The organism is Stenotrophomonas sp. YJH_SMC_19 (genome assembly GCF_059367915.1).
Window position 1 is genome coordinate 1 of record NZ_JCAFRI010000020.1, and the last position, 92814, is coordinate 92814.

General features: G+C 64.1%; 79 protein-coding genes and 1 pseudogene. 34 read left to right on the forward strand and 46 right to left on the reverse strand.

Annotated elements, in window-relative coordinates; genetic code table 11:
- Positions 1–248: 248 nt before the first annotated feature.
- The 3 genes from AC5P5R_RS17445 to AC5P5R_RS17455 all read right to left on the reverse strand — a co-directional run bounded on the left by AC5P5R_RS17445 (position 249) and on the right by AC5P5R_RS17455 (position 3109).
- A complete protein-coding gene (locus AC5P5R_RS17445; protein WP_076739696.1) occupies positions 249–1016 on the reverse strand; it encodes a hypothetical protein in 768 nt (255 codons plus the stop codon).
- 336 nt (positions 1017–1352) lie between these two features.
- A complete protein-coding gene (locus tag AC5P5R_RS17450) occupies positions 1353–2144 on the reverse strand; it encodes an ABC transporter permease (RefSeq protein WP_005411568.1) in 792 nt (263 codons plus the stop codon).
- Positions 2141–3109: an ABC transporter ATP-binding protein gene (locus AC5P5R_RS17455; RefSeq protein ID WP_005411567.1), complete on the reverse strand. Its 969-nt coding sequence runs from the start codon at positions 3107–3109 to the stop codon at positions 2141–2143. Before AC5P5R_RS17455 ends, AC5P5R_RS17450 begins: the two co-directional genes overlap by 4 nt.
- An 84-nt stretch (positions 3110–3193) precedes the next feature.
- Here AC5P5R_RS17455 and AC5P5R_RS17460 point away from each other — a divergent pair, with 84 nt between their 5' ends.
- The 5 genes from AC5P5R_RS17460 (at position 3194) to AC5P5R_RS17480 (ending at position 9856) form a co-directional block, all read left to right on the forward strand.
- Positions 3194–3955 carry a ferredoxin--NADP reductase gene (locus tag AC5P5R_RS17460; RefSeq protein ID WP_080353137.1) on the forward strand — a complete coding sequence of 254 codons (762 nt, stop codon included), beginning with the start codon at positions 3194–3196 and terminating at the stop codon, positions 3953–3955.
- Between the two features lie 66 nt (positions 3956–4021).
- Positions 4022–5356 (forward strand): site-specific integrase, encoded by a 1335-nt coding sequence (locus AC5P5R_RS17465; RefSeq protein WP_125899101.1) that lies wholly within the window; start codon positions 4022–4024, stop codon positions 5354–5356.
- On the forward strand, positions 5353–7350 hold the full coding sequence (locus AC5P5R_RS17470; RefSeq protein ID WP_125899102.1) for a hypothetical protein: 1998 nt from the start codon (positions 5353–5355) through the stop codon (positions 7348–7350). The genes AC5P5R_RS17465 and AC5P5R_RS17470 overlap by 4 nt, the downstream gene beginning before the upstream one ends.
- A complete protein-coding gene (locus AC5P5R_RS17475; protein ID WP_125899103.1) occupies positions 7350–9353 on the forward strand; it encodes a site-specific integrase in 2004 nt (667 codons plus the stop codon). Before AC5P5R_RS17470 ends, AC5P5R_RS17475 begins: the two co-directional genes overlap by 1 nt.
- Positions 9350–9856 carry a hypothetical protein gene (locus tag AC5P5R_RS17480; protein ID WP_049459868.1) on the forward strand — a complete coding sequence of 169 codons (507 nt, stop codon included), beginning with the start codon at positions 9350–9352 and terminating at the stop codon, positions 9854–9856. Before AC5P5R_RS17475 ends, AC5P5R_RS17480 begins: the two co-directional genes overlap by 4 nt.
- Positions 9857–9898: 42 nt before the next feature.
- On the opposite strand, the gene dsr1 is transcribed toward AC5P5R_RS17480, so the two are convergent.
- Both dsr1 and AC5P5R_RS17490 read right to left on the reverse strand, forming a co-directional pair.
- Entirely contained in the window at positions 9899–13723 is a 3825-nt protein-coding gene (gene dsr1, locus AC5P5R_RS17485; protein ID WP_049403663.1) for an anti-phage defense-associated sirtuin Dsr1, read from the reverse strand.
- A gap of 585 nt (positions 13724–14308) precedes the next feature.
- A complete protein-coding gene (locus tag AC5P5R_RS17490; RefSeq protein ID WP_032962204.1) occupies positions 14309–15223 on the reverse strand; it encodes a LysR family transcriptional regulator in 915 nt (304 codons plus the stop codon).
- Positions 15224–15499: 276 nt separating this feature from the next.
- On the opposite strand from AC5P5R_RS17490, the gene AC5P5R_RS17495 reads away from it, so the two are divergent.
- The 3 genes from AC5P5R_RS17495 (at position 15500) to AC5P5R_RS17505 (ending at position 19572) form a co-directional block, all read left to right on the forward strand.
- The gene (locus tag AC5P5R_RS17495; RefSeq protein ID WP_008266446.1) at positions 15500–16564 is read left to right on the forward strand and encodes an SDR family oxidoreductase; all 1065 of its coding nucleotides are present in this window, start codon (positions 15500–15502) and stop codon (positions 16562–16564) included.
- A 75-nt stretch (positions 16565–16639) separates the two neighbouring features.
- The gene (locus AC5P5R_RS17500; protein WP_075075813.1) at positions 16640–17374 is read left to right on the forward strand and encodes an SDR family oxidoreductase; all 735 of its coding nucleotides are present in this window, start codon (positions 16640–16642) and stop codon (positions 17372–17374) included.
- A gap of 146 nt (positions 17375–17520) precedes the next feature.
- Entirely contained in the window at positions 17521–19572 is a 2052-nt protein-coding gene (locus AC5P5R_RS17505; protein ID WP_080347466.1) for a TonB-dependent receptor domain-containing protein, read from the forward strand.
- 282 nt (positions 19573–19854) lie between these two features.
- On the opposite strand, the gene AC5P5R_RS17510 is transcribed toward AC5P5R_RS17505, so the two are convergent.
- The 9 genes from AC5P5R_RS17510 to AC5P5R_RS17550 form a co-directional block, all read right to left on the reverse strand.
- Positions 19855–20100, reverse strand: a complete 246-nt coding sequence (locus AC5P5R_RS17510; RefSeq protein WP_008267212.1) for a hypothetical protein — start codon at positions 20098–20100, stop codon at positions 19855–19857.
- Positions 20101–20139: 39 nt separating this feature from the next.
- Positions 20140–20781, reverse strand: coding sequence for a hypothetical protein (locus tag AC5P5R_RS17515; RefSeq protein WP_032961297.1), 642 nt, complete (start codon positions 20779–20781; stop codon positions 20140–20142).
- Positions 20782–20797: 16 nt separating this feature from the next.
- Complete coding sequence (locus tag AC5P5R_RS17520) at positions 20798–21496, reverse strand: HupE/UreJ family protein (protein ID WP_008264906.1); 699 nt, start codon at positions 21494–21496, stop codon at positions 20798–20800.
- Positions 21497–21525: 29 nt separating this feature from the next.
- Positions 21526–24663: an efflux RND transporter permease subunit gene (locus AC5P5R_RS17525; protein WP_032961302.1), complete on the reverse strand. Its 3138-nt coding sequence runs from the start codon at positions 24661–24663 to the stop codon at positions 21526–21528.
- Positions 24664–24672: 9 nt separating this feature from the next.
- Positions 24673–25905: an efflux RND transporter periplasmic adaptor subunit gene (locus AC5P5R_RS17530; RefSeq protein WP_040006894.1), complete on the reverse strand. Its 1233-nt coding sequence runs from the start codon at positions 25903–25905 to the stop codon at positions 24673–24675.
- Positions 25902–27152, reverse strand: a complete 1251-nt coding sequence (locus AC5P5R_RS17535; protein ID WP_075075812.1) for a TolC family protein — start codon at positions 27150–27152, stop codon at positions 25902–25904. Before AC5P5R_RS17535 ends, AC5P5R_RS17530 begins: the two co-directional genes overlap by 4 nt.
- An 88-nt stretch (positions 27153–27240) precedes the next feature.
- On the reverse strand, positions 27241–27606 hold the full coding sequence (locus AC5P5R_RS17540; protein ID WP_075075811.1) for a hypothetical protein: 366 nt from the start codon (positions 27604–27606) through the stop codon (positions 27241–27243).
- Between the two features lie 129 nt (positions 27607–27735).
- Positions 27736–28386 (reverse strand): hypothetical protein, encoded by a 651-nt coding sequence (locus tag AC5P5R_RS17545; protein WP_008264806.1) that lies wholly within the window; start codon positions 28384–28386, stop codon positions 27736–27738.
- A gap of 19 nt (positions 28387–28405) precedes the next feature.
- Positions 28406–29056, reverse strand: coding sequence for a HupE/UreJ family protein (locus tag AC5P5R_RS17550; RefSeq protein ID WP_223224807.1), 651 nt, complete (start codon positions 29054–29056; stop codon positions 28406–28408).
- Positions 29057–29435: 379 nt separating this feature from the next.
- On the opposite strand from AC5P5R_RS17550, the gene AC5P5R_RS17555 reads away from it, so the two are divergent.
- Positions 29436–29759 (forward strand): hypothetical protein, encoded by a 324-nt coding sequence (locus tag AC5P5R_RS17555; protein WP_008264507.1) that lies wholly within the window; start codon positions 29436–29438, stop codon positions 29757–29759.
- Between the two features lie 111 nt (positions 29760–29870).
- On the opposite strand, the gene AC5P5R_RS17560 is transcribed toward AC5P5R_RS17555, so the two are convergent.
- The 10 genes from AC5P5R_RS17560 to AC5P5R_RS17605 form a co-directional block, all read right to left on the reverse strand.
- Positions 29871–31205 carry an MFS transporter gene (locus tag AC5P5R_RS17560; RefSeq protein ID WP_008267238.1) on the reverse strand — a complete coding sequence of 445 codons (1335 nt, stop codon included), beginning with the start codon at positions 31203–31205 and terminating at the stop codon, positions 29871–29873.
- A gap of 97 nt (positions 31206–31302) precedes the next feature.
- Positions 31303–34548, reverse strand: coding sequence for a CusA/CzcA family heavy metal efflux RND transporter (locus tag AC5P5R_RS17565; protein ID WP_008266162.1), 3246 nt, complete (start codon positions 34546–34548; stop codon positions 31303–31305).
- The gene (locus AC5P5R_RS17570; RefSeq protein ID WP_032961315.1) at positions 34548–35717 is read right to left on the reverse strand and encodes an efflux RND transporter periplasmic adaptor subunit; all 1170 of its coding nucleotides are present in this window, start codon (positions 35715–35717) and stop codon (positions 34548–34550) included. The genes AC5P5R_RS17565 and AC5P5R_RS17570 overlap by 1 nt, the downstream gene beginning before the upstream one ends.
- A complete protein-coding gene (locus AC5P5R_RS17575) occupies positions 35718–36941 on the reverse strand; it encodes a TolC family protein (protein ID WP_008266451.1) in 1224 nt (407 codons plus the stop codon).
- A gap of 87 nt (positions 36942–37028) precedes the next feature.
- Positions 37029–37592, reverse strand: coding sequence for an RNA polymerase sigma factor (locus AC5P5R_RS17580; RefSeq protein WP_049400889.1), 564 nt, complete (start codon positions 37590–37592; stop codon positions 37029–37031).
- Between the two features lie 14 nt (positions 37593–37606).
- Complete coding sequence (locus AC5P5R_RS17585; protein ID WP_087786541.1) at positions 37607–38035, reverse strand: periplasmic heavy metal sensor; 429 nt, start codon at positions 38033–38035, stop codon at positions 37607–37609.
- A gap of 17 nt (positions 38036–38052) precedes the next feature.
- Entirely contained in the window at positions 38053–38340 is a 288-nt protein-coding gene (locus AC5P5R_RS17590; RefSeq protein ID WP_133308083.1) for a CnrY/NccY family anti-sigma factor, read from the reverse strand.
- 203 nt (positions 38341–38543) lie between these two features.
- Complete coding sequence (locus tag AC5P5R_RS17595) at positions 38544–39158, reverse strand: cyclin-dependent kinase inhibitor 3 family protein (protein WP_162838411.1); 615 nt, start codon at positions 39156–39158, stop codon at positions 38544–38546.
- A 19-nt stretch (positions 39159–39177) separates the two neighbouring features.
- A complete protein-coding gene (locus tag AC5P5R_RS17600) occupies positions 39178–39633 on the reverse strand; it encodes an NIF family HAD-type phosphatase (RefSeq protein ID WP_032961321.1) in 456 nt (151 codons plus the stop codon).
- 68 nt (positions 39634–39701) lie between these two features.
- Complete coding sequence (locus AC5P5R_RS17605) at positions 39702–40478, reverse strand: hypothetical protein (RefSeq protein WP_125899104.1); 777 nt, start codon at positions 40476–40478, stop codon at positions 39702–39704.
- Positions 40479–40598: 120 nt separating this feature from the next.
- On the opposite strand from AC5P5R_RS17605, the gene AC5P5R_RS17610 reads away from it, so the two are divergent.
- Positions 40599–40868 carry a helix-turn-helix domain-containing protein gene (locus AC5P5R_RS17610; protein ID WP_495226417.1) on the forward strand — a complete coding sequence of 90 codons (270 nt, stop codon included), beginning with the start codon at positions 40599–40601 and terminating at the stop codon, positions 40866–40868.
- 215 nt (positions 40869–41083) lie between these two features.
- On the opposite strand, the gene AC5P5R_RS17615 is transcribed toward AC5P5R_RS17610, so the two are convergent.
- The 3 genes from AC5P5R_RS17615 to AC5P5R_RS17625 all read right to left on the reverse strand — a co-directional run bounded on the left by AC5P5R_RS17615 (position 41084) and on the right by AC5P5R_RS17625 (position 44322).
- Positions 41084–42253, reverse strand: a complete 1170-nt coding sequence (locus AC5P5R_RS17615) for a lytic polysaccharide monooxygenase (protein WP_005411565.1) — start codon at positions 42251–42253, stop codon at positions 41084–41086.
- A 178-nt stretch (positions 42254–42431) separates the two neighbouring features.
- On the reverse strand, positions 42432–43604 hold the full coding sequence (locus AC5P5R_RS17620; protein WP_100438190.1) for a lytic polysaccharide monooxygenase: 1173 nt from the start codon (positions 43602–43604) through the stop codon (positions 42432–42434).
- 190 nt (positions 43605–43794) lie between these two features.
- Complete coding sequence (locus AC5P5R_RS17625) at positions 43795–44322, reverse strand: DUF1203 domain-containing protein (protein ID WP_049452976.1); 528 nt, start codon at positions 44320–44322, stop codon at positions 43795–43797.
- A gap of 216 nt (positions 44323–44538) precedes the next feature.
- Here AC5P5R_RS17625 and AC5P5R_RS17630 point away from each other — a divergent pair, with 216 nt between their 5' ends.
- The 4 genes from AC5P5R_RS17630 (at position 44539) to AC5P5R_RS17645 (ending at position 48441) form a co-directional block, all read left to right on the forward strand.
- Entirely contained in the window at positions 44539–44922 is a 384-nt protein-coding gene (locus AC5P5R_RS17630) for a diguanylate cyclase (RefSeq protein WP_258009715.1), read from the forward strand.
- A gap of 68 nt (positions 44923–44990) precedes the next feature.
- On the forward strand, positions 44991–46517 hold the full coding sequence (locus tag AC5P5R_RS17635) for an alpha/beta hydrolase (protein WP_100438191.1): 1527 nt from the start codon (positions 44991–44993) through the stop codon (positions 46515–46517).
- Complete coding sequence (locus AC5P5R_RS17640; RefSeq protein ID WP_100438192.1) at positions 46514–47260, forward strand: ABC transporter ATP-binding protein; 747 nt, start codon at positions 46514–46516, stop codon at positions 47258–47260. Before AC5P5R_RS17635 ends, AC5P5R_RS17640 begins: the two co-directional genes overlap by 4 nt.
- Positions 47257–48441 carry an ABC transporter permease gene (locus tag AC5P5R_RS17645; protein WP_012481564.1) on the forward strand — a complete coding sequence of 395 codons (1185 nt, stop codon included), beginning with the start codon at positions 47257–47259 and terminating at the stop codon, positions 48439–48441. Before AC5P5R_RS17640 ends, AC5P5R_RS17645 begins: the two co-directional genes overlap by 4 nt.
- Positions 48442–48475: 34 nt before the next feature.
- On the opposite strand, the gene AC5P5R_RS17650 is transcribed toward AC5P5R_RS17645, so the two are convergent.
- Both AC5P5R_RS17650 and AC5P5R_RS17655 read right to left on the reverse strand, forming a co-directional pair.
- Positions 48476–49174 (reverse strand): transposase, encoded by a 699-nt coding sequence (locus tag AC5P5R_RS17650; protein ID WP_099497340.1) that lies wholly within the window; start codon positions 49172–49174, stop codon positions 48476–48478.
- Between the two features lie 100 nt (positions 49175–49274).
- Positions 49275–50072, reverse strand: coding sequence for a helix-turn-helix domain-containing protein (locus AC5P5R_RS17655; RefSeq protein WP_100438193.1), 798 nt, complete (start codon positions 50070–50072; stop codon positions 49275–49277).
- Positions 50073–50149: 77 nt separating this feature from the next.
- Here AC5P5R_RS17655 and AC5P5R_RS17660 point away from each other — a divergent pair, with 77 nt between their 5' ends.
- Positions 50150–50404 (forward strand): hypothetical protein, encoded by a 255-nt coding sequence (locus AC5P5R_RS17660; RefSeq protein ID WP_100438194.1) that lies wholly within the window; start codon positions 50150–50152, stop codon positions 50402–50404.
- Between the two features lie 82 nt (positions 50405–50486).
- Here AC5P5R_RS17660 and AC5P5R_RS17665 read toward each other — a convergent pair whose 3' ends face one another.
- Positions 50487–51491 (reverse strand): energy transducer TonB, encoded by a 1005-nt coding sequence (locus AC5P5R_RS17665; protein WP_099480344.1) that lies wholly within the window; start codon positions 51489–51491, stop codon positions 50487–50489.
- A 202-nt stretch (positions 51492–51693) separates the two neighbouring features.
- Positions 51694–52314, reverse strand: a complete 621-nt coding sequence (locus AC5P5R_RS17670) for a TIGR00645 family protein (RefSeq protein ID WP_005411554.1) — start codon at positions 52312–52314, stop codon at positions 51694–51696.
- 112 nt (positions 52315–52426) lie between these two features.
- On the opposite strand from AC5P5R_RS17670, the gene AC5P5R_RS17675 reads away from it, so the two are divergent.
- From AC5P5R_RS17675 to AC5P5R_RS17690, 4 genes are all read left to right on the forward strand, one after another.
- On the forward strand, positions 52427–53116 hold the full coding sequence (locus AC5P5R_RS17675; protein WP_005411553.1) for a glutathione binding-like protein: 690 nt from the start codon (positions 52427–52429) through the stop codon (positions 53114–53116).
- A 162-nt stretch (positions 53117–53278) separates the two neighbouring features.
- Positions 53279–55504 (forward strand): S9 family peptidase, encoded by a 2226-nt coding sequence (locus AC5P5R_RS17680; protein ID WP_100438196.1) that lies wholly within the window; start codon positions 53279–53281, stop codon positions 55502–55504.
- A 25-nt stretch (positions 55505–55529) separates the two neighbouring features.
- The gene (locus AC5P5R_RS17685) at positions 55530–56045 is read left to right on the forward strand and encodes a cytochrome c oxidase assembly factor Coa1 family protein (RefSeq protein WP_005414826.1); all 516 of its coding nucleotides are present in this window, start codon (positions 55530–55532) and stop codon (positions 56043–56045) included.
- 266 nt (positions 56046–56311) lie between these two features.
- Positions 56312–58111, forward strand: coding sequence for a DUF885 domain-containing protein (locus AC5P5R_RS17690; protein WP_005411550.1), 1800 nt, complete (start codon positions 56312–56314; stop codon positions 58109–58111).
- A gap of 104 nt (positions 58112–58215) precedes the next feature.
- On the opposite strand, the gene AC5P5R_RS17695 is transcribed toward AC5P5R_RS17690, so the two are convergent.
- On the reverse strand, positions 58216–58674 hold the full coding sequence (locus tag AC5P5R_RS17695) for a YbjQ family protein (RefSeq protein WP_100438197.1): 459 nt from the start codon (positions 58672–58674) through the stop codon (positions 58216–58218).
- Between the two features lie 184 nt (positions 58675–58858).
- On the opposite strand from AC5P5R_RS17695, the gene AC5P5R_RS17700 reads away from it, so the two are divergent.
- From AC5P5R_RS17700 to AC5P5R_RS17715, 4 genes are all read left to right on the forward strand, one after another.
- Positions 58859–59107 (forward strand): hypothetical protein, encoded by a 249-nt coding sequence (locus tag AC5P5R_RS17700; protein WP_005411548.1) that lies wholly within the window; start codon positions 58859–58861, stop codon positions 59105–59107.
- A 122-nt stretch (positions 59108–59229) separates the two neighbouring features.
- Positions 59230–60147 carry a bestrophin family protein gene (locus tag AC5P5R_RS17705; protein ID WP_100438198.1) on the forward strand — a complete coding sequence of 306 codons (918 nt, stop codon included), beginning with the start codon at positions 59230–59232 and terminating at the stop codon, positions 60145–60147.
- 19 nt (positions 60148–60166) lie between these two features.
- On the forward strand, positions 60167–61156 hold the full coding sequence (gene hemB, locus AC5P5R_RS17710) for a porphobilinogen synthase (protein ID WP_005414824.1): 990 nt from the start codon (positions 60167–60169) through the stop codon (positions 61154–61156).
- 32 nt (positions 61157–61188) lie between these two features.
- The gene (locus tag AC5P5R_RS17715) at positions 61189–61458 is read left to right on the forward strand and encodes a hypothetical protein (protein WP_005411545.1); all 270 of its coding nucleotides are present in this window, start codon (positions 61189–61191) and stop codon (positions 61456–61458) included.
- An 82-nt stretch (positions 61459–61540) separates the two neighbouring features.
- On the opposite strand, the gene AC5P5R_RS17720 is transcribed toward AC5P5R_RS17715, so the two are convergent.
- Positions 61541–62404 carry a TolB-like translocation protein gene (locus tag AC5P5R_RS17720; protein ID WP_164281624.1) on the reverse strand — a complete coding sequence of 288 codons (864 nt, stop codon included), beginning with the start codon at positions 62402–62404 and terminating at the stop codon, positions 61541–61543.
- A gap of 49 nt (positions 62405–62453) precedes the next feature.
- Between AC5P5R_RS17720 and aroE the strand changes: the two genes are divergently transcribed.
- The 3 genes from aroE to dinG all read left to right on the forward strand — a co-directional run bounded on the left by aroE (position 62454) and on the right by dinG (position 65926).
- Positions 62454–63299: a shikimate dehydrogenase gene (gene aroE / locus AC5P5R_RS17725; protein ID WP_033833778.1), complete on the forward strand. Its 846-nt coding sequence runs from the start codon at positions 62454–62456 to the stop codon at positions 63297–63299.
- Between the two features lie 3 nt (positions 63300–63302).
- Entirely contained in the window at positions 63303–63656 is a 354-nt protein-coding gene (locus tag AC5P5R_RS17730) for a hypothetical protein (RefSeq protein ID WP_005411542.1), read from the forward strand.
- A gap of 167 nt (positions 63657–63823) precedes the next feature.
- Positions 63824–65926: an ATP-dependent DNA helicase DinG gene (gene dinG, locus AC5P5R_RS17735; RefSeq protein WP_088436052.1), complete on the forward strand. Its 2103-nt coding sequence runs from the start codon at positions 63824–63826 to the stop codon at positions 65924–65926.
- 130 nt (positions 65927–66056) lie between these two features.
- Here dinG and ilvD read toward each other — a convergent pair whose 3' ends face one another.
- Entirely contained in the window at positions 66057–67895 is a 1839-nt protein-coding gene (ilvD, locus tag AC5P5R_RS17740; protein WP_100438199.1) for a dihydroxy-acid dehydratase, read from the reverse strand.
- A 457-nt stretch (positions 67896–68352) separates the two neighbouring features.
- Between ilvD and AC5P5R_RS17745 the strand changes: the two genes are divergently transcribed.
- The 3 genes and pseudogenes from AC5P5R_RS17745 to AC5P5R_RS17755 all read left to right on the forward strand — a co-directional run bounded on the left by AC5P5R_RS17745 (position 68353) and on the right by AC5P5R_RS17755 (position 70758).
- Positions 68353–68925 (forward strand): DUF1190 domain-containing protein, encoded by a 573-nt coding sequence (locus tag AC5P5R_RS17745; RefSeq protein WP_005411539.1) that lies wholly within the window; start codon positions 68353–68355, stop codon positions 68923–68925.
- Positions 68926–68932: 7 nt separating this feature from the next.
- Positions 68933–70111 carry a glutathionylspermidine synthase family protein gene (locus AC5P5R_RS17750; RefSeq protein ID WP_012481554.1) on the forward strand — a complete coding sequence of 393 codons (1179 nt, stop codon included), beginning with the start codon at positions 68933–68935 and terminating at the stop codon, positions 70109–70111.
- A pseudogene (locus tag AC5P5R_RS17755) lies at positions 70111–70758 on the forward strand (hypothetical protein). Before AC5P5R_RS17750 ends, AC5P5R_RS17755 begins: the two are co-directional and overlap by 1 nt.
- A 138-nt stretch (positions 70759–70896) precedes the next feature.
- Here AC5P5R_RS17755 and AC5P5R_RS17760 read toward each other — a convergent pair.
- The 10 genes from AC5P5R_RS17760 to baeS all read right to left on the reverse strand — a co-directional run bounded on the left by AC5P5R_RS17760 (position 70897) and on the right by baeS (position 81484).
- Positions 70897–72195, reverse strand: a complete 1299-nt coding sequence (locus AC5P5R_RS17760) for a DUF58 domain-containing protein (RefSeq protein ID WP_088428890.1) — start codon at positions 72193–72195, stop codon at positions 70897–70899.
- Positions 72192–73178, reverse strand: coding sequence for an AAA family ATPase (locus AC5P5R_RS17765; RefSeq protein ID WP_005411535.1), 987 nt, complete (start codon positions 73176–73178; stop codon positions 72192–72194). Before AC5P5R_RS17765 ends, AC5P5R_RS17760 begins: the two co-directional genes overlap by 4 nt.
- A complete protein-coding gene (locus AC5P5R_RS17770) occupies positions 73175–74359 on the reverse strand; it encodes a DUF4350 domain-containing protein (RefSeq protein ID WP_033833771.1) in 1185 nt (394 codons plus the stop codon). Before AC5P5R_RS17770 ends, AC5P5R_RS17765 begins: the two co-directional genes overlap by 4 nt.
- The gene (locus AC5P5R_RS17775) at positions 74356–75978 is read right to left on the reverse strand and encodes a DUF4129 domain-containing protein (protein ID WP_099473917.1); all 1623 of its coding nucleotides are present in this window, start codon (positions 75976–75978) and stop codon (positions 74356–74358) included. The genes AC5P5R_RS17770 and AC5P5R_RS17775 overlap by 4 nt, the downstream gene beginning before the upstream one ends.
- Positions 75968–76960, reverse strand: a complete 993-nt coding sequence (locus tag AC5P5R_RS17780; RefSeq protein WP_495226420.1) for a stage II sporulation protein M — start codon at positions 76958–76960, stop codon at positions 75968–75970. The genes AC5P5R_RS17775 and AC5P5R_RS17780 overlap by 11 nt, the downstream gene beginning before the upstream one ends.
- A complete protein-coding gene (locus tag AC5P5R_RS17785) occupies positions 76957–77646 on the reverse strand; it encodes an RDD family protein (RefSeq protein WP_005414811.1) in 690 nt (229 codons plus the stop codon). The genes AC5P5R_RS17780 and AC5P5R_RS17785 overlap by 4 nt, the downstream gene beginning before the upstream one ends.
- Before the next feature lie 123 nt (positions 77647–77769).
- Complete coding sequence (locus tag AC5P5R_RS17790) at positions 77770–78300, reverse strand: gamma carbonic anhydrase family protein (RefSeq protein WP_099473812.1); 531 nt, start codon at positions 78298–78300, stop codon at positions 77770–77772.
- 140 nt (positions 78301–78440) lie between these two features.
- Positions 78441–79262: a nucleotidyltransferase domain-containing protein gene (locus tag AC5P5R_RS17795; protein WP_099473810.1), complete on the reverse strand. Its 822-nt coding sequence runs from the start codon at positions 79260–79262 to the stop codon at positions 78441–78443.
- 132 nt (positions 79263–79394) lie between these two features.
- The gene (locus AC5P5R_RS17800) at positions 79395–80084 is read right to left on the reverse strand and encodes a response regulator (RefSeq protein WP_005411528.1); all 690 of its coding nucleotides are present in this window, start codon (positions 80082–80084) and stop codon (positions 79395–79397) included.
- On the reverse strand, positions 80081–81484 hold the full coding sequence (gene baeS / locus AC5P5R_RS17805; protein WP_076739712.1) for a sensor histidine kinase efflux regulator BaeS: 1404 nt from the start codon (positions 81482–81484) through the stop codon (positions 80081–80083). The genes AC5P5R_RS17800 and baeS overlap by 4 nt, the downstream gene beginning before the upstream one ends.
- Before the next feature lie 117 nt (positions 81485–81601).
- Here baeS and smeA point away from each other — a divergent pair, with 117 nt between their 5' ends.
- From smeA to smeC, 3 genes are read left to right on the forward strand one after another with little or no spacing between them, the layout of a single operon-like run.
- Entirely contained in the window at positions 81602–82798 is a 1197-nt protein-coding gene (gene smeA / locus AC5P5R_RS17810; protein ID WP_099473808.1) for a multidrug efflux RND transporter periplasmic adaptor subunit SmeA, read from the forward strand.
- 12 nt (positions 82799–82810) lie between these two features.
- Positions 82811–85960, forward strand: coding sequence for a multidrug efflux RND transporter permease subunit SmeB (gene smeB, locus AC5P5R_RS17815; RefSeq protein WP_099524072.1), 3150 nt, complete (start codon positions 82811–82813; stop codon positions 85958–85960).
- Positions 85957–87372: a multidrug efflux transporter outer membrane subunit SmeC gene (gene smeC / locus AC5P5R_RS17820; protein ID WP_099524071.1), complete on the forward strand. Its 1416-nt coding sequence runs from the start codon at positions 85957–85959 to the stop codon at positions 87370–87372. Before smeB ends, smeC begins: the two co-directional genes overlap by 4 nt.
- Positions 87373–87581: 209 nt before the next feature.
- Here the strand turns inward: smeC and mnmG are convergent, their stop codons facing one another.
- Together mnmG and AC5P5R_RS17830 are read right to left on the reverse strand one after the other, a co-directional pair.
- Positions 87582–89471 (reverse strand): tRNA uridine-5-carboxymethylaminomethyl(34) synthesis enzyme MnmG, encoded by a 1890-nt coding sequence (gene mnmG / locus AC5P5R_RS17825; protein WP_099473805.1) that lies wholly within the window; start codon positions 89469–89471, stop codon positions 87582–87584.
- 549 nt (positions 89472–90020) lie between these two features.
- Positions 90021–90500, reverse strand: a complete 480-nt coding sequence (locus AC5P5R_RS17830; protein WP_019661648.1) for a hypothetical protein — start codon at positions 90498–90500, stop codon at positions 90021–90023.
- Positions 90501–90658: 158 nt separating this feature from the next.
- Here AC5P5R_RS17830 and AC5P5R_RS17835 point away from each other — a divergent pair, with 158 nt between their 5' ends.
- Both AC5P5R_RS17835 and AC5P5R_RS17840 read left to right on the forward strand, forming a co-directional pair.
- Positions 90659–91621: a pyridoxal-phosphate dependent enzyme gene (locus AC5P5R_RS17835; RefSeq protein ID WP_049397696.1), complete on the forward strand. Its 963-nt coding sequence runs from the start codon at positions 90659–90661 to the stop codon at positions 91619–91621.
- On the forward strand, positions 91606–92250 hold the full coding sequence (locus AC5P5R_RS17840) for a YdcF family protein (RefSeq protein ID WP_049485264.1): 645 nt from the start codon (positions 91606–91608) through the stop codon (positions 92248–92250). Before AC5P5R_RS17835 ends, AC5P5R_RS17840 begins: the two co-directional genes overlap by 16 nt.
- Positions 92251–92814: the final 564 nt, after the last annotated feature.

The following is a 92814-nucleotide window of genomic DNA, read 5'->3' on the forward strand; positions in this document are numbered from 1 at the left end:
ACTCGGCCAACTCCACGGCTTGGTGCTTGAACTCATCGGTGTAGCTACGGCGGGTGATACGGGACATAAGGGACCTCCAAGTGCGATCAAAGTATCGCTTCTTGGCGTCCGCTGACGGGGGGCCAGATCAGATACCCCCGCGAGCCCATCGCACACGACCCCTGACAGTTTCCGGGTGCGGCCACCACGGAAAACAGATCAGGAGCGGAGGCGGGTCGCTCGCTGCGCTCGCTCGTGTAGAGCGGTGCTCAGGGCAGTTGTTCGCTGAAGTCTTCGGTGTAGCCCAACAGCAGTGTGGTGCGGGTGGCCAGGGTTGCAGCCAGTTTTGACCACGTGTCATGCGTTCCGGCCGCGTAGACGCGCTGCAGGTCCGCGACCAACGCATTTGCCTGTGCAGGCGACGGCGCGCTGTCGCGCTGGAAGCCGAGCCACGATGCGCCGAGTCCGAACAAGCGGTAGCCATGGTGCTCCTGCAGGTGCCGGATCAGGGCGTGATTCTGGAAGATGTCCCAGTCCGCGCTGAAGTAACCGTTGGGCAGGGCGGCAATCAGCAGGTCATCGCGGTCCACCGGCACCTGCTGTAAGCAGACCACCTCGTCGACGATCAGGTCCGGCGTTGCATTGGCGGCGACCAGGGCCTCGACGTCCTTGTTGCTGCACATCAGCGTGCCCGCCAGCGCGCTCCATTCCAGCCGATGAGAGGAATGCTCGAGCTGCGCGACCACATGCGCCAGCAACCGCTCGCGTGCCGCCAATGCGTCTTCGGGGGTTTCCGGATCTTCGTCCTCGTACAGCGCGATGCGCGCGTCGTCGGACGCATGCATGCTGGTGTAGCGGCATTGGCCGACATCATCGAGCGTGCACAGGTAGCGATACCGGGGATCAGCCGCGTGCCGCGAGGCCAGGTATTCCAGCACCTCATCCAGCGTGGGCGAATCGCCCAGCAACGCATGGCTGAAGGCATCGATGGGGCCGTCCGACACGGCCTTGTCCAATGGAATGGAAGTGATCTTCATCGCCACAGCCTAGCCGCAATCCCGAACGAAAAGATCCGGGCGTCGGCCTTACCGTGAACGCTCCATCCACGCATGGCGTGGATCCATCGTGTCGACCAAGGTCGACACCCACCAACAGCAGCGGCAATCTGTCGAAGGCGGGGTGGGTCCGGTTGCGGGGGTGTCCGCGGCATGGATGCCGCGGCCAAGCCTCCATGGACGGATTCACGGCGTCCCCCGCAACCGGACCCACCCCGACATCCCCCGGATAGTCAGCTTTTGCCGTTGCTTTTGCCGTTGCCGTTGCCGTTGCCGTTGATTCGGCGGGTGCAGGGCCGCAGGCCCTGCAGGCAAAACTCAGCTGCGCATGCCCACGCCGCGACGCAGCAGCCACAGCGCCAACGCCGTCAGCACCACCACGAAACCGATCATCAGGCCGTAGGCCACCGGCAGCGGTACATCGCTGCTGCCCAGCAGGCCATAGCGGAACGCGTTGACCATGTAGAAGATCGGGTTGGCGTGCGTGGCCGCTTCGGCCCAGCCCGGCAGCAGCTTCACCGAATAGAACACGCCACCCAGGTAGGTCAGCGGGGTCAGGATGAAGGTCGGCACGATCGCCACGTCATCGAACTTCTTCGCATACACCGCGTTGATGAAGCCGGCCAGCGAGAAGATCGTCGCGCCCAGGATCACCGTGGTCAGCATCACCAGCGGGTGCGGGATGCGCACCGGGGTGAAGAACATCGCGATGATCAGCACGATCACGCCCACCATCAGGCCGCGCAGCACGGCGCCGGCCACGTAGCCCCACAGGATCACCCAGTTCGGCATCGGGCTGACCAGCAGTTCTTCCACGTGGCGGCCGAACTTGGCGCCAAAGAACGAGGAACTGATGTTGCCGTAGCTGTTCTGGATCACGCTCATCATCACCAGGCCCGGCACGATGAACTGCATGTAGGTGTAGCCGCCCATGTCACCCACGCGCGACCCGATCAGGTTGCCGAAGATCAGGAAGTACAGGGTCATGGTGATCGCCGGCGGCACCAGGGTCTGGCCCCAGATGCGCATGATGCGGGCGACTTCGCGGCGCACGATGGTCATCAGCGCGATGCGGTTGCGCTGGCCGTCGGTCAGCTCGGTGGTGCTCATGCAGGCTTCTCCAGGTTGCCGGTGAGGCGCACGAACAGCTCCTCCAGGCGGTTGCTCTTGGTACGCATCGAACGCACGCGGATACCGGCCTCGTTGAGCGTGGCGAACACGCGGTTGAGGTCCATTGCGCGCGGCATGTCGATGTCCAGCGTGTGCGGGTCCGGCGCGGTCAGCGTCGCACCTTCGATCACCGGCAGCTGTGCCGGCAGGTCACCGTCGATGTCCAGCAGGAAGCCCTCCACGTCCAGCTTGGCCAGCAGGGTGCGCATCGGCCCCTGCTCGACGATCTGGCCATGGTTGATGATCGCCAGGTGGCGGCACAGGTACTCGGCTTCTTCCAGGTAGTGCGTGGTAAGGATGATCGTGGTGCCTGCGGCATTGATCTCCTTCAGCACGCGCCACATGTCGCGGCGGATCTCGATGTCCACGCCGGCGGTCGGCTCGTCCAGGATCAGCAGGCGCGGGCGGGTCATCATCGCGCGGGCGATCATCAGCCGGCGCTTCATGCCGCCGGACAGCGTGCGGCTCATTACCTGTGCCTTTTCCCACAGGTGCGCGCGCTTCAGTTCCTCTTCGGCGCGCTGCTCGGCTTCCTCGCGCGGTACGCCATAGAAGCCGGCGTAGTTCACCAGGATGTCGAAGGGCTTCTCGAACAGGTTGAAGTTGATTTCCTGAGGCACCAGCCCGATCAGGCGCATGGTGGCGCTGCGGTTGCGCACCAGGTCGCTGCCGAACACTTCCACCTGGCCCTCGCTGAGGTTGACCAGGGAGCTGATGATGCCGATCAGGGTCGACTTGCCGGCGCCATTGGGGCCGAGCAGGGCGAAGAAGTCGCCCGGGGCCACTTCCAGGGAAACCCCCTTCAGGGCCTGGGTGCCGTTGTCGTAGGTCTTGCGCAGGTCGCGCACGCGCAGGGCGGGCGCCGTATCGTTCTGGGATGCCAAGCTCGAAGCCTTCGCGCCCATGGGCTGGCGCTGGAGAGGGGCGGGGAGGGGCTATTATAGAAGACCCCGAGGGCTTGCCCCGGCTACACACTGTCCCGAAAAGTCGTGCCTGTTCAATTCCCCCTCAAGCTGGTCGGCTGCCGCATGCTGGCCCCGACCGTCGGCCACTACCAGTTCGTGCGTGACGATGGGCAGCCGCTGGATTTCCAGCCCGGCCAGTTCATCCAGGTCCATTTCAGCTACGCCGACGGCACCGAAACCAAGCGCAGCTACTCGCTGGCGACCATCCACGACCACGCGCTGGGCCCAGGCGAGGCGGTGGATATCGCCGTCAGTTTCGTGCCCGGTGGCGCCGCCACGGCCCTGTTCGAGGCACTGGAGCAGGGCGGCCAGATCAGTGCGTCCGGCCCCTATGGCCGGTTCTGCCTGAATCCCGGTGACCACAACGCCCGTTACCTGCTGATCGCCACCGGTACCGGCGTTACCCCGTACCGCTCGATGCTGCCGCTGCTGGAAAAGGCCATGGCCGAACGCGGTGTGCAGATCGTGCTGTTGCAGGGCGCGCGCAGCCCGGGCGAACTGCTGTACAGCGAAGATTTTTACAGCTTCGCCGAAAAGCACCCGAACTTCCGTTATGTTCCGTGCCTGTCGCGTGAACTCCCGGCTGATCCGCACCCGGACGTACAGCACGGCTACGTGCAGCAGGCGCTGGCCGGCTTCACGCCGGACCCGGCCACCGACATCGCCTACCTGTGCGGCAACCCGGACATGGTCGATGCCTGTGCCGAGCTGCTGAAGGCCGCCGGCCTGGGCAACCCGCAGATCCGCCGCGAGAAGTACGTAAGTTCAACCCCTTCAAAGGCTTAAGTGGCCTATTGACCTTGGCGAACAGCGGGCGTACCGTCCGCTGCAGGTCAGCTCGGAGTCAATCCGATGCAAGTGGTTATGCCCCCTGAGGGAGCCTTTGCACACGCGCCTAAGTTGCAGCATGTACCGATTCTGATCGGTGACGATGGCTCATACCCAATTGAAGCCAACCGCTACCTCGATGAGCGCAGCAACGGGGAATGGCAACTTCCTCGCGACCGATCAAAAGCAAAAGCTGAGAGTGAGCTCTTTTACGGGCCCATCCCAACCTTGCGCTCGCGAAGAAACATGGCCGCAAGGCTTTCTATTTTTCTCGAATGGTGCATAGACCAAGCCACTGATTGGCGAGAAATTTCCTACAACGAGAATATCCTTCATCAGTATCAGCCGGCACTCCTGAGTGGAGACGGCTCCCCGAGTGGGAGGCAGTTGGATCCCGCTACAGTTAACCTCTACGTCAATGAGGCGTGTCTATTTCTGACCTGGGCCAGCGAGCGCGGCTATCGCCTGCCCATGCAGATACCTGTAAGAAAAGTTGCATACACCTACATATCGCCCACAAGCTCGCAAAGCGGAACACTGCGCTCAAAGACTGTGCGGATCGGGTCTCTAACTGCGCCGGAAGCTCCGATCATCCTCCCTCCTGACAGGGAGGTTGAGATGTGGTTGAAGTCGATTTCGGTGCGTGCGCCCGTAAAAATTCTGATCTTCGAGCTGATCATCCGTTCTGGCCTCAGGATCTCGGAAGCCAATCAACTACGGGTCACCTGTTTTCCAGCAAAAAGAACGAGCGAGAGAACCAACTGGCAACCCGACTGGATATTGGCTGGTGAGGTTCCGCTAGTGCTCAAGTATGGCACTAAGGGAGGCAAGGTCAGTCCTGGGTCAGACCTTGGCACAAGATGGCGTACGGTATTTGTGCCACTAGATCTTGCCGAAAGGATCTGGCACTACATTTCGGTGATTCGACCGACCCAGCTGACGAGATATCACATTGGTGATAGGAAACACACCAAGCGGACAGATCGTCTGTGGCTTGGAGAAGGTGTGAACCGACCTGTGAGCAATGAGATGCTTCGCCGGATTTGGACTTCCGATCGGCATTGTCCCAAAGGATGGCACCCTCATACAGGAAGGCACCATTTTGCGGTGGAGAAGATCTGCGCCCTGACGCGGGCGCAGTTGGCCCTCGCAGGCAACTCAGAGCTGAGTGGTGCTGACTTCGGTTGGTTGCATGGGCTCATGGCCGGACAGGTAAAGATGCTTCTCAGTCCGCTTATGGGGCACGTTGATGAGCGCACGACGATGCAATACTTGCGCGCTGCGGTAGCCAAAATTGGTCGTGATCGAGGGCATCCAGCAATTCGTTGGAATGCGATCATCGACGAGGCATTGACGTGAGAGCGCGTGAAGATACAGGGGGAATGCCTGGGAAATGGGTGGTGCCCTGTACACATCCGGACCTCATTAGCACGGGGAAGATCTATGACTTCTCGATTCTGGCGACTGGTGCAAGTGATGCCCCGCCCATTGCCGCAGTCAGGCATTCCTGGAAGGGGGGATTCACTGGTAGGCCGGAGCTGCTGCGCGATCTATGGCCTACGCTGAGCGCGAGTATTGAAGGCATCGCATCAGACGGTGCAGCTGCAAGAAGGGGGGCACTGGTGTCCTTCTGGAGATTCCTCGATGCACTTGAGGGATACATGGCCTCAAATGGAATTCCATTCAAACGGGTGGTTAGACTTCGCGATCTGACATCCCGGCACGTTGCCCTCTACACAAGCCCGGGTCCGGAGGGTGCATGGGATGCCACTATGGACAGCAGAGCTGCCGTCGTCCGCGCGATTATAAAGACCGCGATTAGCTACCATGAACTTCCAGAGCTAGTACTTCCAGTTTTCAGGATAGCCTCGAATCGCCGCGAGACCCCATCCGAAGAGCACGGATTGGCCGTCATTAGGCTGCTACGAGCGGAGGCACTGAAGGTTCTACAGCGGTGGAGGAGAACGGACAGACTCATTCCTCAAGGACGCGATCTGATCGAGTTGTACAGAGAGAATCCTGAGTTCATGAATGCCCCCGACTTCGTATGTACGGAAGCGGATGCGCACGCGACCTATCGCGCGCTCATAAGGCTGACGGGAAATCCAGTGCCTCGGCGATCTCAGTTGTTGGCGATCTTCGGCAAGCGCATCAAAAGACTCCCAAGCTGGTGGGCGCACTACCCCGATGACCACGAACGATCAGGAAGCGAGGTCGGCTGGCACGATCTGGTTGCCGGAACCTATCCTACTAGCGCAGATGTCTCAATTTTCTTCCTGCTCTTTGTAGCGCGGAGCGCCTGGAACCCCGCAACCGCAGCATCCATGAACTTGAGCGACTGGACGGCAGTCTATGATGAGCAGCATGCATGGATCTATGCGCCTAAGGACCGGGCCAAAGGGACCGCGCAATGGACTGTGTCACGGGTAGGCGATGCGACGGGCTGTCATTCGTTAGTTGAGCTTCTTCTGAAGCGGACAGAAGGGCTTCGAGGCCATATCGAAAGAAACCCGCGCCTGTGCCCTCTCCCAGACGTTGTCGCTCGTAGTCCATGGGTGGGCGTAACAGTGCGCGGACGGCGACAAGGGGTGTATGTAGTAAATCCCCGCACAACTCGAACTGCAAACAACTGGCTCGCCTCTCTGATAGAGCAACTCGATGACGGCACCCGTACAGCTTCCGAGACCATGTCAATTGGACAGTTCAGAGATGTCGCCGCGGCTGCGATCTTCAAGGATTCTCAATACTCGAACTGGGTAATGATGGTACTACTTGGTCACAAGAACCTCATGACCACTAGGCACTATGGCTACCGAAGATCTTCTTTTGAGGAATCCTTCTCGCTTGTGTCCGAAGTGATTGATGACTTGTTCTCCCAGCTTCGGGTCAATCGTGTGTTCGACGTAGCCTTGACGAGGGCGAAGCTCGCAAAGTTGGACGTCAGTGAAGCCGAGATCGAAAAGCTGAATCAAGCACGCCGTCATAAGACCTACGACGGAAGCGGATGTGCAGATCCTTACAGCCCGCCAGCAGTCATTGATCCAGGCAATCCGAGAGATGGATGCACTCTATGCGTCCAGCAGCATAGGTGTGCTTCCAGCGGCTGCCCCAACTGTTTTGTGTTCACGGACAGCCTGGACTTCATCTGCCGGCGTGTGGCAGAGCTAGAGGCAGTTCGGACCTCCGTAGGAATGGTTCGGTTCGATGCTGGATCAGATGCAAGTGACCTGGCGCGGCTTCGCCTAACCGTTCTTCAATGGCCAGCAGATGCAGTGAAGTTCGCCATTGATAAGTGGGCGGCAAGGATAGCCTCCGGTGAGCACATGCCAATCTACTTCGCAGGGCAGCACTGATGAAAATGGTCAACCGGTCTCTAGTAGCAGGCAACCATGAACTCCTAGCTCCTGACGTGGAGGTGTCGCTACTGTCGATTAGTCCGAATGAGCTGAGGTTGGCGCCGGAGGCAAAGCTGAAGCAGCTTCAGAAGCTTGTTGGAATGGGGGACAACTGGGGCGTTCTTCGTATTGACGACGAACATCAGTCTGGCCTACGGACCTCTGATCTCGATCTAAGGCTCTATTCTGGAAGGGGCAAGACGTGCAAGGGGAAGCACTCACCCTTCGTAGTTCGAGAGCTTATGAGGCTGGCGATCACGATGGCGATAATTCCAGGCAAAACCGGGAAGGTGTATAGATACACAACGATCCGGACGCTCATTGCCAATCTTAAGAGGGCGATCCAGCGTACAAATGTACGTCCAAGCTCCAAGAGACTCTGGAGCCTGGTCGAACGCGCTGGCCTGACGCAGAAGTACTCTGACTGCCTTGGGGTGGTTGAGTACTACCACCGACTGGGGTGTCTTCCCGATGGCCCCGCGCCCATGCGTCCAACGGTTCATGGAATGAAGGCTGCGCGAGATCGAACGGGTGAACCTGAGCATACAATCCCGGTCAGCATAGCGAAACCTCATCAGCCATACTCAGATGAGTTCGTCTCTGAAGCAGGCTCGATGGCACTGGTGATGATCGAAGTCGTTGGTCCTACTTTGTTGGATGCCGTAGAGGCCGCACTCGCCGCTACTGAAACTACTCGTGATCTGAAAGACGGTCCCTCGCCATCTCCCAGTCGCCGAGCTGCTCGCGTAAGCAATGCTGTGATCCGGTCATGGGAATGGCGGGGGCCTGACGGGGAGCCGCTTAGGGATGCCCCGCTTCAATTTTCGATGAAATCCGGGCGAAGTGGAAAAACCGTCGCATGGCCGCCTCGGACGTTACCCCAGGCCTTGCGCCTGATAGTGGTTCTACAGGGTGCACACGCTTTTCCGGTGGCTCTTTCTGGCGGTCCCCGACATGGTGAACTGCTAACGATGCAGATCGGCTCGCTTGGCAAGCGAGGTGGTTCCAGTGTTTACGAGTTCAGAACCTGGAAGTTTGAGAATCCCGGAGGGAGGCAGAGTGAAGCGCCAGCGCCGTCAATTGCCATTCAAGCGATTCTGCAGCAAGAGCGCCTAGCGAACATTTTTCGACGGCACCACGGCCTAAAGGGGAACGGCCTGTGGGTTTCCCCAAGATATCCAGATAAGGTGCCGAGCCTTGCGCATGTGTTCAATAGCTTCGTGGAGATACTTGGCCTGGAGCGCTGGCTCACCGATGGTGGTATGAACCCGCATCGATTCCGAAAGACCCTCGCTCGAATTGTTGCTCTAGCGCTTGTCCATGCGCCAAAGATTTTGATGGATGTCTTTGGGCACAGGGATGAACAAATGACAATCATGCGCTACATACTTTCGGATCCAGGAATTCTTTCCGAAGTACAGCAAGTTGTACGTGAGATGCTTATTCTAAAGGGAGTGGAGGCGATCAATAAGGCTGATGAGGTTCAGGGGGCCGGCGCAGAGAAGCTACGGGGGCGTGTGGCGCTGTTCGCGCGCCGGCTGGGTAAGTCCGCCCTTGATCCGCAGAACATCAGGGAGTTCGCCCGCGCGATGACTGCTGAGGGCTCTTCTTGGGCAGTTGTCGCACCAGGAATAGTGTGTACGAACTTCACCGATGGAGGCCTTTGCAACAAGGGGCATGGTCAGGCTAATCCACACTACTGTCATCCTGCATGTGAGAATCAGTTGATTCTCCCTGACGACGAGGATAAGGCGTCCAGAAGCGTTGTTCAGGCCATCGAGACAGTTCAGTACAATCTTGAGTTGCTAGAGCACGCTTTCGTGGATGATGACGTTATGCTCATTGCTCAGTTCCGGGGGCAGATCAAGTCCGTGCTCGGCAGGTGGAAGAAGGTGGACGAATACTTCTCGAAGAGCAGTTTGCTGACGCGCCTCGTACCCAATGTGGTACTTCTGAAATGAGACAAAAGAAGAGTCTTGCCGAGCTTGGAAAGGAGCGGACGGAGGCGTTCGTTGCACGCCTTCGATCAACTATGGCCGAGATTGACAGGGAGATATCGGAGAACGACGGAGTGTATCCACGGAACTCTGGTCGGCTGAATGTTGCAGAGCTGTGTCGGCGGGCAAAGGTAACAGCGGTATCGCTGCACGGAGAGAAGCATGCCGGCACCACAAAGCTCGAGGTGCAGGCCTGGCTCACGAAACTTCGAGTGGACGTTCCTACGAGCGTGAAGGCCGCCAGACGAAAGTCCTACTCACAAAGGCTGGGATGGAAAGAGAGGTACGACGGTATTTCTGCGCAGTTCAAGAACATGTACTCGATCGAGGTGGTGCAGCGAGATGCAAAGATCGCCGCCTTGAAGAAGGAGATTTCTGAGCTGAAGTCACAGATCAAGAAGCAGCGCGAGGCGGGCTCAAGGGTGGTTGGAATCGAGAGCGGGAGAAGGAGAAAAGCGAGTTCGTAATAGGGCATCTCGCAAGCTTCGAATGATGCCCCGCCAGAACTCTTAGGAGCGCGTTCGCACCAGCTCCTCAAGTCGATGAAACTGGTTGTTTCGCTCTAGGTCGGGAGCGGCGGCCCTTACTTGAGCTAGGCATTCATTCAGTCCTAGAGGCGCCCATTGTTGGGATCCAACAACGGCACCCAGCAAATCTAAAGCCTCAGTTGGCGACTGGCTACAAAGGCCAGATTCTAGTAGAAGATGGACGATGTAGTCCGAATTCGCTACCGGCTGAAGCCAGTCACGTACCGCCTTCAATGCGGAAGGGAACTCAACCCGGGCCGCGATGGCGAGTCGAGCTAAGGAGGCAGCAATGCTGGGTGTAGCTAGATTGCGCGATTTTGGCCAAATCTCCTGCCAGAAGGGTTGGACTCGATTTCTCCAGAAGTCTTCGCGTTGATCGCCTGCGGCCTCCAGTGCTTGGGAGAGCGATTGTGCGGACTTCTCCAGTCCATCCTGTGGAAGCTTGCCCAATGCAGATCTAAAGTCGTCCCGAGAGTAGCCTTCCAATTGCCCTAGGGCTGAGTGCGTTAGGAAAGCAGAGAACTGTCCTCGGTGTTCACCAAGGTCGGCGTAGTGACCGGCCGTCAATAGGAACTGCGACTTCAATGCCACCATCAATGGCTGGTACAGTCGCGGTGACCAAAGAAATCCTTCCCAGGCTGCTTTCGCTTCGACAGGGTTGGACCAATCGAAGAGCGGTAGTAGCGTCGCTTCGGTCCACGCCCGGTCTACGCGATACAGGGCGATGAGTCTAGATGCGAGCAACACCCTGCCATGGCGGAATCGATCTACTTCAACATCGCATATGGCGGAAAATGCCGCCTTAAGTTCAGGGGGAAGTAGGTCTCCATCGTTGGGCGCCCTCTTGAACCATAGATTGAGCAAGGCGCGCGTGGCATGCCCAATGGGGTGATTAATCGCCTCCGAGACAGGGTTATCGATTGGCTCGCCGTTCCTTGTCATGCCACTACTCAAGGGGATCGGAAGCGCAAGCACTCGACCGGCGAGAGTCAATAGGAGGTTCTCGCGATTCGCGCCGCTTCTTGAAGTGGCCTCCATCCACCACGCTACTGCAGGTGCGATCTCGGACAGAACTTCATCAGGCATTAGCAGTACCAAAGGCGATGCGTACTGCCAGGAGCGGGCTGCCATTGAATCGTCCGACCAAACCTGAAGCGCCTCGCGCCATCGAACTGCGGGCCAGACGTCTTGGTGAGCGAGGTCGCAGAGCGCGGCAAGGCTATGGAAGAAGCGAGTACGGCAGACATCCCGCCAAGTGTCCTCATAGAACGGTCTATGGGCAGGCCTCGGCGATTCAAGCCATTCAACTAGCTCCTTGCGAGTGCGAGGGGCGACATCGACCTCTCTGCCGTCCTCGAAATCCGGATCTCCGGTGCCGCTCATCCAGTGTGAGAATTCGTCCTTCTCGTTAGGGTCCAATCTCAACTCAGGATGCGCGATGGATATCTCCGCTAGGCGCCTTGCTGCAGACACACCAAGATGTAGGCCCGAGGACTCCAGCTTCGCTAGACGAATCCATACTGCGCGAGCAACCAGGCGATCCCAGCGTTCGGACTCCAGATCATCGCGATACATCTCGCGGGGAGGTCCTGCCAAGATGACATTCTCCAAGCGTGCTTGAGACGCGTTGTCTAGAATTCTCCCCTGGAGAACAAGAAGCCTCAGCACTTCGCGTGCGGTGCACTGCGACCACAGCCACCGCCCCTCATCCAGTAGCAGCCAATCGACCCACTGCTCCTGCTCGATGCAATTGTCCTGGCTGGCCGCAAACAATGCCAGCCGCTTGAATGTGGGATACGGGATCTCGAACCATGCCTGAGCCATGAGCGTGGATCTCGACTCATCCGTAGCTCGAACTGCTAACCAAGCGTCGCGTAGCAGTTCAATCAGGCTAACCCAGTCTCGGAAGGACCGGTTCTGCCAATGGGGCGTGATTGATGGAAGGTCCCAGTAGGATCTATCGACAAGGTCATCTGCCTCTCCTAGATCTCGAAGAAGGCCCAGCGCGTCACAGAGCAGTTGCTGTAGGTCCGAATGCAGGAGCGGGAGTGCCTTCTCCCACTCACCCTTAGACTGATCCTGGAGGACCGCATGTACATTGTCCTCCGCAAGCACAAGGTCCCAGTCAACCAACTGCTTAATTCGCACTGTCTCGTCTGCACCATCGGCCACTTCGCCGTCCCAAACAAATGGACGCCTTAGTGTGATCTTTGGGCTGAGAAGGCTACGAAGTTCCATCCGAAGAGACGTGTTCAGTCCCTCACGTCTAAGACGCTTGATCCAACGATATAGCAGCCCCCCTGACAGTGGGGTCTTGAGTCGGCCACCGAGCACGATTCTCCAAAGAGTTCGCATCTTTGGATCGGGCACACCCTTTGGGGCGTCCAGGCGAATAAGATCCAGCTCCGAGACTTTGCCATCCCGTTCCAGTGTGGCCAGACGCTCAAGTTCGGAGTCGACTAGAGAGATCCAGCGACTATCCATCTGCCCGCCACGCTCTGCAATCCATATGATCAATCGTGGATCGTCCAGATGACGCACAAGCCAGCGTGCGAGCTGGAACATCAATCCATCCCATCGGCTGGCCATACTTCCAGAAGACGCCAGTGTCATAGGAGGAGCGTGATCATAAGGCGCAGGCCTACGAACCAAGCTGAATCTGAGTTCTGCATCCTCCTCCTTAACCGAGGAGAAGCCAAAGCGGGCTAGATCCCTCTGCAAGAATCGCTCATGGGAAAATGCCTCGAGGAGCCACTCAAGCGGGGGAACTGGATTGAACTCCGCGAAGCGCTTCGCGGGGAGGCCTGACTTGTCTGAAAGAGCCCACAGCATTCGTCCAACAAAATCGTCCTGGAGCGTGCTGTCCTGAGGTTGGGCCATGGCGTGCTTCGCAACAATGGCCTCTTTACCTTGAACTCCATCGCGATAGACATCTGCCCAAGTCCTGATTGTGTCGTGCAACGCAGAGTGGTCATGGGTAGCAGGCTGAACCCTGTAGAGGATAGGTCTAACGCCCTTAGCTTCCCATTCAATAGTCTTCAGATGCTCTTTCCCGGCTTCGCAATCTCCGAACGCCCACGCCTGCGGGGTAACCTCACCGAGCATTCGATCTGCTGCTAATGCGTCCATCATGTACCGGAGGACCGGATCGTCAATGCTGTATCCAATGAAGCAAACGACATAGTTGCGAAAAAGTTCGCTGACGAACCGCGCGGCCCAGCGTTCGGTCAAGTAAGCCAAGCCGAAGTCACCACTGGTGGCCACTAGTCGATGGAGTGCTGCATCATCCTCACTCTCCGGAAGCAGGCCATGCAGAAAGACAAGCCCATCCCAGCGGCTGCTCTTAGGGATCGGCAGCATTGGAGCGGGATAGGCCGGAAATGGTTGGCCCATGCGCTTCGCCGCCGCGTGGAAGGTTCGATCGAAGTTGGTAGTCACCAACCGCAACGCGCCATCCCGGCTTCGTGCTAACCGAAGAAGCGCTGCTTGGGTGTCAATTGCTCCCTTCCGACGAAGCTTGGGTCTCAACGATTTCGCTAGGGCGCGCCGAACCGCCAATCGCTGCCCAGGCAGTCGCCTTTCAAGTAGATCGAGAGTCGCGTCGAACTTTGAATGATCGAAGGCGGCACGCTCGATGTCCGTGAATGATGTCCCATTCGACGCATAGATTTGCTCAACCAGTCCTTTGAAACCAGGTAGTCCTGACGGGTAGGAGACTCCGGCGCCGCAGAAGAAGACTACTCGTCCTTCTTCGTGTGCCTGTAGAAGTGCTTCTGGGATGTCTGGCCCGTCGACGATGAACTGCATTGCAACTCCCTCTGAATGCTCTCGAACAGAGTGTAGGTTCAAATCAGATGGAATTGGCCAATCGCAGCGTCCAATTAAGTTCTTCTTTTGAAGTTTGTGCGGATTCAGTCTGATGGTCCAAGAGGTGAGATCTGTCCGAGCCCGCTCAACGCCTCGTCGTGGCAGTGCCAATCATTCTTCAGTAAATTCGGCTTCGAACTCGTGCTGATGTGGCAGTATTGAAGGTAGGGTTTTTGGTCTCATCCGCGTTTAGGAATGTTAAAGCCAACCACAGCGGAGGACCGCAACTTCAGCGCCTCAACAGTGGTTGGCAATTGAACGCTTCCATATGAAGGGACTGCATTCCGATACCCACTCATATGGACGAGGTGCTTATGGAACTAGCGAGTCCAGGGCATCCATTCTCGGAGTCCTCCGGACTGGCTCTGTCTGATGCCGGTGGCAAGAAGCGCTCTCATTGCCTCACAGCAACCTACATATGTGATCCAGAGGGAGAGTCTGGAGAGCACTCCGGTATCGAACTGGTGATGGAGTACGTTGGCAGACCATTCATGTCGATCCCAACTCCATAGTTTGGAGCATGTTTTAGCATGCATCGATCATCTGTGTCCGAATTACCTCCGCTAGCCCCTTGAGGCCGGGCAGGGATTGGCGACGAGTGGGGTAGTACAGCATGAATGGTGCGCCCATTGATGCCCAGTCTGGCATCACAACTTCAAGTGCGCCGGACGAGATTTCGTCCTGCACTCTGAGTTCCAGACAGTATGCCAACCCCAATCCCTGCAACGTTGCAGCGAGCAGAGAGTCGGTGCTGCTCACCCTCAGCATTCCGCTGGGAATTACCTTGACCATACGATCACCGTCGCCAAGTTCCCAGCGATAGATTGAGCCGTCGCCGATTCTGTTCTCAATACAAACATGCCGCCGCAGATCGCTTGGATTCTCAGGTCTCCCAGCATGTTGCAGATAGCTGGGCGCTGCCACGACCACCCACTTAAGCGGATGTGTAAGCTCCAGACCAACCATCCCCTCTGGCACTCGGTCACCGTATCGAATGCCGCCGTCAAAGCCTTCCGCTACTAAGTCCACCAGGCGTTCTTCTATCACTAGATCAAGATGGACGTTAGGCCAGCGTTGCTGAAAGCTCCACAGCACTGGCCAGAGTAGGAGGCGCGCCGCATCGTGTGATAGCGAGATCTTGAGCATCTGGATCTCTGACTGCTTCCGAGCCCGAATCGCGGCTAGACCCTCTCCAATTGTATCTAGGCCAGTGGCTGCATAGCGTTCCAGTTCGCGTCCTTCAACGGTGATCGAAAGCGCACGGGTCGTACGATTAACGAGACGCACACCCAGTCGATCTTCCAGCCGCTTTAAGGCGTGACTTAGAGCTGAGGCAGATAAGCCAAGTTCGAGGGCGGCGGCGCGCATTGATCCATGCCGAGCGATCTCGATGAACGCAGCTAGATCTGAAATGCTTATTCTCTCTAGATCACCTTTCAAGACACTTCACCCGGGTATCGATTACTAAACGTGCCAATGATCCGCCGCACAAAGCATGATTTATGGATCGAACGCAGTGCAGATGCTTCCCCATTATCGCCGAGGATGGCATGGCAAGAAGCTGCGCCGTCGACGCTTTCGATCATTTCTGAATTGAAAGAACTTCAGCAATAAAATTGCTACTTGCGCATGTTCGCCGCAGTAAAGTTGCGTCTCCTCCACGGTCGCTGTACTCAAATTTGCTTGGGCCAGAGTGACCAATCAACTGGGATGAACATGTCAAATTCGAATAGTGATTTGCCTGAGCACGACGATGAAGCCACGCCGGTCATCGGCCGCAGACAGTTTATTGCGGGAAGCAGTGTGGCCATCGCCAGCGGAATTGCTGCTTCCTCGGCATTCGGTGCTGTGCCCGCTGCGGTACTCTCGGAGGCGCAGGGTCAGGGCCGCCCGCGAGCCGGCCTGATCGACCCTCGGCAGGCATATCCTCGGCCACCCTACCCGCGCCAAGAACAGCCTTGGCCGGGGCTTGCGTCGAAGATGCGTCCGCTGCCGGACCACGGTGAGAAAACCTATCGAGGCAATCGGCGCCTTGAAGGCCGCAAGGCACTGATTACGGGAGGAGACTCAGGAATCGGTCGGGCCGCTGCCATTGCATACGCCCGCGAGGGTGCCGATGTGGCCATCAACTATTTGCCTGAAGAAGAGGAAGATGCGCGTGAAGTTATTGCGCTGATACGCGCAACCGGCCGTCAGGCATACGCTTTACCTGGTGATATTCGCAGCAAAGACTTTTGCCTGGATCTTGTGCGCAAGGCGGCATCGGCGTTGGGCTCGATCGACACCTTGGTGCTGAACGCGGCGTATCAGCAGCAGGAGCCGGACATTCTAAAGATTACCGACGAACACCTCGAGAACACCTTCCTTACCAACATCAATGCAATGGTATGGATGACCCAAGAGGCACTGCGTGTGTCTCTTCCGCCTGGAAGCGTCATCATCGTTACTACGTCTGAGCAGGGCTACGATCCGTCCCCCTACCTGGTCGACTATGCGATGACGAAGAGTGCGCAGGTTAGCTACGTTCGCTCGATGGCTAAGCAGCTTGGCCCTAAGGGGATTCGGGTAAACGGAGTTGCTCCAGGTCCTATCTGGACTCCGTTGCAGATCAGTGGCGGGACTGCATCCGAGAAGATTCCGAACTTCGGGGGGGACAAGCCGCTAGGACGCGCAGGTCAGCCTGCTGAGCTGGGTTCAATCTTCGTCCAACTTGCGGCAAGCGACGCCAGTTATGCGAACGGCCAGGTGTATGGGGCCGAAGGTGGCGCTGCACGCCCCTAACTTGCGTCACAGACGACCCCAACTCCTTTCATGACTCAACTACACCTGGTCGCCAACGAACGTAGGAGATAGACCTTGACAGAAGCAAGTTACAGCCTTAGAAACCGCTGCGTTGCCATTACTGGCGCCGGTTCGGGGATCGGACTGGCAACGGCGGAGATGATCTTACGCAGTGGTGGAAGCGTTCTTGGAGGATCCAGGCGTTTAGGTGACTTCAAGCGGCTACAGGATGAGTTCGGCGCTGATCGCGCCTACTGGATGCGTCTGGATGTGCGCGATCCGGATAGCGTGGGTGCCTTCGCATCTTGCGGCATTGATCACTTTGGAAGCGTACATTCGGTAGTGGCCAACGCCGGGGTTGGCTACTACGGCGGAGTCGCTGACGCAAGCGATGATCAAGTCATCGAAATGTGTGAAATCAACTATCTCGGAACGGTCCTCACGGTACGTGCTTTCCTCCCTCATCTTCGTAGCGTTGGTGGCGGGGATATTTTGATCGTATCGAGCGTCGCAGCTCATCGCAGTGGGGCGGACGAAGCCGTCTACGCAGGTACCAAGGCCGCCCAGCTCATTTTTGCGGGCGGCTTGGACCGAGAAGTAAGGAAAGATGGGATTCGCGTGAGTGCCATCTGCCCCGCAGGTACTCATACATCTTTTGCCGTGGGTCACGGTCGCACGGCCGACGATCCCCGTTTGAGCGAATTCATGGCCGCGCAGGATGTAGCCTCGCAGATTGTCTATTGCTTGCAGCAACCGCGGACCTTGCGGACCGGCGTATGGACGACTTGGAGCATGAGCCAGTCCAGCTGAGGTGCTGCCCAGACAGCATCGGTCGGCCACAGTTTGATACCTGACCTCAAGACGCAAGCCAGCCCTCGACCCGATATGGGCGTTTTCCGGAATCAAGCGAGGCAGCCATTCCCCAGCAATAATGCCCGTTACCGGATTACCCCGAGATGTCGCACACATACCTGAAGTCACGACTTGCTCTTCCCACGCTGACAGTTGCTATTGGTCTGGCCCTTTCTTCGCATGCCAGCGCTGAAGCTTTGACGCATGCCTCCTCCGTCAAGCAGTTGGACACCTTGGTCGTTACCGCCACCGGTGCCCAGCAGTGGATCAGGGATGCGCCAGCCAGCATTAGCGTTATCAGCCGCGAGGAGATCGAGCGTAAGCCGGTCACCAGCATCGGCCAGCTGCTGAGTACCGTCCCTGGAGTGACCGGTGGCTATGCACTGTCCGGAGCGCAGTCGAAGATCCGCCTGCGTGGACTGCCCGAGCAGTACACGCTGATCCTGATCGACGGCCGCCGCCAGGGCAACTCCTCCGGCGTGAACTACCGCGACGACCTGGGTCCGCAGGATCTGAACTGGCTGTCGCCGGACATGATCGAACGAATAGAAGTGGTGCGCGGCCCGATGTCGTCGCTATACGGTTCGGATGCGATGGGCGGCGTGATCAACATCATTACCCGCAAGATTTCCGACCACTGGGGCGGCTCGGTCACCTTGAACCACAGCGTGCCCGATTCATCCACCCGCGGTGATACCACGCAGATGGGTGCCCTTTTCAGCGGCCCACTGACCGACAACCTGGGGATCCGCATCGGGGCCAACGTGACCGACCGCAAGTCCGATCGCCTTGAGGGCCAGACTCCGGGCAGCAAGGCGGAGAATGCCAACCTGCAGTTCCACTGGCGCCTCAACGATGACCACGCACTGACCATAGAAGGGTCGCGCGGCGTGCAGCGCAACACCGGCAGCGGTGATGTATATGCCTGGGGTCTGTCCAAGCTGGTACAGACCGGTTACGTGCTGGGCCATGATGGCCGTTACGGCGACTCCACCACCTCCAAGACCACCCTTGTGCGGAACGACTACCAAGACAAGGGCAGTGCGGTGGGCAACCATTCGAAGGAAACGGTGTTCGATACTGCCTTCACCACCGCTTTCCATTGGGGCTTCGAGCACAGCCTGAACGTGGGTGGTCAGTGGAAGCGCGAGCAGCTGGAAAACAGCGACACCATCGGTACCGTACCTGTGACTTGGACCGGCAGCAGCCGCATCAGCCCGACCAGTGAAGCGGACTCATGGGCCTTGTTCGCCGAAGACCACATCACCCTGCACGAGCGCTTCGTGCTGACTCTGGGCGTGCGCTGGGACAACACCGACAACTACGACGACAACGTGAGCCCGCGCATCTACGGCGTGTGGCACCCGGCAGACGCATGGACAGTACGCGGCGGTGTCTCCAAAGGGTTCCGCGCGCCCAATCTTAAGCAGGGCACCGCTGGTGCGGCCACCCAGTCTCTGGGACGCGGCTGCGGCAGCCTGACCCCGGAAGGCTGGAACAGCCGGCTGATCAACGCCGACGGCACGACCGGCTGCTACATGGCCGGTAACCCGAACCTGAAACCGGAAACCAGCACCAACTATGAGCTTGGCGTGGGCTTCGACCAGAACGGCTGGTCCGCATCGGCCACCTACTTCCTGACCAACTTCGACGACAAGATCGAACAGGTGCCGCTGCGCGAGATCCCAGGCCAGAACACTAGCTTCGTAAACGGCTTCTGGTGGACGGTGGCGCAGAACATCCAGAAGGCTCGCACGCGAGGCGTGGAAGCCAGTGTGACCGTGCCGCTGCACGAGCGACTGAGCTGGACCACCAACGCCACACGCATGTTGGAATCGAAGAACCGCACCACCGGCGCCAGCCTGCTAGTGGTGCCGAAGATCACCGCCAACACTTCGCTGAACTGGAGCGTGTCCGATGCATGGTCGCTTAACCTCAGCGCGCAACACATCGGGAAGCAGCTTGTGTCTTCGTCCAGACCTACCTTCGCCAAGGCATACACCACGGTGGATCTGGTCACCGCTCTCGATGTGAACGAAAACCTGACCTTGCGCGTCGGCGTACTGAACTTGGGTGATGTTTCCACGCTTGAAGAAGGCAATAATTACGACGGCGGCGCACGCACGCTCTTTGTGGGCGCGACCGCGCGCTTCTAAGGCGGGTTGATCAGGTCAGGAGATTGCGTTCGGTTCAGCACGTTCGATCACGTCGATGATTGCAAATGAACTTTGCCGCACTCGGGTTTGGAGAATGTAAGCCCGAGTGCGGCTCTAATCGCAATCCTCCGGTCAAACGCTAGCATTCGAGAGCGAGCCTGTTGGAAGAATGAGGGTCTAACCGAGGTCTATTTGTAGGACGACGCTGGCACTATTCGCTTGGCTCAAGGGTAAAGACGAATGGTCCGACTTCACCCAAGCCGGACCATTCGCCGCAATCAATTACTTCTTCTTCGCAGCCGACTGCGCCTGAGCGTCGCACCTGTCCTTCAGCGCCTTGGTCTGAGGATCGGCAAGATCCACCTTGAACTTCGTCCGGTCAGCCAGCTGTTCACACGTAGCAGGCTTTGCCTTAGGCGCCTCCTTCACTTCCGACTCGGCATGAAGCGCCGGATCATGTGCGAAGGCCGATGCGGACGCTGCAATGGAAGCGAAAAGGACGCTGATGAGGGCAAAACGATTCTTCATGTTGCTTCTCCTAGGTTGATTTCGGCGTTATGCCGGGTGTCACGGCTGGTAGAGGTCGGCTTGGTAGCCGGTAATTTGCACCTCGATGATCACGGGGGTGCTGCCGCGGTTCTGCCAGTACCACCCATGGGTACCTTCAAAGGGAGCAATGAACGTTCCCTCGGCCTGACGCTGGGCGCCTTCAACGGCGTAGCTGGTCCAGGGGCCCTTCACGTCGGGACGCTCGCCGTGCATGTCCACGGCAACATCAGACGTGGCCTTCCAGCTGAAAACCATCCCAGCGCCCTGAGCCATATGGGCCTTCACCTCCTGGCCCTTACCAGGGGCAAGCTCGATCGTCAGTGAGTCCTGCCGTAAAGGAGTGCTGGCGAGAGAGACAGCGGCGGGTTCGAAGGCCTGCTTGCCATTGCTCCCGAAGGCAACCTTGGCCTTCTCGAACAGCGCCGAGACGGCTTCGGCGCTGCCAGCAGATGCCGGAACTGGGGGAGCTACGGCCTCTACCTGGTCAGTGGAGGCTAGGGCGTCCAGACCCAGAACCTTACCTACGCCCGTAGGGTCGATTCCGTACTCCGCGGGAAGCACGGTGGTGAGCAGAATCACCCCTGCAACGGCAGCGGCCAGGGCGGTGGATTTCAGCAGCTTGCGAGTGCTGGGCAGCTGATTGGAAAGCGTGATGGACATGAGTACCTCTGTAGATTCAGGAAACGAAGTAGCCGGTGAGCTGCATGCCAACAAGCACGAAGCCGGCGCACATAAGGGCGGTGTTGATGCTGTACGCCTGTCGATGGAATGACGGCAAGCGGCGCCAGAAGCCCATCACGATCAAGATGCCTGCGAGCGCGAGCAGCTGTCCGATCTCGACCCCCACGTTGAAGGCGAGCATGTTTGGGACAAGCCCGTCAGGTGAGAGCGAGAAATCCTGCAGCTTTGTCGCTAGACCAAAGCCATGGAAGAAGCCAAAGATCAGCACGGCGGCTTTGGTGTTGGGCTGTACCCCAAACCAGCGCTTGAACGCGCCCATGTTGTCCAGCGCCTTGTAGACAACCGACAGGCCAATGATTGCGTCGACCAGGTACGCATTCACATGCAATCCGCCCAGGACACCTAGCAGCAAGGTGGTGCTGTGGCCGATCGCGAACAACGTCACGTAGATGCTGACATCACGCATCCGGTACAGGAAGAAGATCACCCCGAACAGAAACAGGAGGTGGTCGTATCCAGTCACCATGTGCTTGGCGCCGAGGTACGTGAACGCGATGAGCTGCAGGCCGGTACTGTCTTCCAGGAAGGCCTGGTCGCCTTCACTGACGCCATGCGCCCAAGCAACGCAAGGCAGAAGGATGGCTGCAAGCAGGTAGAGCCACGCTTGGGTTCGTTTGGAAATGGTCAACTGCATGTTCCTGGGAGGGGTTGAGATGGACGGGTTCACGCTGCGTCCTCCTTCCGCTCATCCCCTTCGCGGTGGATGAGGCGATAGAGCGCCGGCAACACCAGCAAGGTCAGCAGCGTGGAGGAGATGATTCCGCCGATAACGACCGTCGCCAGCGGGCGCTGAACTTCCGCGCCAGCCCCAACGTTTAGGGCCATTGGCAGGAAGCCCAGGCTGGCAACCAGGGCCGTCATCAGCACGGGGCGCAGCCGGGTCAGTGCACCTTCGGTTACCGCTTGGTGCAGGGGAGTGCCCTGTTCCCTAAGGCTCTTGATGAAGCTGATCATGACCAGGCCGTTGAGCACGGCGACGCCCGACAGCGCGATGAACCCCACGCCTGCAGAAATGGACAGGGGTATGTCACGCATCCACAGAGCCACCACGCCACCGGTCAACGCAAGTGGAACGCCGCTGAACACGATGGCAGCATCCTTGCCCGAGCCGAACGCCATGAAGAGCAAGCCGAAGATCATCACCAGGACGACCGGCACGACCACGGACAGCCGCTTGCTGGCAGAGATGAGCTGCTCGAAGGTACCGCCATACTCAATCCAGTAGCCTTCCGGCAACTGCACCTCCTGACCAACCTTCTCTCGCAGCTCCTCTACGAACGAACCAAGGTCGCGACCACGTACGTTGCTGGTGATGACGACGCGACGCTTGCCGTTCTCGCGACTGACCTGGTTTGGGCCTGGCGCAACTTCAACTTTAGCCAACTGCCCCAGCGGAACGAACGCTCTCTGTTCGCCGGAACTGGCCCCGACGGCGACGGCTACCGGTAGCGATGCGAGCGTCCGGGTGTCCTGACGCAGGTTCTCGGGCAGACGAACGACGATGTCGAAGCGACGATCACCCTCAAAGACCTGACCGACCGCCTCACCGCCCAGCGCAACAGAGATGGTCTTCTGGACCTCGTCGATCGAAACGCCATAGCGGGCCAAAGCACCCAGGTCAGGCGTGATGGTCATAAGAGGCAGACCACTGATCTGCTCTAACTTCACGTCTGCGGCGCCTGGGATGGAACCTGCGGCGTCCTCGATCTGGCTGCCGATCTGCGCCAGCTGATCCAGGTCGTCACCGTACAACTTCACCGCCACCTCGGCGCGTACACCGGCAATCAGCTCGTTCATGCGCATCTGCACGGGCTGGGTGAACTCGTAGTTGTTGCCGGGAATTGCTCGGACAGCCTTCTCCAGCTCAGCAATGAGCTGCGCCTTTGGCTTGCGGGGATCAGGCCATTGGTCGCGATCCTTGAGCATGATGAAGGTGTCTGCGACCGACGGTGGCATGGGGTCGGTCGCTACCTCTGCTGTGCCGATCTTTGCGACAACCTCATCCACCTCGGGGAACTTCTTGATGGTCGCTTCAAGCTGGCGCTGCATGCCGATGGCTTGCGTCAGACTAGTGCCGGGAATGCGCAGCGCGTGAAGCGCAATATCACCTTCGTCCAGATTCGGAATGAACTCAGTGCCCATGCGACTGGCCAGAAGACCCGCCAGTACGGTGAGGACGGCTGCACCACCCACAACCAGTTTGCGAGCACTGACTGCCCGCTCCAGCATCGGGCCATACAGCTTGGTTACGCCCCGCATAGCCTTGGTTTCCTTCTCCGAGACCTTGCCCGTGACAAACTGAGCAACCGCAGCGGGAACGAACGTGAGGGACAATGCCATCGCACCAGTCAGCGCGATAACGACGGTCAGGGCCATCGGGTGGAACATCTTTCCTTCCACGCCGGAGAGCGCAAAGATCGGGATGTAGACGGCGGCAATGATGAACAAGCCGAACAAGCTGGGCTTGATCACCTCGGCACTGGCGCTGGCGGCCAAAGCAAAGCGCTCATCCCGGGTCAACAGACGCCCCAGGGCGTGCTGACGCTCGCCGAAGCGGCGCAGACAGTTCTCAACAATGATGACCGCGCCGTCGACGATCAGACCGAAGTCCAGCGCACCCAAGCTCATCAGATTTGCTGAGACACGGTTCTGGACCATGCCGGAGATGGTCAGCAGCATGGTCAAAGGAATGACCGCGGCCGTGATCAGTGCGGCGCGAAGATTTCCGAGCAGAAGGAACAGCACCGCAATGACCAGCAGGGCACCTTCCAGTAGGTTCTTCTTGACGGTTTCAATGGTGCGGTCGACCAGCTCCGTACGGTCATAGACCGCATGCGCGCGGACACCTTCTGGAAGCGTCTCGTCGATCTCCTTCAGCTTGGCAGCGGTTCGCTGAGCGACTTCGCGGCTGTTCTCACCAATGAGCATGAATGCAGTACCAAGTACCACTTCCTTGCCATCTTTGGTCGCTGCACCCGTTCGCAGTTCGGTGCCCTCGTGAACGTCTGCGAGGTCACCGACGCGAAGCGGCAGCCCCTCGCGATTGGCGACCACGATCTTGCGCAGGCCGTCCATGTCCGCCACTTGGCCAGGAACGCGCACAAGGTACTGTTCACCACTCTTTTCAATGTAGCCGGCACCCACGTTCGCATTGCTGCGCGCCACGGCCTCCATCACATCCTGCATGGTCAGCTCGTACGCCTGAAGCTTGCGCGGGTCAGGCGTGATGTGGAACTGCCGCACATAGCCACCGACGGTGTTGACCTCTGTAACACCTTTCAGATGTCGCATCTGGGGGCGTACCACCCAATCCTGGAGGGTACGAAGCGCCATCGGCGTCCAGGTCTCTTCAGCACCCTTCTCGGCTTCCACGGTGTACATGAAGATCTCACCGAGACCGGTGGCGACCGGGCCCAGCGTTGGCTTCAGCCCAGTTGGGAGCTGGGATGCGGCTTGCTGCAAGCGCTCGGCCACCTGCTGCCGCGCGAAGTAGATGTCGGTACCGTCTTCGAATACAACGGTGACCTGGGAGAGACCATAACGCGAGATGGACCGCGTGTACTCCAGCTTGGCTAAGCCGGCCAAGGCTGTCTCGACGGGGAACGTTACCCGCTGCTCTGCCTCCAGTGGAGAGTAGCCCGGTGCTTCGGTGTTGATCTGGACCTGGACATTGGTGATGTCAGGGACGGCGTCGATTGGCAGCTTGCTGTAGTTCCAGATGCCCAAGCCTGACAGCGCCAGGACCAGAAGCAGCACAAGCCATCTATGCGCGATGGACGCGCGAATGATTCGCTCTAGCATGATGGATCCTTAGTGGTCGTGGCTGGCGCCAGACTTCTCGATGTCTGCACGGATCAGATAGCTCTGCTCGGCGACGTACCGCGTTCCGGGCTTCAGTCCGCCAAGAACCTCTGCCCACTCGCCATCACGCTTTCCAAGCTCAAGCATGCGCACCTCATAGGTATCGCCCACCTGCGCAAATACGACGGTAAAGTCGCGAAATCGCTGGAGCCCTGACTCTTTGACGGCCAGTGGAACAGGTGTCTCGGCAATGATGACCTCGGCCGAGACAGCCATTCCTGGACGCCACTTGCCGTCACCATTGGGGATACTCACGCGCGCAACCACGCTTTGGCCGCTGCTTGCCAGCGGAAGCAGGCTTTGGAGCCTACCTTCAGTCTCCAAGGCACCCGTGGCGGAACGGATCCGCACTGCTTGACCTGGAGCGAGACGCTCGGCGTCAGTGCCCAGAGCTCGTAGATCGACCCAGACCTCTGACAGATCGGCAACGTCGAACAGTGTGTTGTCGGCGGCCACATCACCAACACTGGTGTTGCGCGCAAGAACGATGCCGCTGAAGGGAGCAATCACCGCGTAGGTGCGCATGCTGTCATTGCCTTCAACCGTCGCCAGCGTCTGCCCTGCGGAAACGCGTTGGCCCATCTCGACCGACACGCTGCGGACAATACCTGGGAATCGTGCTTTGACGGCGGCCTGGCGGCCAGTGTTGACCGCGATGTTCCCCATCAGCGTGACCGTATCGCGGATAGTGCCAGCGGTAGCCTCTTCCACCACCACACCCGCATCCTTGGCAGCGCTTGGCTCGATGGTGGTACGGCCCTCATAGGACTGATAGGACCAGGTGTGTGTCTTTCCTCCTACCACTGCGTCTGCCTTCACGTCGAAAGAATGAGGTTCCACGACCTCGCCGTTCCCCACGAGATAGTCGTTTTCGGCGGTGAAAGTGAAATCATTGACCTCACCGTCGAGGCGCTTCAACTGCATTGTTGCCTTCACCTCATTCGGTGAGATCGGCTTGTCATTTCGATAGGCGTAGAGGCGGAACTGAGGAGGCGTGTTGGTTTCATAGACGGTGACTTCAAGTGCGAAATCACCATCGCGGAGCATGCGACCGCGGTTGGGGCCGCGCTCGTAGTCGCCGGCCGCGGCGGTGGACTCTGCGGCTTCTTTCTCAACCGGCTTTTCACCGCCACAGGCGGCCAGTGCCAGCGGAAGCAACATAAGAAGGGCGTAACGATTCATGGGCGGATATCCTGGGCGGAGGCGGTGAGGCGATCTGCCTCGACCAGCAATCGGAGATAGAGTGCGGCGGACTCGACTTCGCGCTCACGAAGGTCGAACAGCGTCTTCTGCGCCTGGCTCAATGCGAGATAGGAGAATCGACCCTCCTCGAAGCCACGACGGCTCTGATTCATCGCCTGCTCCGCCTTGGGGAGCTGCCGCTCACGAACGGAGGTGACCTCCAACTGCGCTTGGCGCAGCTGTTGATAGACTCCGAACAGCTCCTGGTTGAGCTCCAACATTTGTGCTTCACGGCGTGACTTGAGCGCACTCAGTTCGTAGTCGACTTCGGATACCGAGTAGGCTGATCGACGCCGGGTTCCCAAGGGAACCGAGATCGACATGACCAAGCCACTGTCCTTCGTTGCTTCAAGACGGCGAAGTCCAAATCCAACACTCACGTCAGGCTTCGCGCTGGAAACGGCGACATCGCGGCGCGCGGCAAGAATTCTGGACTGGGCATCGAAGGCACGTTGCTGTGGCGCGTTCTGAAGGCGTTCGGACAGCGTCTGGTAGTCATCCAGCGGGGGGAGGATGTTTGTATCGCCGGCGACGGTGTCGAAGTCAGCGGTGAAAGAGCCCCAGGAAGACGCAAGCGCCATGCGCGATGCCTCCAACCGCTGGACTGCTTGATCACGCTTGAGCTCTGCATCGGCCAGGGCGATTTCAGCGGCCCTCAGGTCTGAGTCCGGGTTCCGTGCCGCAGAGACCCAGCGGGCCACCTCTCGCTGGAGCGCGCGGGCCATACGAATCCGCTCTTCCGCATGCTCGACATGCTCCTGCGCCGCAAGCACGTCGATGAATCGACCAGCGGTGCGTGTGGCGATGGCCACCCGGGTCACATCAGCCTCTCGCTGGGCTGCATCGACCTCCGCGCCGCCAAGCGCTTGGCGGGCCGCCCGCTTGCCACCCAGTTCCAGAATCTTGGATACCCGGAACGTTGCCTCGGCAGCGTCCATACCTCGCACGCTGCCACTACCGGCCACGTTCTCCAGTTCTCCGCCGAGCACCAACGGGGCTGCTAAGCCCTCTCGCGCCGCACGGTTCTTTGTCGCCTCTATTTGTGCGGCATCTGCCTGCACGCTTGGGTGAGTGCCAAGGGCGCGGGCAACCGCATCCTCCAGGCGCAGCACTTCGGCGGCGTGGCCAGGAAGGGCCACACCGCAGGCGCCGGCAACAGCCAGCGCCCACACACTACGGAATTTCACGGAAGCCTCCGGAAAGAAAGTCAGAACGACGCGCCGCGTCCCGCTACACGGGAGGCGCGCTCAGGCTGCTAGAGCGCAGCTAGGGTCGTCAGACGATCGGAGGTCGGAAGGGTGACGCCGGGTGCCCTGCAGGCACCCTCAGAAGTCGCAGAGCATGGACTTCACCGGCCAGCGGTAGTGAAGCCAGGTAGACGTGGGGCGTGAACAAGCTTCCAGCGAAACTCGCGTCTGCCTGATGCAGTACCGCATGAGCGCCAGTGGCGTGATCCGGGTCCAGATTGTCGCCCGCACCGCCGGCATGTGAATGGCCATGATCCACCGCTGCTGCGATGTCATGTTCCAATCCGTGCAGTTCGCTGAGCTGGATCACCATCGGCCGCGCAACGACACTCAACAGCATCAGCGCAAAGAAGCTGATCCTGAGGGCAAGGCCGTGGCGGGCGGAAAGACGCATATGGGTTAGCTTAAGCGGGGCTGGCTGGGGTTGTCGAGGGGCCGAAACTGGGCGCAGCCCATCGGAAATACCCCACATAGGGCGGTGGCCGGGCCTTAAGCGCACCCGGCCACCGCTCACCGCTGCGGTTTACATCTTCTTGATCAACTCGTACTCCCCTCCGGTGCGGAGCAGAAGCGTTACGGGCTCCTCGCCCCTGTTGCGCCAGAACCATCCGTGGTTGCCATCGAAGGCAGCCAGGAGCACCCCCTGCTTGGTGGCTTCCCCTCGACCCTTCTCATAGCTGATCGCTCGACCGCCGCCGTCTCCGTGGGTGTCGAAGTTCACGACGCCGCCTTCAACAGACCACTGGTAGCTGGCGCGCTCGCCCGCCTTCATGACGAGCTTGATCTCGGTGCCCTGGCCCGGCGTCAGGACAACCTGTTCTTCGTCCCGCCATTCGGCAGCGGTGGCCGCATTACTCGCGGCAGGCTTCTGAGCAACTTCAACGGTCTTACGGTTCTGCGTGGACACCTGCGTCAGCAGGGCGGCTGCCTCGTCTTCGGCGGCCTTTGCGTCCATCGCAGCGTCAGCTGCCGCTTCCTCGGCAAGCTGTTCCTTGATCTCCCCCATTTCCTTCAGACCAAGTACCCGACCAACACCAGTGGGATCGATTCCGTACTCAGATGGCATCACCACTCCAACCAGGAGGATGATGGCGATGCCGGCGGCAATTGCGGTGGTGCGTCCCAGCTGGCGGCTGGTGGGAAGGTCGCCTTCGGCGGGCTTACTGTTGTACATGATGTAGTTCTCTTGAAAGTCAGGAAACGAAGTAGCCAGTGAGCTGCATGCCGATCAGAATGAATCCGGCGCAGAGCATGGCGGCATTGGCGGTGTAGGCGTGCTTGAAGAAGCTGGGCGTGCGGCGCCAGTAGCCCATTGCGATCAGAATCGCGCCAAGCGAGAGGATCTGGCCGATCTCCACGCCGACGTTGAACGCAAGCAGGTTGGGCAACAGACCATCGGGTGAGATGTCGTACTCGATGATCTTGGTTGACAGACCAAAGCCGTGGAACAGGCCGAAGATCAACGTCGCAACCTTTGTGTTTGGCTGGAAGCCGAACCAACGCTGGTAGGCGCCCAGATTGTCCAAGGCCTTGTAGACCACAGACAGACCAATGATTGCGTCGATCAGGTAGCTGTTGATGCCCACGTTGAACAGCACACCCAGCAGCATCGTTGTGGAGTGCCCGATCGCGAACAGCGTCACATACAGCGCGACATGCTTCATCCGGTACAGGAAGAACACCACGCCCAGGAGGAACAGGATGTGGTCATAGCCGGTGGCCATGTGTTTCGCGCCCAGATAGGCGAATGCGATCAGATTTACTCCAGATATTTCCTGGATGTAGCCCTTGTCGCCTTCGGCGATCGCGTGAGCCAACGCCCCGTCAGCTGTGAGTAGCAGCATGAACAGGGAAAGCAGTGCGAGTAGAGTTCGCGGCCAGTGCGACAGTAGTGGGGGTTGGAGAAGGACGCGCGAGAGCGTCCCGGATTCAGAACTGGGGATCATGATGAGGATCTACGAATGCGGTCAGCGGACCTCCGCCAAAGCTATCCGCTACGACACTGGGAACCGGCGCAACGTGCTACGAGTGCGCAGAAGGCGCGCACGGCACGTCACACGGATCACTGCGCGTAAGCGGGGTCCGGGCGGGGAACGAATGAATAATTTCTTGCAGCGACGAACGTCCAGTAAGGATTGACTGGACGGGCGCTGCCAAGCCTCTGCTCAGTGCGAGCACGAGGCCTGGGTCTCAGGCGATAGGAGGCCTGAACAGGGATGAGCGATGATGCTGAAGCTCTGCCGCTGGCTGGTGCCAGGGATGGATATCGCTCAGATCAACTCGAGCGGGTCCAGCAAGGCTGGCCAAGATGCCTACAGAAGCCGTCAGATCGGCCTGGTGCAACAGGCTGTGCAATCCAACCGCGTGTTCAAGATCACGGTCTGCGGCATCACTCACCCCAACATGGGGGTGACCATGTTCCACCGCAGCCTGCACGATGTGCTGCAAGCCGTGCAGCTCACCCAGATGATTCAGGACGGGTCGCACGAGCAGACTCGCCACCAGCATCATGAAGATGCAGCTGCGCAACAGCACGCTGGTTGGTAGACGAAGGGATCGCACGGGCAAAGACTAGAGGCTTGTTCTGGCAAAGTCGATATGACAACGTCGGGCGCGAGCGGTGAAAATGCCCTCTCGCGCCCCTTGTTCAAGTTTCCGTCATCCAGGCCAACGAGGGTGCACGTCGTCGATGACATACCGATGTGAATGCTTGCCGTTGGAAGAGGCGTGTTCCGCCCAGTGGGGATGGTCCGCAGCCAGATCGTCGTGACCGTGGGAAATCTCGTCCGGGTCATGGGCGGGCCAGATTCTCCAGGCGAACACGAATCCGGCGATGCCGACTACTGCCAGTGCCATGATCGCCACTGGCATTCCAAACTTCGCACCCACGGTTCCCGCCAGAGGGTAGGCAATCAGCCAACACACGTGGGAGAGAGAGAACTGCGCTGCGAACAGGAATGGCAGATCGGTGGATTCCGCTGATCGTCGCAGCAATCTGCCGCCAGGAGTCACCAGCCCCGCATAGCTCATCCCCAACAATGCCCAGCCGGCGAGCACGATGGGCCAACCTATGGAGGAGGGCGAGAGCAGCCAGGTAAGACTGAGGGTCACAAGTACAATGCACATTGCAAGGGCTGCGGAGAGCATCACACGCCTGTCAGCCACCCGATCGAGAACCTTGGGGAGGACAAGCGCCGTCAGCATCGAACCGCCACCGAAAGCTGCCAGCGCCCATGCCACCTGTGACTCTGCTCCGCCGAGAACGTTGCGCACCACGACGACAGTGTTCACGAACACCATGGCGCCGCCGGCGGCCGCACACAGATTAAGGGCAAGCAACCCTTTCAGCCTGGGCGTCTTCAGGTAGATCCGCATTCCTCGAATCGCGCGGGCGTAGGGACCGTCCTTTCTCAGGGAAGGAGCAACGAAGGGGAATGCAGTTGAGAACACCAGCATGGCGGATATCACGAAGCCTACGGACGTACCAGCGAACAGGCCGTGGAAGCTGATCAGCGTCAGCAGAGCAGCGGCCAACGCGGGACTCAGCAGGCTCTCCAGGTCATAGGCCAGGCGCGACAGGGACAGTGCTCGGGTGTAGTCGCGTTCCTCCTTCAGGATTTCCGGGATCGTCGACTGGAACAGAGGGGTGAAGCACGCCGAGGCCGACTGCAGCAAGGCAATGAGCAGGTACACCTGCCAGATCTGGTTGACGAACGGCAGACAAAGCGCCGCGCCCGCCCGCACCAGGTCGAGGGCAATAAGCACCGGTTTGCGTAGATTTGCCGGGACGATCGCTCCGGACAGAGGGGCCAACAGCACGTAGACAATCATCTTGATTGCCAGAGCCGTACCTAGCACAGCGCCCGCCTCAGCCCCCGCCAGGTCATAGGCCAAAAGAGAGAGCGCCACGGTAGCCAAGCCCGTGCCGATCAGCGCGATAACCTGCGCAGCGAACAGGTTCCTGAATGTTGGAAAGCGTAGGACCTCGATCATGGCTCACCTCTAGATGGAACAGTGGAAAGCGCCGCTGCCCTGCGGATCGTAATCCGATCCGTAGGGCAGGACGTGAAGCCGTGGAAGGGGCTTGTGCTCAATCGACTTCGGGTACCGGCAGGGGGTCTTCAATGCCCGCGGCCTTCCTGCGTGCAGTTCTTCGGAGTACCAGCCCGCACAGCGCAGGCAGCACGAACAGCGTCAGTACGGTTGCCGTGGCAAGACCCCCGATAACCACTGTAGCCAGTGGCTTCTGCACTTCGGCGCCCGTACCCGTTGCAATCGCCATCGGGACGAAGCCCAGGGAGGCAACCAGCGCGGTCATAAGAACCGGTCTGACGCGCTCCATTGCACCCAGTTCGACCGCCTCATCTGGCGGAAGCCCCTCGTGCAGGCGTTTCTTGATCGCGGAGATCAGAACCAGGCCGTTGAGCACCGCGACACCAGATACCGCGATGAAGCCCACAGCGGCTGAGATCGAGAAGGGGATTCCTCTCAACGCCAATGCGAAGAATCCACCGGCCAGAGCAAGTGGCACTGCAGTCAGTACCGTACCTGTCAGCAAACCGTTGCCAATCGCCATGTAGAGGACGGCCGCAATGAGGATGAAGCAGAGAGGCACAATGATCGCCAGTCGCTTCGTTGCTGCCTGCAGATTTTGGAACTGCCCGCCCCATTCGATCCAGGAACCGGTGGGCAACTGCACCTGCTGGCCAATAGCCGCCTTGGCGTCGTCAACGAAGCTACCCAGGTCACGCCCGACCACATTCGCTTCCACATAGATTCGACGTTTGCCATTGTCGCGGCTGACTTCGTTCAGACCCTGCGTGAAGCGGAAGCTGACCAATTCACGAAGCGGAACAGACTGACGGCCTTCCTGACTGCCTGGCGGCAGCATGACCGGAACGGCTCCCAGTACATCGAGATCGCTGCGGTCCACACGGGGCAGACGAACCACTACGTCGAAGCGCCGATCACCTTCGAAGATCTGGCCCGCCATGCGACCTGCCAGCGCAGCAGACACTGTGTCGGCCACTTCCTTGACGGTCAGTCCGTAACGGGCGATCGCGGCCCGGTCGAATGCCATGTCAAAGGTCGGGAAGCCTCCCGTTTGCGCCACACGGACATCCGATGCGCCCGGAATCTTCTTGAGGACGCTCGCAATCTTGTCAGCGCTGCCGGCAAGCGCCGTCAGGTCTTCGCCATAGATCTTGACTGCAACGTCGCTACGAACGCCGCCGATCAGCTCATTGAAGCGCATCTCGATGGGCTGGGTGGCGTCATAGTTGTTACCAACAAGAAAGGCTGTCTTCTCTCGAATCCTCTCGATCACCTGCTCTTTGGTCTTCACTCCATCCGGCCATTGGTCCTTGGGCTTGAGGATCACGTAGTTGTCGGACGCGTTGGGCGGCATGGGATCTGCGGCCAGGCTTGCGGTACCGGCCTTGGAGTACACCGTCTGTACCTCCGGCAACGTCATCAGTGCCTTCTCAAGAGGAAGGTCGATGGCGACGGACTGCTCGATCGATGTGGACGGGATGCGAACGGAGGACAGGTTGAGATTCTGCTCATCCAATGTGGGCATGAACTCCCGACCCACAAAGCCAAAGGCCACAACGCCGGCCACCAGGACGCCAAGACCACCGGCCAGGTAGGGCATGGGTTGGCGGATTGCGCTGCGAAGCATCGGCTGATAGCGGCTCTTGGTGGCAGCGACTACCCGTACTTCTTTCTCGGAAATGTGGCCCTTGAGCATGACCGCCACCATCGCCGGAACGAAAGTGAGGGAGAGCACGAATGCAGAGGCCAGCGCCAGCATCAGGGTAATTACCATCGGGGAGAACATCTTTCCCTCGACGCCCTGGAAGGTCAGGCATGGCACGAAGACCAGGAAGATGACCGCCTGCCCATACACGGTCGGGCGGACCATCTCCTTGGACGAGGCGATCGTTTCATGCAGCCGCTCCGATAGATTGAGTGGGCGCCCAAGTGCATGCTGTCGCTCTGCCAAACGGCGCAGCGCGTTCTCGACGATGATGACCGCGCCGTCGATGATCAGGCCAAAGTCGAGCGCACCCAGACTCATCAGGTTGCCAGAGATCCCGAGCTTGTTCATGCCGATCGCGGTGATCAGCAGGGACAACGGAATCACCAATGCAGCAATGACAGCAGCTCGCCAGTTTCCGAGCAATGCAAATAGGATGACCACGACTAGAAGAGCGCCTTCGGCCAGGTTCTTGGCGACGGTCTTGATCGTTGCGACAACCAGCTGGGATCGGTCCAGCGTGGGAACAATCCTCACGCCCGGCGGCATGGTCTTGCCGATCTCCTGCAGCTTGTCACCCACTGCGGCCGCCACAGTTCGGCTGTTGGCGCCAACCAGCATGAGTGCGCTGCCAACGACGGTCTCGTAGCCATTGCGGCTGGCGGCACCGCGGCGGAGCTCACCGTCAACGACCACACGTGCGACGTCTCCCACTGTTACGGGAACTCCGTTGCGATTGCCCACAACGGCACGGGCAATCTCGTCCACGGAGCGGATGCGGGCGTCTGCGCGCACCAGATAGGACTCGCCCGACCTCTGGATGTAGTCTGCTCCGACCGACAGGTTGGCATCCTGCAACGCGTCGGCTAGGTCGGTATAGGAGAACCCGTACTCTGCGAGCTTGCTCGCATTGGGCTCAACGACATACTCCTTGACGTAGCCGCCGAGGCTGTCGACGTCTGCTACGCCCGGCGTCGTGCGCAGCTGAGGCCGCACAATCCAGTCCTGGACTGTGCGCAAGTAGGCCAGACGTGCCATGTTGTCCGTCAGCCGTTCCCCCTGATCAGTCAGGAACGAACCGTCGCTTTGCCAGCCAGGCTTACCATCATTTCGCGGGGCATCTTTGCCATCTGGGTGGGTGAATTCAACGCTGTAGTGGAATACTTCGCCCAACCCGGTCGAAACCGGGCCCATCAGCGGTTCGGCACCCTCCGGCAACTGGGGCCGAGCCTGAGTCAGTCGCTCGGTGACCTGTTGGCGCATGAAGTAGAGGTCTGCGCTCTCATCGAAGATCACCGTGACCTGGCTGAAGCCGTTGCGCGAGAACGACCGGGTGTTCGCGACGCCCCGAAGTCCTGCCATCGCGGTCTCGATCGGGTAGGTAACGCGCTTCTCGACCTCCACTGGACTCAGCGTCGGGATGACGGTGTTGATCTGGACCTGCTTGTTCGTGATATCCGGAGTCACGTCGATCGGTAGCAGGTTCAGTTGCCACCCGCCGATCACCGCAATCACCAGTGTGATGAACAGAACCAGCCAGCGGTGCCGTACGGCACCCGTAAGTACTTGCTCGATCATTACTCGTCTCCGCCCGACTTTTTCATCTCGGCCTTCACCAGAAACGCATTACGGGTAGCAACCGGGGTTCCCGCAGTGACGCCAGAAAGGATCTGCGCCATACCACCGCTACGGAGGCCAATGAAGACCGGCTGTGCAGTGAACCCCTTACTGGTTCTGACGAAGAGGACGTCTTTTCCGTCGATGTTCTGGACCGCCTCTTCCGAGACAGACAGCCCCTCACCCGATCCGGAAGCGGTGACCAGCCGGACCTGCACACCGTCACCCACAACCAATCCGTTCGCCTCTGCGCTCGGGGTGATTACGACTGTGGCAGCCCTTGTCAGCCCACCTACGGCGGCAGCAACTGAACGGACCTTGCCTGAGGTGACGCTTCCGTCGGAGCGGGTAATGGACGCGCTGTCGCCGGCCTTGATCCGACCGGTGTCACCCGCACGAACGGAGGCCTGAATCTCCACGCCATTGGAACCTGTGACCCTATAGAGGGAGGCCTGCGGCTCGACGAAAGCGCCCAGAGTCACTTGCGAGCTGCTGATGGTTCCATCGATAGGGCTGATGACGTTGACGCTACCTCCTCCATCCACATTGGCGGTGCGTGCCACCAGGGCAGCGCGTTGTGCTTCTGCTTGCGCTGTGAGATAAGCGGCGCGACTCGCCTCGGCCTCTTGTCGTGCCAACACGCCCTGTGCGAGCAACGACTCATCGCGCTTGACGTTCTTTTCGGCGAGGGAGAGGCTGGCGCTGGCCACACGAAGGTCAGCCGCAATACGGGCCCCATCAGGGCTGGCTACGCGTGCCAGCACTTCGCCCTTCTTCACCTTGTCGCCCACCTGCCGGATGACATCGGTGACGTTACCGGCCGCACGTGCCACCACGACGGCCTCACCACCGGGGATTGCCACGACCGAACCCGATGCGGTGATGTTCGCCGCTACCTGAGCGGAAGTGACGGGCTCCACCGAGATCCCCGCAGCGGCAACATACTCCTTGGGAATCGCGACTTCCTGAGCCGCCTCCGCCGGCGCACTGGCGCTGGCTTCGTCTTTCGCGGGGTCGACCACCGTCTCTGAAGGGGCGGATAAGCGTGCAATGCCAAATCCTGCGCCAAGCGCCAAGGTAGCCACGCCGATCATCGTCAGGGTGTTAACAGCCGGAATACTTCTCTTCATCTACATGTCTCCAAAGGCAATCTGACCGCTGGCCACGGCGAGCGATGCGTAGGCGGCAACGCGTGCGAGTCGTGCATCCACCACGCTCAGCCTCGCGTCCGTCAGCGTGCGACGGCTAAGCAGCAGCTCAACCAGTGGGGTTCTACCGGCCTCGTATCCCAAGCGCGCCATTCGGTAGGCTTCCGTGGCTGCTTCCTCTCCCTTGGAGGCAGCGATCAGTCCTCGCTTGGCGGCGTCAACACGCGCAAGCGCAGTCGCACGGTCCGCCTGGCTCTGGAGGCGTGCGGCATCCAATCGAGCACGGGCGGCGTCGCTCCGTGCTCGAGCCGCGCTGATCCCGCCACTGTTCCGGTCAAACAATGGGATGCTCAGAGACACGCCGACGACCAATGCGTCCCCACCGGCGGCGAAGTTGCGACGGCCTGCGGTGAGGTTCAGGTCCGGTGCCCGCTTGAAGCGTTCAGTGCGCAGAACCGCATCGCTCGCGTCGACGTCTGCCTTCGCAGACAGGACAGATGCCGAATCGACGTTCGCAATTGCGGGCGCAACCCACTCGCGCACCAGGAGTGACTCGGACGTGCCTGAGTAGGGTTCCGCTCTTCCCGCCAGTACTGACAGTTGCTCGAGAGCTGCAGCCGCCTCTGCCTCTCTTGAGGCGGCAATCGCTTCTGCTGAGCTCAAGCCTGCCTGGGCTTGTGCTACGCGCAGGCTGGCCTCCTTTCCTGCGTCAACCAGCGCCTGAGCTGCCTTCAGGTCGCCTCTGGCGCGATCAACATCTTCGGCAGCAATGTCGCGCCGTATCAGCCCAGCTTCGGAAGACGCGTAGGCAACAGCCAAGGCTGCGGCGAATTCGACTTGCGCCTGGTGCTGGCGAGCTTCGGCCGCCTGCAGCCCTTTCTCTCCCGCCTGGATTCGAGCCCCACGTTGGCCAAAGATCTCGAGTGGCTGGCTGATGGTGTAGGTCGTCTGCCGCTGGCTCGCGCCATTGCTGGGGGGAGCGTTGAGATTCTCTGCGAGGGCATCAATGGTGGGGTTACGTAGCGCTCGCGCTTGGCGGGCTTCGCCCGCAGCGGCAGCTGTGTCGAACCCCTTTTCCTGAAGGAAGGGGGATTGGGCCCTGCTCTGCTCGAGCAACGCGCTGAAGTTCGGGGCGTCCGAGGCATAGGCCGCAGAGATACTGGTCAGGGCCAGCATCACCGTCAGGGCAAGCAATGATGGTTTCATGAGGATCCGGTGCAGTGGGGCCGCAATCTCGGCCGTCTTTCTGCACTACGCGGCCTGCGCGGCCTTCCCCTCGAATCCGGCGAAAATTTATTTCCCGCGGCTCAGTGCATCTGTCAGTTTGGCCCGCGCTCTCAGGACGCGACCCTCTATCGTTTTGAGACTGATACCCAGGGCGGAAGCTGCTTCAACCTGGGAAAGGCCGACGAAGGCAGTCAGAACCAGAGCTTCACGCAGGCTCGGGTCGATCGTGTTGAGAACCCTTCTTACTTCTGCGAGCTCAAGCTGAGAACCGGCAACCTGCTCTGGCCCGGCCTGCTCGGAATGCAGGGCGCGTCCTTCCTCATCATCCAAAGGCTTGGCCCGAAACAGGAAGTGGCGGACGCGTCGAAACCGTTGCGTATCACGAACCTTGTTGATTCCAATACGCATCAGCCAAGGAAGTACCGAGCGCGTCGGATCGTACTCTGACAGGCCTCGCCAAGCGGCAACGAATGTCTCCTGCACGACATCATCGACGTCGGTTTCGGGCAGACCCATGCCTCGAACCATCTGCTTGATTGCTGGCGAGTGACGGCGGACCAGGCGAGCGAAGGCCTCAGCATCACCCGCCGCAGCTTCAACTGCCCAGTTGTTGTCGTCCTCGATGGTCACAACGTTTGTGGGGCTCAGGGAGAGTCGGTGCGAAGTGCTTCAAGGAGTGCCTTGTCGTAGGCCGGCCGGTGCTCGGGTTTCAAGCCCTCGCGCATCTCGAACACATGCTCGAGCGTGATGCGCTGGAGATCGCCCGCAGCCCGCTCCACCTCACGACTTGCACGTTCCACCTGGGGGTTCCATTTGGGGTCAGCCGCGATGGCGTCCGCCAGCTGGCGGTTGGCAATCCGCAGGCGCGCTTCGATCTCACCTCGCCTTGTTGCGAACAGCTGTTCCTTGGCCTGGAGGATCTGCTTCTCCGAGTCGTCCAGAGGCACCACGGCGTGAAGGCGTTCATGGAGATCGCTGTGCCCAGGATTGAGCGAGTGCCAGATCCAGCCGATAGCCAGCGCGCACACTACGCCAATGATGGCGCCAGCGATTGTTGCCAGCGGCAGCCTCATGAGGGGTCCGATTGCCATCAGCGTTCCACCAGTAGAGCGTATGGGGACATGGAAGCTGGGGCCGCGACCCATGTCGGGCGCGAGGGTGCCTGGGTGACAAAGAAGGCGGAGCCTACTCCTCCGCAGGTAAGCACCGCCGCGAGCGCCGCGCATGCGAGTGCCCGGCGGAACTCTCGCTTACCGGCCCATTGCGAAGGGGAAGCTTCCTGGGACAGGCGTCGGACCAGGCTATCGGTGGCCCGATCATGGCCGTCTGGCCTTGTAGCTGCCGAGGCTCTGGACAGCCAATCGTCTAGATCATTCATGTGGAGATCTCCTCATCCTTCCCTACTTATACGCCTGCCGTGGGGAGATCCCCTCAAACCTCTGATTGCTGACCTCCCCGCGGGTTCTCAGATTCACCGATGAGCACCGGGGCGAAGCTGATCCGGCACTGGGAGGTTCACAGGTCTGGACGTGATTAGTGCCGTGTCAAGAGTTCAGAACGGATGCTTCAGCGCACACGGTTCTAGAGCATCCGAGAAGCCCAGTGAAGAAGGAAGCGCTCTTGCTCCGCCGTTTCCACGGCTCCGGGACGAGCACTCCGAACTCTGGCCATAGCTTCTTCAGCGCTTAGGCATGATCTGCTCTCGAGCAGTAGCATCGAAGCCACGGTGCCCGCTCTGCCAAGCCCTCCTTTGCAATGAACGACTACTTTGTCACCGCGGAGCAAATCGTCAGTGAGGACGGGGCCTAGTCGTGTCCACTCGTCCAAGAACTGAGGATCCGGCGCTTCTCCATCACGAATCGGAAGACCATGCCAGTGCAGGCCATGAGCGCGCGCGCGTTCGGGTAGCGACCCTATCCCGAGATCGTCGAACTCCCACGGTTCAATCAAGGAAAGCAGATGGCGACATCCCCAAGCTGAGACGGACGCTAGATCGAGCTCGAGATCTCTACACCACGAGCCCGTCATTGCAACTTTCTGATGCTTACCGGGGGCAAAGGTAACGCCTATGGTTCCTCCGTTGGCACCGACGGAAAGTCCCGCAATCTGCAACGGATGAGACAAGCTAGTTCTGTGCACAGAATCCTCGAGTATTGGGGGCTGGCGGTGTCTCACTGCGGCGTCCGAAGATTGCATCCACGGCACACTCCATCCACTAAGGCCGCGCCTTGGGCTTTGTGCTGCCTGGATTGAGGCGCTCCTCAAGACGCTGGATCACCAGCTGCAGCCCCTCGTCTCCATCAGAATATGGTGCAGCGAAGAGAGGGGCTTCAATCCAGAGGAAGTGTTGGCCGGGATGCACGTAGGCCCCGTGATCATCCAGCAACAGTGCCTCGCCAAGTTCTGCCGAAACGAATCGAAGGTCCTTCGTCGGACCGTCCCATTCGATGTATGGGAGATGTTGAGACCATTCGGGAGCGCGTCCCTCCAGCACCAAGAGGGATGTAATCTCTGCAACAACCTTTTGGGGTACAGAGGTGAACATGACGATCCGATTGAAGGTGCTGCTGGCATAGTTTAGGAACTCCATCAGGCCGGGTCGGGGTATTTGACTGACGGCATTGGAGATAAGTGTTCCCTCAAGGTCCAGTGCAAGAATGATTGGACGCATCTATCAAGTCTCGTGATTCTTGGTTCAGCTGAGCCAGGGAAGTGGGTAATCGAGGGCCTCTGTTTTGACTAGATTTCGCCCAAGGATGGAGCTGCAAGCCAGTAGTCATCGCCTATCTTCAGTATGCTTTCCAGCGCTACATCGATCATCAGTGGTCGTCGCCAACCTGTGTCAGGAAGGAAGCAATAGTCGGTTCTTCGAAGTTCACCCGCGGCCGCCTTTACTACCAGCCAGCGCGTCCTCCTTCGCATCTCTCGGGAAAGCACTTCTAGTGCGGCGTCCTCGTTGCCACCGCTACTAAGGAACTGGCTCGCTGCTCCCCTTACAGATGACCAGAGCACGTATCGTTTCCGCCCCAGGCTCAGACGAGTCCACTCCTCATCCTGACTTCTCAGGATTTCATCTACGCGGTGCACTCCGATACGGTGACGGCGCAGCAATGATGTGAGATAGGCGCTTGCCTCTCGATCCGCTAGCTGGCGCCAGATCCAAAGTCTTGCGTGTTTATCAAGCGTCGGGCGCCAAGCATCAAGCATCCCCTTGAGCGCTGCATCAAGGTCATCAGGAAGAATCAGGTCATCGACGTAGGACCAACTGACCGGTTCGTAGAGAGAGCGCTTAACGGCTCCGTTGCCTGAACTGGAACCGGTCACAACACCTGCGCTTTTTAGGAATTGCAGGAGTTGCTGGGCGACAGCAGGGTCTGAGGAAACGGGCGCGCTAACGGAAGTGGAGCGTTCAAGCGCACACCAGGCGCAGGTGTAGAAAGGACCAAGCGATACGACAAGTGAGTCGAGCTCGGGCCACGAAGGAAGGAGGGTCTGTTGGCTACGGCCATAGATCACTCGATCCCCGGCAAATTAACCAGTCCGGATGCTACCAAGGCGGCACGATGTCGTCTACATGATTTTCATGTATGCCGTGCCCCGGTCATAGATTTCCATCCGCTCCTTGAGGCGGACCGGATGGCTACGAAGACGATCTATCAGAACCCGTACCTCCGTTTGGTCGGAAAGCTTCGGGAGCATCGGGAGATCTTGGGCATCAGTCAGACTCAGCTTGCTGCCCATCTGGGGTGGCCCCAACAGCGCATTTCTTCAATAGAGTCTGGATCACGTCGTCTAGACGTTCTCGAATTCTGCCAAATGGCATCTGCGCTGGGTGTCTCTCCAGCTGAGGTGTCTGATCTGAACTGCAAGGCTCTAAAGGCAGTGCGAGTCTCGAGGATCAATTGACAAGGCTCACATAAGTCGAAAGTCTTATTTCAAGCATAAGTAATTGATTTATATGCTTTAAATAAGTTTTCCGTTGTTATTTAGTCCTTCAGCAGCAAGTAAGTCAGGGTAGTGCCGGCCGCTGGCCGGCAGCCCCACGAACCCTGGTAGTGCCGGCCGCTGGCCGGCAACTCCAAGAACCGGAGGCGGCGCCACGCCGCCCCCGGTGCCCTGCCTCAGTACGCGACCCAGGCATCGCGCCAGGCGAAACCGGTGCCCGGGCGATAGGCATCGGCGTTGATGTTGCACCACGCACCCTCCGGGAACGGCCGGCAGGCGTAGAGCTTGCCGTCGGTGCCCTTGACCACGGTTTCGCCCGGCGTGTAGCTGCCGATACCGGCCGGATACACGAAGTCGTAGTCGTCACCCGGCGGCGGATCGACCGGATCCACCGGGCCCGGCAGGCGGGTATCGATCTGGAACAGGTTGCCCGGCTTCAGGTAGACGCGGTTCTCGGTGGCCGAGGCGACCGGCGTGATCACGCCGTTCCTCATCACGCCCACACGCGCCTGCTGTGCACTGGCGTTGACCTTGCGGGCCAGCGCCAGCGGCCACTGGTTCGCAGCGGTCTGACCTGCGGCCAGGGTGATCTCCGGACGCTCCAGATCATTGCCCTGGGCGTTGAACACGCGCAGCGTCAGGGTGGTGCCTTCTTCCAACGCACCGCGGGCGGTGACCGGGCCGGCGTCCTGCCACTGCGGCGGCGGTTCAACGCCACCACCGCCCTCGAAGCGCACGTCCGCGCAGGTATAGAACGCTTCACCGGAATCCGAGCGCTGCCAGGTGTTGTAGATGATGTGCTGGCCGCTGCGCTTGGGCAGCGGGCAATCCAGCTTGTAGACGTCGCCGGAGACCGGCACGTTGCCCAGCGTGCAGAATTCCTGCAGGTCGGCCCAGCGCAGCGGGCTGCCCGGCTGCCAGCCGTCGCGGGTGACGTAGAACTTCCACTCGCGGGTAGCATGCGGGGCCGGTGCCTTGAACTCGAAGGTGTAACGCCCGCGCGAATCGGCGCGGATCGGCGAGGTCGGCCAGTCACTGCGGTTCAGATCGAGGCCGCGGTACTTGCTGTTGCCGCCGCTGCACAACTCGCCATCTGGAACCACCGCTTGATGGTTGCCGTTGGCGTTGGCCTGGTTGACACCGGCCCAGTCGTAGAACGGCTGGGCGCCGCCGATGGCCTTGGCGGCGGCGCAGGCCGGGTTGGTCGGATTCTCCGGATTGCCCTCGTGGCACTGCTTCACGCGGCTGAGCGGCTTGGACAGGGTGCCGTGGGCGAAGGCGTTGCCGGACAGTGCCAGGCCGACAACGGCGGACAGTGCGAGGACGGCCCGATGGGACAGGTGCATGCAGGAACTCCTTTGCGAAGTGTTGGAAACCTCGCGGAGTCTTCCCATGTAGCCGCCATATGCCCATCAGACAAGTTTGAAAGGCTGCTGCGCTCCTCTGTTTCTGCAACGCGCGCCCCACTGGGCGGCAGGGGAGCCAGGAGGCGGTGTGATGTGCACCGCCTCCCACATCACTGCGTCAGTACGCGATCCACGCATCGCGCCAGGCCGCGCCCACGCCCGGCCGGTAGGCCTCGGCATTGACGTTGCACCATGCACCCTCCGGGAACGGGCGGCAGGCATACAGCTTGCCGTCGCTGCTCTTCACCACGGTCTGGCCCGGCACATAGCTGCCGATGCCCGCCGGGTACACGTGGTCGAAATCACCACCCGGCGATGGCGCACCCGGGTCCGGCACCTGGGTATCGAGCTGGAAGCGGTTGCCGTCCTTCAGGTACACGCGATTGTCGGTGGCCGACGCCGACGGCGTGATCACGCCATTGGCAAGCACGCCCACGCGCGCATGCCGGGCACTGGCATTGACCTTGCGGGCCAGCGCCAAGGGCCATTGCGCGGCCGAGGTCTGGCCGCTGGCCAGCGTCGCTTCCACACGTTCGACATCGTTGCCGCTGGCATTGAACACGCGCAGTGCCAGCGTCGTACCGACCGGCAATTCACCGCGGGCGGTGACCGGGCCGGCATCCTGCCATTGCGGTGCCGGCGTCGTACCACCGCTGCCGCCTTCAAAGCGTACGTCCATGCAGGTGTAGAACGCTTCGGTCGAATCCGAGCGCTGCCACGTGTTGTAGATCACATGCTGGCCGGTGCGCTGCGGCAGCGTGCACTGCAGCTTGTAGGTGCCATCGGCAGAGAGCGGTGTATTGCCCAGCGTGCAGAACTCCTGCAGGTCGGCCCAACGCAACGGGCTGCCCGGTTGCCAGCCGTCGCGGGTGACGAAGAAGCGCCAGTCGCGCGTGGCGTGCGGCGCGGTCGCCTTGAACACGAAGGTGAACTTGCCATTGGCATCAGCGTGGATCGGCGTGGTCTGCCAGTCACTGCGGTTCACGTCCAGGCCGCGGAAGGTGGGATTGTTGCCGCTGCACAGCTTGCCGTCGGGCACCACCGCCTGATGGTTGCCGTTGGCGTTGGCCTGGTTGATGCCGTTCCAGTCGTAGAACGCCTGCGATCCGCCCACCGCTTTCGCGGCGGCGCAGGCCGGGTTGGTCGGGTTCTCCGGATTGCCCTGGAAACAGGCATAGACGCGGCTGACCGGCGTGGTCATGGTGCCGTGGGCAAAAGCATCGCCGGCCAGCAACAGGCCAGCGGCGGCCAATGAAGTAGCCAGCAGCAGCGGTGTGGATTGGAATGACATGGCGCTTCCTTGTGGTCGTCGAAAGAGAGCGGTGACCGCAGAGTTGCGCTGCGCGGCGGACTTTCGGCGGCACCATGGCGAGTATCGAGTTGCGGTACCGGGTGCGGAACCATGGAAATGCTGATCCGTGACTGGGGGTGTGAAGCCCTTCCCGCGGGCTTCACGTGGGCCTGAACGGATGCGCTGGCGATCACGTGTTCGGCGTGGCAACGATCACGTCGTGGAGATCCGGCCATGTCGGTGTCATGCCGACGCGATCCGCCTGGCACGAGAAGCAGCCGTGGGCCGCGTTGTGCAGCTGCACGAAGGCCACGGCAGGGTCGGCAAACAGCGCGTCCAGCCGAGCGCCGACATCCGTGCCTGCGCTGATCTCGGCGGCCAGCATCAATGCAGCCTGGTCATAGGCGCGCAACGAGATCATCCGGCGCTGCACATACGGGGGCACCTCGCCTGGCGGCAGCACGCAACGGGTCACGCCACGCTGTACGAAGATCGGGCCCGAGGCGTGATACGGCGAGTGCAGGGGCAGGTGCACGTGGGACAACAGCAGCAGCTCGCTGCCGCCGGGCGGATCGCTCAGGCTGATCCGGCAGGGGTGTCCTCCTGATTCGCCGGCCCAGCGACGCCGGATGCCCAGCGCAGCCAGCGCGGTGTCGCTCTTTTCGAACAGGTGCAGGAACGGGCGGTGGTCGATGCCACCGAGGTACCACGCATGCATGGGCGTCTCCTTGGTTTCCCACGGATTCTGCGCAGGCACCGGCCGCCGTGCTCGCCGTTTTCAGACCCCGCATCTCCATCGGGCCAGGCAGCGCCACGGGGACCGCAGCACAAGGCGCCAAGATGCGCGCGCCACCCCGGCCGATGAGCGCCGCATGCCCCTGGATTTCCCCACCCTCACCGTGCTTGGCTTCCTGCTCTGCATCGCTGGGGCCACCTGGCCGGAGACGAGGTACTGCGCCACTTCGCTGCATTGATGCAGCACGGTTTGCAGGGCCATGAGACGCTGCTGGGCCGCTACGGTGGCGAGGAGTTCGTGCTGGTGCTGGCCGGCAGCACGCAGGCGGAGGCGATGGCGCGGGCTGCGGCGATCCGTACCGCTCTGCAGCAGAAGCTGGCGCGACTGGCCACCGGGGCGGTGACGTTCACTGCCAGCATCGGCCCGGCGATGGACCACGGCCAGGGCGAGCTGTCCACGCTGCTGGCAGCGGCAGACGCGGCGCTGTACCGGGCCAAGGCCGCCGGCCGCGATCGCCTGGCCTGCGCCACGCCGGCGGAGATTTCGCGTCTGCCCATCGCCGACGACGCCGTGCCCGTGTAAGTTGAGTCACATCTTCCGCGGCAGCCCGTCGTGGTTGCCAGGAACGTCCTCCAGGGGAAACGAGCACGATGCAAAGACACCACCTCGCGTTGGCCGCAGTGTTGGCCAGCCTGATGCTTGCCGGTTGCAGCCAGTCACCGTCACCCGGCGCCGAAAGCGCCAGCGATGCACCCAGCCGCCGTTTCGGCACGATCGACTTCCAGCCCTGCACGCTGTCCACGGTAGGTGCCAGTGCCAACGTGGAAGCGCAGTGCGCCACCCTGCAGGTGCCGGAGGACCGGGCCCAGCCCGCTGGCCGGCGCATCGGCCTGCGCATCGCCTGGCTGGAATCGGGCAGCAGCGGCTCCAGCCAGCCCGACCCGGTGTTCTTCCTGGCCGGTGGCCCCGGCCAGGCCGCCAGCGAAGTGGCCGTCATCGTCGATACCGCGCTGCGCCAGGTGCGCAAGCAGCGGGACATCTTCCTGGTCGACCAGCGCGGCACCGGCGGCTCCAACCCGCTCAGCTGCCTCGGCGCGGACGGAAAGGAACTGCCGATGGACGAGGACGCGGCGCCCTCCGAGGCCTTGCTGCGCGACTATGCCCAGCGATGCGCGGCTTCCCTGCAGGGACGTGCGGACGCACGTTTCTACACCACCACCGAAGCCATTGCCGACCTGGACGCGGTCCGCCAGGCCTTGGGCGTGGACCGGGTCAATCTGATCGGTGCGTCCTACGGCACCCGCGTGGCCCAGCGCTATGCGGGTACCTATCCACAGCACACCCGCAGCATCGTCATCGATGGCGTGGTGCCGAATGAGCTGGTGGTGGGCGGCGATTTCGCCAGAACGTTCGAAGACGCGATCGCCCTGCAGTCGGCGCAGTGCCGCAAGGACGCTGCCTGCAGCCGGCGCTTCCCGACCGATACCCGTGCGCAGCTGCGCAGCGTGGTCGAGACCCTGCGCCGTGCACCGGTTCCGGTCGAGTATCGCGATCCTGGCACCTACGACACCCGGAAGGATGTGCTGACACCGGACAGCGTGGTGGGCCTGGCGTTTGCGTTTTCCTACGTACCTCAGTACGCCTCATTGCTGCCGCTGGTTCTTGATGAAGCCGCGCACGGCCGCTACGCGCCGCTCGCCTCGCTGGCGCGCGGTGCGAACCGCAGCATGGATTTCCAGATCAACCGTGGCATGCACTGGTCGGTGATCTGCAGCGAAGACGCGCCGCGCTACCAGGCGCCGGCCGAGGATCCCGGGCGCCTGTTCGGCAACGACGTGGCAAGTTCCTTCTTTGCCGCCTGCCCGGCATGGCCGCACCGGCCGGCACCGGCAGCCAATGCCGTGCCGCTGCGCAGTGACGTACCGGCGCTGCTGTTGTCTGGTGAACTGGACCCGGTGACCCCGCCGCGCTATGCCGGGCAGGTCCTCAAGGGCCTGCCCAATGGACGCGCGCTGGTCGCCCGTGGCCAGGGCCACGGCACGCTGACTGCCGGCTGCATGCCGCGCCTGCTTGGCCAGTTCATCGACACGACCGATGCCAAGGCGCTGGATGCCGGCTGCCTGGACACGCTGAGCTACGTGCCGGCGTTCACCTCGTTCAACGGATGGGAACCATGATCGTCGCCGACAACCTGCACAAGGCCTTCGACACCCGCACCGGCCGTATCCAGGCAGTGTCCAACGTCGGCTTCCGCGCCGAGGATGGCCGCATCACCGGCCTGCTGGGGCCCAATGGTGCCGGCAAGACCACCACCATGCGCATGCTGTACACGCTGATGACCCCCGACCAGGGCAGCATCAACGTCGATGGTGTCGATGCTGCGCGCAATCCGGTGGAAGTGCGTCGCCATCTCGGCGTGCTGCCCGACGCGCGTGGCGTCTACAAGCGCCTGACCGCGCGTGAGAACATCGCCTACTTCGGCGAACTGCATGGCCTGTCGGCCGAGCGCATCCGCGAGCGCATCGAGGTGCTGTCGCACGCGCTGGACATGGGGGACATCCTCGACCGCCAGACCGATGGCTTCTCGCAGGGCCAGCGCACCAAGACCGCGATCGCCCGCGCACTGGTGCACGACCCGCGCAACGTCATTCTCGATGAACCGACCAACGGCCTGGACGTGATGACCACCCGCGCACTGCGCCGCTTCCTGCTGGGCCTGCGCGAAGAAGGCCGCTGCGTGATCCTGTCCAGCCACATCATGCAGGAGGTGGCCGCGCTGTGCGATCACATCGTGATCATCGCCAAGGGCACGGTGATGGCCGCCGGCAGCGCCGATGAACTGCGCGCGCAGTCCGGCGAATCCAACCTGGAGGATGCGTTCGTGAAACTGATCGGCAGCGAAGAGGGCCTGCACGCATGAGCATGATGTCGACCCTGATGACGGTGATGCGCAAGGAGCTGCGTGACCTGTCGCGCGACCGCCGTACGCTGGCGCTGACCCTGCTGTTCGGGCCGCTGCTGTACCCGCTGCTGATCCTGGGCATGGGCAAGCTGTCCGAAAGCCGCGTGCGCACGCAGATCGAGCAGCCGCTGCAGATTCCCACCATCGGCGCCGAACATGCGCCGAACCTGGTGCGCTTCCTGGCTGCCCAGGGCCTGAATACCGCTGCTGCGCCGAAGGACCTGGCCGAGGCCATCCGTTCGCAGGACATCGACGTGGCGCTGCGCATCAGCCCGGACTTCGGCAGGGACTGGGCCGATGGCAAGCCAGCGCTGGTGGAGGTGATCAGTGACAGCACACGACGTGCCGCCGAGGTGCCCACTGCGCGCCTGCAGGCGGCGTTGGCCACGTACAACGGGCAGGTAGGGGCGCTGCGGCTGATGGCGCGGGGCATCGACGCCCAGGTCGCACGGCCGCTGGACGTGGCCAGCCAGGACATGGCCAGTGCCGAAGCCAAGCGTGGCCTGATGCTGTCGGCGTTGTTGCCGATCCTGCTGACCCTCACCTCGTTCCTCGGTGGTGCCTATCTGGTAATGGACACCACCGCCGGCGAGCGTGAGCGGCAGTCGCTGGAGCCGCTGCTGGCCACGCCGGGGTCGCGCAGTGCCATTGTCAGCGGCAAGATCGCCGCCGCCTGCATGGTCGGCTTTGCGTCGCTGCTGTTGACCCTGGCCGCGTTCAAGGTGAGCGCGCAGATCGCCCCCGGCAACATCGGCCGCCAGCTCAACATGAACATCATGGCAATGGTGCAGATGCTGCTGGTGATGCTGCCGATGCTGCTGATCGGCACCTCGCTGCTGACCTTCCTGGCCGCAGCGGCCAAGAGCATGAAGGAAGCGCAGAGCCACATGACCTGGTTGATGCTTCTGCCGATGCTGCCGGGCTATGCGTTGATTGCCTACCCGGTGAAGAGCCAGCTGTGGCAGTACGCCGTGCCGTTCCTGTCGCAGAACCAGATGCTGCTGAAGGTGATCCGCCACGAGACCATCACACCCGCGGTCTGGGCCATCTACCTCGGCGCCAGCCTCGGCCTGGCCGCCGTGCTGTGGTTCGCCGCCGTGCGCCGTTATCACAACGAGCGCCTGGCCATCTCCGGCTGACCGCAAAAAGGGGACGGAGGGGATTAAGTCGTTTCTAACCCTCCGCCCCCTTCTTCTGAGGGCGCCCCCGCTTGCGCAGCATCACGGGGCGACCCAGCGTCCGTTCCACCATTCGCAGGTAGGCTGCATTTCCCAACGGATGCTGCCCGGCACTGTGCGCACGGATTGCCGGCAGGTCAGCGGACGCGTTCATGTCCTGCAGAAACTCCGCATAGAGCATTGCCCGCTGTCGCTGGGTCTGGGCGAGCGCCTGGAATGCGGGATGTTCCGTCAGCATCGGATCGTGGCGCCGCTGCAGGTTTCCATGCACGCTCGACCATGGGTGATCTTCCGGGGCGGCAGTCATGCCTGCACGAACCGGATTGAGTTCGATGTAGCGATAGACGCTGAGCAGATAGGCGTCGCTGTCCACCATCGAAGAATGGAAGCGGCCCTGCCAGAGCGGTCCGCTGCGCTGATGCCGCTGATTGAACGCCTGGACATAGTTGTTGCCCTGCATCCGCATCGCATTCGCCAAGCCAACACGCGTGGAAGGTGTGGCCAACAGATGAACGTGATTGCCCATCAATACGTAGGCATGCAGTGCGACCTGATGCTTCAGGAACGCGCTGTGCAACAGGTGCAGAAACAGCTGACGGTCGATATCGTCAACGAAGATCGCCCCCTTGTTCACACCGCGCTGGGTTACGTGGTACGGCTGTTCGGCCAACATCAGGCGTGCTTGTCGAGGCATCGCAGTTCGGGGCTTCAAGAATTCATCAGACTGCCGCCTCCGTGACCTTGAAGGGCATCAGGCGATGCCGCGAGATGGCGTGGGGGAGGGCAGAAGCGACTTAATCCCCTCCGTCCCCTTTTCCATACCGCGCAGGCGTCACCCCCATCTCGCGCTTGAACACGGCGATGAAGGCGCTGGGCGTGTCGTACCCCATCGACAGCGCGACGCTGATCACCGGCTCGCCGGACAGCAGGCGTGGCAGCGCCAGCAGCACCCGCAGGCGTTGCCGCCACTGGCTCAGCGTCATGCCGGTCTCGGCCAGCCAGTGGCGGGCCAGGCTGCGGCCGGACAGGCCACTGCTGGCGGCCCAGTCCTCGACGCTGCGGTTGTCGTGCGGCGCGCGAGCCAGCGCGGCGGCGATCCGGCCCAGGCGCCGGTCACGCGGTTGTGGCAGGGCCAGCGGCAGCGGCGTGCTGGCGGCAATCTCATCGGCGATCACGCCGGCCAGGCGTGCCTGCGCAGCATCCAGTGGCGCATGGGGCCATTGCAGCGCACGTGCTGTCGCCGCCTGCAGCAGCGCATTGGGCTGGAAGATGCGTGGTGTGGGGGGCAGACCCAGGCAGGCCTCCGCGTTGAAGTACAGGCTCCAGCCATTGAACCCGTCTGCGCCCAGCAGCGCGTGGGGCAGCAAGGGCGGTATCCAGGCGACGTGACCTGCGGGCAGCAGCCAGTGCAGGTCGTCGGCGGCGATCCGCAGCAGCCCCTGGTGCGCACCCAGCAGTTGCCCACGCGCATGCCGGTGGCGGGCCGTGCGACGCTTGCCGAGCTGGTGCAGCCGGGCCGCCAGCACCATCGGTCCATCGGTGGCATCGGCCAGCGCGGGGTCGAGCAATGCGGCGGTTGTCCGATCTGCCATATCGATTGGCAGTTATACGGCAGAAACGTCGCGTCCGGGCCCCGACACTGGGGCCCACTTCAACGGAGCGTTTCCCCATGCAGCCACGCGACATCCTCCCCGACCATCAGAACGACGTGCAGGTGAACGGCCTCACCGTGCGCAAGGGCAGTGTCGGCGCCTTCCTGGCCAGCGTCCGTGACTGGCAGGATCCCGCCAGCGATGTTGCCACCCGTTCCACTGCCGAAGCCGACCTGCGTGCGCTGCTGCCGGGCCTGCACGCGCTGGGCCTGTTCCAGGTGCTGACGGCGCGCGATCCGGCACTGCAACACCTGATCGATGGAGTGGCCTGAAACGGACAAGGCCCGGACATGCCGGGCCTTGGCGTCATTGCAGGGGCAGAAACGACTTAATCCCCTCCGTCCCCTTTTTCGTTCAGTTGTTGCCCGGCGCGAACACCAGCGTACGGCGGGTGGTCACCGGCGCGCTGACCGGCTCGAAGCGCCAACGCTTGACCGCGTTCAGGGCTTCACGGTCGAACACGCGTCCCGGCGTCGCGCGCAGCACGCGAGCGTTCACCACCGAGCCGTCAGTGCCGACGGTGATCTCCACCAGCACTTCGCCGGAGGTTCCCGAACGCAGCGCTTCGCCCGGATAGCGCGGCGCCGGTGTGCTGACCGGGCGCAGGGTGGGCGCTGCCGGTGCGGCGGCCTGGCGTGCGGCGCTGGCCTGCTGGGCGGCAGCCTGCTGCTGCTTCTGCTCGGCCTCGCGGCGGGCGGCGGCCTGGCGCTCGGCTTCCTGGCGCTCGTTGTCGCGGCGCGCGGCATCCTGCTGCGCGGCAATCTGCTTGGCGGCGTCGGCTTCCTTGGCGCGCTGCTCGCTCAGGCGCTGCTGCTCGGTCTGCTGCTTGCTGCGGTCCTCGGCGTCCTTCTTGGCCTTCTCGGCTTCCGCTTCGGTGCGCTTGGCTGCGTTCTGCACGCCCTTGGCCAGGCCGTCCTTCAGGCGCGGCAGGGCCGGCGCGGATGCATCCACCTTCTCGATCAGTGCCACCAGGCGCTGCGCTTCGGTGTAGTCCTCGCGGCCCAGGTGTTGCTCGGCGGCGATCAGGGTGTACGGCAGCAGGTCGGTCAGTGCGCTCTTCACCGAGGCGTCGTCCGGCGTCTTGTCACGCAGGGCGAGGTAGTACTCGATGGCGTTGTCGCCGGCCGGTGCATACATGCGGTTCTCGCGCAGCGCCTGGCTGGCCGACTCGCGCAGCTGCTCGGTGCCCATGGACTGCACCTTGGCAGCAACCGCCGGTGCGGCGGGTGCGGCAGCGGCAGGCGCCGTGGCGGCAGAAGGCGCTGCGGATTCTTCCTTGCCCGAGCAGGCGGCCAGTGCCAGTGCCAGGGCAACCGGCAGCCACCGGCGCGCGGCGGTGATCGTTGAGACGTGCGACATCCTGCTCCCCTCTAGAAGACGACGTGACGTAAATCATTGATACGCATGGCCGGGACCTGCGGTCCGGGCGCGGCAGGGTGACGTTTCCCGACGCCACCGCCGGCAACGGCGAGGGTGCAATCTAGCATCCCGGCCACCGCCGCGCACAAGGGACGGTGGCCGGAATGGGGCAGCGGCGGTCAAGCCGCTGGCGGCGGCGACCTCAGTGGTCGTGTGCCTTGTCGTGCGACTTGCTGTGGCTGTTGGACATCAGCTTGTCGGTCCAGGCGATGCCGATCGCCGACAGGATGAACACGCAATGGATGATGGTCTGCCACAGCACGCCATCCTGGGTCAGCATCGAGCAGCGGGCGACACCGATGTTGGCAGCGGCCACGCTCATCTGCTCCGGCGTGCACAGCGGGATGCCGCCAAGCGCACCGCTGGCGATGAAGGTCTTCAGCAGGTGGATCGAGGAGATGCCGATGATCGCCATCGCCAGCTTCACCTTCAGCACGCTGGCATTGACGTGGCTCAGCCATTCCGGCTGGTCCGGGTGGCCTTCCAGGCGCAGGCGCGAGACGAAGGTCTCGTAGCCGCCGACGATCACCATCACCAGCAGGTTGGAGATCATCACCACGTCGATCAGGCCCAGCACGATCAGCATGATCTGCTGCTCGCCCATCGACACCGAGTGCGAGATCAGGTGCCACAGTTCCTTGCCGAACAGGAACACGTAGACGCACTGCGCCACGATCAGGCCCAGGTACAGCGGCAGCTGCAGCCAGCGTGAGGCGAAGATCAGCGTGGACAAGGGGGAGAGCGGCGGGCGGTTTGCACTCATGCGAGGGATGCTGCGTTGCGGGGGAGAGGCGAGGTTACCGGCCCGCCATGACGGTGCCAACCCAACTCACGCACTAGACTTCAGGTTCCTTTCCGCACCCCGAGCCGCCGCCATGATCGACCTGTATTACTGGCCCACCCCGAACGGCCACAAAGTGACCCTGCTGCTGGAAGAAACCGGCCTGGAATACCGCATCCACCCGGTCAACATCGGCTCGGGCGACCAGTTCAAGCCGGAATTCCTGGCGATCTCGCCGAACAACAAGATGCCGGCCATCGTCGACCAGGCCCCGGCCGATGGCGGTGCTCCCCAGAGCGTGTTCGAGTCCGGCGCGATCCTGCTGTACCTGGCCGAGAAGACCGGCCGCTTCCTGCCCAGCGATCCCCGCGGCCGCGTCACCACCCTGGAGTGGCTGTTCTGGCAGATGGCCGGCCTGGGCCCGATGAGCGGCCAGATGGGCCACTTCAACGTATACGCGCCTGAAAAGATCCCGTATGCCATCGAGCGCTACGACAACGAAGTGCGCCGCCTGCACGGGGTGATGGACAAGCGCCTGGCCCAGCACGCCTTCCTGGCCGGCGACGAGTACACCATCGCCGACATGGCCAGCTACCCGTGGATCGGCGCCTACGACAAGCTGCCGGTGGATTTCACCGCGTTCCCGAACCTCAAGCGCTGGCATGAAGCCATTGCCGCACGCCCGGCCACCCAGCGGGCCTATGCCCTGCGCCAGCAGGTGAACCCCAACGCCGGCAAGCCGCTCAGCGACGAAGAGCGCAAGCACCTGTTCGGCCAGCGCTGACCGCCTCGGGGTCGGATCCCTTTGCAGCGCGAAGGGCTCTGACCCCAGCACCGCGGCATGGGCAGAAGGTCATGCTGCCTTCCCGCACGGGCTTGGTTAGGATGGGGGACGACCGCTCCGCGTCCATCGCGGGGGCGGACCTGCCGTTTGCCGGGATCCTCCATGCGCCACCTGTTCGCTTCGCTCGCCCTCATGCTCGCCACCAGTACCGCCGCCCACGCTGAAAAGCTGACCCTGGAAGCCATCACCGGCCCGTTGCCGTTGTCCGGCCCAACCCTGATGAAGCCGAAGGTGGCGCCCGACGGTTCGCAGGTCAGCTTCCTGCGCGGCAAGGACAGCGACCGCAACCAGCTGGACCTGTGGACCTACGACATCGACAGTGGCCAGACCCGGTTGCTGGTTGATTCCAAGGTGGTGCTGCCCGGCACCGAGACCCTCAGCGACGAGGAGAAGGCCCGCCGCGAGCGCCAGCGCATCGCCGCGATGACCGGCATCGTCGATTACCAGTGGTCGCCGGACGCGCAGCGCCTGCTGTTCCCGCTGGGCGGCGAGCTGTACCTGTACGACCTCAAGCAGCAGGGCCAGGCGGCGGTGCGCCAGCTGACCCATGGTGAAGGCTTCGCCACCGACGCCAAGCTGTCGCCCAAGGGCGGCTTCGTCAGCTTCATCCGCGGCCGCAACCTGTGGGTGATCGACCTGGCCAGCGGCAGGCAGCTGCAGCTGACCCGCGACGGCAGCACCACCATCGGCAACGGCGTTGCCGAGTTCGTCGCCGATGAAGAAATGGACCGCCACACCGGCTACTGGTGGGCACCGGACGATTCGGCCATCGCCTTCGCCCGCATCGACGAGGCACCGGTGCCGGTGCAGAAGCGCTACGAGGTCTACGCCGACCGCACCGATGTGATCGAACAGCGTTACCCGGCCGCCGGCGACGCCAACGTGCGCGTGCAGCTGGGCGTGATCGCACCGGCTTCCGGCGCGCAGCCGCGCTGGGTCGATCTGGGCAAGGAACAGGACATCTACCTGGCCCGCGTCGATTGGCGCGATGCGCAGCACCTGAGCTTCCAGCGCCAGTCGCGTGACCAGAGGCAGCTGGACCTGGTGGAAGTGGCACTCGATTCCAACCGCCAGCGCGTGCTCGCCCACGAGACCAGCCCGACCTGGGTGCCGCTGCACAACAGCCTGCGCTTCCTCGACGATGGCAGCGTGCTGTGGTCGTCCGAACGCACCGGCTTCCAGCACCTTTACCGCATCGACAGCAAGGGCAAGGCCACCGCGCTGACCCACGGCAACTGGCCGGTGGACGAGCTGCTGGCGGTTGATGAAAAGGCTGGCAAGGCCTACTTCCGCGCCGGCATCGAGACCTCGCGCGAAAGCCAGATCTACGCGGTGTCGCTGCAGGGCGGTGAGCCGCAGCGCCTGTCGAAGGCGCCGGGCATGCACAGCGCCAGCTTCGCCCGCAACGCCAGCGTCTACGTGGACAGTTGGTCCAACAGCACCACGCCGCCGCAGATCGAACTGTTCCGCGCCAATGGCGAGAAGATCGCCACCCTGCTCGAGAACGACCTGGCCGATCCCAAGCATCCGTATGCGCGCTACCGCGATGCGCAGCGCCCGGTGGAGTTCGGCACGTTGATGGCTGCCGACGGCAAGACCCCGCTGAACTACAGCGTGATCAAGCCGGCCGGCTTCGATCCGTCCAAGCGCTACCCGGTGGCCGTGTACGTCTATGGTGGCCCGGCCAGCCAGACCGTCACCGACAGCTGGCCCGGCCGTGGCGACCACCTGTTCAACCAGTACCTGGCCCAGCAGGGCTACGTGGTGTTCTCGCTGGACAACCGTGGCACCCCGCGCCGTGGCCGCGACTTCGGTGGTGCGCTGTATGGCAAGCAGGGCACGGTGGAAGTGACCGACCAGCTGCGCGGCGTGGCCTGGCTGAAGCAGCAGCCATGGGTGGACCCGGCGCGCATCGGCGTGCAGGGCTGGTCCAACGGCGGCTACATGACCCTGATGCTGCTGGCCAAGGCTTCGAACCAGTACGCCTGTGGCGTGGCCGGTGCGCCGGTGACCGACTGGGGCCTGTACGACAGCCATTACACCGAACGCTACATGGACCTGCCGGCGCGCAATGAAGCGGGTTACCGCGAAGCGCGCGTGCTGACCCATATCGATGGCCTGCGCTCGCCGCTGCTGCTGATCCACGGCATGGCCGACGACAACGTGTTGTTCACCAATTCGACCAGCCTGATGAGCGCGTTGCAGAAGCGTGCACAGCCGTTCGAGCTGATGACCTACCCGGGTGCCAAGCATGGCCTGTCCGGCGCCGATGCCCTGCATCGCTACCGCGTGGCCGAAGCCTTCCTGGGACGTTGCCTCAAGCCCTGATCCAGAAACGGGAAGGAGCCCGCCGATGACCCTGCCACCGCCGATTCCCGCCCACGACCCGGCATCCGCCGGTTGGTGGTGCCGCCACTGGCGCTGGGCGATGCCGTTGATGGTGGTGCTGGTGCTGGGTGGTGCAGGGGGTGTGGTGACCTGGAGCGTGCTGCGCTGGAGCGAGGCAGCACGCGAGAGCCCGCCGATGCGCGAGGCGCTGCGGCGGGCGGGCTGCAGTATTGAACTGGTGGAAGCGTTCGGTGAGCCGTTGAACATCGAGTCGATGCCGCTGGGCAGCATGCAGACGGCGATCAACGGCCAGCGTGATGTCGGCCTGACCGTAGCCCTGGAAGGACCGCATGCGCACGGGCGGTTGTTCGTGCAGGGTACCCGTCGCGATGACGTGTGGGACTACCCGGTGATGTACGTGTTGGGCGAGGACAAGCAGACCTTCGACCTGACGGCGCTGGATGACGACGAGGCCGCGCAGGAGTGCGAGCTGAAGGCCTGCCGTGATCGCGGCGAATGCCCGCTGACCGCCGTGCTCTGACCTCCGGGCGCAGGCGACTGCGGGACGTCGACTGGGTAGAGTCGACCGGGTAGGGTCGACCGGGTAGAGTCGACTGTCAGTCGACTGCTCTTCGATCAGACAGCGAAAACCCCCGCGCTGCGCGCGATGGTCGACTGACAATCGACTCTACTCCCGCCAGGTTTCCGCGGAGCCCGGCTGCACAACCAGCCCGCCATGACTTCCCACCGATTGTCGCCATCGCCGTGAGCGCGTAGGGTGCGGGCAACCCTTTGCTGGAGTGTCCCATGAAGCCGATTGCGCTCGCCGTTGCCCTGGCCCTGACTGCCGCACCGCTGCTGTCCGCACCACCGGCGCTGGCGGCACCCTCCGCCAAGGCCGCCACCCCGGCCAGCCCGGCCTGGGTCGCCCGCAGCAATGCGCTGGCGCAGATTCTGCTGGACGCCCAGGGCCCGTTCCAGCCGGAGGAAACCGGCTTCTTCGGCGTGCCCGGCTACGACGACAAGGTGGCCGATCTCGGCCCGGACAACGGCAAGCGCTACCGCGCTGCCATGGCCAAGGCACGTGACGAACTGAAGGCAAAGCTGGCCGTCGAGAAGGATCCCAATGTCCGCCAGGACCTGGAGATCATGATCCACGCCGCCAGCCAGAACATCGAAGGCAGCGAGCTCAACGAGAAGTACCTGCTGCCGTGGAGCGATGCGCCGCAGACCGTGTTCAGCGGCCTCAACCTGCTGCTGTCCGACCAGGTGCCGGCCGAGCGCCGGGCCAAGGCGGTCGACCGCCTCAAGGCCTATGCCGGCCTGCAGCCGGGCGGCACCGCCTTCACCACGCTGGCGCGCCAGCGCTACGAGGAACGGCTGAAGGACAGCAGCCTGTTGCAGCCGACGAAGATTGAAGTGCAGCAGTCGCTGGACAACGTCGAGACCTACATCACCGGTATCGAGTCGCTGCTGAAGAAGTACCAGATTGCCGGCGCCGATGAAGCAATGAAGGCGCTGGCCGGGCAGATGAAGGACTACGCCGCCTGGACCCGCAAGGAGGTACTGCCGAAGGCACGTGCCGACGCACGCCTGCCGGCGCCGTTGTACGCCTACCAGCTCAAGCAGGTCGGCATCGACATCGACCCGAAGCTGCTGATGCAGCGCGCGCAGCTGGAGTTCATGGAAACCCGCTCGGCGATGCAGCAGCTGGCACCGCTGGTGGTGAAGGACAAGGGGCTGAAGGTGGCCGACCCGAGCGATCCGGTGGCGGTGATCCGCGCGCTGAAGGCCGACAAGATCGCCGACGACCATCTGGAAGGTCACTATCGCAAGGTGATCGATGCGATCGATCCGCTGATCCGCGAGCACGCCATCGTCGACGTGCCCAAGCGCGCCATGCAGATGCGCCTGGGCTCGGCCGCCGAGAGTGCGGCCAGCCCGGCTCCGCACTTCCTGCCGGCCCCGCTGGTCAACAACACCGGGCAGCAGGGCACCTTCGTGCTGCCGCTGGGCAACCCGGCAGCGGGCCCGGGCGCGCAGTACGACGACTTCAACTTCGGTGCGGCAGCATGGACGCTGAGCGCGCATGAAGGCCGCCCCGGCCACGAGCTGCAGTTCACCGCGATGGTCGAGCGTGGTGTGTCGCTGGCACGCACCATGTTCGCGTTCAATTCGGTGAACGTGGAAGGCTGGGCGCTGTACGCCGAAGCCGAGATGGTGCCGTACGAGCCGCTGGACGGGCAGATGATCGCCCTGCAGTTCCGCCTGCTGCGCGCCGCGCGCGCGATGCTCGACCCGATGCTCAACCTCGGCCTGACCGACCGTGCCAACGGCGAGCGCGTGCTGATGGAGCAGGTCGGCCTGTCCAAGGCGATGGCCACCCAGGAACTGGACCGCTACATGGTGCGGATGCCGGGCCAGGCAGGTAGCTACTTCTACGGCTACACCCGCATCCTGGAACTGCGCATGCAGACGGAACTGGCGCTGGGTGCGAAGTTCGACCGCCTGGCGTTCAACAACTTCCTGCTCGACCAGGGCCTGCTGCCGCCGGACCAGTTGGCCGACGCGGTGAACAAGGTGTTCGTGCCGAAGTACAAGCGCTGAGCATCACCGGTAGTGCCGGCCGCTGGCCGGCATTGCCCCTGGCGCAGGAAGGACTCTTGGGGTTGCCGGCCAGCGGCCGGCACTACCCCGGTGACGCTGCTGCGTCACCGCTGCGGGGTAATCACCTGTGTCGGCAACCGCGCCGGCGGTGCCGGATTCGGCACCCAGATCGCGACGCCTGCGGCGCGCTTCTGCGTGGTCGGAATCCCGATGCCGACGCCGCCACCGACGTGCGAGCCGAACGTGCCCGCGCCCACCGACATGCCTACCGGCGACCCGCTGCTGTCCACGCCCATCAGCACCACGCCGTTGGCGCCCAGCGCTGCGGCTTCACGCTTCAGGCGGGCCACCGCGGCGTCGGTCTGGCCCTGGGTGCCGAAGCCGACGGCGGAAGACGATTCCAGCTGGGCGATTTCCTGGGAGCCGGCCGGTGGCGTCGAATAGATCTGCACCAGCGCCGGATCGATCGGTGCGCGCGCGCGGCCCAGCATCACCTTGGAGGTGCTGGCACAGCCGGCGGCGACCAGCAGCGTGGCCGCCAACGCGGCCCAACGGATGTTCATGGCACTTCCCCTGCAGGACTGGTTGCGATGATCGGCGGGCCACTCTGAATCGGCGCCAACACCCGGGCCAGGGCACGCACGACAGCACGCTAGCACGGGCCGGGTGACAGCCCCGCCAATGGCAGTAGGCGGCGGCAACGGGAACGATTATGGTGGGGCCAGGAACCAACTGCGGGAGAGCGGCATGGGTGTGATCAGTCTGTTGTGGGGCGTATTGGCGCTGTTGTGGATGATCCTGGCGTTGATTCCGCTGCTGGGCTGGGGCAACTGGTTCCTGATCCCGTTCGCCGCGGTCGGTGCGGTCATCGCCGCGCTGGGCATCCTGTTCACCCACCCGAGCAAGCGTGGCCGGGCGTGGGCCGGGTTGGTCCTGAACGGTATCGTGGTGGTGGTCGGCATCCTGCGTCTTGGCCTGGGCGGCGGCGTGGTCTGAGCCCGGTCCCGGGTGCGACAGGGCGTCGCAGGCACACGGCCGATGGCCGGGCGGGGGCGTACAATGAATGGCTGCGCGAGCCCCCCGCGTGCCTGTGAATCCGCGCCCCGCGCGGCTGCCCCATGATCATCCGACCCCGTCCCCACGGCTGGCAACTGCTGTACATCCTGCGCGGTTCGATCGTCAAAGCGATCGCGCCGAAGGTGCTGGCCATCCTGATCCTGTCCATCGCCGTGGCTGCGGTGGTCGAACTGGCGCCCCCCACCGGCATCGAACGCGTGTCGGTGACCCCGTTCACCCTGCTTGGCCTGGTGCTGTCGATCTTCCTCAGCTTCCGCAACAGCGCCTGCTACGACCGCTGGTGGGAAGGACGCAAGCTGTGGGGCCAGCTGGTCTACGAATCGCGTTCGCTGGCGCGCCAGGTAAACCTGCTGCTGGCCGAGGACGCGGGCCGTCGTCGTCGCGTCGCCTACCTCACCACCGCGTTCGCCCATGCGCTGGCGGCGCGACTGCGTGGTCGCATCGTCGCCCTGGCAGCACTGCCGTGGCTGGACAAGCGCCAGCGCGAACAGCTGGGCCAGCGCGAGAACGTGCCCGATGCGCTGCTGGCGATGATCGCGGCCGAACTGGCGCATGCGCTGCGCGCCGGCCAGCTCGACCCCATCCTCTACACCCAGCTGGAAGAGCGCCTGCACGCGATGTCGTCGATCCAGGCCGGCTGCGAGCGCATCCTCACCACGCCGCTGCCGTTCGCCTACACCCTGCTGCTGCACCGCTGCGCGTGGATGTTCTGCGTGCTGCTGCCGTTCGGCCTGGCCAGTTCGCTGGGCTGGGGCACGCCGGTGCTGTCGGCGGTGCTGGCCTATGCCTTCTTCGGCCTGGACCAGCTGGGCGAAGAAATGGAAGACCCGTTCGGCCTTGAGCCGAACGATCTGCCGCTGGACGCGCTGGTGCGCACGATCGAGATCGACCAGCTCGATGCGCTCGGCGAACGCCCGTTGCCCGAACCCCTGCTGCCGCAGGGCTACCTGTTGCAATAGCCACTCCTCGGAGCCTGCCATGTCCCACCCGCTGTACCGCCCGCGCCGCATGCGCCACGACGAGTTCTCGCGCCGCCTGATGCGCGAGAACACGCTGACCACCGACGACCTGATCTACCCGGTGTTCGTGCACGAACTGGCCGGCCGCACCGCAGTGCCGTCGATGCCGGGCGTGGAGCGGCTGTCGATCGAAGAACTGCTGAAGGTGGCCGAAGAGGCGCTGGAGCTGGGCATTCCGGTGATCGACCTGTTCCCGGTGATCGACCCGTCGCTGAAATCGCTGGATGCATCGGCGGCGTGGGCCGAGGACGGCCTGGCGCAACGCGCGATCCGCGCGCTGAAGTCGCGCTTCCCGGAACTGGGGGTGATGACCGATGTGGCGCTGGACCCGTACACCACCCACGGCCAGGACGGCATCATCGACGACAAGGGCTATGTACTGAACGACATCACCGTCGAAGCGCTGGTCAAGCAGTCGGTGTCGCATGCCGAAGCCGGCGTCGACATCGTTTCGCCGTCGGACATGATGGATGGCCGCATCGGCGCGATCCGCCGTGCGCTGGATGCCGACAACCACGTCAACGTGCGCATCATGGCTTACTCGGCCAAGTACGCCTCGGCGTTCTACGGTCCGTTCCGTGATGCGGTGGGCAGCGCGGCCAGCCTCGGCAAGGCCGACAAGAAGACCTACCAGATGGACCCGGCCAACGGCGACGAGGCCCTGCGCGAGATCGCGCTGGACCTGGAAGAGGGCGCCGACATGGTGATGGTCAAGCCGGGCATGCCGTACCTGGACCTGGTGCGCCGGGTGAAGGAAAAATTCGGCGTGCCGACCTTCGCCTATCAGGTCAGTGGCGAGTACGCGATGATGAAGGCCGCCTTCGCCAACGGCTGGCTGGACGAGCGCGCCTGCGTGCTGGAGTCGCTGCTGGGCTTCAAGCGGGCCGGTGCCGATGGCGTGCTGACCTATTTCGCGCCGCAGGTGGCGCGATGGCTGCGCGAGCGCTGACAATAGCGCCACGATAGACGGAGGACTGCGCGATGGGACCCGAACTGGGATGGATGCAATGGCTGATCTGGGGCACCGGCACGCTGGTGTTCGGCGCCATCATCGTCGGTGTCTTCATCGCCGCGTGGCGCGCGGGCAAGCGCCCACCGGAGCAGCTCTCCGCCGCCCGCCACGTGGCCCGTGAGCAGGCCCTGCCGGACAGCGTGCAGGCCGAGCTGGCCGCGCTGAACCAGCGCAAGGACAATGGCCAGCTGAGCGAGATGGAGTACGAGCAGTTGCGCGCCAAGGTGTTGTCGCGCTGACGGGCAATGCCCGGGGTCGGATCCCTTTCCGCAGGAAAGGGCTCTGACCCCTTCGCGGGCGCCATCCACGCGCGGCGTGGATCTACCGCACGCACCCGGCCACCGCCGCCACCTTCGGCACCGCCAACCGGTACACGTCCACGCCACCGGCACGCGGTGCCCTGGCCGCGCTGCTGGCCACCATCATTTCGCCTGGCTTGGCGTTGTCGATCACCGGCGCGCCGGTCCAGCCGCCGGTCTGGTTGAACGACAGTCCCAACGGTTGCAGGGCCGCGCCACTCCACGCGCAGCCGCTGCTCCACACCTGTGCGGTCGTGCCGTTGCCGCGGCTGAACACCACCGCGCCATCGTTGCCCAGCCAGTCGCCGTCGGTCTCGTCATCGGCGCTGTTCAACGCTGTCAATGCGGTGGCAGGGCCGCGCATGCCCTGCGCATCCAGCGTCGCCACGAACAGGTTCCAGCCGGCGCCACGGCCCTGTTGGCGGGCAAACAGCAGCCGCGTGCCGTCCGCGCTCAGGGCCGGCCCACGCTCTTCGTGGCGTCCACCGTCGCCGGCCATGGGGTGCGCCTTGCCCAGCCGGCCATCGGCTTCCACTGCAGCCCGGTACAGCGCCAGCGCGCCTTCGCGGCCGGCGGCGAACAACAGCCAGCGGCCGTCGCGGCTGAAGTACGGATCGCGGGCCTCACCGGCCACGCCCACCGCCAGGGCCTGCGCCTGCTGCCAGCGGCCATCGACCACGCGCGCCTCCCACAGGCCCCAGCCGGCTTCGCCGCGGCGTGCGAAGACGATGCGCCGGCCATCGGCACTGATCGTGGCGCGGCCCTCGTCGGCGCGGGTCGAGACCACGCCCATGCCTTCGATGCCGTACTCGTTCAACGCCATCGCCACGGGGGCAGAGAGTAGACTGGCGCCAAGCACCAGCAGGGGCAGGGTGATGCGCATCATCCGGTTCCATGCACGAACAGAGCATCAGTCTAGCCAGCTTGAGGATTCCATGACCGACCGTTACGCCGTCTTCGGACACCCCGTTGCCCACTCGAAGTCGCCGCAGATCCACGCGACGTTCGGTCGCCAGGAAGGCATCGCGGTGGATTACCGCGCGATCGACCTGGCCCCGGAGGCGTTCCTGGCCGGCCTGGAGGCCTTCGCCGCCGACGGCGGTGTCGGCGCCAACGTCACCTCGCCGCACAAGGAGGCCGCGTTCTCGGTGTGCACCACCCTGACCGCACGCGCGCGCCGCGCCGGTTCGGTCAACACGCTGCTGCGCAAGGGCGACCGCTGGCATGGCGACACCACCGACGGCATCGGCCTGGTGCGTGACCTGACCGACCGCCATGGCCTGGACCTGCGTGGCCGCCGCATGTTGCTGATCGGTGCCGGTGGCTCCGCGCGCAGCGTCGCCCCGGCGCTGCTTGATGCCGGCATCACCGAGCTGGTGGTGGTCAACCGCACGCCGGAACGCGCCGATGAACTGATCGATGCGATGGGTGAGCCGGGTCGCGCGATCAGCCGCTACTGGGAAGACCTGCGTGATCTGGGTGACTTCGAACTGATCGTCAACGCCACCTCGGCCGGCCGCGACCGCGACGTCGAGTTCAAGCTGCCGCTGTCGCTGGTCAACTCGATGACCACCGCCGTCGACCTCAACTACGGCGAAGCGGCGATCGCCTTCCTGGCCTGGGCGCGCGCCGCGGAGTGCCGCAATACGGTCGATGGCCTGGGCATGCTGGTCGAGCAGGCCGCTGAGAGTTTCCTGCAGTGGCACGGTGTGCGCCCGCAGACCGACGAGGTCTACCAGTCGCTGCGCCAGGGCTCGGCCGTGCTGGCCGGCGAGGACTGATCGATGGACGGCACAACCCTGCTGGTCACGGTGCTGAGCATGGTGGGCGTGCGCCTGCCGGTGCTGATCGCGCTGTGCGTGGGCCTGGTCTGGGTGGTCGGCGCACCGCGCGATGCCACCCGCACCGGTGCCCTGGTCGGCCTGCTGCTGTTGCTGCTGGCCAGCCTCGGCGGCATGGCGGCGGGCATCCTGCCGATGTGGATGGTCCGCAGCGGTGATTTCAGTGCCGTGTCGAGCTTGAGTGCCATCCTCGGCGTGCTGCATTTCGCGCTGGCGATGGTCGAGGCCATCGGTGTGGTGCTGGTGGTGTGGGCGCTGGTGCGCCTGCTGCGTACCCGTACGCTCCCGGCCGCCTGACCGGTCGCGCCGGGCCATGCCCGGCGTATCTGCCCCTGGGATGGTCCGGCCATTGGACCGGGACCGCCAGCGGGCGTCGTCGCTGGCCCGTTCAGGGTCCCAGCGGCGGTGAATGCGGCCGGCCATGCGACAATGCCCGGCCTGATCCAGCTACGGTAATTCCCGGCGTGACCGAAACCGTCGCCGCTCCGCGCACCCTCGATGACACCTTGAAGGACGCGATCCGCAAGGCGTACACGACGCTGCAGGCCAATACCCCCGGCTTTTCCACCCGTCGCTCGCAGAGCCAGATGATCGGCGTGGTGTCGCGTGCGCTGTCGAAAAGCGGTGGCGTCGGCGTGGTCGAGGCGCCCACCGGCGTCGGCAAGAGCCTGGGCTACCTCACCGCAGGCGTGCCGATCGCATTGGCCAGCAAGAAGAAGCTGGTGATCAGCACCGGCACCGTGGCGCTGCAGTCGCAGCTGGTCGAGCGCGATATCCCGAATTTCCTGAAAGCCACCGGCCTGGAGGCGACCGTGGCGCTGGCCAAGGGCCGTACCCGCTACCTGTGCACGCGCAATGCCGCCGAGGCGCAGGGCGAGGGCTCGCAGGGCGGCATGTTCGAGGATGACGCGCCGCTGTTCGACCGGCCACTGGCGCCGATCGAGATGGACATCGCCAAGCGCCTGACCGACGCCTTCACCAGCGGCAGCTGGGATGGCGACATCGACAACGCACCGGAGACGATCAGCCCCGGCCTGCGCAGCCGCATCACCACGCCGGCCTCGGGTTGCGCGGGGCGCCGTTGTGCGTACTCGGCACAGTGCGCGGTACTGCGTTCGCGCAACACCGTGCGCGATGCGCAGATCGTGGTCACCAACCACGCGCTGCTGCTGTCGGCGCTGTCGATCGGCGACAGCGACAACGGCCAGCCGTTGATCGCACCGCCGTCGGACATGCTGCTGGTGCTGGACGAAGGCCATCACATCGGCAATGTGGCGATCGACCAGGGCGCGGCCAGCCTGGCGCTGGACGAGATGGCCAAGCGTACCGGCCGCCTGCAGATCCTGATCGCCGGCGCCTACCGCGCGGTCGACAAGGATCGCCTTGGCAACCTGCTGCCGAACGAAGCGATCGAGGTGGCCAGCAACGTGGCCAAGCAGCTGCGTGCGTTCCGCGATCATATCGAGCGCGTGTGGATGCCGGCGCCAGCCGATGAGGAACCGATGTGGCGCGCCGCCAATGGACGCCTGCCCGAGGCCTGGCGCGAGCCGATCGAAGCACTGGCCGACGATACCCGCAGTCTCTACAACTGGGCGCATGCCGCCACCGCGCAGGTGGCCAAGGGCAAGCCGGACGATGCCGCGCGCGAGCGCCTGCAGCGCAATCTGGGCATGGCGCTGGAAATGATCGAGCAGCAGTACAACCTGTGGCAGGCCTGGCGTCGCGAAGACAAGGACGGTGCGCCGCCGATGGCGCGCTGGGTCACCGCCACCCGCGACGGCGACCTGGTGCTGCACGGCTCGCCGGTTTCGGCCGCGCACGTGCTGCGCAAGCTGCTGTGGGATGAAGTGGACTCGGTGGTGATGACCTCGGCGACGCTGACCGGCGGTGGCGACTTCCAGTCGCTGGCGATCGACAACGGCATTCCGGAAGAGGCCGAGATGGTCTCGCTGTCGTCACCGTTCGACCTGCCCAACCAGGCCGAGCTGATCGTGCCGAAGTTCCCGGTCACCCCGGACGACCGCGAAGGCCACCCGCGCGAAGTAGCGCGCTATCTCGACACCGAACTGGACTGGGCCAAGGGCTCGATGGTGCTGTTCACCTCGCGCTGGAAGATGGAGAAGGTGGCTGGGCTGATGTCGGCCGCGCGCCGCAAGCAGGTGCTGGTGCAGGGCGAGATGTCCAAGACCCGCCTGATCGACGAGCACCTGCGCCGCGTGGCCGCAGGCGAGGGTTCGGTGCTGTTCGGACTGAACTCGTTCGGCGAAGGCCTCGACCTGCCCGGTGAAGCCTGCACCACGGTGGTGATCACCCAGGTGCCATTCGCGGTTCCGACCGATCCGCAGACCGCCACCCTCAGCGAATGGTTCGAGGGGCGTGGGCTGAATGCCTTCAACCTGATCGCCATTCCGCATGCGTTGCGCACGCTGACCCAGTTCGCCGGCCGCCTGATCCGCACCTCCACCGACACCGGCCGCGTGGTCATTCTTGATTCGCGGCTGCTGACCCGCCGCTACGGCAAGCGCATCATCGACGCGCTGCCGCCGTTCAAGCGCGTGATCGGCTGACCGGTAGTGCCGGCCGCTGGCCGGAAAAAAGGGGACGGAGGGAATTAAGTCGTTTTAGGCACAAACGACTTAATTCCCTCCGTCCCCTTTTCCCAGATGCCGGCCAGCGGCCGGCATTACCGTATGGCGGTCAATCGCCCAGAAGCGCGGTGTTGCGTACGGCGCCCTTGTCGGCGCTGGTGGCGAGCAGGGCGTAGGCCTTCAGCGCGCTGGTGACCTTGCGTGGGCGCGGTGCGCGCGGCTTCCAACCACGCGCATCGGCGTCGGCGCGGCGCTGGGCCAGCGTGGTCTCATCCAGCAGCAGGTCGATGCGGCGGGCCGGAATGTCGATGCGGATGCGGTCGCCATCTTCCACCAGGCCGATGACACCGCCGCTGGCGGCTTCCGGCGAGACATGGCCGATCGACAGGCCGGAGGTGCCGCCGGAGAAGCGGCCATCGGTGAGCAGTGCGCACTGTTTGCCCAGTCCCTTCGATTTCAGATAGCTGGTCGGGTACAGCATTTCCTGCATGCCGGGGCCGCCCTTCGGGCCTTCGTAGCGGATCACCACCACCTCGCCCGGCTGCACTTCGTCGGCGAGGATGCCGGCCACGGCGGCGTCCTGGCTTTCATAGACACGCGCGGGACCTTCGAACACGTGGATCGATTCGTCCACGCCGGCGGTCTTCACCACGCAGCCATCCACGGCCAGGTTGCCGCGCAGCACGGCCAGCCCGCCTTCCAGCGAATACGCATGCTGCAGCGAGCGGATGCAGCCCTCGGCGCGGTCCACGTCCAGCGTCGGCCAGCGCGTGGCCTGGCTGAAGGCTTCCTGGGTGGGGATGCCGGCCGGGCCAGCCTTGAAGAACGTGTGCAGGGTGTCGTTGTCACTGCGCACCACGTCCCAGCGTTCCAGCGCGTCGGCCAGGCTGGCGCTGTGCACGGTCGGCACCGTGGTTTCGAGCAGGCCGGCGCGGTCCAGCTCACCGAGGATGCCGAACACACCGCCGGCGCGATGCACGTCCTCGATGTGGTACTTCGGCGTATTCGGCGCCACTTTGCACAGCTGCGGTACGCGCCGCGACAGCGCGTCGATGTGGGTCAGGTCGAAGTCGACCTCCGCTTCCTGCGCGGCGGCCAGCAGGTGCAGGATGGTGTTGGTGGAGCCGCCCATGGCGATGTCGAGGGTCATCGCATTGGCAAACGCCGCCTGGGTGGCGATGCCGCGCGGCAGCGCGCTCGGGTCCTCGCCGCCATACCAGCGATGGCAGAGTTCGACGATCAGGCGGCCGGCACGGCGGAACAGCGCCTCACGGTCGGCATGGGTGGCCAGCGTGGTGCCGTTGCCCGGCAGCGACAGGCCCAGTGCTTCGGTCAGGCAGTTCATCGAGTTGGCGGTGAACATGCCCGAGCAGGAGCCGCAGGTGGGGCAGGCGCTGCGTTCGAACGCGGCCACCTTCTCGTCGGAAGCGCTGTCATCGGCAGCGACCACCATCGCATCGACCAGGTCCAGCTTGTGCTCGGACAGCTTGGTCTTGCCCGCTTCCATCGGTCCGCCGGAAACGAACACCACCGGGATGTTGAGGCGCAGCGCTGCCATCAGCATGCCGGGGGTGATCTTGTCGCAGTTGCTGATGCACACCAGCGCGTCGGCACAGTGCGCGTTGACCATGTACTCCACGGCGTCGGCGATGATCTCGCGGCTGGGCAGCGAATACAGCATGCCGTCGTGGCCCATCGCGATGCCGTCGTCCACGGCGATGGTGTTGAATTCCTTGGCGACGCCGCCGACCTGCTCGATCTCGCGCGCGACCAGCTGGCCGAGGTCCTTCAGGTGCACGTGGCCGGGCACGAACTGGGTGAAGGAGTTGGCGATGGCGATGATCGGCTTGTGGAAGTCGCCGTCCTTCATGCCGGTGGCACGCCACAGGGCGCGGGCGCCGGCCATGTTGCGGCCGGCGGTGGAGGTGCGGGAACGGTATTCGGGCATGGCTGGCGGAACGGGCGGGCCGTACGACGTGGGGGTCAGCCGATCATGGCCAATTTTTTCGGTTGCTGCTGCAACCACCGGGGAGAGAGCGGCAGGGCTGCGCCCTGCACCCGGGGTAGTGCCGGCCGCTGGCCGGCAACCTCAACAGCAACAGCTGGGCTATCCGTGGGACGGCGGGGTGGGTCCGGCTGCGGGGGACGGCGCAAGTACGTCCATGTAGCCTCGGTCGCGCCATCCATGGCGCTCACGCCCCCGCAACCGGACCCACCCCGCCTTCGACAGTTTCCTGCGATCTGACGGGGTCGGATCCCGTTGCTGTGCGACGGGCTCTGACCCCCGATTCCTGATTGGAGCGACGAAAATGAAAGTCCGTTCATCTTTCGGACTTTGCCGATTCCGGTTGCTGGTCCGGATTTGGCATCATTGGGGCATTGATCCGTCGACAGGGCATGAGGCCATGAAACGTTCCCGCACCACCGCGCTGCTGCTGATGAGCGCCGCGCCGCTGCTGTTCACCGCCTGCCAGAAGGAGCCGGAGGTGAAGGTGCAGGAAGGCCTGTACACCTCGGTCGAGGCCTGCACCGAGGCCACCGGCGATCCGTCGTCGTGCCGCAATGCCTTCGCAGAAGCGCAGAAGCAGGCCGCCGATGCGGCGCCGAAGTACGCCAGCAGGGAAGCCTGCGAGAAGGATTACAAGCCGGAGCAGTGCGTGCAGCAGCACACCTCGGCCGGTACCTCGTTCATCGGCCCGATGATGATGGGCTTCTTCATGTCGCAGATGCTGAGCAACCGCGGAGGCCTGGCACCGCAGGCACCGGCGTCGGCGCCGGCCTACCAGGACAAGAATGCGGGTTGGGCGCGCCCGGCACCGGGTGGCACTGGTGGCCTGAACACCGCCAGCGGCATCGGCGCGGGCAAGGCCGGCCTGGCCCCGGTCACCAGCGAACCGAACCGTGCGGTCACTGCCAGCCGTGGTGGCTTCGGCAACACCAGCGCGCGCCGCAGCAGCAGCGGCAGCTACGGCGGCTGATCGACCCATGCAGCGCATCCGGATTGCCGAGCGTGCCCAATGGCGGGCGCGCGCGGAAGAGGCGGGTTTCCGCTTCCACACCATCGACGGCCAGCCGTACTGGGACGAAAGCGCGTACTACGCGTTCACCCTGCGCCAGATCGAACAGGACATCGAAGACCCCAGCGCCGAGCTGCACCAGATGGCGCTGGACCTGGTCGGCGATGTCATCGCCAGCGAACGATTGATGGACCAGCTGGCGATTCCGTCGCATTACCGCGACTGGATCGCCGACAGCTGGCGCCAGCGCCAGCCGCATCTGTACGGTCGCCTGGACCTGGCCTACGACGGTACCGGTCCGGCCAAGCTGTACGAACTGAACTACGACACGCCGACCTCGCTGTTCGAGGCCAGCTTCTTCCAATGGCAGTGGCTGGAAGACCAGCGCAACGCCGGTCGCCTGCCGCAGCACGCCGACCAGTTCAACGCGATCCACGAAACGCTGGTCGAGCGTTTCGGCGAACTGGCCACGCAGCTGCCGCCGCCGCTGTATTTCAGTGCCGTGGGCAGCTCCGAAGAAGACCGCGGCACCGTCGACTATCTGCGCGACTGTGCATCGCAGGCCGGCCTGCATGGCCAGGCCATCGCCATCGAGGACATTGGCCTGTCCGAGGACGGTCGCTTCACCGCGCTGGACGATTCGGTGATCGGCACGCTGTTCAAGCTGTACCCGCTGGAAGACCTGATGGCCGAGGAATTCGGTCGCGCGCTGCCCGGCTCGGGCGTGCAGCTGCTGGAGCCGGCGTGGAAGGCGGTGTTGAGCAACAAGGGCATCCTGCCGCTGCTGTGGCAGCGTAACGTGGGCCATCCGAACCTGCTGGAAGCGCATTTTGATGACGGCAGCACGCTGGCGTCGGGCTGGGTGCGCAAGCCGCTGTTCTCGCGCGAAGGCGCGAACATCGAGATGCATCTGGCCGATGGCAGCACCCAGCGCAGCGACGGTCCCTACGATGGCCCGGCGATCATCCAGCGCGCCCATCCGCTCACCCGCTTCGAAGGCGGCTATCCGCTGATCGGCAGCTGGGTGGTGGGTGACCACGCCTGCGGCATCGGCATCCGCGAAGACGACAGCGCGATCACCCGTGACAGTGCGCGCTTCGTGCCGCATGCGATCGTTGACGAGGCGCCGACGCGGATCTACGTCTGATGGCGGTGCGGCGTTGGCCTGGCCGGCATGGGCGTTCTTCGCCCGTGCCTGGCCGGCACTTCGATGACGGGCGCAGCCTGCAGGCCTTCGCGGACCGTGTCGCGGTGCGTTGCCATCGCTGCGACGCCCCCGGCTGGGTGGTCGCCAGCTGGGAACCCTACCGGTGGACCGCGCGATTCCGCTGCACCGGCTGCAGTTCTGCACTGGACAGTGGTGACTGGGTCGGTGCGGTCTACATGCTGGGCCGCCAACCTTGTGGATTCTGTGGGCATCAGTGGCTGCACGTGCGTCGTCGGGTTCCCGCTGGCGTTCCTGCACCGGCGTCCTTCGCTGCTCGATGCGCGCAATGTGATCGCAGTACCGATGTTTCGGTCTCGGTGCGTCCGTTGCGTGATGCCGAGCCTGCCGATCCGCACTTCGGATTGCCGCTGTGCCTGGTCGAACCGACCCGCGCAGGCCTGCTCTAGGCCTATAACGCTGAACATCTGCAGGCATTGCACGAGTACGCGAGCGCGACATTGCGCGAAAGCCGCGGCCATCACCGATCCATGTTCTCGCGCCTGCCGCAGTGGATGAAGCTGGCCCGCAACCGGGTGTTACTGCAGCGCGCGGTGGAGCGATTGCAGCGGCGATTGCTGCAGGGGTAGTGCCGGCCGCTGGCCGGCAACCGTTGCTGGTAGATGCCGACCCTGGTCGGCGCTGTGGGTTTCGTGCCAACCAAGGTTGGCACCTACCAGAGCGATGTGTCGGTAGTGCCGGCCGCTGGCCGGCAACCGTTCCTGGTATCAGAGCAACCCTTCGCGCTTCACCGCCAGATAGCGCTCCACCAGTGCACCGGGCAGGGCGTCGGCGGTCACGTCCAGCACCATCACCTTCTCGCTGCGCAGCGCTTCATGCGCTTTCGCGCGCTGCTGCAGGTACAGCGCCGCGGCGCCGGCCTGTGCCGCGTCCTCCAGCGACTGCACCTCATCATCGAGGACAGCATCCAGTTCGCGCTCGCGCAGGCTGGCCACGCACACCAGGTGGCGCCGCTGCAGCAGGCGCACCGCCGCCAGCAGGTCTTCGATGTCCTCATCGCGTACGTTGCTGACCAGCATCACCAGCGCACGCCGGCGCTGGCGCAGCGACACTTCGGTGGCGGCGGCCAGGTAGTCGGTGGCCACCGCGCGCGGCTGCAGGTCGTAGCTGGCACGCAGCAGGTGCTCGACCGTGCCCATGCCACGCTGCGGTGCTACCCAGCGGCGCTCGCCACCGGTGGCGAACAGGCCGGCAGCATCGCCCTGGCGCAGCGCCAGGTAGGCCACCACCAGAGAGGCGTTCAATGCATGATCGAAGTGCGAGAGCCCGCCTTCGCTGGCCAGCATGCGGCGGCCACTGTCGAGCATCAGCAGCAGCTGCTGGTTCTTCTCGTCCTGGTACTCGCGCGAGACCAGCTTGCGCGCACGCGCGGTGGCCTTCCAGTCCAGCTGGCGCAGGCTGTCGCCGATGCGGTACTCGCGCATCTGGTGGAAGTCGGTGCCTTCACCGCGGCGGCGCTTCACGTGTGCACCGACCAACCGCGAGGCCTGGTCGGCGCTGAACAGGGCGAAGCGGGTGAGCGGTACGAAGTTCGGATAGACCCGCACGTCCAGCGCGGGAGGCAGCGTGCGTTGCTGCCACCACAGCCGCCACGGCGAGCGCATGCGCAGGTGCACGCCGTCGAAGCGGAAGCGCCCGCGCTGCAGCGGCTGCAGGTGGTAGTGCAGGGTGGAGGCGCTGCCGGCCTTCAGGCGCACGCGCTGCGGCAGCGACTCCAGCGGCCAGCCGCCGGGGACCAGGTCGAACACCTGCACCGTCATCGATGCGTCCGCCTGCAGCCGCAGCGCGGCCTCGCGGCGCACGCCCAGTGCCAGCGCTTCGGGCAGCTCACGCTGGATCTGCGGCGATGGACGCCGCGTCTGCCGCCACAAATCCATCAACGCTGGCACGGCAATCGCCACCGCGGCCAGCGCCCAGCTCCAGCGCGGCAGCAGGCCACCCAGCACCAGGCCACCCAGGGCGGCCCAGGCCAGCAGCAGCGCCAGCAGCAGCGGGGCCGGCCTCATCGGCGCGGTGCTTCCACCTTGGCCAGCAGTGCACCCAGCACGTCGTCGGCGTCCTGGCCTTCGATCTGCAGTTCCGGTGCCAGCGCGATGCGATGGCGCAGCGCGGGGCGCGCGATGTCGCGCACGTCGTCGGGGGTGACGAAGTCACGGCCGGCCAACACCGCCTGCGCGCGCGAGGCACGTACCAGCGCGATGCTGCCACGCGGGCCAGCGCCGACCGCGATACCCGGCCACTGCCTCGTGGCCGCCACAATCCGCACCGCGTAGTCGATCACTTCGTCATCGACGGTGATCGCCGCCGTGGCGCGCTGCAGTTCCAGCAGTTCGCCGGCGCCGAGCACGCGCGGCACCTGGCTCAGGTCGAAATCGCTGGCGGCGCGGCCGCTGGTGATCGCGGTCACCATGCGCTTCTCGTCCTCCAGCTGCGGGTAGTCGATCAGCACCTTCAGCAGGAAGCGGTCCAGCTGCGCTTCCGGCAGCGGGTAGGTGCCTTCCTGTTCCAGCGGGTTCTGCGTGGCCAGCGCCATGAACGGCGGCGCCAGGGTGAAGGCCTTGCCTTCGATGGTCACCTGGCCTTCCTGCATCACTTCCAGCAGCGCCGACTGGGTCTTGGCCGGTGCGCGGTTGATCTCGTCGGCCAGCAGCAGGTTGGTGAACACCGGGCCGCGACGGATCTTGAAGCTCTCGCTCTTCGGGTCGTACACCGCGTGGCCACTGACGTCGCTGGGCATCAGGTCGGGGGTGAACTGCACGCGACCGTAGTCCAGCTCAAGTGCTTGGGCCAGCGCGCGCACCAGCAGGGTCTTGCCCAGCCCGGGCACGCCCTCGATCAGCACGTGGCCACCGGCCAGCAGGGCCACCAGGATCTGGTCCAGCACATCGGCCTGGCCGATGAAGGCGTGGCCGACGGCATCGCGGATGGCATCGACGCGTTCGATCAGGCGGGCGTTGGCGGCCGCCGGCAGCTCGGGGACTTCGGTCATAGCAGGGATCTCATCTGGAGCAGCAAGCGGATGCGCTCGCGCAGGGCGGAGGAATCGTGCGGCGGAGGGGGCGTGAGCGCGCTGGCAACGCGGCCCTGCGGCCACTTCAGCAGCTCGGCGATGGCCTGATCACGCGGCGCGCCATCGAGTGCGGCGGCAACCGGTGCGCGCAGGCGCAGGCGGTGCAGGAACAGGGCGAGTACGGCCTCGTACAGGCGCGCGCCGTGGCCGAAACGCAGCAGCAGTTCACCACTGGCGCGCACGTGCTCCAGCAGCGAACGGCGTTCCAGAACCGGCGACGGCAGCAGGCTGCCGAAGCGCTGCGAGCGGCCCCACAGCCAACCCAGCAGGGCCAGCAGCAACGGTGCCCACAGCGGCCAGCCCTGATAGAACATGCGCGACCACAGCGACGGCGGGCGGCTGGCATAGACCAGCCAGACCGCACCCTTGCCGTAGTTCGGATCGAGCAGGTAGCGGGTCAGGTCGCGATGCGACGCGTCGTGCAGGCCGTCGCTGGCCTTGCCCCCTGCGGAGGCCAGGCGCGCCGCCGGTGAGTCCACCTCGCTGCGCATGAACTCCATGTCGGCCAGCACGCTCACCTTGCCCTGGCCATGGCGCAGGCGCGCGAACACCAGGTCGCGATCCGTGCCCCAGCGACGTTCGGCCTGCGCACTGGCGGCAAAACCCAGGGTGAAGCGACGGCCACCGCAGAATTCGACGTGGCCAGGATCGTCGTCGACATGGAACGGCTGGCAGTCGCTGCGCTGGAACAGGCTGTCCACGCCCAGCCGGTCCAGCAAGGGGCCCTGCGTGCTGCCGGCATCGTCCTCGGCCGGCGGCGGTGTACGTACCAGCAGGTGGCCGCCACCGTCGACCCAGTCCAGCAGCGCGCTGGCAACGGGCGGCGGCAGTTCGCTGCTGTCCTGCAGCAGCACCACCGTATCGTTCGGCCCCAGTGCCATCTGCTGCAGTTCCAGCCGTGGCCGCGAGTGCACGTCAATGCCATCGGCGCGCAGGGCCTGGCCGAGTACGTACAGCGGGTTGTAGGCGGCTTCGCCCTGTGGCGGCAGCCGGATCGTCTCGGTCACCCGTTCGTGCGTGCGCAGGTAGAGGATGGTCAGCGGTACACCGAACAGCACCAATGCACCGAGCAGCAGCGACCAGAACAGGCGCGGACTCATGCCTGCCACCCGTACTGCTGGCGCAGGGTATCGGCCAATGCATCGAAATCGGCGCGGCTGGGCAGGCGGCCACCGTAGGCGGCGTACTGCCACATGCGCACGATGCGCGCGAACAGGTCACGATCGGTGGCATCAGGCATGCGCCGCGACGCGCGCAGGCATTGCGCTTCGGTGGCCCCAGGTGGAAGCGCGATACCGCTGCGCTCGCCCACCGTGCGCACACTTGCGCGGTACAGCAGGGCCAGCGCCTGCCGCGGCCGGCCCTGGTCCCAGAGCAGGCCAGCCTGGGTGGCCACGTCCGGCGGCAGCACCACCGGCAACTCCACCTGTTTCTCCAGCACCTCCGGTGCAGCGTCGGCCTTGCGCCGGCCACTGCCACGCAGCCATGGCAGCCACAGCCGCGCGGTCAGCAGCAGCACCAGCAGCAGGATGCCGAGCAGGCCCCACAGGCCCCATTCGGCCAGCCGTGCCAGCCAGGCGATGCCGTCCCTGCGCGCTTTGCGTTCACCTTTGCTGTTGGTGTCACGCTGCAGCTGCTTGTCTTCCTTCTTTTTTTCCTCGGCCTGCTCGATCGGCTTCCAGCGGGTGACCTCGCGGGTCGGGCGCTGCAGCGGGTCCTCATAGGCGCGGTTAACCGCTTGACGGAAACCGGCGGTGTCCACCGGCGTGCCACCGAAGATGGTGGCCGGCGTGTTGGCCGGGTCGATGGTCGGTTCATCGTCGTCGTCTTCGGCGGCGATGTCACTGGCGTTGGGCTTGCCCATTGCGCGCCCGGGCTCGGCATCTGCGTCCTGCGCATGCACCGGGGCGGAGACCAGCGGCAGTGCCAGGCACAGCAGCAGCGCCAGCGTCGATGCCGCCGGCAGCAGGCGATCGCGCAGGCGGCGCAGGGCGATTTCGACGTCCCAGGCTTCCATCTGCGTACGCCGGTTCAAGTACAGGCCAAAGCCCGCACCGACGAAGAACGGGCCGATCAGCGCCGAGGCCAGCCAGCAGGCCAGATTGAAACCGAAGCGTGCCCATGCCGGCGTGTCCTTGCCGATCATGTCCCACGCCGCACGCCAGGATTCGGACATCAGGTCCAGTGGCATGAACATGAACACTGCACCGATGGCGCCGGACACCAGCACCGCTTCGAACGCCATGCAGGTCACGGTCAGCACTGTCGCCGCACCTGCGGCGCCGGCAGCCACCGCACGGCGGCGTGGACCGCGCTGGCCCGGTGCGTTGCCTTCCAGCAGGTTCACCGGCAGGCACAGGCTGCGCAGCACGCTGAAGCGACGCCAGCCCAGGTAGCCCCAGGAACCAGTGTTGCCCCAGTGGCGCTGCGCACGCAGGGCCGAAAGTGTGCTGACCGGTTCGCCGAAGATGCCGCGTGACAGCACATACAGCGGCGCACGCTCGAACAGTGGCTTGCACCACCACATCGCCAGCCAGGCCCAGCCGAAGGCATCCAGCCACCATCCCAGCGCGTTGAAGATCACGAACAACGGAGCACTGGCCAGCAGCCAGCTGCCCCACACGGCGCGCGCATGGCGGCGGGCGAGGGCACTGCCCAGCTCCATCGCTTCCCAGCCGCTGCGTGCACGCAGCACCACGTCCAGACGGTCAATGCGCATGGCCGCCTCCACGCCCGCCACGCCACAGCCACAGCAGCACGCCGGCCCAGAGCACTCCGGCGACGCCGAACTTGGTCCATGCGGGGACTTCGGCGATCGACGACCAGAACGCTTCGATGAAGGCTGCGGCCAGCAGCATGAACGCCACGCCCAGGCACAGCCGCGCACCGATGCGGCCACCGTCGACCAGCGCGTCCAGGCGGCTGCGCCGGCCCGGTGCCAGCAGCTTCATGCCCAGCTGCAGGCCGGCACCGCCGGCGATCACGATCGCGGTCAGCTCGAACGCGCCATGGCCGGCCACGAAGCGCCAGAATGGTCCACCGTGTCCGATGTGCTGCAGGTGGCCGGCCACCGCGCCGATGGTGACGCCGTTGAACAGCAGCACCAGCAGCGTACCCAGCCCGGCCAGCAGGCCGCTGGCGAAGGTGCGCAGGGCAATGCTGATGTTGTTGAGGATGTAGTGGCCGAACATCATCCAGTCGGTACCGCTGTCGCGGCCCAGTCGTTCGGCGGCAGGGTCGTACATGCGCTCCATCGCGGCGATCTGGCGGTTGTCCATCAACGTATGGATCAGGTCCGGGTAGACCTGTACAAGCACGAAGCAGGCGATTGCCGGCAGCGCGAACATCGCCAGCGCCACCCACATGCTGCGTGCCTGGCTGCGCACGAGCAGCGGGAAGTCGGCCACCAGGAATTCCAGCGCGGCGCGCCAGCGCGTCGGCCGTGTGCGGTACAGCACACTGTGGCCATGCTGCATCAGCTGCTGCAGGCGCTCGACCAGCTGCGGGCTGTAACCGCGCTCGCGGGCCAGCGCCAGCTGCTGGCACAGGCGCCGGTAGCGCTGCGGGACGGCGGTATCGTCCAGTGCCAGGCCGCTGGCCTTGCGGCGCGCGCGGCGCGAGGCGCCGGCACGCAGCAGCAGCCACTGTTCCAGCTCCTGCCATTCCTGCTGGTAGCGGGCGACGAACTGTTCCTGTTTCATCGCCGCCCCAGCAGCCAGTTGGCCATGGCGTACAGGCGCAGCACGGCGACCTGGCCGTGGGTACCGGTCAGGGGCTCGGCAATGCCGGCCAGCTCCTGCTGGCGGGCCGCCGACAGCCGTGGCGCGCGCTCGGCGAAGGCCATCAGCGCGGCCTGTTCCTCCGGCCGCAGTGGCTGCGGCGGGGCCAGCACGCTGTCGATGGTAGGTGGCGGCGGCAGGTACAGCACAGGCGCGTGCACCACCACGGTGCCGGCCACCAGGTCGCCGAGGCGGCGGCCGTGCGGATCGAACAGGCTGCTGACCAGGCCCAGTGCATAGCCGAACGGCAGCATGTCCACCGTGCGCAGCAGGTTGCGGGTGATCGCCGCCATCCAGCCCACGGGCGCGCCATCGCGGGACAGCACGCGCAGGCCCAGCGCGCGCTTGCCCAGGGTACGGCCCCACAGCGCCTCGCACACGATCGGGTAGACCCAGTAGACCAGGAACATCAGCACCAGGTTGAGGCCGGAGCCGAATTCGTCCAGCACCGCCAGCGGAATCGCCATCAGCACCAGTACCGCGATGCGCACGCCAAGATCGACCAGCCAGGCCATGGCCCGCGGCAGCGGTCCGGCTACCGGCAACTGAAGCAGCACACCCTCCGGCGTCACCACCTCACGGTAGGTATCGAGCATCGGTGCGGCCATCAGCGCGGTGGCCTTCGTTGTGGGCGCCGGAGTCCTCTCCGGCTGGCAACCACAGGCATGGGGGTCTCGACAGGTCCTGGTCGGGCCCAGACTTTAGCAGAGCCGCGCGGCAGCGTTGGCTGCTCAGCCCCGGTATTCGTCCTTCAGCCGCACGTAGTGGTCGGCCGAGTAGTGCAGCGACTCGATCTCCTTGTCGCTCAGCGTGCGTGCCGGCCGGGCAGGGTTGCCGACCCACAGCTCGCCTTCGCCCACCACCTTGCCGGGGCCGATCACCGCACCGGCGCCGACGAAGCCATGGCGCTCCACGCGGGCACCGTCGAGGATGCAGGCGCCCATGCCGATCAGGCTGTAATCGCCGATCGTGCAGGCGTGGATGATGCAGCCGTGGCCGACGGTCACGCCTTCGCCGATCAGGGTCGGGTAGCCGGCCTTGTTGTACGGGCTGTGGTGGCTGACGTGGATGATGGTGCCGTCCTGCACGTTGGTGCGTGCACCGATGCGTATGTAATTGACGTCACCGCGGATGACCGTGCCCGGCCACACCGACACGTCGTCGCTCAGTTCCACGTCGCCGATGATCGTGCACGACGGGTCGATGTACACGCGCTCGCCGAGGATGGGCATCTTGTCGCGGAAGGGGCGCAGCGGGTTCATCGGGGTCTCCGGAAATCAGGGCGTTCGCGACGATGATACCCGGGTGGTAGTGCCGGGCGCTGGCCGGCAACCGCGCGGCACGCCTGGATTTCCGTGGTTGCCGGCCAGCGGCCGGCACTACCAGAGGCAGGTGCGGCTCTTCATTCAGGCGCGTGCTCGGCCAGCATCTGCCGGAACAGCTCATCCAGCCACGCAGCATCACCTCGTCCGGCGGGCAGCTGTGGCGCCTGCGCAGTCCGGATGGCCAGTTCACGATCGATGTAGTCGCTGATCGCCGCAATGCGCGGCCCGGCGGCGACCTCGGCGCTGGCCCGCTTGACCGCCAGCAGGGCATCGATGACTTCACGCACCTCACCGTCTGGCAGCAGCCGGTCCAGCAGATCCTCGAAGGCCATCGGCGGGGGTGTCTGTTCGTGCTCTATCCACTGGCAGGCCAGCAGTGGGCGCAGCACGTACAGGTACTTCTTGGTGCGCACCGTTTCGCCACGCAGGTAGCCGCGATGGTTCGAGCGCGCCATGTTGAAGTAGTGCCACCAGGTGCCCAGCGGTGAATGGAACGCTTTCGCTGCTTCCCACAACTGTGACACCGCCGCCTGATCCTGCTGGTAGACGATCGGCGAGCGCAGCCACTCGATCAGGGTCGGATTGGATTTTGAAACCAGTCGCAGTGCCTTGCGCAGGTCCCAGCCGCTCACGTCGAGCTCATCGTCGATCGGCAGTTCGATCACATCGCGCTGCGCTTCGCCGGGACCGGTGCTCTCGTTGACGCTGAGATACCAAGGCTGGCGATGCACGTAGATGAAGCGCGCGTCGTAGTCGCTGTCGGGCGAGGAAAAGCCCCAGCCGCGGCTGCCCGACTCGCAGGCCAGCAGCACGCGTACGTCGTAGCGCTGTTCGATGTCAGCCAGGGTGGAAAGGATGGCGGCGCGCTTGTCCGGCGCGATCGGGTGGATGTCGTCCATGCAGTTGTGTTCGTAATGTCGAGCGTGCTCGACTGTAACGCAAGTGCGCACCGGTAGTGCCGGCCGCTGGCCGGCAAGCTCACGGGCGCACTTGGAATTCTGCGGTTGCCGGCCAGCGGCCGGCACTACCGGCTAGGGCTCGTAGCTGTAGCCCATGCCGTACACCGAACGGATCGGCTCGCCTTCCATGCCGGCGTCGGCCAGCTTGCGGCGCAGGTTGCGCACATGGCTGTCGACGGTGCGGTCGACCACCACGCGATGGTCCAGGTACAGCCGGTCGAGCAGTTCATCGCGCGCCCAGATCCGGCCCGGGGTGGCCAGCAGCGTGCGCAGCAGGCGGTACTCCACCGGCGTCAGGTCCAGGCCCTTGCCGTTCCAGGTGGCGCGTGCGGCCGGCTCGTCGATGTGCAGGCCACCGTTGGCGCGCGCACCCGGGTCGGGGCGGTAGCGGCGCAGCACCGCCATCACCCGCGCGACCACTTCGCGCGGACTGAACGGCTTGCAGATGTAGTCGTCGGCGCCGATCTCCAGGCCCAGCAGGCGGTCGATCTCTTCCACCCGTGCGGTGACCATGATGACCGGTACATCGCTGCTGGCACGCAGTTCGCGGCACAGGTCCACGCCGTCGCGCTGCGGCAGCATCAGGTCCAGCAGCACCAGGTCGGGCTGGTAGCGCACGAACGCGTCGATCACCTGACCACCGTCGTCCACCCACTCGCTGGCCATGCCGGCAGCGGCCAGGTAGTCGCGAAGTACCGAAGCTAAGCGTGGCTCGTCCTCGACGATCAGGATCTTCGTGGACGTGGCGGGCGACGTGCTCATGCAGGCTCCGGCAGGGTGATGACCACGCGCAGCCCGCCCAGCGGCGAGGGCGCGGCGTGGATGACGCCGTGGTGGGCGAGGATGATGTTGTGGCTGATGGCCAGGCCCAGCCCGCTGCCGCCACTGGCGCGGTTGCGCGAACTTTCCACGCGGTAGAAGCGTTCGAACAGCAGTGCGCACTTGTCGGGCGGAACGCCCGGCGCGGTGTCTTCCACGACCAGCTGCACGCCGGCAGGCACGCGCGCTGCCTGCACGCGTACGCGGCCACCGGCATGGGTGTAGCGCAGTGCGTTTTCCAGCAGGTTGGCCAGCACCTGCTGCAGGCGCCGTTCGTCACCGGACACCTGCAACGGCGTGGCGGGCAGGTCTTCTTCCAACGCCAGGCCTGCATTGGCGAAGCGCACGCGCATGCCATTGAGTTCGCTGCGCAGCAGCGCCACCAGGTCCAGTGGCGCGAAGCGGTACGCCAGGCCGCCGGACTGGGTCATCGACAGGTCGTGCAGGTCGTCGATCAGCTTGCCCAGCTGGCGGATCTCGCCCTGCAGGCCCACCAGGTTGGCCCGGTCCAGCGGACGGATGCCATCTTCGATTGCCTCCAGCTCGGCGCGCACCACGGCCAATGGCGTGCGCAGCTCATGCGAGATGTCGGCAATGAAGGCGCGGCGGTTGCGTTCGGTGTCGTCCAGCGCCTGCGCCATCCGGTTGAAGTCGTTGACCAGCGCGTCCAGCTCATCGTCACTGGTGCGCTCGATGCGGGTGGCGTAGTCACCGGCGGCCAACCGGTGGGTGGCAGCGGCCAGCTTGGCAAGGCGCTGGCGCAGCGCACGCGATACCAGCCAGGCCAGCAGTACCGTCACCAGCAGTAGCGCGATGCCGATCACCCACCAGGCGCGCACCTGGGTGTTGTAGAAATTCAGGTCGTTGGTGGCGATGACGGTCTGGAACGGCACCATGCCCAGCCAACCGACGGTCTGCCCGTCCACCTGCACCGCATGCGGCTCGTCATCGCTGGTGGCGTCGGGGTTGCCGGCCACGAAACGGTGCTGCGCGTCGAACAGGCCCAGGCGCGACGGCACGCCGGTCTGGTCGGACAGCGACGGCACCGGTCCTTCGTGCCCATGGGCCAGGTCCGGGCGCAGCAGCCGCGCCCAGCGGTCGCCATCACCGCGTAGATGCTCCCAGCCACCGTGCTCGCGGTACTCGCGCTGCAGGTGTGGCATCAGCCGCTGCATGCGCAGGTCGCCCTGGTCGTTGAGGTAGTCCAGGAAGCCGGTCTGGAAGGCCACGCGGCTGGCAATACCGTTCACTGCCAGCACCAGCAGGCAGGCGGTGAAGATCGCGAGGAAGGTCTTCGCGGTCAGGCCGAATTTGAGTTGGAACTTCGCCATCGCGAAGGCCATTAGTGGCGCATGCGGCGCCGAAAGCAAGCGCCAGCTGAGCCCGTCGCACAATCTCCATATTCTCTGCACAGTTTCACGGCAGCGTGCACGGGTCAACGCAAGGCCCCCACGCCCCCCATGTCCCTCCTGCGCCCGCTGTCCCGTTCCCCGCGTCCCCTGCTGTTGCCCCTGCTGCTGGCCCTGGCGGCCTGTTCGGCGGGCAGGACCGATGCCCCGGCCATGCCCGAAGTGGGCGTCATCATCGCCAGCGCGCAGCCGCTGGCACTCCAGCAGACCTTGCCCGGCCGTGCCGTGCCGTTCGAGATCTCCGAGGTGCGGCCGCAGGTCGGCGGCCTGATCCGCCAGCGGTTGTTCACCGAAGGCCAGCAGGTCAAGGCAGGTCAGCTGCTGTACCAGGTCGACCCGGCACCGTACCAGGCGGCCTTCGATACCGCCCGCGGGCAGCTGGCGCAGGCCGAGGCCACCGTGTTGTCGGCACAGCCGAAGGCCGAGCGTACCCGCGCGCTGGCGAGCATGGATGCAGCCAGCAAGCAGGACGCCGACGATGCCACCTCGGCGTTGAAGCAGGCGCAGGCCAACGTGATTGCCGCGCGCGCTGCATTGCAGGCTGCCCGCATCAACCTCGACTACACCCGGGTGACCGCCCCCATCGACGGCCGCATCGGCACCTCCAGCGTCACCGCCGGCGCGCTGGTCGCGGCCGGCCAGGATACGGCACTGGCCACCATCCAGCGGCTGGACCCGGTGTACCTGGATGTCACCCAGTCCAGCACGCAGATGCTGGCGCTGCGCAAGCAGCTCGATGCGGGCCTGGTGAAGGCCATCGATGGCAAGGCACAGGTAAAGGTGCTGCTGGAGGACGGCAGCACCTACGCGCATGAAGGCACGTTGGAGTTCGTCGGCAGCGCAGTGGATCCGGGCACCGGCAACGTGAAGCTGCGCGCGGTCATTCCGAACCCGGACGGCCTGCTGTTGCCGGGCATGTACCTGAAGGCGGTGCTGCCGATGGCCACCGACGCGCGTGCCCTGCTGGTGCCGCAGAAGGCGGTGGTGCGCAACGAACGCGGCGAACCGCTGCTGCGCCTGCTCGACGCCAGGGATCATGTGGTCGAGCGCCGCGTCAGCACCGGCCAGGTGGTCGGTAACCAGTGGCAGATCACCAGCGGCCTCAAGGCTGGCGAACGGGTGATCGTCAGCAACGGCAGCGCGGTATCGCTCGGCCAGCAGGTGAAAGCGGTGGCGGCCACGACGGCGCAGTTGGCGGCGATGCCGGCGGTCGATCCGAACGGCAACACCGACGAAAAGTCGCACTGAGGCCTGGCCCACATGGTTCGTTTCTTCATCGACCGGCCGATCTTCGCCTGGGTGATCGCCATCGCGGTCAGCCTGCTCGGCCTGCTCGCGATCCTGATCCTGCCGGTGGACCGCTACCCGCAGATCGCCCCGCCCACCATCACCATCCGCGCCACCTACACCGGCGCCTCGTCGCAGACCGTGGAAAACGCGGTCACCCAGGTCATCGAGCAGTCCCAGCAAAGCCTCGATCACCTGATGTACATGACCTCGACCAGTGCCTCCGACGGCTCGGCGCAGGTCAACCTGGTGTTCGCCACCGGTACCAATCCGGATACCGCGCAGGTGCAGGTGCAGAACCAGCTGCAGGCCGCCATGGCCACGCTGCCGCAGGCGGTGCAGCAGAACGGCCTGACCATCACCAAGTCCAGTGGTTCGATCTTCGAGGTGCTGTCGTTCACCAGCGAAGACGGCAGCATGGACAACTTCGATGTCGCCAACTTCATGGAAGCGCGCATCGATGACCAGATCAGCCGCGTCAGCGGTGTCGGCAACATCCAGCCGATCGGCCAGGAATACGCCATGCGCATCTGGCTGGATCCGGAGAAGATGCGCCAGTACGCGCTGATGCCCTCGGACATCGAGACCGCACTGCAGGCACAGAACACCGATGTCTCCGCCGGTGAGCTGGGTGGCCAGCCGGCGCTGAAGGGCCAGCAGCTCGACGCTACGGTAACCGCGCGCAGCCGCCTGCACACGCCCGAGCAGTTCGCGCAGGTGGTGCTCAAGGCCGATTCCAACGGCAGCGTGGTGCGTCTGGGCGACGTGGCGAAGATCGGCCTCGGGCCGGAAAGCTACGACAGCATCAGCACCTTCAATGGCAAGCCGTCGGCGTCGCTGGGCATTGAACTCAATGCCGGTGCCAACGCGATCGCCGTCTCCAAGGCCATCGATGCACGGCTTCAGCAGCTGCAGAAGTACTGGCCGCATGGCTACACCGCCCACGTGGCCTTCACCACCACGCCATTCGTGACCATTTCGCTGAAGGAAGTGGTGATCACCCTGATCGAAGCGATCATCCTGGTGGTGCTGGTGATGTACCTGTTCCTGCAGAACTGGCGCGCCACGCTGATCCCGACCATCGCGGTGCCGGTGGTGCTGCTGGGCACGTTCGGCGTGCTGGCTGCATTCGGGTATTCGATCAACACCCTGACCATGTTCGCACTGGTGCTGGCCATCGGCCTGCTGGTGGACGATGCCATCGTGGTGGTGGAGAACGTGGAGCGGGTGATGACCTTCGAAGGGCTGGCGCCGAAGCCGGCCACGCTGAAGGCGATGGGCCAGATCACCGGCGCGCTGGTCGGCATCGTGCTGGTGCTGACCGCGGTGTTCCTGCCGATGGCGTTCTTCAGCGGTGTAACCGGGGTGATCTATCGCCAGTTCTCGGTGACGATCGCCGCCGCGATGATCCTGTCGGTGCTGGTGGCGATGACCATCACCCCGGCACTGTGTGGCAGCATCCTGCACCAGATTCCCAAGGGCGGCCATCCGCATGGCGACCACGGTGGCGAACCCAGCCTGCTGGGCAAGTTCTTCATCTGGTTCAACCACCGCTTCGAGCGCACCTCCAACGGCCTGCGTCACCGCGTGGATCGTTTCCTCGGCCGCCGCACGCTCGGCGTGCTGTTCTACCTGGTGCTGAGCGTGGCCACCGGCCTGTTGCTGTGGCACCTGCCGGGCGCGTTCCTGCCCGATGAAGACCAGGGCATGCTCAACGCGCTGGTGAAGCTGCCGGCCGGTTCCACGCTGGAGCAGACGCGGGCGGTGATGGATCGTCTGAGTGCCGTCGCGGTGAAGGACGACGGCGTGCTCTCGATCCAGGCCACCGCCGGTTTCAGTGTTACCGGCAGCGGCCAGAACGTTGGCCAGGCCTTCATCCGGCTGAAGGACTGGGATGACCGCAAGGACGATGCCGATACCATCGCCGCACGCTTGACGCGGGCGATGGCCAGCGTGCCCGATGCGCAGGTGTTCATCACCTCGCCACCGGCCATCCTGGGCCTCGGCGATGCGGGTGGCTTCACCCTGGAACTGCAGGACGAAGGCGGTGCCGGCCATGCCGCCGCCGTGGCCGCGCGCAACACGCTGCTGAAGGAAGCCGCCAAGGACCCGAAGCTGGTCAACGTGCGCTACGCCAGCCTGGAAGACGCGCCGGTATACGCGGTGAAGGTGGACGACGCCAAGGCGCAGGCGATGGGCGTGAACCCGCAGGACGTCAATGACACCTTGAACGCGGCGTTGGGCGGCGACTTCGTCAACAACTTCATCTACAAGGGCCGCATCAAGAAGGTGTTCATCCAGGGCACCGCCGAAGCACGCATGCAGCCGCAGGACATCGAGCGCTGGAGCGTGCGCAACCAGGCCGGGCAGATGGTGCCGCTGTCGTCGCTGATCAGCACGCATTGGACCAGTGCGCCGGCCGCACTGCAGCGCTACAACGGCATCTCGGCGATGGAAATCACCGGCCAGCCGGCACCGGGCGTCAGCTCCGGCGAGGCGATGGCCGAGATCGCGCGCCTGGCCGACACGCTGCCGGAAGGCTTCAGTCACGCCTGGTCGGACATGGCCTACCAGGAACAGCTGTCGGGCAACCAGGCGCCGATGCTGTATGCCATCTCGCTGCTGTTCGTGTTCCTGTGCCTGGCCGCGCTGTATGAAAGCTGGGCGGTGCCGTTCGCGGTGATGCTGGCGGTGCCGGTGGGCGTGTTCGGTGCGGTGCTGATGATGAACCTGCGTGGCCTCAACAACGACGTGTACTTCCAGGTCGGCCTGCTGACCACGATTGGTCTGGCAGCGAAGAACGGCATCCTGATCGTCGAGTTCGCGCGCATCCTCGAACAGCAGGGCAGGGACACCCGCGACGCGATCCTGCAGGCGGTCTACCTGCGGCTGCGGCCGATCGTGATGACTTCGCTGGCGTTCCTGATGGGTGTGTTGCCGCTGGTATTTGCCACCGGCGCCGGTTCGGCTGCGCGCCGTTCGCTGGGTACCGGCGTGGCCGGTGGTACGGTGGCCTCGATGGTGCTGGGCATGTTCTTCGTGCCGTTGTTCTACCTGCTGGTGCGCCGCCTGTTCCCGGGCCGCGCGCCGGCCGACGCCACTGTCCCGGAGACAAGCCCATGAAGCCGATGCTGCTGCGCGCCCTGGCGGCCGCAACGATGACCGCCGTGCTGGGCGGCTGCGTGAGCATGGCCCCGCACTACCAGCGACCCGAGGCGCCGGTGCCGGCACAGTTCGGCAATGCTGCCATCGGCGCGGCCGAACCGGCACTGGCGATGCCGGCCTGGCGCGACGTGTTCCTGGAACCGCGCCTGCAGCAGGTCATCGCGCTGGCGCTGCAGAACAACCGCGACCTGCGCGTGGCGGTGCTGCAGGTGGAGAAGGAGCGCGCGCAGTACCGCATCCAGCGCGCGGCACTGCTGCCGTCGGTGGATGCCAGCGGCAGTGTCACCCGTTCGCGGGTGAGCGATGCCAACAGCGAGACCGGCGTCACCCAGGTGACCGAATCCGATGCCGTGCAGGTGGGCATCAGTAGCTGGGAGCCGGACCTGTTCGGGCGTATCCGCAGCCTGAAGAACGAGGCGCTGCAGAACTGGCTGGCCAGCGCCGAGAACCAGCGCGCCGCGCGCACCAGCCTGGTGGCTGAAGTGGCGACGGCCTGGCTGGCGCTGGCGGCCGACGAGCAGTCGCTGGCATTCACGCAACAAACGCTGGACAGCCAGCAGCAGACCCTTCAGCGCACCGAGGCCCGCCATGCACAGGGGCTGGCCTCGGGCCTGGACCTGTCGCAGGTGCAGACCAGCGTGGAAGCCGCGCGCGGGGCGCTGGCGAAGCTGCAGACCCAGCAGGCGCAGGATCGCGATGCATTGCAGCTGTTGGTGGGGGCACCGCTGGATCCGGCCCTGCTGCCAACCGCGCAGGCGCTGGATGGCAGCGTCGCATTGGCGCCGCTGCCCGCCAACCTGCCGTCCAGCGTGTTGCTGCAGCGCCCGGACGTGCTGTCCGCCGAGCATGCATTGCAGGCAGCCAACGCCGATATCGGTGCCGCGCGCGCCGCATTCTTCCCGACGCTGGCGTTGACCGCCAACTACGGCCACAGTTCCACCGCGTTGTCGACGCTGTTCTCGGCCGGCACCCGTGGCTGGTCGTTCGCGCCCAGCATCACCGCGCCGATCTTCCATGCCGGTGCACTGAAGGCCTCGCTGGATGCCTCGAAGATCGGCAAGGACATCGGCATCGCGCAGTACGAGAAGGCGATCCAGCAGGCCTTCAGTGAGGTGGCCGATGCGCTGGCCACGCGCGATCACCTGACCGCGCAGCTGGACGCGCAACGCGCGTTGGTGGCTGACAGCCAGCGCAGCTACACCTTGGCCGATGCGCGCTACCGCACCGGACTGGATGGCTACCTGCAGTCGTTGGATGCGCAGCGCAGCCTGTATGCCGCGCAGCAGGACCTGATCGCCCTGCAGCAGCAGGAAGCGGGCAACCGGGTGACGTTGTTCAAGGTGCTGGGTGGTGGCGCGGACGCGCGGTAACGCGCCCGCCCATGTGGGTGTGTCTTCCGCTCCGGTAGGTGCCGACCTTGGTCGGCACAAATGCATGCAGCATCGCGATCTGATGATTCGTGCCGACCAAGGTCGGCATCCACCAGGGCAGATTCATGTGCCGACCAAGGTCGGAACCCACCAGGGCAGACTCATGTGCCGACCCAGGTCGGCACCCACCAGAAGCAGGTGAGACCGCGTTACGCCACGCGTCCGCGCCGCGCCCGCTCCAGGTGCACCAGCAGCAGCGAGATCGCCGCCGGGGTCATGCCCGGGATACGCTGCGCCTGGCCGATGGTCTGCGGGCGCACACGTTCCAGTTTCTGCAGTGCCTCAGCCGACAGCCCGCGCACGGTTGCATAGTCGAACGCCTCGGCGATCGGCGTGGCCTCATGCCGCTGCTGCCGCTCGATTTCCTCGCGCTGGCGATCCAGGTAGCCGGCGTACTTCACGCCGATCTCCACCTGTTCGGCCACCTTGGCGTCGGCCACGGCCGGGCCCAGCGACGGCACCTGCATCAGCTGCGCGTAATCCAGTTCGGGGCGCTTGATCAGGTCCAGCACGTTGGTTTCGCGGCTGACCATGACGCCCAGCGTATCCTGCACTTCGCGGCCGAGCGCATTGGCCGGCGTGGCCCACAGCGCACCCAGACGCGCACGCTCGGCGGCGACCGCGGCCTGCTTGGTTTCGAACGCGTTCCAGCGGCGGTCGTCGACCAGGCCCATTTCGCGGCCGGCCGGGGTCAGGCGCTGGTCGGCATTGTCCTCGCGCAGCTGCAGGCGGTACTCGGCGCGGCTGGTGAACATGCGGTAGGGCTCGTTGGTGCCGTGGGTGATCAGGTCATCCACCAGCACGCCCAGGTACGCCTCGTCGCGGCGCGGGCACCAGCCATCCAGTCCACGTACCTGGCGTGCGGCGTTGAGGCCGGCCAGCAGGCCCTGCGCGGCCGCTTCTTCATAGCCGGTGGTGCCGTTGATCTGGCCGGCGAAGAACAGGCCGTTGACCAGCTTGGTTTCCAGCGAGGCCTTCAGCCCGCGCGGATCGAAGAAGTCGTACTCGATCGCGTAGCCGGGGCGGGTGATGTGCGCGTTCTCGAAACCACGGATGCTGCGCACCATCTCCAGCTGCACGTCGAACGGCAGCGAGGTGGAGATGCCGTTGGGGTAGATCTCGACGATGCCCAGGCCTTCGGGTTCGACGAAGATCTGGTGGCTGGCCTTCTCGGCGAAGCGCACTACCTTGTCCTCGATGGACGGGCAGTAGCGCGGGCCGATGCCTTCGATCTGGCCGCTGTACAGCGGCGAGCGATGCAGCGCGTCGCGGATGATCTGGTGGGTCTGTTCGGTGGTGTGGGTGATCCAGCAGCTGACCTGCTGCGGATGCTCGTCCACCGAGCCGAGGAAGGACATCACCGGGCGCGGCGAATCACCGGGCTGCTCATCCATCACGCTGTAGTCCAGCGAGCGGCCATCGATGCGCGGCGGCGTGCCGGTCTTCAGGCGGTCCACCTGGAACGGGCGCTCGCGCAGGCGCGCGGCCAGCGTGGTGGCCGGCGGGTCGCCCATGCGGCCGGCAGCGTACTGGGTCGGGCCGACATGGATCTTGCCGGCGAGGAAGGTACCGGCCGTCAGCACCACGGCCCCGGCGTCGAAACGCAGGCCGGTCTGGGTGATGACGCCGCGCACGGCGTCGCCTTCGATGACCAGGTCATCGACCGCAGCCTGGAACACCGTCAGGTTGTCCTGCCCTTCGACGATGGCGCGGATCGCCATGCGGTACAGGTTGCGATCGGCCTGGCAACGGGTGGCACGCACGGCCGGGCCCTTGGAGGCGTTCAACGTGCGCCACTGGATGCCGGCGCGGTCGGCGGCATGCGCCATCGCACCGCCCAGGGCGTCGATTTCCTTGACCAGGTGGCCCTTGCCGATGCCGCCGATGGCCGGGTTGCAGCTCATCGCGCCCACCGTTTCGATGTTGTGGGTCAGCAGCAGGGTGCGCACGCCGGTGCGGGCCGCGGCCAGCGCGGCTTCGGTGCCAGCGTGGCCACCGCCGATGACGATGACGTCGTAACGATGGAAGGACGGATTCATGGGGGCTGTTCAGCTGGGGGCGGGCGCGGCCGGGGGGCGGCGCCGGGGTGGCGATTTTAGCGCCATTCGGGGCCCGGACGTCGGCGCCGGCCCGTTGGCGGCGAAATCAGGCCTAAAGTTGGCAGGATTTTTGCAGATAACCCAATAGCACCCATCGTGGCTGGCGCCGCAGGCGCCCGTGACCGGAATTGGAACAGGGGCCGGTACAGGCGCACGGTGGGGGAGCAGAGGGCCGGCAGTCGGGGGACTGTCCGGCCCTGTTTTTTTGGGGTGCCGGGAAAGGCCCCGCCCACGCATGGCGTGGATCTACTGACGCTGGGGCTCTCGCCGGTTGGCGGCCCGGCAAAACAAACGGCCCCGCATTGCGGGGCCGTCTGCCTTCAGAGGTGCCGACATCCGACAGGGCCGGAACAGGGGGGATCCAGATGTTCCTGTCGGATATCGACGTAGAGCTTTTTGCGGCGGCCCGTGTCGTTTTTGTCACTTTGTGACGCGGGCCGTCACTGTCCGCGTAGATTGCGGCTTGGACCGTGTGAAATGCAAGACGGTTCAGCGCTCAACTGTGCGCTGCGTCGCACGATCCATGTTGCGCCAGGGGGAACCGTTCATCCTCGGCGCACTCGGTGCCGGTGCCGGACGGGCCTGGGGCGCCGGCGGCTGTGCGTTCGACTGCGGCGGGCGGCGCATCGAGTCCATGTTCCGCCACGGCGAACCACCGTTGTACGACGGTCGCGACGGCGGCGGCGGACGGTGCTCGCCACCATTGCCCGGGCGCGGCGGCGGGCGATGGTTGTGCGGCGGGCGGTAGATCGGGCGCGAGTAATACGGATTGCCGTAGCCGCCGTAGTAGCCGCCATAGCCACCGTAGTAGGGGCCGTAGTTGTAGGGATAGCCGGCCGGGTAGCGGTACTCCACCGACGGCGCACCGTGGTAGTAGCTGCCGCTGCGGCCGCCGCCGACATAGTCGTAGGTGGTGCAGCCGGTCAGGGCCAGCAGCAGGCCACCGGCAAGCATCAGGCGCATTTTCATGGTGGGTCCCCCCAGAGGACGGGTGTGCAGTCAGCTTCGGGCGCCAGCGTTGAATCGGCCCTTAATTCCGCCGGCCAGGATGAATGGAGGCGTAGGGCTGCATGCTGGCATGACCTGTGTCCGGTCGCCAGCGCGAAGCCATACGTTAATCTTGCGTCATGAGCGATTCACTGTTGCCCCGCGCCGATGACGTCCTGCTTGCTGCGGCGAGGATCGCCCCGCACGCCAGCGTGACGCCGGTGCTGCGCTCGCGCACGCTCGATGCGCTGGCCGGCGCACAGCTGGCGTTCAAGGCCGAGCACCTGCAGCGCGGTGGCGCATTCAAGTTCCGTGGTGCCTGCAACGCGGTGTGGTCGCTTGATGCTGATCGTGCCATCGCTGGCGTGGTGACCCATTCCTCCGGTAACCACGGTGCCGCGCTGGCGCTGGCCGCGCGCACGCGTGGCATTCCCTGTCATGTGGTGGTGCCGGAAGGCGCGGTGGCAGCGAAGCTGGCGAACATCGCCCGCCACGGCGCCACGCTCTGGCGCTGTCCGCCGACCATCGCCGACCGCGAGGCCACCTGTGCCAGGGTGCAGGGCGATACCGGCGCGACCCTGGTCCATCCGTATACGGACCCGGCGGTGATGGCCGGGCAGGGCACTGCGGCCCTGGAACTGCTGCACAGCGACGGCCCGTTCGATGTGCTGGTGGTGCCGGTGGGCGGCGGTGGCCTGGCCAGCGGTACCGCGCTGGCGCTGCAGCACGCCAGCCCGCAGACCCGCCTGGTGCTGGCCGAGCCAGCCGGAGCCGACGATACCGCGCGCTCGCTGGCCGCTGGCGAGCGGCAGGGCGCGTTCACCCCGGACACGATCTGCGATGGACTGCGTACCCTGATCGGCGCGCCGAATTTCGAACTGCTGCGCGCGGCCGGTGCCGAGGTAATCGTGGTCGATGACACTGCGACCATGGCCGCAATGCGCCTGCTGTGGGAGGTGCTCAAGCAGGTGGTCGAGCCATCCTCGGCCACCGTACTGGCCGCGGTGCTGGCACAGCCGCAACGTTTTGCCGGCCTGCGCGTGGGCCTGGTGCTGTCCGGCGGCAACGTCGACCTGCCCGCGTTGCGCTGGGGGGCGCCATGAGCCGCGACCGGCATCGGCCTCGCACCGGCGTGCTGGGCTGGCTGTGGCGGCTGTTTGTCCTGCTGGTGATCTGGCTGCTGGGTGTGACTGCCTGGATCGTCTGGGTCGGCGAGCGCGACCAGGCCGCCAAGGCCGACGCCATCATCGTGCTGGGTGCGGCCGCCTATGACGCCAAGCCGTCACCGGTGTTCGAAGAACGCATCCGCCACGGGCTGGATCTGTATGAAGCACGCTATGCGCCGCTGCTGATCTTCACCGGTGGCTATGGCGGCACCGGTGCGCGCTTCTCCGAGTCGCAGGTGGCGCGGCGTTACGCGCTGAAGCATGGCGTGCCGGACGATGCGATCCTGATCGAAACCGCTTCGCGCAATACCGTGCAGAACCTGGTTGAAGCCAAGCGGCTGATGGACCAGCGCGGCCTGCACCGGGTGATCGTCGTCAGCGATCCGCTGCACATGGCGCGCGCGCTGCGCCTGAGCAAGGCGCTCGGCATCGATGCGCTGGCCTCGTCCACGCCCAGCACGCGCTTCCGCAGCTTCCACACCAGCTGGCGCTTCCTGGTGCAGGAAATCTATTTCTTCCACCGCGACCTGGTGCGCCCGCCGTTGAGTTCGCCGGCCAATACCTGAGGGCGGAAGCCTGCGTTGCGCACGGCGTCGCATTGGGTAGTGCCGGCCGCTGGCCGGCAGATGCCCCCCATGGGATTGTGATGTTGCCGGCCAGCGGCCGGCACTACCAGACGGTCAGGTCTGCTTGCGCCGGATCGGAATCGCCGACACCGCTCGGAATTGGCAGGTGCCAACCTTGGTTGGCACCATCTGTCAGATCGCGATGTCGCCGGCACTGTGCCGACCAAGGTCGGCACCCACCAGAGCGATTCGCGTATGGCGTCGCATTTGGTAGTGCTGGCCGCTGGCCGGCAGATGCCCATCATGGAATCGTGAGGTTGCCGGCCAGCGCCCGGCACTACCAGACGATCAGGTCTGCTTGCGGCGGATTGGAATGGCCGACACCGCTCGGAATTGGCAGGTGCCAACCTTGGTTGGCACCATCTGTCAGATCGCGATGCTGCCGGCACTGTGCCGACCAAGGTCGGCACCCACCAGAGCGATTCGCGTATGGCGTGGCATTTGGTAGTGCCGGCCGCTGGCCGGCAGATGGCCACCATGGAATCGTGAGGTTGCCGGCCAGCG

What these genes read in the sequence shown, in the direction of transcription:
- AC5P5R_RS17445 (WP_076739696.1), bottom strand. Translation starts at nt 1,016, where the DNA reads ATGAAGATCACTTCCATTCCATTGGACAAGGCCGTGTCGGACGGCCCC.
- AC5P5R_RS17450 (WP_005411568.1), bottom strand. Translation starts at nt 2,144, where the DNA reads ATGAGCACCACCGAGCTGACCGACGGCCAGCGCAACCGCATCGCGCTG.
- AC5P5R_RS17455 (WP_005411567.1), bottom strand. Translation starts at nt 3,109, where the DNA reads ATGGGCGCGAAGGCTTCGAGCTTGGCATCCCAGAACGATACGGCGCCC.
- AC5P5R_RS17465 (WP_125899101.1), top strand. Translation starts at nt 4,022, where the DNA reads ATGCAAGTGGTTATGCCCCCTGAGGGAGCCTTTGCACACGCGCCTAAG.
- AC5P5R_RS17475 (WP_125899103.1), top strand. Translation starts at nt 7,350, where the DNA reads ATGAAAATGGTCAACCGGTCTCTAGTAGCAGGCAACCATGAACTCCTA.
- AC5P5R_RS17480 (WP_049459868.1), top strand. Translation starts at nt 9,350, where the DNA reads ATGAGACAAAAGAAGAGTCTTGCCGAGCTTGGAAAGGAGCGGACGGAG.
- dsr1 (WP_049403663.1), bottom strand. Translation starts at nt 13,723, where the DNA reads ATGCAGTTCATCGTCGACGGGCCAGACATCCCAGAAGCACTTCTACAG.
- AC5P5R_RS17495 (WP_008266446.1), top strand. Translation starts at nt 15,500, where the DNA reads ATGTCAAATTCGAATAGTGATTTGCCTGAGCACGACGATGAAGCCACG.
- AC5P5R_RS17505 (WP_080347466.1), top strand. Translation starts at nt 17,521, where the DNA reads ATGTCGCACACATACCTGAAGTCACGACTTGCTCTTCCCACGCTGACA.
- AC5P5R_RS17510 (WP_008267212.1), bottom strand. Translation starts at nt 20,100, where the DNA reads ATGAAGAATCGTTTTGCCCTCATCAGCGTCCTTTTCGCTTCCATTGCA.
- AC5P5R_RS17515 (WP_032961297.1), bottom strand. Translation starts at nt 20,781, where the DNA reads ATGTCCATCACGCTTTCCAATCAGCTGCCCAGCACTCGCAAGCTGCTG.
- AC5P5R_RS17520 (WP_008264906.1), bottom strand. Translation starts at nt 21,496, where the DNA reads ATGCAGTTGACCATTTCCAAACGAACCCAAGCGTGGCTCTACCTGCTT.
- AC5P5R_RS17525 (WP_032961302.1), bottom strand. Translation starts at nt 24,663, where the DNA reads ATGCTAGAGCGAATCATTCGCGCGTCCATCGCGCATAGATGGCTTGTG.
- AC5P5R_RS17530 (WP_040006894.1), bottom strand. Translation starts at nt 25,905, where the DNA reads ATGAATCGTTACGCCCTTCTTATGTTGCTTCCGCTGGCACTGGCCGCC.
- AC5P5R_RS17540 (WP_075075811.1), bottom strand. Translation starts at nt 27,606, where the DNA reads ATGCGTCTTTCCGCCCGCCACGGCCTTGCCCTCAGGATCAGCTTCTTT.
- AC5P5R_RS17545 (WP_008264806.1), bottom strand. Translation starts at nt 28,386, where the DNA reads ATGTACAACAGTAAGCCCGCCGAAGGCGACCTTCCCACCAGCCGCCAG.
- AC5P5R_RS17550 (WP_223224807.1), bottom strand. Translation starts at nt 29,056, where the DNA reads ATGCTGCTACTCACAGCTGACGGGGCGTTGGCTCACGCGATCGCCGAA.
- AC5P5R_RS17555 (WP_008264507.1), top strand. Translation starts at nt 29,436, where the DNA reads ATGATGCTGAAGCTCTGCCGCTGGCTGGTGCCAGGGATGGATATCGCT.
- AC5P5R_RS17560 (WP_008267238.1), bottom strand. Translation starts at nt 31,205, where the DNA reads ATGATCGAGGTCCTACGCTTTCCAACATTCAGGAACCTGTTCGCTGCG.
- AC5P5R_RS17565 (WP_008266162.1), bottom strand. Translation starts at nt 34,548, where the DNA reads ATGATCGAGCAAGTACTTACGGGTGCCGTACGGCACCGCTGGCTGGTT.
- AC5P5R_RS17570 (WP_032961315.1), bottom strand. Translation starts at nt 35,717, where the DNA reads ATGAAGAGAAGTATTCCGGCTGTTAACACCCTGACGATGATCGGCGTG.
- AC5P5R_RS17575 (WP_008266451.1), bottom strand. Translation starts at nt 36,941, where the DNA reads ATGAAACCATCATTGCTTGCCCTGACGGTGATGCTGGCCCTGACCAGT.
- AC5P5R_RS17585 (WP_087786541.1), bottom strand. Translation starts at nt 38,035, where the DNA reads ATGAGGCTGCCGCTGGCAACAATCGCTGGCGCCATCATTGGCGTAGTG.
- AC5P5R_RS17590 (WP_133308083.1), bottom strand. Translation starts at nt 38,340, where the DNA reads ATGAATGATCTAGACGATTGGCTGTCCAGAGCCTCGGCAGCTACAAGG.
- AC5P5R_RS17595 (WP_162838411.1), bottom strand. Translation starts at nt 39,158, where the DNA reads ATGCAATCTTCGGACGCCGCAGTGAGACACCGCCAGCCCCCAATACTC.
- AC5P5R_RS17600 (WP_032961321.1), bottom strand. Translation starts at nt 39,633, where the DNA reads ATGCGTCCAATCATTCTTGCACTGGACCTTGAGGGAACACTTATCTCC.
- AC5P5R_RS17610 (WP_495226417.1), top strand. Translation starts at nt 40,599, where the DNA reads ATGGCTACGAAGACGATCTATCAGAACCCGTACCTCCGTTTGGTCGGA.
- AC5P5R_RS17615 (WP_005411565.1), bottom strand. Translation starts at nt 42,253, where the DNA reads ATGCACCTGTCCCATCGGGCCGTCCTCGCACTGTCCGCCGTTGTCGGC.
- AC5P5R_RS17620 (WP_100438190.1), bottom strand. Translation starts at nt 43,604, where the DNA reads ATGTCATTCCAATCCACACCGCTGCTGCTGGCTACTTCATTGGCCGCC.
- AC5P5R_RS17625 (WP_049452976.1), bottom strand. Translation starts at nt 44,322, where the DNA reads ATGCATGCGTGGTACCTCGGTGGCATCGACCACCGCCCGTTCCTGCAC.
- AC5P5R_RS17635 (WP_100438191.1), top strand. Translation starts at nt 44,991, where the DNA reads ATGCAAAGACACCACCTCGCGTTGGCCGCAGTGTTGGCCAGCCTGATG.
- AC5P5R_RS17640 (WP_100438192.1), top strand. Translation starts at nt 46,514, where the DNA reads ATGATCGTCGCCGACAACCTGCACAAGGCCTTCGACACCCGCACCGGC.
- AC5P5R_RS17645 (WP_012481564.1), top strand. Translation starts at nt 47,257, where the DNA reads ATGAGCATGATGTCGACCCTGATGACGGTGATGCGCAAGGAGCTGCGT.
- AC5P5R_RS17650 (WP_099497340.1), bottom strand. Translation starts at nt 49,174, where the DNA reads ATGCCTCGACAAGCACGCCTGATGTTGGCCGAACAGCCGTACCACGTA.
- AC5P5R_RS17655 (WP_100438193.1), bottom strand. Translation starts at nt 50,072, where the DNA reads ATGGCAGATCGGACAACCGCCGCATTGCTCGACCCCGCGCTGGCCGAT.
- AC5P5R_RS17660 (WP_100438194.1), top strand. Translation starts at nt 50,150, where the DNA reads ATGCAGCCACGCGACATCCTCCCCGACCATCAGAACGACGTGCAGGTG.
- AC5P5R_RS17665 (WP_099480344.1), bottom strand. Translation starts at nt 51,491, where the DNA reads ATGTCGCACGTCTCAACGATCACCGCCGCGCGCCGGTGGCTGCCGGTT.
- AC5P5R_RS17670 (WP_005411554.1), bottom strand. Translation starts at nt 52,314, where the DNA reads ATGAGTGCAAACCGCCCGCCGCTCTCCCCCTTGTCCACGCTGATCTTC.
- AC5P5R_RS17675 (WP_005411553.1), top strand. Translation starts at nt 52,427, where the DNA reads ATGATCGACCTGTATTACTGGCCCACCCCGAACGGCCACAAAGTGACC.
- AC5P5R_RS17680 (WP_100438196.1), top strand. Translation starts at nt 53,279, where the DNA reads ATGCGCCACCTGTTCGCTTCGCTCGCCCTCATGCTCGCCACCAGTACC.
- AC5P5R_RS17685 (WP_005414826.1), top strand. Translation starts at nt 55,530, where the DNA reads ATGACCCTGCCACCGCCGATTCCCGCCCACGACCCGGCATCCGCCGGT.
- AC5P5R_RS17690 (WP_005411550.1), top strand. Translation starts at nt 56,312, where the DNA reads ATGAAGCCGATTGCGCTCGCCGTTGCCCTGGCCCTGACTGCCGCACCG.
- AC5P5R_RS17695 (WP_100438197.1), bottom strand. Translation starts at nt 58,674, where the DNA reads ATGAACATCCGTTGGGCCGCGTTGGCGGCCACGCTGCTGGTCGCCGCC.
- AC5P5R_RS17700 (WP_005411548.1), top strand. Translation starts at nt 58,859, where the DNA reads ATGGGTGTGATCAGTCTGTTGTGGGGCGTATTGGCGCTGTTGTGGATG.
- AC5P5R_RS17705 (WP_100438198.1), top strand. Translation starts at nt 59,230, where the DNA reads ATGATCATCCGACCCCGTCCCCACGGCTGGCAACTGCTGTACATCCTG.
- hemB (WP_005414824.1), top strand. Translation starts at nt 60,167, where the DNA reads ATGTCCCACCCGCTGTACCGCCCGCGCCGCATGCGCCACGACGAGTTC.
- AC5P5R_RS17715 (WP_005411545.1), top strand. Translation starts at nt 61,189, where the DNA reads ATGGGACCCGAACTGGGATGGATGCAATGGCTGATCTGGGGCACCGGC.
- AC5P5R_RS17720 (WP_164281624.1), bottom strand. Translation starts at nt 62,404, where the DNA reads ATGATGCGCATCACCCTGCCCCTGCTGGTGCTTGGCGCCAGTCTACTC.
- aroE (WP_033833778.1), top strand. Translation starts at nt 62,454, where the DNA reads ATGACCGACCGTTACGCCGTCTTCGGACACCCCGTTGCCCACTCGAAG.
- AC5P5R_RS17730 (WP_005411542.1), top strand. Translation starts at nt 63,303, where the DNA reads ATGGACGGCACAACCCTGCTGGTCACGGTGCTGAGCATGGTGGGCGTG.
- ilvD (WP_100438199.1), bottom strand. Translation starts at nt 67,895, where the DNA reads ATGCCCGAATACCGTTCCCGCACCTCCACCGCCGGCCGCAACATGGCC.
- AC5P5R_RS17745 (WP_005411539.1), top strand. Translation starts at nt 68,353, where the DNA reads ATGAAACGTTCCCGCACCACCGCGCTGCTGCTGATGAGCGCCGCGCCG.
- AC5P5R_RS17750 (WP_012481554.1), top strand. Translation starts at nt 68,933, where the DNA reads ATGCAGCGCATCCGGATTGCCGAGCGTGCCCAATGGCGGGCGCGCGCG.
- AC5P5R_RS17760 (WP_088428890.1), bottom strand. Translation starts at nt 72,195, where the DNA reads ATGAGGCCGGCCCCGCTGCTGCTGGCGCTGCTGCTGGCCTGGGCCGCC.
- AC5P5R_RS17765 (WP_005411535.1), bottom strand. Translation starts at nt 73,178, where the DNA reads ATGACCGAAGTCCCCGAGCTGCCGGCGGCCGCCAACGCCCGCCTGATC.
- AC5P5R_RS17770 (WP_033833771.1), bottom strand. Translation starts at nt 74,359, where the DNA reads ATGAGTCCGCGCCTGTTCTGGTCGCTGCTGCTCGGTGCATTGGTGCTG.
- AC5P5R_RS17775 (WP_099473917.1), bottom strand. Translation starts at nt 75,978, where the DNA reads ATGCGCATTGACCGTCTGGACGTGGTGCTGCGTGCACGCAGCGGCTGG.
- AC5P5R_RS17780 (WP_495226420.1), bottom strand. Translation starts at nt 76,960, where the DNA reads ATGAAACAGGAACAGTTCGTCGCCCGCTACCAGCAGGAATGGCAGGAG.
- AC5P5R_RS17785 (WP_005414811.1), bottom strand. Translation starts at nt 77,646, where the DNA reads ATGGCCGCACCGATGCTCGATACCTACCGTGAGGTGGTGACGCCGGAG.
- AC5P5R_RS17790 (WP_099473812.1), bottom strand. Translation starts at nt 78,300, where the DNA reads ATGAACCCGCTGCGCCCCTTCCGCGACAAGATGCCCATCCTCGGCGAG.
- AC5P5R_RS17795 (WP_099473810.1), bottom strand. Translation starts at nt 79,262, where the DNA reads ATGGACGACATCCACCCGATCGCGCCGGACAAGCGCGCCGCCATCCTT.
- AC5P5R_RS17800 (WP_005411528.1), bottom strand. Translation starts at nt 80,084, where the DNA reads ATGAGCACGTCGCCCGCCACGTCCACGAAGATCCTGATCGTCGAGGAC.
- baeS (WP_076739712.1), bottom strand. Translation starts at nt 81,484, where the DNA reads ATGGCCTTCGCGATGGCGAAGTTCCAACTCAAATTCGGCCTGACCGCG.
- smeA (WP_099473808.1), top strand. Translation starts at nt 81,602, where the DNA reads ATGTCCCTCCTGCGCCCGCTGTCCCGTTCCCCGCGTCCCCTGCTGTTG.
- smeB (WP_099524072.1), top strand. Translation starts at nt 82,811, where the DNA reads ATGGTTCGTTTCTTCATCGACCGGCCGATCTTCGCCTGGGTGATCGCC.
- smeC (WP_099524071.1), top strand. Translation starts at nt 85,957, where the DNA reads ATGAAGCCGATGCTGCTGCGCGCCCTGGCGGCCGCAACGATGACCGCC.
- mnmG (WP_099473805.1), bottom strand. Translation starts at nt 89,471, where the DNA reads ATGAATCCGTCCTTCCATCGTTACGACGTCATCGTCATCGGCGGTGGC.
- AC5P5R_RS17830 (WP_019661648.1), bottom strand. Translation starts at nt 90,500, where the DNA reads ATGAAAATGCGCCTGATGCTTGCCGGTGGCCTGCTGCTGGCCCTGACC.
- AC5P5R_RS17835 (WP_049397696.1), top strand. Translation starts at nt 90,659, where the DNA reads ATGAGCGATTCACTGTTGCCCCGCGCCGATGACGTCCTGCTTGCTGCG.